Annotated in this window: 107 protein-coding genes, 2 tRNA genes, 1 rRNA gene, 1 other RNA gene and 2 other annotated features (1 of these 113 running past the window's edge); of the genes, 66 read left to right on the forward strand and 45 right to left on the reverse strand. The window is 34.5% G+C overall.

Annotated elements, in window-relative coordinates; translation table 11 throughout:
• From D2K62_RS10130 to tadA, 8 genes are all read right to left on the reverse strand, one after another.
• Window positions 1-363: ribosomal RNA gene (locus D2K62_RS10130) — 16S ribosomal RNA — on the reverse strand; the annotation flags it as partial.
• Window positions 364-1,075: 712 nt separating this feature from the next.
• Window positions 1,076-1,345: a pro-sigmaK processing inhibitor BofA family protein gene (locus tag D2K62_RS10135; RefSeq protein WP_112179081.1), complete on the reverse strand. Its 270-nt coding sequence runs from the start codon at window positions 1,343-1,345 to the stop codon at window positions 1,076-1,078.
• A gap of 74 nt (window positions 1,346-1,419) precedes the next feature.
• Window positions 1,420-1,635, reverse strand: coding sequence for a YaaL family protein (locus D2K62_RS10140; RefSeq protein ID WP_112179079.1), 216 nt, complete (start codon window positions 1,633-1,635; stop codon window positions 1,420-1,422).
• 15 nt (window positions 1,636-1,650) lie between these two features.
• Window positions 1,651-2,247, reverse strand: a complete 597-nt coding sequence (gene recR, locus D2K62_RS10145) for a recombination mediator RecR (RefSeq protein WP_112179077.1) — start codon at window positions 2,245-2,247, stop codon at window positions 1,651-1,653.
• A 14-nt stretch (window positions 2,248-2,261) separates the two neighbouring features.
• Complete coding sequence (locus D2K62_RS10150) at window positions 2,262-2,585, reverse strand: YbaB/EbfC family nucleoid-associated protein (protein WP_112179075.1); 324 nt, start codon at window positions 2,583-2,585, stop codon at window positions 2,262-2,264.
• A gap of 22 nt (window positions 2,586-2,607) precedes the next feature.
• Window positions 2,608-4,314 (reverse strand): DNA polymerase III subunit gamma/tau, encoded by a 1,707-nt coding sequence (gene dnaX, locus D2K62_RS10155; protein WP_117148899.1) that lies wholly within the window; start codon window positions 4,312-4,314, stop codon window positions 2,608-2,610.
• Window positions 4,315-4,446: 132 nt separating this feature from the next.
• Window positions 4,447-4,711: signal recognition particle sRNA large type (gene ffs / locus D2K62_RS10160), an RNA gene on the reverse strand.
• Between the two features lie 100 nt (window positions 4,712-4,811).
• Window positions 4,812-5,288 carry a tRNA adenosine(34) deaminase TadA gene (gene tadA, locus D2K62_RS10165; RefSeq protein ID WP_117148898.1) on the reverse strand — a complete coding sequence of 159 codons (477 nt, stop codon included), beginning with the start codon at window positions 5,286-5,288 and terminating at the stop codon, window positions 4,812-4,814.
• 130 nt (window positions 5,289-5,418) lie between these two features.
• On the opposite strand from tadA, the gene D2K62_RS10170 reads away from it, so the two are divergent.
• Window positions 5,419-6,708, forward strand: coding sequence for a glycoside hydrolase family 18 protein (locus D2K62_RS10170; RefSeq protein ID WP_112179069.1), 1,290 nt, complete (start codon window positions 5,419-5,421; stop codon window positions 6,706-6,708).
• Window positions 6,709-6,780: 72 nt separating this feature from the next.
• Here the strand turns inward: D2K62_RS10170 and D2K62_RS10175 are convergent, their stop codons facing one another.
• Complete coding sequence (locus D2K62_RS10175; protein ID WP_117148897.1) at window positions 6,781-7,293, reverse strand: type 1 glutamine amidotransferase domain-containing protein; 513 nt, start codon at window positions 7,291-7,293, stop codon at window positions 6,781-6,783.
• Window positions 7,294-7,508: 215 nt separating this feature from the next.
• On the opposite strand from D2K62_RS10175, the gene D2K62_RS10180 reads away from it, so the two are divergent.
• From D2K62_RS10180 to D2K62_RS10195, 4 genes are all read left to right on the forward strand, one after another.
• The gene (locus D2K62_RS10180; RefSeq protein WP_112179066.1) at window positions 7,509-8,042 is read left to right on the forward strand and encodes a YceI family protein; all 534 of its coding nucleotides are present in this window, start codon (window positions 7,509-7,511) and stop codon (window positions 8,040-8,042) included.
• A 116-nt stretch (window positions 8,043-8,158) separates the two neighbouring features.
• The gene (locus tag D2K62_RS10185; protein ID WP_232824090.1) at window positions 8,159-9,652 is read left to right on the forward strand and encodes a spore germination protein; all 1,494 of its coding nucleotides are present in this window, start codon (window positions 8,159-8,161) and stop codon (window positions 9,650-9,652) included.
• Window positions 9,653-9,671: 19 nt separating this feature from the next.
• On the forward strand, window positions 9,672-10,760 hold the full coding sequence (locus tag D2K62_RS10190; protein WP_112179064.1) for a GerAB/ArcD/ProY family transporter: 1,089 nt from the start codon (window positions 9,672-9,674) through the stop codon (window positions 10,758-10,760).
• Window positions 10,757-12,007, forward strand: a complete 1,251-nt coding sequence (locus tag D2K62_RS10195) for a Ger(x)C family spore germination protein (RefSeq protein WP_112179061.1) — start codon at window positions 10,757-10,759, stop codon at window positions 12,005-12,007. The genes D2K62_RS10190 and D2K62_RS10195 overlap by 4 nt, the downstream gene beginning before the upstream one ends.
• A 312-nt stretch (window positions 12,008-12,319) precedes the next feature.
• Here D2K62_RS10195 and D2K62_RS10200 read toward each other — a convergent pair.
• A tRNA-Arg gene (locus D2K62_RS10200) sits at window positions 12,320-12,392 on the reverse strand.
• A gap of 95 nt (window positions 12,393-12,487) precedes the next feature.
• Entirely contained in the window at window positions 12,488-13,537 is a 1,050-nt protein-coding gene (mnmH, locus tag D2K62_RS10205; protein ID WP_117161385.1) for a tRNA 2-selenouridine(34) synthase MnmH, read from the reverse strand.
• Window positions 13,538-13,860: 323 nt separating this feature from the next.
• Between mnmH and D2K62_RS10210 the strand changes: the two genes are divergently transcribed.
• Window positions 13,861-14,502 carry a deoxynucleoside kinase gene (locus tag D2K62_RS10210; RefSeq protein WP_112179057.1) on the forward strand — a complete coding sequence of 214 codons (642 nt, stop codon included), beginning with the start codon at window positions 13,861-13,863 and terminating at the stop codon, window positions 14,500-14,502.
• Complete coding sequence (locus tag D2K62_RS10215; RefSeq protein WP_117148896.1) at window positions 14,499-15,179, forward strand: deoxynucleoside kinase; 681 nt, start codon at window positions 14,499-14,501, stop codon at window positions 15,177-15,179. The genes D2K62_RS10210 and D2K62_RS10215 overlap by 4 nt, the downstream gene beginning before the upstream one ends.
• 30 nt (window positions 15,180-15,209) lie before the next feature.
• On the opposite strand, the gene proC is transcribed toward D2K62_RS10215, so the two are convergent.
• The 12 genes from proC to guaB all read right to left on the reverse strand — a co-directional run bounded on the left by proC (window position 15,210) and on the right by guaB (window position 28,554).
• Window positions 15,210-16,028, reverse strand: coding sequence for a pyrroline-5-carboxylate reductase (gene proC, locus D2K62_RS10220; protein WP_112179053.1), 819 nt, complete (start codon window positions 16,026-16,028; stop codon window positions 15,210-15,212).
• A 93-nt stretch (window positions 16,029-16,121) separates the two neighbouring features.
• Entirely contained in the window at window positions 16,122-17,489 is a 1,368-nt protein-coding gene (locus tag D2K62_RS10225) for an MBL fold metallo-hydrolase (protein ID WP_112179051.1), read from the reverse strand.
• 67 nt (window positions 17,490-17,556) lie between these two features.
• Window positions 17,557-18,873 carry an ABC transporter substrate-binding protein gene (locus D2K62_RS10230; RefSeq protein ID WP_112179049.1) on the reverse strand — a complete coding sequence of 439 codons (1,317 nt, stop codon included), beginning with the start codon at window positions 18,871-18,873 and terminating at the stop codon, window positions 17,557-17,559.
• 107 nt (window positions 18,874-18,980) lie between these two features.
• Window positions 18,981-19,805 (reverse strand): carbohydrate ABC transporter permease, encoded by an 825-nt coding sequence (locus D2K62_RS10235; RefSeq protein WP_112179047.1) that lies wholly within the window; start codon window positions 19,803-19,805, stop codon window positions 18,981-18,983.
• A gap of 14 nt (window positions 19,806-19,819) precedes the next feature.
• On the reverse strand, window positions 19,820-20,713 hold the full coding sequence (locus tag D2K62_RS10240) for a carbohydrate ABC transporter permease (protein WP_112179045.1): 894 nt from the start codon (window positions 20,711-20,713) through the stop codon (window positions 19,820-19,822).
• Window positions 20,679-21,782 (reverse strand): ABC transporter ATP-binding protein, encoded by a 1,104-nt coding sequence (locus tag D2K62_RS10245; RefSeq protein ID WP_112179043.1) that lies wholly within the window; start codon window positions 21,780-21,782, stop codon window positions 20,679-20,681. The genes D2K62_RS10240 and D2K62_RS10245 overlap by 35 nt, the downstream gene beginning before the upstream one ends.
• A 343-nt stretch (window positions 21,783-22,125) precedes the next feature.
• Window positions 22,126-22,218 (reverse strand) — tRNA-Ser (locus tag D2K62_RS10250).
• 101 nt (window positions 22,219-22,319) lie between these two features.
• Entirely contained in the window at window positions 22,320-23,594 is a 1,275-nt protein-coding gene (serS, locus tag D2K62_RS10255) for a serine--tRNA ligase (RefSeq protein ID WP_117161386.1), read from the reverse strand.
• A 63-nt stretch (window positions 23,595-23,657) separates the two neighbouring features.
• Window positions 23,658-23,881: a binding site (T-box leader), on the reverse strand.
• A 40-nt stretch (window positions 23,882-23,921) separates the two neighbouring features.
• A complete protein-coding gene (gene pdxT / locus D2K62_RS10260; RefSeq protein ID WP_112182599.1) occupies window positions 23,922-24,512 on the reverse strand; it encodes a pyridoxal 5'-phosphate synthase glutaminase subunit PdxT in 591 nt (196 codons plus the stop codon).
• 24 nt (window positions 24,513-24,536) lie between these two features.
• A complete protein-coding gene (gene pdxS, locus D2K62_RS10265) occupies window positions 24,537-25,421 on the reverse strand; it encodes a pyridoxal 5'-phosphate synthase lyase subunit PdxS (protein ID WP_112179039.1) in 885 nt (294 codons plus the stop codon).
• A gap of 155 nt (window positions 25,422-25,576) precedes the next feature.
• Window positions 25,577-26,914, reverse strand: coding sequence for a D-alanyl-D-alanine carboxypeptidase family protein (locus tag D2K62_RS10270; protein ID WP_112179037.1), 1,338 nt, complete (start codon window positions 26,912-26,914; stop codon window positions 25,577-25,579).
• A 170-nt stretch (window positions 26,915-27,084) separates the two neighbouring features.
• Entirely contained in the window at window positions 27,085-28,554 is a 1,470-nt protein-coding gene (guaB, locus tag D2K62_RS10275; RefSeq protein ID WP_117161387.1) for an IMP dehydrogenase, read from the reverse strand.
• Between the two features lie 217 nt (window positions 28,555-28,771).
• Here guaB and D2K62_RS10280 point away from each other — a divergent pair, with 217 nt between their 5' ends.
• Window positions 28,772-29,758, forward strand: coding sequence for a YaaC family protein (locus tag D2K62_RS10280; protein ID WP_157967322.1), 987 nt, complete (start codon window positions 28,772-28,774; stop codon window positions 29,756-29,758).
• A gap of 61 nt (window positions 29,759-29,819) precedes the next feature.
• On the opposite strand, the gene D2K62_RS10285 is transcribed toward D2K62_RS10280, so the two are convergent.
• From D2K62_RS10285 to dnaA, 8 genes are all read right to left on the reverse strand, one after another.
• Window positions 29,820-30,908, reverse strand: coding sequence for an HD-GYP domain-containing protein (locus tag D2K62_RS10285; RefSeq protein ID WP_117161388.1), 1,089 nt, complete (start codon window positions 30,906-30,908; stop codon window positions 29,820-29,822).
• A gap of 64 nt (window positions 30,909-30,972) precedes the next feature.
• Window positions 30,973-33,546 carry a DNA gyrase subunit A gene (gyrA, locus tag D2K62_RS10290; RefSeq protein WP_112179030.1) on the reverse strand — a complete coding sequence of 858 codons (2,574 nt, stop codon included), beginning with the start codon at window positions 33,544-33,546 and terminating at the stop codon, window positions 30,973-30,975.
• 73 nt (window positions 33,547-33,619) lie between these two features.
• On the reverse strand, window positions 33,620-35,539 hold the full coding sequence (gene gyrB / locus D2K62_RS10295) for a DNA topoisomerase (ATP-hydrolyzing) subunit B (RefSeq protein WP_112179028.1): 1,920 nt from the start codon (window positions 35,537-35,539) through the stop codon (window positions 33,620-33,622).
• Between the two features lie 100 nt (window positions 35,540-35,639).
• Complete coding sequence (gene remB, locus D2K62_RS10300; protein WP_112179026.1) at window positions 35,640-35,924, reverse strand: extracellular matrix regulator RemB; 285 nt, start codon at window positions 35,922-35,924, stop codon at window positions 35,640-35,642.
• A gap of 16 nt (window positions 35,925-35,940) precedes the next feature.
• Window positions 35,941-37,053, reverse strand: coding sequence for a DNA replication/repair protein RecF (gene recF / locus D2K62_RS10305; protein WP_112179025.1), 1,113 nt, complete (start codon window positions 37,051-37,053; stop codon window positions 35,941-35,943).
• 36 nt (window positions 37,054-37,089) lie between these two features.
• Entirely contained in the window at window positions 37,090-37,320 is a 231-nt protein-coding gene (gene yaaA / locus D2K62_RS10310; RefSeq protein WP_117161389.1) for a S4 domain-containing protein YaaA, read from the reverse strand.
• Between the two features lie 192 nt (window positions 37,321-37,512).
• Window positions 37,513-38,655, reverse strand: coding sequence for a DNA polymerase III subunit beta (gene dnaN, locus D2K62_RS10315; protein WP_112179022.1), 1,143 nt, complete (start codon window positions 38,653-38,655; stop codon window positions 37,513-37,515).
• Between the two features lie 195 nt (window positions 38,656-38,850).
• Complete coding sequence (gene dnaA / locus D2K62_RS10320; protein ID WP_112179020.1) at window positions 38,851-40,203, reverse strand: chromosomal replication initiator protein DnaA; 1,353 nt, start codon at window positions 40,201-40,203, stop codon at window positions 38,851-38,853.
• A gap of 666 nt (window positions 40,204-40,869) precedes the next feature.
• Between dnaA and rpmH the strand changes: the two genes are divergently transcribed.
• From rpmH to D2K62_RS10375, 11 genes are all read left to right on the forward strand, one after another.
• Window positions 40,870-41,004 carry a 50S ribosomal protein L34 gene (gene rpmH / locus D2K62_RS10325; protein ID WP_112182598.1) on the forward strand — a complete coding sequence of 45 codons (135 nt, stop codon included), beginning with the start codon at window positions 40,870-40,872 and terminating at the stop codon, window positions 41,002-41,004.
• 153 nt (window positions 41,005-41,157) lie between these two features.
• The gene (rnpA, locus tag D2K62_RS10330) at window positions 41,158-41,499 is read left to right on the forward strand and encodes a ribonuclease P protein component (RefSeq protein WP_112182597.1); all 342 of its coding nucleotides are present in this window, start codon (window positions 41,158-41,160) and stop codon (window positions 41,497-41,499) included.
• A gap of 82 nt (window positions 41,500-41,581) precedes the next feature.
• Complete coding sequence (gene spoIIIJ, locus D2K62_RS10335; protein WP_112182596.1) at window positions 41,582-42,364, forward strand: YidC family membrane integrase SpoIIIJ; 783 nt, start codon at window positions 41,582-41,584, stop codon at window positions 42,362-42,364.
• The gene (jag, locus tag D2K62_RS10340) at window positions 42,364-42,984 is read left to right on the forward strand and encodes an RNA-binding cell elongation regulator Jag/EloR (protein WP_112182595.1); all 621 of its coding nucleotides are present in this window, start codon (window positions 42,364-42,366) and stop codon (window positions 42,982-42,984) included. Before spoIIIJ ends, jag begins: the two co-directional genes overlap by 1 nt.
• A gap of 286 nt (window positions 42,985-43,270) precedes the next feature.
• Complete coding sequence (gene mnmE, locus D2K62_RS10345) at window positions 43,271-44,647, forward strand: tRNA uridine-5-carboxymethylaminomethyl(34) synthesis GTPase MnmE (protein ID WP_112182594.1); 1,377 nt, start codon at window positions 43,271-43,273, stop codon at window positions 44,645-44,647.
• A gap of 41 nt (window positions 44,648-44,688) precedes the next feature.
• Complete coding sequence (mnmG, locus tag D2K62_RS10350; protein WP_112182593.1) at window positions 44,689-46,569, forward strand: tRNA uridine-5-carboxymethylaminomethyl(34) synthesis enzyme MnmG; 1,881 nt, start codon at window positions 44,689-44,691, stop codon at window positions 46,567-46,569.
• A 76-nt stretch (window positions 46,570-46,645) separates the two neighbouring features.
• Window positions 46,646-47,359 (forward strand): 16S rRNA (guanine(527)-N(7))-methyltransferase RsmG, encoded by a 714-nt coding sequence (gene rsmG, locus D2K62_RS10355; RefSeq protein ID WP_112182592.1) that lies wholly within the window; start codon window positions 46,646-46,648, stop codon window positions 47,357-47,359.
• Between the two features lie 349 nt (window positions 47,360-47,708).
• Complete coding sequence (gene noc / locus D2K62_RS10360) at window positions 47,709-48,560, forward strand: nucleoid occlusion protein (RefSeq protein ID WP_112182591.1); 852 nt, start codon at window positions 47,709-47,711, stop codon at window positions 48,558-48,560.
• Window positions 48,561-48,698: 138 nt separating this feature from the next.
• A complete protein-coding gene (locus D2K62_RS10365) occupies window positions 48,699-49,481 on the forward strand; it encodes a ParA family protein (protein WP_112182590.1) in 783 nt (260 codons plus the stop codon).
• Complete coding sequence (locus tag D2K62_RS10370; protein ID WP_112182589.1) at window positions 49,453-50,292, forward strand: ParB/RepB/Spo0J family partition protein; 840 nt, start codon at window positions 49,453-49,455, stop codon at window positions 50,290-50,292. The genes D2K62_RS10365 and D2K62_RS10370 overlap by 29 nt, the downstream gene beginning before the upstream one ends.
• Window positions 50,293-50,404: 112 nt before the next feature.
• Entirely contained in the window at window positions 50,405-51,115 is a 711-nt protein-coding gene (locus D2K62_RS10375) for a DUF554 domain-containing protein (protein WP_112182588.1), read from the forward strand.
• Between the two features lie 43 nt (window positions 51,116-51,158).
• Here D2K62_RS10375 and yyaC read toward each other — a convergent pair whose 3' ends face one another.
• A complete protein-coding gene (gene yyaC / locus D2K62_RS10380; RefSeq protein WP_112182587.1) occupies window positions 51,159-51,755 on the reverse strand; it encodes a spore protease YyaC in 597 nt (198 codons plus the stop codon).
• A gap of 89 nt (window positions 51,756-51,844) precedes the next feature.
• On the opposite strand from yyaC, the gene D2K62_RS10385 reads away from it, so the two are divergent.
• From D2K62_RS10385 to D2K62_RS10420, 8 genes are all read left to right on the forward strand, one after another.
• Entirely contained in the window at window positions 51,845-52,867 is a 1,023-nt protein-coding gene (locus tag D2K62_RS10385; RefSeq protein WP_112182586.1) for a YkvI family membrane protein, read from the forward strand.
• Between the two features lie 57 nt (window positions 52,868-52,924).
• Window positions 52,925-53,122: a DUF951 domain-containing protein gene (locus tag D2K62_RS10390; RefSeq protein ID WP_112182797.1), complete on the forward strand. Its 198-nt coding sequence runs from the start codon at window positions 52,925-52,927 to the stop codon at window positions 53,120-53,122.
• A gap of 264 nt (window positions 53,123-53,386) precedes the next feature.
• A complete protein-coding gene (gene ychF / locus D2K62_RS10395; RefSeq protein ID WP_112182585.1) occupies window positions 53,387-54,487 on the forward strand; it encodes a redox-regulated ATPase YchF in 1,101 nt (366 codons plus the stop codon).
• 176 nt (window positions 54,488-54,663) lie between these two features.
• Window positions 54,664-54,954 (forward strand): 30S ribosomal protein S6, encoded by a 291-nt coding sequence (gene rpsF / locus D2K62_RS10400; protein ID WP_112182584.1) that lies wholly within the window; start codon window positions 54,664-54,666, stop codon window positions 54,952-54,954.
• 12 nt (window positions 54,955-54,966) lie between these two features.
• Complete coding sequence (gene ssb, locus D2K62_RS10405; protein WP_112182583.1) at window positions 54,967-55,455, forward strand: single-stranded DNA-binding protein; 489 nt, start codon at window positions 54,967-54,969, stop codon at window positions 55,453-55,455.
• Between the two features lie 27 nt (window positions 55,456-55,482).
• A complete protein-coding gene (gene rpsR, locus D2K62_RS10410) occupies window positions 55,483-55,713 on the forward strand; it encodes a 30S ribosomal protein S18 (RefSeq protein ID WP_112182582.1) in 231 nt (76 codons plus the stop codon).
• Window positions 55,714-55,917: 204 nt separating this feature from the next.
• Window positions 55,918-56,156: a binding site (T-box leader), on the forward strand.
• Between the two features lie 139 nt (window positions 56,157-56,295).
• Window positions 56,296-57,882, forward strand: a complete 1,587-nt coding sequence (gene serA, locus D2K62_RS10415) for a phosphoglycerate dehydrogenase (RefSeq protein ID WP_112182581.1) — start codon at window positions 56,296-56,298, stop codon at window positions 57,880-57,882.
• A 326-nt stretch (window positions 57,883-58,208) separates the two neighbouring features.
• Window positions 58,209-58,757, forward strand: coding sequence for a GNAT family N-acetyltransferase (locus D2K62_RS10420; protein ID WP_112182580.1), 549 nt, complete (start codon window positions 58,209-58,211; stop codon window positions 58,755-58,757).
• Window positions 58,758-58,830: 73 nt separating this feature from the next.
• Here D2K62_RS10420 and D2K62_RS10425 read toward each other — a convergent pair whose 3' ends face one another.
• Together D2K62_RS10425 and D2K62_RS10430 are read right to left on the reverse strand one after the other, a co-directional pair.
• Complete coding sequence (locus tag D2K62_RS10425) at window positions 58,831-60,204, reverse strand: MATE family efflux transporter (protein WP_112182579.1); 1,374 nt, start codon at window positions 60,202-60,204, stop codon at window positions 58,831-58,833.
• A 60-nt stretch (window positions 60,205-60,264) separates the two neighbouring features.
• On the reverse strand, window positions 60,265-61,053 hold the full coding sequence (locus tag D2K62_RS10430) for an HAD family hydrolase (RefSeq protein ID WP_112182578.1): 789 nt from the start codon (window positions 61,051-61,053) through the stop codon (window positions 60,265-60,267).
• A gap of 281 nt (window positions 61,054-61,334) precedes the next feature.
• Between D2K62_RS10430 and D2K62_RS10435 the strand changes: the two genes are divergently transcribed.
• From D2K62_RS10435 to D2K62_RS10500, 14 genes are all read left to right on the forward strand, one after another.
• Complete coding sequence (locus tag D2K62_RS10435; protein ID WP_112182577.1) at window positions 61,335-62,276, forward strand: YybS family protein; 942 nt, start codon at window positions 61,335-61,337, stop codon at window positions 62,274-62,276.
• Window positions 62,277-62,306: 30 nt separating this feature from the next.
• Window positions 62,307-64,283 (forward strand): DHH family phosphoesterase, encoded by a 1,977-nt coding sequence (locus D2K62_RS10440; protein ID WP_112182576.1) that lies wholly within the window; start codon window positions 62,307-62,309, stop codon window positions 64,281-64,283.
• Window positions 64,280-64,726, forward strand: coding sequence for a 50S ribosomal protein L9 (gene rplI / locus D2K62_RS10445; protein WP_112182575.1), 447 nt, complete (start codon window positions 64,280-64,282; stop codon window positions 64,724-64,726). Before D2K62_RS10440 ends, rplI begins: the two co-directional genes overlap by 4 nt.
• 90 nt (window positions 64,727-64,816) lie before the next feature.
• Window positions 64,817-66,184 (forward strand): replicative DNA helicase, encoded by a 1,368-nt coding sequence (dnaB, locus tag D2K62_RS10450; RefSeq protein WP_112182574.1) that lies wholly within the window; start codon window positions 64,817-64,819, stop codon window positions 66,182-66,184.
• 250 nt (window positions 66,185-66,434) lie between these two features.
• Entirely contained in the window at window positions 66,435-67,721 is a 1,287-nt protein-coding gene (locus tag D2K62_RS10455) for an adenylosuccinate synthase (protein ID WP_112182573.1), read from the forward strand.
• 312 nt (window positions 67,722-68,033) lie between these two features.
• Complete coding sequence (locus D2K62_RS10460) at window positions 68,034-69,467, forward strand: M23 family metallopeptidase (RefSeq protein ID WP_117161390.1); 1,434 nt, start codon at window positions 68,034-68,036, stop codon at window positions 69,465-69,467.
• Window positions 69,468-69,628: 161 nt separating this feature from the next.
• Entirely contained in the window at window positions 69,629-70,330 is a 702-nt protein-coding gene (gene yycF / locus D2K62_RS10465) for a response regulator YycF (RefSeq protein WP_112182571.1), read from the forward strand.
• 5 nt (window positions 70,331-70,335) lie between these two features.
• Window positions 70,336-72,162, forward strand: a complete 1,827-nt coding sequence (walK, locus tag D2K62_RS10470; protein ID WP_117161391.1) for a cell wall metabolism sensor histidine kinase WalK — start codon at window positions 70,336-70,338, stop codon at window positions 72,160-72,162.
• Complete coding sequence (locus tag D2K62_RS10475; protein WP_117161392.1) at window positions 72,159-73,505, forward strand: YycH family regulatory protein; 1,347 nt, start codon at window positions 72,159-72,161, stop codon at window positions 73,503-73,505. The genes walK and D2K62_RS10475 overlap by 4 nt, the downstream gene beginning before the upstream one ends.
• Entirely contained in the window at window positions 73,486-74,436 is a 951-nt protein-coding gene (locus D2K62_RS10480) for a two-component system regulatory protein YycI (protein WP_157967880.1), read from the forward strand. Before D2K62_RS10475 ends, D2K62_RS10480 begins: the two co-directional genes overlap by 20 nt.
• Window positions 74,433-75,230 (forward strand): MBL fold metallo-hydrolase, encoded by a 798-nt coding sequence (locus D2K62_RS10485; protein ID WP_117161394.1) that lies wholly within the window; start codon window positions 74,433-74,435, stop codon window positions 75,228-75,230. Before D2K62_RS10480 ends, D2K62_RS10485 begins: the two co-directional genes overlap by 4 nt.
• A gap of 60 nt (window positions 75,231-75,290) precedes the next feature.
• Window positions 75,291-76,526: a S1C family serine protease gene (locus D2K62_RS10490; RefSeq protein WP_117161395.1), complete on the forward strand. Its 1,236-nt coding sequence runs from the start codon at window positions 75,291-75,293 to the stop codon at window positions 76,524-76,526.
• Between the two features lie 444 nt (window positions 76,527-76,970).
• Window positions 76,971-77,930, forward strand: a complete 960-nt coding sequence (manA, locus tag D2K62_RS10495; RefSeq protein WP_117161396.1) for a mannose-6-phosphate isomerase, class I — start codon at window positions 76,971-76,973, stop codon at window positions 77,928-77,930.
• A gap of 131 nt (window positions 77,931-78,061) precedes the next feature.
• Entirely contained in the window at window positions 78,062-79,816 is a 1,755-nt protein-coding gene (locus D2K62_RS10500; RefSeq protein ID WP_117161397.1) for a methyl-accepting chemotaxis protein, read from the forward strand.
• 46 nt (window positions 79,817-79,862) lie between these two features.
• Here the strand turns inward: D2K62_RS10500 and D2K62_RS10505 are convergent, their stop codons facing one another.
• From D2K62_RS10505 to D2K62_RS10520, 4 genes are all read right to left on the reverse strand, one after another.
• Window positions 79,863-80,396 (reverse strand): GNAT family N-acetyltransferase, encoded by a 534-nt coding sequence (locus D2K62_RS10505; protein WP_117161398.1) that lies wholly within the window; start codon window positions 80,394-80,396, stop codon window positions 79,863-79,865.
• Between the two features lie 153 nt (window positions 80,397-80,549).
• Window positions 80,550-81,542, reverse strand: a complete 993-nt coding sequence (gene mgrA, locus D2K62_RS10510) for an L-glyceraldehyde 3-phosphate reductase (RefSeq protein WP_117161399.1) — start codon at window positions 81,540-81,542, stop codon at window positions 80,550-80,552.
• A gap of 27 nt (window positions 81,543-81,569) precedes the next feature.
• Window positions 81,570-81,929, reverse strand: a complete 360-nt coding sequence (locus D2K62_RS10515; protein ID WP_117161400.1) for a Lin0512 family protein — start codon at window positions 81,927-81,929, stop codon at window positions 81,570-81,572.
• A gap of 150 nt (window positions 81,930-82,079) precedes the next feature.
• Window positions 82,080-82,640, reverse strand: coding sequence for a GNAT family N-acetyltransferase (locus D2K62_RS10520; RefSeq protein WP_112182562.1), 561 nt, complete (start codon window positions 82,638-82,640; stop codon window positions 82,080-82,082).
• Between the two features lie 141 nt (window positions 82,641-82,781).
• On the opposite strand from D2K62_RS10520, the gene D2K62_RS10525 reads away from it, so the two are divergent.
• From D2K62_RS10525 to D2K62_RS10535, 3 genes are all read left to right on the forward strand, one after another.
• Complete coding sequence (locus tag D2K62_RS10525; RefSeq protein WP_112182561.1) at window positions 82,782-83,408, forward strand: flavodoxin family protein; 627 nt, start codon at window positions 82,782-82,784, stop codon at window positions 83,406-83,408.
• A gap of 129 nt (window positions 83,409-83,537) precedes the next feature.
• Complete coding sequence (locus D2K62_RS10530) at window positions 83,538-83,717, forward strand: hypothetical protein (RefSeq protein WP_112182560.1); 180 nt, start codon at window positions 83,538-83,540, stop codon at window positions 83,715-83,717.
• Window positions 83,718-83,980: 263 nt separating this feature from the next.
• A complete protein-coding gene (locus D2K62_RS10535; protein WP_112182559.1) occupies window positions 83,981-84,649 on the forward strand; it encodes a potassium channel family protein in 669 nt (222 codons plus the stop codon).
• A 14-nt stretch (window positions 84,650-84,663) separates the two neighbouring features.
• Here D2K62_RS10535 and D2K62_RS10540 read toward each other — a convergent pair whose 3' ends face one another.
• From D2K62_RS10540 to D2K62_RS10560, 5 genes are all read right to left on the reverse strand, one after another.
• Window positions 84,664-85,263: a DJ-1/PfpI family protein gene (locus D2K62_RS10540; protein ID WP_117161401.1), complete on the reverse strand. Its 600-nt coding sequence runs from the start codon at window positions 85,261-85,263 to the stop codon at window positions 84,664-84,666.
• Window positions 85,264-85,366: 103 nt separating this feature from the next.
• Window positions 85,367-85,642: a hypothetical protein gene (locus D2K62_RS10545; RefSeq protein ID WP_112182557.1), complete on the reverse strand. Its 276-nt coding sequence runs from the start codon at window positions 85,640-85,642 to the stop codon at window positions 85,367-85,369.
• 73 nt (window positions 85,643-85,715) lie between these two features.
• Window positions 85,716-86,159, reverse strand: a complete 444-nt coding sequence (locus D2K62_RS10550) for an ASCH domain-containing protein (protein WP_117161402.1) — start codon at window positions 86,157-86,159, stop codon at window positions 85,716-85,718.
• Window positions 86,159-86,584, reverse strand: coding sequence for a GNAT family N-acetyltransferase (locus D2K62_RS10555; RefSeq protein ID WP_117161403.1), 426 nt, complete (start codon window positions 86,582-86,584; stop codon window positions 86,159-86,161). Before D2K62_RS10555 ends, D2K62_RS10550 begins: the two co-directional genes overlap by 1 nt.
• A 108-nt stretch (window positions 86,585-86,692) precedes the next feature.
• Entirely contained in the window at window positions 86,693-87,115 is a 423-nt protein-coding gene (locus D2K62_RS10560; RefSeq protein WP_117161404.1) for an organic hydroperoxide resistance protein, read from the reverse strand.
• A gap of 145 nt (window positions 87,116-87,260) precedes the next feature.
• On the opposite strand from D2K62_RS10560, the gene D2K62_RS10565 reads away from it, so the two are divergent.
• The 5 genes from D2K62_RS10565 (at window position 87,261) to D2K62_RS10585 (ending at window position 96,377) form a co-directional block, all read left to right on the forward strand.
• A complete protein-coding gene (locus D2K62_RS10565) occupies window positions 87,261-87,710 on the forward strand; it encodes a MarR family winged helix-turn-helix transcriptional regulator (RefSeq protein WP_117161405.1) in 450 nt (149 codons plus the stop codon).
• 27 nt (window positions 87,711-87,737) lie between these two features.
• Window positions 87,738-88,217: a 23S rRNA (pseudouridine(1915)-N(3))-methyltransferase RlmH gene (gene rlmH, locus D2K62_RS10570; RefSeq protein ID WP_117161406.1), complete on the forward strand. Its 480-nt coding sequence runs from the start codon at window positions 87,738-87,740 to the stop codon at window positions 88,215-88,217.
• 171 nt (window positions 88,218-88,388) lie between these two features.
• Window positions 88,389-92,126 carry a hypothetical protein gene (locus tag D2K62_RS10575; RefSeq protein ID WP_117161407.1) on the forward strand — a complete coding sequence of 1,246 codons (3,738 nt, stop codon included), beginning with the start codon at window positions 88,389-88,391 and terminating at the stop codon, window positions 92,124-92,126.
• 303 nt (window positions 92,127-92,429) lie between these two features.
• Window positions 92,430-93,506: a DNA adenine methylase gene (locus D2K62_RS10580; protein WP_117161408.1), complete on the forward strand. Its 1,077-nt coding sequence runs from the start codon at window positions 92,430-92,432 to the stop codon at window positions 93,504-93,506.
• A gap of 30 nt (window positions 93,507-93,536) precedes the next feature.
• On the forward strand, window positions 93,537-96,377 hold the full coding sequence (locus D2K62_RS10585) for an Eco57I restriction-modification methylase domain-containing protein (RefSeq protein WP_117161409.1): 2,841 nt from the start codon (window positions 93,537-93,539) through the stop codon (window positions 96,375-96,377).
• A gap of 26 nt (window positions 96,378-96,403) precedes the next feature.
• Here the strand turns inward: D2K62_RS10585 and D2K62_RS10590 are convergent, their stop codons facing one another.
• Window positions 96,404-96,889 (reverse strand): helix-turn-helix domain-containing protein, encoded by a 486-nt coding sequence (locus D2K62_RS10590; RefSeq protein ID WP_117161410.1) that lies wholly within the window; start codon window positions 96,887-96,889, stop codon window positions 96,404-96,406.
• A 165-nt stretch (window positions 96,890-97,054) separates the two neighbouring features.
• Here D2K62_RS10590 and D2K62_RS10595 point away from each other — a divergent pair, with 165 nt between their 5' ends.
• From D2K62_RS10595 to D2K62_RS10620, 5 genes are all read left to right on the forward strand, one after another.
• On the forward strand, window positions 97,055-97,597 hold the full coding sequence (locus D2K62_RS10595; RefSeq protein ID WP_117161411.1) for a hypothetical protein: 543 nt from the start codon (window positions 97,055-97,057) through the stop codon (window positions 97,595-97,597).
• Entirely contained in the window at window positions 97,590-98,741 is a 1,152-nt protein-coding gene (locus D2K62_RS10600) for an AAA family ATPase (RefSeq protein WP_117161412.1), read from the forward strand. The genes D2K62_RS10595 and D2K62_RS10600 overlap by 8 nt, the downstream gene beginning before the upstream one ends.
• A gap of 2 nt (window positions 98,742-98,743) precedes the next feature.
• Window positions 98,744-100,060, forward strand: coding sequence for a 5-methylcytosine restriction system specificity protein McrC (locus D2K62_RS10605; protein ID WP_117161413.1), 1,317 nt, complete (start codon window positions 98,744-98,746; stop codon window positions 100,058-100,060).
• Between the two features lie 635 nt (window positions 100,061-100,695).
• A complete protein-coding gene (locus D2K62_RS10615; RefSeq protein WP_232828004.1) occupies window positions 100,696-101,160 on the forward strand; it encodes a JAB domain-containing protein in 465 nt (154 codons plus the stop codon).
• The gene (locus D2K62_RS10620) at window positions 101,160-101,501 is read left to right on the forward strand and encodes a hypothetical protein (protein WP_117161414.1); all 342 of its coding nucleotides are present in this window, start codon (window positions 101,160-101,162) and stop codon (window positions 101,499-101,501) included. The genes D2K62_RS10615 and D2K62_RS10620 overlap by 1 nt, the downstream gene beginning before the upstream one ends.
• Window positions 101,502-102,131: 630 nt before the next feature.
• Here D2K62_RS10620 and D2K62_RS10625 read toward each other — a convergent pair.
• Window positions 102,132-102,587, reverse strand: coding sequence for a sigma factor-like helix-turn-helix DNA-binding protein (locus tag D2K62_RS10625; protein WP_157967881.1), 456 nt, complete (start codon window positions 102,585-102,587; stop codon window positions 102,132-102,134).
• Between the two features lie 199 nt (window positions 102,588-102,786).
• Here D2K62_RS10625 and D2K62_RS10630 point away from each other — a divergent pair, with 199 nt between their 5' ends.
• The 12 genes from D2K62_RS10630 to D2K62_RS10685 form a co-directional block, all read left to right on the forward strand.
• Complete coding sequence (locus D2K62_RS10630; RefSeq protein WP_117161416.1) at window positions 102,787-103,317, forward strand: hypothetical protein; 531 nt, start codon at window positions 102,787-102,789, stop codon at window positions 103,315-103,317.
• Between the two features lie 467 nt (window positions 103,318-103,784).
• Window positions 103,785-104,549, forward strand: a complete 765-nt coding sequence (locus D2K62_RS10635; RefSeq protein ID WP_117161417.1) for a hypothetical protein — start codon at window positions 103,785-103,787, stop codon at window positions 104,547-104,549.
• A gap of 174 nt (window positions 104,550-104,723) precedes the next feature.
• Window positions 104,724-105,152, forward strand: coding sequence for a hypothetical protein (locus D2K62_RS10640; RefSeq protein ID WP_117161418.1), 429 nt, complete (start codon window positions 104,724-104,726; stop codon window positions 105,150-105,152).
• Between the two features lie 95 nt (window positions 105,153-105,247).
• Window positions 105,248-105,517, forward strand: coding sequence for a hypothetical protein (locus D2K62_RS10645; RefSeq protein WP_117161419.1), 270 nt, complete (start codon window positions 105,248-105,250; stop codon window positions 105,515-105,517).
• Complete coding sequence (locus D2K62_RS10650; RefSeq protein WP_117161420.1) at window positions 105,517-108,063, forward strand: hypothetical protein; 2,547 nt, start codon at window positions 105,517-105,519, stop codon at window positions 108,061-108,063. Before D2K62_RS10645 ends, D2K62_RS10650 begins: the two co-directional genes overlap by 1 nt.
• A gap of 315 nt (window positions 108,064-108,378) precedes the next feature.
• Window positions 108,379-108,900, forward strand: a complete 522-nt coding sequence (locus D2K62_RS10655) for a recombinase family protein (protein ID WP_117161421.1) — start codon at window positions 108,379-108,381, stop codon at window positions 108,898-108,900.
• The gene (locus D2K62_RS10660; protein WP_232828003.1) at window positions 108,893-110,581 is read left to right on the forward strand and encodes a recombinase family protein; all 1,689 of its coding nucleotides are present in this window, start codon (window positions 108,893-108,895) and stop codon (window positions 110,579-110,581) included. The genes D2K62_RS10655 and D2K62_RS10660 overlap by 8 nt, the downstream gene beginning before the upstream one ends.
• A gap of 50 nt (window positions 110,582-110,631) precedes the next feature.
• Window positions 110,632-110,916, forward strand: a complete 285-nt coding sequence (locus tag D2K62_RS10665) for a hypothetical protein (RefSeq protein ID WP_117148877.1) — start codon at window positions 110,632-110,634, stop codon at window positions 110,914-110,916.
• Between the two features lie 292 nt (window positions 110,917-111,208).
• Window positions 111,209-111,550 carry a hypothetical protein gene (locus tag D2K62_RS10670; RefSeq protein WP_157967318.1) on the forward strand — a complete coding sequence of 114 codons (342 nt, stop codon included), beginning with the start codon at window positions 111,209-111,211 and terminating at the stop codon, window positions 111,548-111,550.
• Between the two features lie 378 nt (window positions 111,551-111,928).
• Window positions 111,929-112,267 (forward strand): hypothetical protein, encoded by a 339-nt coding sequence (locus tag D2K62_RS10675; protein ID WP_117148875.1) that lies wholly within the window; start codon window positions 111,929-111,931, stop codon window positions 112,265-112,267.
• Between the two features lie 53 nt (window positions 112,268-112,320).
• Window positions 112,321-113,985, forward strand: a complete 1,665-nt coding sequence (locus D2K62_RS10680) for a DUF262 domain-containing protein (RefSeq protein WP_117148874.1) — start codon at window positions 112,321-112,323, stop codon at window positions 113,983-113,985.
• Window positions 113,985-115,343, forward strand: the 5' portion of a protein-coding gene (locus tag D2K62_RS10685; protein WP_117148873.1) for a DUF262 domain-containing protein. 627 nt of this gene lie beyond the right edge of the window; 1,359 of the gene's 1,986 nt are visible here — the first part of the coding sequence; its start codon is at window positions 113,985-113,987; its stop codon lies off the right edge, out of view. The genes D2K62_RS10680 and D2K62_RS10685 overlap by 1 nt, the downstream gene beginning before the upstream one ends.

The following is a 115,343-nucleotide window of genomic DNA, read 5'->3' on the forward strand; positions in this document are numbered from 1 at the left end:
AGTCTGGGCCGTGTCTCAGTCCCAGTGTGGCCGATCACCCTCTCAGGTCGGCTACGCATCGTCGCCTTGGTAGGCCATTACCCTACCAACTAGCTAATGCGCCGCGGGCCCATCTGTAAGTGACAGCTCAAAGAGCCGCCTTTCAACTTCCCTTTAGGTAAAGAAAAGTGTTATCCGGTATTAGCCCCGGTTTCCCGGAGTTATCCCAGTCTTACAGGCAGGTTGCCCACGTGTTACTCACCCGTCCGCCGCTCAATCCATAAGCTTCACCCCGAAGGGATTCACTTATTTCATGCGCTCGACTTGCATGTATTAGGCACGCCGCCAGCGTTCGTCCTGAGCCAAGATCAAACTCTCCATAAAATGCGAGCTTGCTGCTCAAATACTTAACTAGCTTGTTGTTTCTACTTACTTAACATACTGTGTGTTTCGTTCAGTTTTCAAAGATCAATTAATATTGTTATCAATTCGACAACCTCTATATCATAACACTTGTTAGCGCTTAATGTCAATTCTTATTTTTAAGTTTGTTTCGATAGCTACAAACCAAAATTTCAAGAACAACTTATTTCGACAACTTAAAAATTATAATATATATTCAAAAAAAATGCAAGAACTTTTTGAAATGATTTTAGGATGTATATTGATCATTGCCTTTCAAAAAAGCAACGACATTCAATATAACACGCCTTCCTTCTATTTGTAAACATCAAATAAAAGGATATTTATAAATAGATTGTTGATTATGACTGAATTTCCATAAACTCCGACGTATTGTACTTAATATCAATGCCTCAGCAAATTGTTTCACTTTCCGCTGGCAAATACAATAGCATAAGTCCTGCATTTATAGATATATACGAGCGTGTCAAATGACATTGGTGACACTGTTGCAGTAATAACGCAAGCTGAATATCCACTCGATAAGCGAACTTTGCTTATCCGAATTAGCTGAAGCCATGCATTTCTCTCAAGTCCGAATTTTGAATGGTAAAAACATTTAAGAAAAGAGCAAAATAAAAAAACTCATCTGGGGACTGATACCACCACAAGACGAGTTTTTTATTAGAAGCTTTCAAACAAATACAAATATGTGCAACGCAGCTAAAGAAACTAAACCAGGAATACCTAGAAATCCAGTGATTACAGCTGTATACCCATTTATCGGTAAGTGCAAGCCAAGCGATGCACCAAATACATTAAAGAAGAATAGGAACAATACACCTATAACTAACTTTACACTACCATGCATCAACCAGCGCATTGGTTTTAAAGGCGCACCTACAAATAGTAAGACAATAATTAATACAACAATACTACTTATAATTACAACAGAAGAGCCCACCTCTTTTCCTCCTTCCCTGTCCTTTCTACAAAAATATGAGAAAAACAAAGGAATTAGAACTAGACTCTTCTTTATTAGTGACGGGCACTTATATTACGGTGCCTCGCTTCCCTTAGTAAATAGAAGTATTTCGTTTCAGCAACTTTTAAATCATATAAGCCTGTTTCACTCGGTTCTACACTTTTTTCAATAATCTCTTTTATTTGCATCCACTCATCTTTTAAACGAAAAATTTCTTCTAATAACCGGTTATCTACATCTTTTTGTTTAATTTTATAACCAAAAGCCATGTGATCTCCACCACCTTATAGTTCACGTCTTCCTTCTAGTGCTTTGGAAAGCGTCACTTCATCAGCATACTCTAAATCTCCACCCATAGGTAATCCATGAGCGATTCGAGTAATTTTAATTCCAGCAGGTTTAACTAATCGCGAAATATACATCGCAGTAGCTTCCCCTTCAATATTAGGATTAGTAGCAAGAATCAATTCTTCCACTTCTTCATCCTTTAGGCGATTTAATAGACTTGGCACATTAATATCTTCTGGTCCGATTCCATCCATTGGTGAGATTGCTCCATGGAGGACATGATAACGTCCACTGAAATCTTTCATTTTTTCCATAGCAATGACATCTTTTGGATCTTGTACAACACAGATCAATGTATTGTCCCGAGTTTCATCTTGGCATATCTGGCACGGATCCGTATCTGTAATATGTCCACATACTGTACAGTGCGTGAGTTCTCGTTTCGCACTAACTAAAGACTTTGCAAAATCTAACACGTCATCTTCTTTCATATTTAATACAAAAAAAGCCAGACGAACCGCTGTTTTCGGTCCGATCCCCGGCAATTTTGTAAAGCTATCAATCAGCTTTGAAATCGGTTCTGGATAATACACAGGTTATAGCCCTCCTAGAACATTCCGCCAGGTAAATTCATACCTTTCGTGAACTGTCCCATCGTATCGTTCGACTTATCTTCTACTTGTTTTAGTACGTCGTTTGTTGCAGCTAAGACTAGGTCTTGAAGCATTTCTACATCTTCAGGATCTACTACTTCTTCCTTAATCTCTACATCTGTAATTACTTTATTACCATTAGCAGTTACCTTAACCATTCCACCACCTGCAGTAGCTTCAAAGCTCATATCTTGCAGTTCTTCTTGTGCTTTTGCCATATCCTTTTGCATTTTTTGCATTTGTTTCATCATTTTATTCATATTTCCTCCACCACGCATGGAAAAAACCTCCTTATATTATCTAATTATCATGTATTTCCAGCAAGTCATCACCGACAAGTTTACGTGCTTCTTCTATTAAAGGATCTTCTTCCGTTTCTTCTTGTTCACCATCTGGATCTATAATAGCTTGTTGTCGCTGTTTTTGCACGTATTCTTCGCGAATCTCTTGCCAATTACTATCTGGTACGGGAATTATCGATATATTCTTTCCGATAGTTTCCGCTATTAATGATTCTATCGTTTCTTGGTGGTCTAAAGCAAGTGAACAGTGAATTTCGTATTTAAAAGCTAGAATTAATGCCTGATCAGATGCTGCACTAGGCTTACTATCCAATACAGTAGCATGGGCTGGCGCATTTTGTTGTTTTAATCTTTTCATAAAATCCGCCCATTGCGATTGTATCTCTTTTAAATTCGATTTAGATGCATCATCAAGAACTTGACGAATTCTCTCATATGGTACTTTGAATCGATTTTTTGATGGCATTGGTTTTCGCTTTGGTGTTGAAGTAGGTCGTTGTCCGTCTGATTCACTTGTAGGTGGATTTCGCTTTAGTTCAGCTAGTTCTTTTTCTAAACGATCCATTTTTTGAGTGAGTACCTTAATTGATTCTACATCACTAGAAGAAGAATGCACAATTGACTCTTGCTCGGTTATCTTCAACATCGTGATTTCAATAAAGACTTTCGGACTATTCGTCCAACGCATTTCTTGCTGGCAATGGTTAAACTCCGAAATAGAACGTTGAATCCAGTTGGCGTCTATTCTTTTAATTAATTGTTCAAATGAATCATTAACAACGGCACGTTCTAATACTTGTTCAAGTCCTGGTGCACTTTGATATAATAAAATATCACGTAAGAAATAGATGGTGTCAAAAACAAATCGACCTGGATCCTTACCTTCTTGGATAAATCCATCTACTAATCGCAAAGCTTGTTGTACATTTTTATCATATAATGCATGCACCATCTCTGTTAACTTCTCTTGAGACACAGCTCCAGTCACTGCTAAGACATCATCTAAGACTACTTCTTCATCACTATAGGAGATCGCCTGATCCAATAAACTTAACGCATCACGCATACCACCTTCTGCAGCTAATGCCACAGCATCTAGCGCTTCTTTGGTTACTGCAACATTCTCATGATTAATAATTGTTTGCATTCTTTCTACAATTACTTGTTGTGTTATTCGTTTAAAGTCAAAGCGTTGACACCTTGAAATAATCGTCAATGGTATTTTGTGTGGTTCGGTTGTTGCTAAAATAAAAATGACGTGCTTTGGTGGTTCTTCTAGCGTCTTTAGTAATGCGTTAAAAGCACCAATCGACAGCATATGTACCTCATCGATTATATATACTTTGTATGATACAGCACTTGGTGCATATTTCACTTTATCTCGGATATCCCGAATTTGTTCTACTCCATTATTTGAAGCAGCATCAATTTCCATTACATCTGAAATGGAACCATCTTGAATTCCCTTACAGGCATCACATTCGTTACACGGTTCTGCAACCGGTGCTTGTCTACAGTTAATTGTTTTCGCAAAGATCTTCGCAGCACTTGTTTTACCAGTACCTCTCGGTCCAGAGAATAAATAAGCATGCGAAAACTTCTCCTGCACGATCGCGTTTTGGAGTGTTCGCGTAATATGCGGTTGTCCTACTACGTCGGTAAAACTTAAAGGACGCCATACACGATACAATGCTTGATAGCTCATTTTCATGATCCTCTCTTCGGAATTCACTTCTATTATAACTGAATTTACCTCTAAATGTGAATAATTCATTCAAAATAAAAGCAAAAACCTCTTACCGATATGGCAAGAGGTTTATTTATCATATATTTAACGCCGTGCACCCATCGTCGATGACATAACCCTAAGCGTTACTTAAGTTCATGGCTCAGTTCAGGCTTCCCTGCGGCACACGAGAAATACCGCTTACTGCTGCTTCCTTCCGGATCTGACAGAATTTACGGGTTCCCGTTGCGCAGGACCCAAACGTCAACACCAATTCCTTAAGGCAGACCTTAAAGTCATGCACCTCGGATGGGAGTTCCGTCTCGCTACAGCGGATTGCGAGTATAGGGCACCGCTACCTCCCCACCTAGCACGGCAAATTTGCTAACAATTTTAAGTTGCGCATGTAAAGCGCATTTACAAGTATAGCGAGTTTTTCGTAAAAATGCAAGCGTAAAAATGTGGTATTTTTTTCCCTATTGGTCACTAGTAGTATTCTTTTTATTATCTCTTAATTGTCTGAAGAATTTTGTTAATAATGTACCACAGACTTCTTCTAATACGCCACCTTCTACATTAACTTGATGGTTAAAGCGGCTGTCTTCTAATAAATTAACTAAAGAACCTGCACTACCTGCCTTTGGATCATAGGCACCGAAGACAACTCGCGAAATTCGCGACTGTAAAATGGCACCTGCGCACATTGGACAAGGTTCTAGTGTTACATATAATGTGCAATTCTCTAAACGCCAACTCGCTCTTTTCTGATTCGCCTTGTCAATGACAAGCATTTCAGCATGCGAAGCTGTCGTTTGTAATGCTTCCCGTAAATTAAATGCATGAGCAATTACTTCATCCTTATAAACTAGAATGGCTCCAATAGGAACCTCTCCTACCTCACCAGCTTTTATCGCTTCAGCAACAGCTAATTCCATATAGTCCTGATCATTCATAGTACATGTCTCCTAGCGAAGTGACTTCAAATTTATTATAGCAAATTAATTTCTAAAAAAGAAGCGCACATTTCACTTAGATAGGTCATAGGCTAAGAGATGATAGAACAAGTAAAGGGAGGAAAATAAATTGCAAATTCATGTTGTTGAACAAGGTGACTCTCTCTATTCAATAGCCAGTACGTATGGAACAACGTATCAAGCGATAAATCAAGCAAATGAACTAGATAATCCTAATCAGCTTGTCGTAGGGCAAGCGGTTGTCATACCAATTGTCGGTCAATTTTATTTTGTCCAACAAGGAGATAGTTTATATGCAATTGGCCAACGCTTTGGCATTGGTTATCAACGCTTAGCTGAAGTAAACAATATTGATCCAAATGCCGCTTTATACATCGGTACTCGGCTGTATATACCTGAACAAGCCGGACCAACTATTGAGTCCAATGCTTATATTGAACCTATTGGCGACAATGTATCCGAGACGTTAATTAACGCGGCTGAAAAAAATGCACCATTCTTAACTTATCTAGCACCTTTTAATTATCGCGTAAATAGAGACGGTAGTTTAATTGCACCACCTTTAGATAATTTTGCTGCAATTGCTGCTGAAAATAACACCGCCATGATGCTTGTCGTTACAAACCTAGAAGAGGGAGAATTTAGTGCTGAACTTGGTTCGTTAATTGTAACGGATGAAAGTGTGCAAAATAAGTTGTTAGATGAAATAATTCAAACTGCACAAACAATTGGGTTTGGAGATGTTCATTTTGATTTAGAGTTTTTACCTCCAGCAGATAAAGATGCCTATAATAACTTCTTACGTAAGGCTAAGGATCGCCTATCAGGTGCTGGACTATTAATGTCAACTGCTCTTGCACCTAAAACAAGTGCTACACAAGAAGGTGCGTGGTATGAAGCGCATGATTATGCTGCTCATGGGGAGATTGCAGATTTCGTTGTACTGATGACATATGAGTGGGGATATAGTGGCGGACCTCCTTTAGCCGTTTCTCCTTTAGGAAACGTACGTGATGTTGTAGAATACGCACTAACTGAAATGCCAGCTAATAAAATTATGCTTGGACAAAATTTATACGGATATGATTGGACACTTCCGTTTGAGCCTGGTGGTGAATACGCTCGAGCACTTAGTCCACAACAAGCAATTAACCTTGCGCGTGATAATAATGTTGCAATAGAATTTGATCAACAATCTCAAGCACCATTCTTTTTTTATACAGATGCGGAAGGTAATCGACATGAAGTATGGTTTGAAGATGCACGATCGATTCAAGCAAAATTTGATTTAATCAAGGAATTGAATTTAAGAGGAATTAGTTATTGGAAGCTAGGTTTAGCGTTCCCTCAGAACTGGCTTTTACTAGAAGACAATTTCACCATTAGAAAACGAGCATAAAACGCCTAAAAACAAGAAAAAGGACCCGATTTATGTGAATCACAACAAATCAGGTCCTCTTTTTAAAATATATTAGGCTAAAACTTTCAACGCTTCTTTATTAAATGCCGGAATATCATCTGGCATACGGCTAGTAACAAGTTGATTTTCTGATACAACAACTTCCTGGTCCTTCACTGTAGCACCTGCGTATTCCATATCTACCATAATTGATTTAAAGCCTGTTGCCGTTCGACCTTCCAATTTTTTTGCTGTGAGAAGTAATTGTGGGCCATGGCAAATTGCTAAGACTGGTTTCTTCTCATCCATAAACGGTTTAACAAAATCTACAAAACGATCATCGCTACGTAAGGAATCTGGTGAGAATCCTCCTGGAATAAATAAAGCATCAAAATCACTTGGTTTAACCTCATCAATACTTTGATCTATTGTTACCGTTGCATCTCCTTGTTTACCTGTTACTTGCTTTCCTTTTTCTTTTTCAATTGTAACAAGTTGGTGACCCGCATCTTTAAATGATTTAGCGGGTTCTGTATACTCCACATCTTCAAAATAATCTGTTAGCACACATGCTATTTTACTCATCTATAATCATCTCCTTAAATTTATCTGTACAATTAATTTACCCGGTTTATTATTCACTAAACTTCTATTTTATTAGTTTAATCAACTACTTTAAGGGAAATAGCTATATATAATTCTTTTACTAATAAACACTTGACCTTCTATAATTACTATAATATACTTAGTTACATAAAGTAAGTTAATAATTATTAATAACAAAAATGGAGGAATTTAATATGACAAAAACAACATTTAAGGTAGATTCAGCGCACACTAGCCTTGATTTTTCAGTAAAACACATGATGGTTTCAAAAGTAAAAGGTACATTTCATGATTTTCAAGTACAATTCGTTGCTGATCCAGAGGATTTAACAACAGCTGAAATCGTTTTTGATATTGATGTAAATAGCATTGATACGCGTAATGCAGATCGTGATGGCCATCTAAGAACAGGTGATTTCTTTGAAGTTGATAAATACCCGAAAATTCTATTTAAATCAACAGATGTTACAAAAAAATCTGATGAAGAATATGAAGTTACTGGCGATGTAACAATTAAAGATGTAACAAGAAAAGAAACATTTAAAGTTGTGTTTGAAGGACAGGGTCAGGATCCATGGGGCAACCAAGTATTTGGTTTCAATGCTGAAGGAACACTTAACCGTGAAGCATATGGTTTAACATATAATGCTGCATTAGAAACAGGTGGCGTTCTTATTGGAAAAGATATCAAATTCTCAATTGAATTAGAAGCAATGAAAGAAGCATAATAAATAAAGAAATTAATAATACGAAAGCATGGAGAACATTCTCCATGCTTTTTTTATTTGCATAAAATGGGCAACATCACAAACACTAAGCGAATAAATAGTGGGGAGGTGACTATATGTCACGTTTACAAAAAGGCAAAAAGGCGATTAAACAAATGTACGAGAAAAAAGAAAAACTACAAGAAGATGCGAAAGATAATGCAGAAAGGTTGAAACAACTATTCTCATATGGCATTAATAAAGATTTCTCTTATAAACAACTGGTAGCCGATTATAATAAAAAAAAGATTTATTTATTCTTTTATGCTTCGATTGTAAATAGTGACAAAATAGAAGAGTTCATTATTAAACCGATACATGAGGGTGAAGGTGACAAGCTTTCAAAAATTATTAATACAAGAGATTTAATTGAAATCACTGATTTCGAACAGGCAACAGATGACATTAATAATGGCAAAATCGTTCTCCTTATGGAAGGGGATTCTATTGGCTACTCCATGGAGGTATCTGATTTCAAACACCGCGCGATCAGTCAACCTGCAAATGAAAGTGTGATTAGAGGGCCAAAAGAAGCTTTCACTGAATCTCTCTTCGTTAATATATCACTTGTACGAAAACAGATTCGTGATAAACAGTTGATTACGGAACAGTCAAGTGTGGGGACTCGTTCCAAACAAAGTGTCGTCTTAGTTTATGTTTCTGATATTGTAAATGATGAAATTTTAAAAAATGTAAGAGAAAGAATAGAAAGTATCGAGGTTGATACAGTTCGAAATGTTGAATTATTAGAACAATACATTGAAGAAAGACCTTATTCTATTTTTCCAAGCATTTTATATACCGAACGACCAGATAACGCAGGTGCTTACTTAGAAGATGGACACATTATTTTGCTAATGGATAATTCAGCAGCCTGTTTAATTTTACCTGTTACCTTTTGGGATTTGTTCCACAGTCCAGAAGATCGCTACTCTCGGTTTATATTTGGTAACTTCACCCGAGCCATACGTTTTTTTAGTTTCTATATAACAACAATGATATCCGCAGCTTACGTATCACTAGCTAACTTCCATAGCGAGATGATACCACCTGATTTACTTTTTGCTATTACCGCTGCTAGAGAATATGTACCTTTTCCTTTGATTGTTGAAATCTTACTCATGGAATTTGCTTTCGAATTGATCCGAGAAGCTGGAATTCGAATTCCTAACCCTCTAGGTCCCACAATTGGAATTGTCGGCGCCTTAATCTTAGGGCAAGCTGCTGTAGAAGCAAATATCATTAGCCCTATTATTGTAATTGTTGCAGCATTATCAGGATTAACATCATTTGTAATAGCGGATACTAGTTTAAACTACACCGTTCGTATTTCTCGATTCATCTTTATATTGTCAGCTGCTTTTTTAGGAATGTTAAGCCTAGTAGGTGTTTTTCTTCTCTGGTTTATGTATGCAGCATCACTTAAATCGTTTGGCGTTCCTTTCTTCGCACCATTAGCTCCATACTATAAATCCTCAGGTGACACGATGTTTCGTAAAGCGCTGCGGGCGGAGATTTGGCGACCATCTCATATAAAACCAAAAGATTTACACAAGAAGCAAAGGAAATAAGGCAGGAGGCAGAAAGAAGATGCATGATCAAAAAACATTAAAAGCAAGCGAAATGTTTACCATGATTGGATTGTTTATTGGAATGAAAGTAACCGATACAACACCAACACTTTTTGCACAAAAAGCACAAAATGCCTTTTGGCTTATTCCTATTATTTCATTCCTTGTGATTTTACCTTCCTTCTTTCTCCTGATTTATCTATTAAAAAAAGCACAAAATAAAAATCTAATGGAGTTAATAGAAAGTCTTATTGGCTCTAAGCTTGGCAAAACACTAGGTTTTTTAATTTTTTTGAGTTCTTTCTTATTAATGTGCTTAGACAGTCGTAGTTATGTTGAACAAATTAAGCTATTATACTTTCCAGCTTCTCCAACAACCGTTCTTTTTTTCTTATTCTTATGTGTTGTTTTTTTCGGAGCAAAAAAAGGATTAGAAGTAATTGGATTTACAGTGAAAACAAGCTTTCTTTTCATTAAGTTGTCGGCTCTGCTGCTAGCCTTATTAATTTCAGTTGAAATCGTTTGGCAACGTATCTTTCCTATTTTCGGTTCAGGTCTATCAACAATACTAAAAGAGGGTGCGCTAAAAGGATCGATTTTTTCTGAGTTTTTTTTATTAACGATTGCCTACACCTCCTTTAAAGATACAAAACAATTTAGAATCGGAACATTATTCGGCGTTATATTTGTGATAATTGAAATTACATTTTTTTTCTTTGTTTATGCAACAGTGTTTGATTACAATTCAATAGAAAAGGCTTCTTTTCCTTTTCATGATATTACACAATATGTGCAATTAGGAGAGTATTTTGCAAATATAGAAACCTTTTTTATGGTGTTTTGGTTATTAGCAGGATTTCTTCGATTTATTATCTATATCTATTTAATCACTTGGATCTTTGGAGCAGTGTTTAATATTTCTGAATTTGAACCTCTCATACTGCCATTCAGTTTTATTACACTTATCATAGGAATGGTACCTGATAATTCGGTTATAAACGAATTATTATTTCGTGATATGCTATTAAATTATGTAACTCCTCTTTTTGTCCTATTCCCTGTAATTTTATGGATTGTAGCATTATCGAGAGGAGCGTTAAAAAAATGATAAAACATTATGGTTATATACCTGTTATTTTCCTACTATTACTTATATTAACAGGTTGTTACGACAGAATAGAACTCGAGCAACAATCCTATGTTATTGCTGTTGGTATTGACAAAGGAGAGGAGACAGGAACATTTTCTTTTACTTTTCAACTTGCAAACCCTGAAGTTGGCGCAACGTTATCTGCAGGTTCTGATGAGGAACCTCAAGAAACAGTTACTATTACTGGAAGTGATATTATTACTGCAACAAATACCGCAAATTCTTTTATCACTAAAAAAATTACATTAGATCAAACCAAAGTAATTATTATTTCAGAAGAATTAGCACGTTCTAAGGATTTCATTCGTGTGATCCAGACTGCAGCGCGAACGCCACAAATAAGAAGAAGTGTCCAATTAATTGTTTCAAAAGAAAACGCCAGTGACTTTTTAAATAATAACGAGCCAAAAACAGAAACACGACCACATAAGTATTATCAATATATGCTTAATCGCGCATCACAAACCGGCATTATACCTGATGCAAATCTTCATCGTTTTTTTCAAATAACAGAAGGAGATGCTGATTTATTCTTAGCAATTTATGCAACAACAGAAATTTCTGAACCGAAAGAATCAGGAAGTGAAGATGAATACATTGCAGGTCAAGTTCCACAACAAGGAGGAAGCAAAACGCAGTTTATGGGTTCTGCCGTGTTCAAGGAAGGACAAATGATTGATATCTTAGATGGCCAAGATACGCGGATATGTAACATACTGGATAAAACAATCGAAATGGAGGAATTACTAGCAACTTATCCGGATCCTATTAAACCTGAGTATCAAGTTTCAGCCAATTACTCCCAAAAGTCAGTACCTCTAGTCAATGTTAGCTATGATAAAAAAAATAACCATGCAAAAATTGATGTTACGATTCCATTTGAAATTGAAATCATTGCCATTCCCAGCCTAGTAGATTATGCGCAAAACAATAAATATAATCAAAAACTACGTGAATCCATTGAACAAAGCATTGAAGAGAAAACCACTAAACTTGTAAAAAAAAGTCAAGAAGAGTATGGATCAGATCCTTTTTACTGGTCTATTTACATTCGAAGATACTTTAAAGATATCCCAGCTTATGAGGAAGCGGATTGGAACAAAGTAATTTATCCTAATGCTTCTATCACAATAAATTATAAACTAAAACGTCTTGAGTTTGGAAAGATGTTAAAAGACTCGAAATTAAACGAAGTGAGGGATTAGTATGATTATAACAGTCCTAACAATTGTTGCACTATATATTATTATATATTGTATCAATTACAGTCTCATGGTATTTAAAGATGGAAATAGATTAGGTGGAATTGCTATCATTTGTCTTGTTCCCTTTATTATGGTGGGCCCCGTATTATTTTATATAATGGGATAAACAATAAAACATTGTTGTTACATCTACAATTTTATATAGCTAGTTTGATTTTAAGGCTTTGCAATCGGTTAGCAAGTTGATACTTAAATAAAAAAACAGCAAGGGATTAAATGCTACATCCCTTGCTATATATAACTTTTAACGTATGGCCCCAGTAGGATTCGAACCTACGACACATGGTTTAGGAAACCAATGCTCTATCCCCTGAGCTATGGAGCCGTTAGTCATGTTCATACTAAAACATGACGCTTTTTCATTATACAGAATCATACAAAAATTGCAAAGAACCGAACAATATAAATTTGACTTAAATCTTATATGACTTTTTCATTATACCTTTTAGCTAAATAATCTTTTAACAACACAACCGCTTCATCTACAGTTTCCGCTTTAATAATGGTTTTTTCACCTTCAGTAAATTGATCTGCAGAGTGATCATACAACGGATCATAATAATACTCGAGTAGCAACCGTACTGCATGAAAGTACTCTCCTGTATTTAAATCAGATTCAATTTCATTAGCAATCGGTGTATGAATTCGCTTTTTTATTCTAGCAAAAGAATCTATACATTCTTGCTCATGATCCCATGGTTGATAATCTTCCAGAATATTATTAACCCTTTCCTCGATTGGTATCTCAATAAACAATTGTGTGCCTTGATTTTTTTTCTCCATCAGAAAATCAGGAAGCATTACTTTTCCAATTCGTTTACTTTCTCCTTCAAATAGAACATATGGCGAATCCTGCAAGCGCTGGATACTTTCGATAAACAATGCATCAAATGTTTTTTGGTTATGAGGCTTTAAACCAATTTGACCAAAAATAGAGCCGCGATGATTTGCTAATCCTTCTAAATCTATAACGGGGTAGTCGAGCTCTTGTAAACGATGTAGTATCGTAGTTTTTCCTGATCCCGTATAGCCATTTAACACAACTACTTCTGGGTTAACTTCTAATGCACCTAATGTATCTACTATCAAATTACGATAGTTACGATAGCCTCCGTCCAATCGAAACACATTAATTCCCATTAGATCAAGAACAGTTGCTGTCGTTTTACTACGCATTCCACCCCGCCAACAGAAAACCGCTTTATCTCCTTTGACATTGTTAAACGCCTTCACAAAGATTGGTAATTTACTTGAAGCAATTTCAAGCCCTCTTTCTTTGGCTGCTTCTTTACTCACTTGCTTATAAAGCGTTCCTACCTCAGCTCTTTCTTTATCATCAAATAAAGGTATATTGATACTACCAGGAATAGTAGCATCCTTAAATTCAGAAGGAGAACGTACATCTATTACTGTAAGCTGACCTATATTTTTTAACGAGAGTAATTCATCAATTGAAATATCTTTAAACATCTTGCTACCACCTTTCCGAAACGGGAGAACTAAAATATAACCTTTTTTATATGTCTCTTACATAGTATAGAACACTCCATACTTAATTGCATGGTTAGAAACATTACTATTTTTAAAAATTACGTTATTTTTTTATTTGTAGACACATTAATATACATATATTAACAAAGCAGGCACACTAGCTAAATAGGTAAGTATATTAACAGAATCCTTTCACCTGAGAGATTTAGAGTGTCCACTTCGCTACTAAATGTGATAGAATAGTCTTTGTCAATTTTGTTACGCTAACGAAGGTAACACGTTATTGTTTAGGAGGAACTAGTATGCCAGAAATACCCTTTATAGCAGTGGAAGGACCAATTGGAGTTGGTAAGACCTCTTTATCAAAAAAAGTAGCAAACCACTTTCAACTACATTTATTAAAAGAAATAGTTGAAGAAAATCCGTTCTTAGGTAAATTCTATGATGATATAGATGAGTGGAGTTTCCAAACAGAAATGTTCTTTCTATGCAATCGTTATAAGCAATTAGAAGACATCGATAGCCATTATCTTGGATTAAAAAAGGCAGTGATTGCTGATTATCATATCTCTAAAAATATGATTTTCGCTAAACGTACCTTACAACATAGACAGTTCGAAAAATATCAACAAATCTATCACATTTTAACTTCTGACATGCCAAAGCCTAACATGATGATTTATCTTGATGCAAGTCTTGATACACTTTTATCTCGTATTGCCATGCGTGGTCGCGAAGTTGAAATGAATATTCAAGCTTCTTATTTGCAACAATTGAAAGAAGACTATCAAACATTTATGGATGACTTCGAAAAACAACATCCTGATATTCCTGTCATTCGTATTAATGGTGACGAGCTTGACTTTATTAAACAACAAGATGATTTGAACTTTATTCTTGATCAGATTAAACAGCAATTACAAAAAGGAGAAATTATCCGATGAATTTACGCGAAAAATATCAGATCCCACATGACAGTGTTATCACAATTGCTGGAACAGTTGGTGTCGGTAAGTCGACAATGACAAATGCATTAGCCAATTCACTGGACTTTCGTACCTCTTTAGAGAAGGTAGATACAAATCCATATCTAGACAAGTTTTATGCTGACTTTGAGCGTTGGAGTTTCCATCTGCAAATCTACTTTTTGGCAGAACGATTTAAGGAACAAAAGCGTATTTTTGAATATGGTGGTGGATTCATTCAGGATCGTTCTATCTATGAAGACACTGGCATTTTTGCTAAAATGCACTATGATAAAGGGACAATGACTCCCGTAGATTACGAAACTTACAGTAGTTTATTTGAATCGATGGTAATGACACCTTATTTTCCACATCCAGACTTATTAATTTATCTAGAGGGCTCATTTGATGACGTGGTTGGTCGCATTAAGAAGCGTGGCCGACCAATGGAACAACAAACGCCACTTAGTTATTGGAAAGAAATGCATGAGCGTTATGAAAAGTGGATTAATAGTTTTAATTCTTGCCCAATTCTTCGGATTAACATCGCTGACTACGATTTGGTAAATGACCAAAGTGCTGTTGAATCCGTATTGAACAAGGTTGGACACTTTATTCAACAATCTCGAAAATGGGAAACACGATCAACCAAATAAATAAAAGCGGCTATCTGAAGATAGCCGCTTTTATTTATTTTTACCCAATTCTTCTGATCGTTGTGTCGCTTCTTTAACTGCCGCTTCAAAGGCCTTATTTACCTCATGCTTATCTAATGCTTTTAGTCCGCTTTCTGTTGTACCACCAGGACTAGTAATTCGTTGACGCAAGGTTGCAGGACTTTCATCCGTTTGTTCTAACATATGGGCAACCCCTAAGATAGTCTGGTGAATTAATTCTTTTGCATGCTGTTGATCAAGTCCTCCATCTTGTGCTGCTTTTTCCATTGCCTCAACAATATAGTAAAAATAAGCAGGTCCACTTCCTGAAATTGCTGTAACTACATGCATCTTATCCTCATCATCAATAATAGTTACCGTTCCTACCGTCTCAAATAGTTCTGTTGCTAGATCAAGTTGTTCTTGTCTAACAAATGAGCCACCAGTCAATGCCGTTGCGCCATAACCAATTGTCGCTGAAGTATTTGGCATTGCACGAATTACCGATAGATTTAAGCCGAGTTTTTCCGTAATAAGTTGAGTCGATGTCCCAGCTAGAACTGAAATAATAACTTGCTCATCTGATAAAAATGGTTTAATTTCAGCTAATGCCTTTGAAACATCCTTTGGTTTCATTGCTAAAAAAATAGCATCAGCACTTTCTACGGCTACTTTTGTATCTTGTGTTGTTAAAACATTATACAGATTTGATAAGTCTTTTAGCCGTAACTCATTTGACCTATTTGTAACCACAATTTGCGTTGACTCTAACACCTTGGATTTTATGATCCCTGCAACAAGAGCTTCTGCCATTGAGCCTGCACCAATAAACGCTATTTTATTGAACATACTATACCTCCATCGTTAATTCTTTCTCTCTAGTATAGTTAAAAAAACGTAGATTGTCTTTTAAATTTCAAATAAAACAGTATATGTTTGTTTTTAAACTTCTATTAACTGACCATTATCAAAGAAATATTTTTTGTTTTTTCTTGGTAAGAAAACAGCTTGATTTGGATCTAGTGGTTTCATCAGTTCTGGATAATGACTATGCCAAGGAACCAGTAACTTCGGTTTTATATCTTCAATTAATTGTAATATATCTTCTTGTGTTGCATGCCCGGATACATTAAACGATTTATATTCTATTTGGAATTGTTTTAAAAATGATAGAAGAATTTGATAGTTTGGATCAAATTCACCCAAGGGCATGCCATTGGAATGCAAATAAATACTACCTGACACATCTAAATCTAGTAAATCAGCTATATTATCAAAACTGTTTTGTAAGAGGTATTTGTTAGGTGTTGCATTGATTTGTTCAATTGTAACGCGTGGATATTTTTCGAGAATATTTTGGTTCCAATCAGACTCCTTACTATCATTCGGTACAAAAATCGCAAAATCTGTTACTTCAGCAAATTGATCAGCAATATAGGCCGTTTTCAGCTCTAGTACAATCGTTCTTTCACACTGTTTACCAGTTTTGATAAAATTATTGAGTCGATCAATATTACGATGATAAATATTAAACAAAACTAATCGATTATGGTTGATAATTTCTCTCTTTATTACTTGAGCTATCTCTGTTTCTGTCTCTACTAAAGGTATTTTTGTTTTTTCAGTAAGATTAGGATGAAAGGCTGTTCCTTCCATTAATAATAAATCAATATTAATATCCAACAGCTTTTCTAACCATGCTTTATTGTATTCTGGATGCTGTCCATGCATACGAATATCACCAGAATATACCACTTTAAGGTCTGGCGTGCTAATCAACATAGCCATTGAACCGTATATATCATGGTCTGTTTGAAAAGGTGTTACTATAATATCTCCTATTTTAATTGAATCTTGATAATTAATTCCTGTTACATCGCGTTCTCTCATCAGTCCCTCATTTATCTTATTAAGAACTTGATACAATTGTTTCGATCCATTAGACATATAAATGGGAATAGTAGAGGCTACGGTATCTATCACGCCCATATGATCTAAATGTAAGTGGGAAATAAATATACCAGTATTCATTTTAAAATCTTCATAGGCAATTGGTTTTTTAAAATTAAATACGTTATCTTTTAAATCTTCTCTAGCGTAAATCCCATCTATTGCAGGAATTGCACCAATCTTTAGTAAATCTAATACATAACGATCACTTCGACCTGTGGCTTTATGAACAAAAGAAGTACTAGGATTATAAACTAAACCAAAATCAAAAATAACCCGAGCATTTCCATACCGAATTTCAGCAATATTACCACCTATTGTTTGCAAACCACTCCAAAATGTAATTGTTGTTTTACTCATTTCATTTCCTCCATTTTTCTAATCTATAAATAAGAAGGCGGGAGCATAACCCCAGCCTTCCTTCTAATTAATTTAATTCTTGATTTGCACGTTCTTGTGCATCAGTTAAACCTTCTTCTACAGTTTTATCGTCTAATAAGATATATTCTAATTCTTCTAATACAATATTTCTTACCGCATCTCCACCCTCTATACGTGCAATAAAGAAACCTGCATCAAATTGAGCTGTTCCAGCTTCATATGCTGGATTTTCTGCTACAAATGCTTGATAATTATCTAACTCTTGCGCGGAATAACGAACTGGTAAATATCCAGATTTCATTGACCAATCAGCAGTTACTTCTGGACTTGTTAAATATTTCATGAATTCCCACGCTGCTTTTTGTTCCGCATCATCTGATTGACTAAACATAACGATATCATTACCAGCAAATGTTGTAGCTGCTTCACCGTCTAATGTTGGCATTGTGGTAGTTGACCATTCAATATTTCCATCAGCTGCTTCTGCTACATGTGGAATCCCGGCAGAAGAACCAATATACATTGCTACATCTCCACGACTAAATGGATTAGACATATAGTCATCTTCTCCAGCTGTACGAGCAATTCCGTCATCAATCATTTCTTTAATTAATGTCATTGCTTCAATACCTTCATCAGATGCAAAAGTTGCTTCACTTGTTGCTTCGTCAATATACGTACCACCTAATTGTTTCAAAATAGCTTGAAATTCAGATTCATATGAATTTTCAAATCCCATTCCGACAACACCATCACCTGTTAGTACTTCAGAAATAGTTCTGATATCTTCCCATGTTTCAGGTACTTCTAACCCATTCTCCTCTAACAATTCCTTATTATAAAATAGTATGCGTGTGCTTTTACTAAATGGTAGGCTATAATAAGTACCGTCCCAAGAACTAGATTCTTTAAATACGTCTACATAATCATTAAATTCTTCATCTGAAAGACCAATTTCAGGATCTTCAATAAAATCATTAAGTGATGTAATAAAATTATTCGCAGTATATTCAGGTACGACATTTGTTACCGCTTGTGCAATTGTTGGTAATGTCTGTGCTTTAGCAGCTGCCATAATCTTTTGTTCTAAATCATCATAGCTTCCTTGGTTTACTGGTGTAACGGTAATATTCTCATGTTCACTATTAAATTGCTCAACATACTCCATAATAGCTTCTTCATGAGGACCACTCATTGCATGCCAAAAGTCAATTTCAATTGGTTCCGTTGACTCTTCTGTTTCCGTATCACTCGCAGTGGCAGAAGCTGCTTCACTATTTTCCGTATCTTCACTATCTCCACACGCAACTAACAGTAATAAAAATAATATGCTAAGTACACTCCAAATAAATCCTTTTTTCATTTTATTTCCCCCTAAATTTTTTATTAGTTTCGTGGAGCAGACAACAATATCACTAAATTATTCATCCGGATAGTTGTGTCACGATCACCCCCTAAAAAGTAATTTAACTAACCTTTTAAACCCGACCTTGCTACACCAGCAACAATATACTTCTGCATAATAAAAAATAAAATAATCATTGGTAGGACTACCATTGAGGATGCAGCCATTAATAACTCATACTTTACGCCAGCTTCTGTTGTAAAAGCCGACAAACCGACAGGTAACGTTCTTAGCTCTTGTGTATTGGTAACAATCAATGGCCACAAAAATGCATTCCAGCTATTGATTACTTTTAATAAAGCAACTGTAATTAAAGCCGGCTTGGCAAGTGGTACCATCACATACCATAAGAACTTAAATTCGCTACAACCATCTACTTGTGCTGCGTAAGATAATTCTTTGGGGATACCCAAAAAGAATTGGCGTAATAAAAAGATTGCAAAAACACTCGCAGTCCAGGGTACAACTAATGCTTTATATGTATCTATCCAGCCTAAATTAGATAAGGTCACAAAGTTAGGGATTAACAATACCTCTCCAGGTACCATCATTGTGCCAAGTAACACCGCAAATATGACATGCTTACCAAAAAACTGAATACGTGAAAAAGCATATGCCGCTAAAATAGTCGTAATTAATTCTCCAACTGTACTTAAAATAGTTACGATAACACTATTTAAAAAGTACCGATCAAATGGGGCAACTTTCAATGCTTCTGTGAAGTTAGTCCAATTTATTTCAGATGGTATCCAAACTGGAGGCATTGCCATGACCTCATTAGGCGCTTTTAAGGATGTACTAATCATCCATACGAAAGGTAGCAACATTAAAATGGAGCCAATAGAGAGTAAAATATATATCGTTGTTTTAGATAAAGCTGCTTTTGTCATAATTCACTCCTCCTCTACTGATAATGCACGAATTTTTTACCGATGATTAATTGTATTAATGTAAATATAAATACAAAAATAAATAAAACAAACGCTGCTGCTGAAGCAAGACCAAATTGCCATTCCTCATAAAATTTTTGATAAACATAATAAACAACGGTTAGCGTACTATTTGCTGGGCCTGGACGTCCATTGAACAAGGCAAATATCTCATCAAATACTTTAAATGCATTTATAATGGATATGATTGATATAAAAAACATCGTCGGTGATAACAATGGTAAAGTAACTGTTTTAAATCGATTCCATGCCGATGCACCATCAACCTTTGCTGCTAAATAATATTGCTGATTAATGTTTTGTAAACCGGCCAGAAATATAATGATATTAAAACCCAATCCTTTCCATATACTTAAAATGATAAGCGCCAGCATTGCAAAATTTGGATCTGTAATCCATTTAATTGGATCAACTCCAAACCAACCTAGAAAATAATTAAGTAAGCCATAATCAGAGTGGAAAATCCATCCCCAAACAATTGCTACCGCAACAACAGACGTAACAAATGGCAAGAAATATATCGTTCGGAAAAAGCCCAGAAATTTTATTTTACTATTCAGCAATAATGCAATTAGTAAAGACAATATTATTGAAATAGGAACAACACCCACAACAAATATAAGTGTATTTGATAGAGCCTTAATGAAATTCTGATCATTAAATAGTGTTATAAAATTTGTTAACCCTCGCGCATGTACAACATTATTAAAATAATCGTAATCTGTATAAAAACTCATTAAAAATGATTTAATAATCGGATAAATATTGAATGTAATCAAGATTAGCAATGCAGGTAATAAGTAAAGGATCGCTTTACATGTGCTTTTCCAGTTGGGTCGAAGTGTCATCAGCGTAACCTCCTCTTATTCTTTCTCCAGTATTATTATCAAAGTAATGAATATGGTTAACATCAATTGCTAGATTACAACTATCACCAACCGTTAACGTAATTTTAGGGTCTACTAGAGCCCTAATAGTACTATTACCTACCTGAATGCGTATTAGTGTATCTCTTCCTATTGTTTCAAGATGAATAACTTCTCCTGTTATCATTGCGTTATCTAAGGAAGTAACGTATAAATTTTCAGGTCGTAAACCAATTTTAATATTATCTTGATTAGTAACTATAGGTATCGTAATACTTTGATTGGTTTCTTTTATTTTATAGATATTATTATCTTGTTTTTCTAATTGGATAAAATTAATAGGTGGGTTCCCTAAAAAACTTGCAATAAATGCATTCCTTGGTTTACTGTACATCTCTTGTGGTGGACTGTCCTGTTGTAAAATACCATTGCTCATTAACATTACTCGATCAGATATGCTTAATGCTTCCTCTTGATCATGTGTAACAAAAATCGCTGTAATGCCAACTTCTTGTTGAATACGGCGAATCTCTTCACGCATCTCTAATCGTAAACGTGCATCTAAGTTGGATAATGGTTCATCTAATAACAATAGTTTTGGTTTTTTTACTAACGCACGAGCAATTGCAACCCGCTGCTGCTGACCGCCTGATAATTGAGCTGGTTTACGATCAAGTAAATGATCAATTTGAACAAGCTTTGCCATTTCAATTACTCTTTTTTGCGCTTCTTTTTTTTCTACTTTTTGCATTTTTAATGGAAACATAATATTCTTAAATACGGATAAATGAGGATATAATGCATAATTTTGAAAAACCATTCCGATCTCTCTTTTTTCGGCATCAATGGTAGTTACTTTTTTCTCACCAAAATAGATATCTCCCTTAGTAGGTTTATATAAGCCTGATAACAGCATTAAGGTTGTACTTTTTCCGCAACCGCTTGGACCTAATAGGGAAACAAGCTCACCATCTTTTATAGTAGTTGTTAATTGATTAACAGCAGTAATATTATCAAATTGCATTGTCAATTGATCTAAATGTATATCCATGACGCTATCCCTCCATCTGCCAACTTATTCTTACAAGCCTTATGTTAGCAAACAATCGTAAAGATAGAATAAATTACTTGTAAATTTTTCATTTACAATATTTACTTTTTGTAAATGACATGGTAAGCTAAACTCTTGACCATTTTACGCATTTTTCATTTTTTTACTTTTGTTAAAAGACTCTCTTATAGCTATCAATTGATATAATACAAAAAATAGGACCCCCAATTTTAGGAGGTCCTATTTAATCTATCTTAATAATAAAATACAAAAAAACGGTTTAACTTAATTTAATAAGTTAAACCGTTTTTAGCTATTTGTTCTTATGTATTAAAATAAAAAATGGAGGAGGATGAGGGATTCGAACCCCCGCGAGCCGCGAAGCCCCTGTTGGTTTTCAAGACCAATCCCTTCAGCCAGACTTGGGTAATCCTCCGAAACTGACGACAAAACTTATAATATCAGTTTATTTAGCACATGTCAATATATTTAATACATTTATTTTTTAAAAAACAATTGTTGTTAGTAGACAGCTTTTTAATTAATAACTTTCTTACCACCCATATAAGCTTGTAACACTTCTGGAACCTCAATTGTGCCATCTGCTTTTTGGTAGTTTTCAATAATGGCAGCTACTGTTCTACCAATAGCTAAGCCTGAACCATTTAGTGTATGAACAAATTCTGGTTTAGCCTTTTCTTCACGACGGAACCGGATACCTGCACGACGAGCTTGAAATGCTTCAAAATTTGAACAAGAAGAGATTTCACGGTACGTATCGTTACTTGGCATCCAGACTTCGATATCATATTTCTTTGCGGCAGTGAAGCCTAAGTCAGCCGTACACATACTTAAGACACGATAAGGTAATTTTAATAGTTGTAATACCTTTTCCGCATGTCCTGTTAAATCTTCTAACGCTTGATAAGAATCTTCTGGTTTCACAAATTGAACTAGTTCTACTTTATTAAATTGGTGTTGACGGATCAAACCACGTGTATCTCTACCAGCAGAACCTGCTTCAGAACGGAAAGATGCACTGAACGCAACAAATTTTTGTGGCAGGTCATCCACTTTTAAAATATCATCACGGTAATAGTTTGTTACAGGTACTTCTGCCGTTGGAACTAAAAAATAGTCCCAATCTTGAACTTTGAAGGCATCTTCTTCAAATTTCGGTAATTGACCAGTCCCCGTCATACTTGTCCGATTAACAATATATGGAGGCAACATTTCTTCATATCCATGCTCGTCTGCATGTAAGTCCATCATAAAATTAAGTAATGCACGTTCTAAACGTGCTCCTAATCCTTTGTAAAAGACAAATCGGCTTCCTGTCACTTTACCAGCGCGTTCAAAGTCTAACATGCCTAATTCTGGCCCAAGCTCCCAGTGTGGTCTTTGTTCAAAATCAGTGCGCTTTACTTCGCCCCATTTACGAACCTCTACGTTATCATCTTCTGTTTCCCCAATAGGTGTTGTTTCATGAGGAATATTTGGTATAGATAACAATAGCGTTTCTAACTTTTCCTCTACTTCATTAAGTTCCGTATCAATTAGCTTAATACGCTCTCCAACCTCACGCATTTCTACAATCATATCATCTGCATTCTTTTTTTCTTTTTTCAAAGCAGAAATTTGTTTAGAAACATCATTTCGTTTTGCTTTTAGCTCTTCTGTTTCAGCAATTAATTCTCTTCTACGTTGATCTAAATCTTCAAATGTATCAAATTCGGATAAATCTTCTCCACGATGTTGTAACTTCTCTTTTACCTCATCAAAATGTGTACGTAAATATTTCAAATCTAACATAATTTTATCCTCCAATATTATTAATTTAACTCAAACAAAAAAGACTCCCATCCCTAATAAAACATTAGGGACGAGAGTCTTTCCCGCGATACCACCCTGATTGAAGAGAGATTCCTCTTCCGGCTTCTTTTACAATAACGGCTAAGCATGTTAGCCGGACATGTTTTACTTACATTTCACATGCCAACTCAAGGATGGATTCACAGTTCTCTTTCACTGATTTGCACCAACCATCAGCTCTCTAATAGAAAGAAAGGTCTGTTACTAATTCCTCTCATTGTGTTCAGTTATAGTAGTGAATTTATTTTTAGCATAGCGAAAAATAATTTATGATGCAAGGTCTTTTTTAGCTTGTTCAACCATTTTAACAAAGTAATCTGTTAAACGATCATCGTCGGTTAACTCTGGGTGAAAGGCACTACATAAATAATGGCCTTCTCTCGCAGCTACAATTGCATTGTTGTGTGTTGCTAATATTTCAACCTGTTTACCAACTTCTACAATAAATGGCGCTCGAATAAAGACAGCATCAAAATCTGTTGCAACATGATTAATTTCTAATTTTGCCTCAAACGATTCCTTTTGCCTTCCAAATGCATTACGTTCTACTTTCATATCCATCAATTCTAGGTGCCCATTACTTTGCCCAACAATCTCTGTTGCTAACAAAATCAAACCTGCACACGTTCCAAAAATTGGTTTTCCCTGTTTACCAAAATGCTGTAAAGGCTCTAAGAATTCATATTGATCAATTAACCGACGCATTGTCGTACTCTCGCCACCAGGTAAAATCAGACCATCTATTTCTTCTAATTGTTCTTTTTTCTTTACAACAAGAGCTTCAGCACCACTTGATTCTATTGACCGAACGTGTTCTCGAACGGCACCTTGTAAACCCAAAACACCTATTTTAGTCATCATGTGATCTATCTCCTTTAAACCTTACCAGCCACGTTCTTGCATACGTTGTTCTGGTGCAATTGTGCTAATTTCAATACCTTTCATTGCAGTTCCTAAGCCTTGTGAAACTTTTGCAATCAACTTATAATCTTGATAATGTGTTGTAGCTTCAACAATAGCTTTTGCAAATTTTGCAGGATTATCAGATTTAAAAATACCAGAACCTACAAAAACACCATCAGCTCCAAGCTCCATCATTAATGCCGCATCAGCTGGAGTTGCGATACCGCCCGCTGCAAAATTAACTACAGGTAAGCGTCCATTTTCTTTAATACTAATTAATACTTCGTAAGGTGCACCTAATTCTTTAGCAAATGTCATAATCTCATCATATGACATACTGATTAATTTACGAACTTGTCCTTGTACTTCACGCATATGACGAACTGCTTCAACAATATTTCCAGTTCCCGGCTCACCCTTTGTACGTAACATGGATGCACCTTCGCCAATACGACGTGCAGCTTCACCTAAATCACGACAACCACATACAAATGGTACAGTATATTCTTTTTTATTTAAATGATACACTTCATCTGCTGGTGTTAATACTTCACTTTCGTCTAGGTAATCGACACCCATTGATTCTAAAACACGCGCTTCAACAATATGGCCGATACGTGCTTTTGCCATAACTGGAATGGACACAGCGTTCATTACTTCTTCAACTATTGTTAAGTCAGCCATTCTTGCAACGCCACCTGCAGCACGGATATCCGATGGAACACGTTCAAGAGCCATAACCGCAACAGCTCCTGCCTCTTCGGCTATTTTAGCTTGTTCTGCATTGATAACATCCATAATGACGCCACCTTTTTGCATCTCAGCCATTCCTCTTTTAACACGATCTGTTCCTAAATTTGTCATGAAAAATATCCCCCTATTTATCTTAAAAATCAAGTAATTAACAATTTAAACTATTATTCAACATTGTATAACAATACCATAGCCTAGTGCAAGCACCATTAAAATAAAAAACCTCAACATACCTATCGCCATGTTGAGGTTTTTATGATTCTATATTAAGCAAACCATCCTTTTACCGTATCGGCAACTGATGAGAATATTCCACTAAAGAAATCCCCTACAGCACCAAGTGTAAGCATAAACCAATTTGCCTTCTCTACAGCATCCGTGGCTACAAGATCGACAACTTGTACTTGTGCACCACCAAAAATATAGCCGTAATCGGTACCACCATTATAAACAAGTTCCATTTCTCCGACTTTTTCACCTTTTTCAATTGGTGCTACAAGTTCGCCATCTTCATTGAGTTTATTTTCATCCAAATGATATTGGACCATAAAAGATTCTTCTTCACCATTTAATACTGTTGCGATCATGGTTTCACTTGCTTCTATTTCTACTGAATCTTCTTTTCCTTTTGCTACAGGTAAAGTAGATTCATCTTCAATTTGATAACCTGCAGGATAAAGTTCTTGCTTTTCAAACTGGTTATAACCATATTCCATTAATTTTTTCGTTTCTTCAAAACGTGCACCTTTATCATCTGTTTTCATTACAACTGAAATAAGGCGACGACCGTCTACTTCCGCTGTTGCAGTGAAACAGTAACCAGCTTCCGTCGTGTATCCTGTTTTTAAACCGTCAATTCCTTCAAATGCATATTGATCAAAGTTTACATTATCCCAAGGAAGCATCCAGTTTAAATTTTCTAATGGTTGATCATCTAATTCAGACATCAATGTACTAGAAAACTCCAATGCTTCTGGATAATCGTTAACCAAATAATAGGCTAATAATGCTGCAGAACGTGCAGACATTAAATTATCAGCATTTGGATCTGTACCTTCTGGATGGTTATCACCCAAATCAACGTTCGATAAACCTGTTGAATTAACGAATTGATATTCAGGAAGACCCATTTCTTCTGCTTTATCATTCATCATTTGAACAAATTCGCCTTCTGAACCAGCAATTAATTCCGCTAAAGCAATCGTTGTTGCATTATCAGAAATAATTGACATTCCTTCATATAATTGACGTACTGTATAGTCCTGTCCTTGTGTCAAACCAATTCCTGACATAGAACTATCTGCAGAAATACTGTACGGATAATCACTAATTTGTGTGGTTGTATCCCAGCTAATTTCACCATTTCCAATAGCTTCTAACACTAAATACTCTGTCATCATTTTTGTCATGCTTGCTGGTGGCAACTTTAAATCAGCATTTTTGGCATACAATATTTGTCCTGTTTCTGCATCAACTAAAATAGCAGATTCTGCTTCAACCTCTACTTCAGCTGCATGAACAGCAATTGGGTTCATACCAAACGATGTTATAAATATTACAAATGCCAATATAAGATAAACTGATGCTTTTATACTATGTTTCAATCTCTTCTACCTCCACCACTTTTTATATGCATATCCGCTATTTTAGCATACCATGTCGAAAAGTGGAATATACTTTTATAGGGTATTTTAGTAACGTTTTCTGCTTGTATTGTTTAGCAGTTAAAAACGCTATAAATTAGGATGTAGTATTCCTAATTTATAGCGTTTATTTATAACGAATAGTTTGGTGACTCATTCGTTATTTGCACATCATGTGGATGTGATTCACGTAACCCTGCACCTGTCATGCGAATAAACTGTGCTTCATTACGAAATACTTCTAAATCTTTTGCACCACAGTAACCCATTCCAGAACGCAAACCACCTAGTAATTGATGTATTGTATCTGATAATGGTCCTTTGTATGCTACACGTCCTTCTATGCCTTCTGGTACTAATTTTTTTGCATCTTCTGTGTCTTGGAAATAACGATCTTTAGAGCCCGACTTCATCGCAGCTACTGAACCCATTCCTCTGTATACCTTATATCGTCGACCTTGGAATATTTCAGTTTGTCCTGGACTCTCTGTTACTCCTGCAAAAAGACTACCTAACATAACGGCATGCGCTCCAGCTGCTAATGCTTTAACAATATCTCCAGAATATTTAATACCACCATCTGCAATGATAGGTATGCTATGTTTACGTGCTTCAATTGCACAATCATAAACAGCAGTAATTTGTGGTACACCAACGCCTGCAATTACGCGGGTTGTACAAATAGAACCTGGACCAATACCCACTTTTATTATATTTGCCCCAGCTTCTATTAAAGCACGTGTTGCCTCAGCAGTTGCAACGTTTCCTGCAATAATATCTAAATCTGGATATTTTGATCGTACTTTTTTCACTTGATCTAGAACACCTTGTGAATGTCCGTGCGCAGTATCAATAACGATCAAATCTACTCCAGCATCGACTAGTTTATCAATACGAGTCATCGCATCTCCTGTAACACCAACCGCAGCACCCGCTAATAAACGCCCATTACGGTCCTTTGCTGAGTTTGGAAATTCAATTAACTTTTCGATATCTTTGATGGTAATTAAACCTTTCAATACACCTTCATCATCGATCAATGGTAGTTTTTCAATACGATGTTTTTGTAATATTTTACTTGCTTCTTCCAATGTCGTCCCTACTGGTGCTGTAACAAGATTATCGCTTGTCATTACATCTGAAATTTTAATGGAGTAATCTTCAATAAAGCGTAAATCACGATTTGTTAATATTCCAACCAATACTTGATCTTCTGCATTATTAACAATTGGTACACCTGAAATCCTGAATTTACCCATTAAGTGTTCCGCATCAAATACCTGATTATCTGGTAATAAAGAAAAAGGATTTGTAATGACGCCACTTTCTGAACGTTTAACACGATCAACATGTTCCGCTTGTTCTTCAATTGACATATTTTTATGAATAATACCTATACCACCTTGGCGTGCCATTGATATTGCCATTGCAGCCTCAGTCACGGTATCCATTCCTGCACTAATTAATGGAATGTTGAGTTGAATATTATCTGATAGTTTAGTCTTAATTGAAACATCACGCGGTAATACCTCTGACTTCGCTGGTACTAATAAGACATCATCAAATGTTAATCCTTCTTTTGCAAACTTGTCCTCTCGCATAACTTAACCTCCTCATAAAATAAGTACTAAAAATAAGTGCATAATGAAAACTTCTCTACTGGTTACACTATAAATAGATCTAATAAGCTATATAAATGTAATCAACAATATTCTATTGTTCTTTACATTACGACATACAAGAAGCAATTTCAACCTTTTTACATACCAAATTAATTAAAGTTTCTTGCGATAATTTATCAGAAGGGAACCAAACCAATTGAAAAAAAATAGTGAACTCTTTTTAACCTATATTCAATCAGCTGAAACAGCTCAAAAATACTTATATGCCTGTTATCAAAAAAATTCTATTACTAATGCACAAAAATGGAGTTATGACAATTGCTATCAATTTTTCTATTATATAAAGCATGGATTACTTTATTATCAAACAGGAAAACAATCGCCTATCGTAACGCAACCATTATTCTACTTCTATGGTATGACACATCTTATAAAAGCCTGTTTATTAGCTAAAATACCAGATTATCCAGCTAGTACATCCTTACTTGCACATGGACTTACAACTAGAAAAAGAAAGAAACGTGATTATCAGTTTTTACAAGATGAAGTGAAAATTCAACAAAAAGGATTGTTTCCATATTTTGCTTCTAATCTTTTTCAAGTGCACCATTGGCCAAGCGATAAAGTTCAAATGGATACTATATTAAAAACAATTCCAGAAATGAATGCCATGTTTTTTATGCACACGAAACAAATAAATCTAGTCAAAGTAGCATCAAGACAAGATAATCATTTTACATTTCCCAGCAATCTATTAGATACGTATCATCTTTCACAAGGTCGATTTTTGGCCAAGTTATCCTCCTTTATTGATACAAATACAATCGAAATAACTTCAAGTTCCATTCGCTGTCGCATTAGACAAAACTTTTCTATTTTAGAAAAAGGTCCTTTTACATATCATATGGATGAGGATAGCATTTATTTTCCTTCAACTAGTAGATTGCCTCATTACAGTCATGAAATTATGCACCACTATATTCTTCTTTATAATTTAAGTATGATCGCGCGCTATGAAACAGAGTGGTGGGGAGATGTATTACATGGAAGTTCAACTAAAGATTATCCTTTTATTAAACATTTTTTAGATATAACAAGTGATAAAATCCCCCTTTACATTGGACATTATCTACATACATTACGTGATGAAAATAACAAAGTCAGCTTTAATTTCGAAGATTAAAATGCTTAAATATAAAAAGGGACTAATCAACAAGCAAGCTTGTTGATTAGTCCCTTTAAAATTATATAATAATATCTTCTATATATAATTGCTTGTGTTCTTTTAAAGAAATAATACTTTGCGTATTCTCAATTCGAACCATGGGGCGCGTTGGGTATTCTGATTCGATATATATGATTTCGGCTATCTCTTCATTAGAAAGTTTAACCTTTGTTCCCGAAGAGAAATTGGTCAAACAGACGATAAACGCTTGTAATATTTGATGGTCAAACTTTTGGTATTGGTCCTGTTGCATTTCTTCAATAACGCGAAAAGGAGATTGTTTTGTACGATAAATTCGTTCTGAGGTCATCGCATGATATGTATCACAGATAGCTACTATTTTAGCAAAGCGATGTATCCTATCTTCCTTAACACCTAAGGGATACCCAGTGCCATCCAATCGTTCATGATGCTGTAAAATGGCCAGTTTTACGCCTTTAGTTAAAGAAGTAATTTTTTCCACAAAGCGATAAGAATAAGTTGGGTGTTCCATTATTTCATCAAATTCAGGCTTACTCAATTTTCCTTCTTTATAAAAAAGAGAGCGTTTCAGTTTTGCCATTCCGCAATCTGCTAATAATCCAGCAATACCAATTTGCATCCACTCTTTTTTTAAACCTAACTTTTGTGCTAATACAGCAGAAATTAGGCTTGTTGAAACACTGTGGTGAAAAAAGTAATCATCTTTAGCAGTATTTTTATATAATGTTAGTATATAAAAATCAACTTCTTCCGTGCGCTCTAGTAAAGGAACAATTAACTTCCGAACGGCATGAATTTCAATAGGTGATCCACTTTGCCATGCATTAAACTGGAGCTTATAAGCTTCTACAACTCGATGATAATGCTCCATAAACGGTAGGGATTTCTCACTTTGCGTTTCTTTTTTTACATTTACTTCTTGCTTTTGTTGTTTTTTTGGAATAAAGGGTACACCATTTTCTAAATTGGTAGCGACTTCTACTTGGTCAATTAAAAAACGTTGTAATATTTCTATATGTGTTTCGTCTATAACCGTGTCCTTTGTTGCAATTGGACGATTTGTTTTACCTATTACGTCCGTTGTAAGTATGCACTTAGGAATTAATTGTGATGGATGTATCCACAATATCATCGCCACCCCTTATATGCTGATAAAGTGGCTCACCTTTTTCATGGTGAACCACTAATCATTATTCTTCTGTATCCTCTTTTGTATCTGTATCAGTTGTTGAATCTTGATTATTTTCTTCGGTTATAACAGCATCTGGGTCTTGATGTGTTTCTGTCTCTACTGTTTCACTTGAAGATTGCTCTTCTATAGCTTCCTCATCTTCAACATTATCAATGCGTGCGACAGTAGCTACTTTTTCTTCCTCTTGGAGACGAATCAGGCGAACACCTTGTGTATTTCTACCTGTAACAGAGATACCTTCAACCGGCATACGAATAAGTACACCTGATGCAGTAATAATCATAATATCTTCGTCACCTGTTACTGCTTTTACAGCAACTACTTTTCCTGTTTTCTCTGTAATGTTACATGTGAATACACCTTTACCACCACGATTAATGATTCGATAATCCTCAGCAGGTGTTTGTTTTCCATAACCATTCTCAGTTACATTTAATACATATAAACCATTCTCGATAATTTCCATAGAGACGACCTCATCATCTCCTCTAAGAGAAATACCTTTAACTCCAGCAGCTGTTCGTCCCATTGTCCGAATTTGCGTTTCCTCAAAGCGAATCAGTGAACCATTTCTAGTGCCGATCATAATATCTTTTGTACCATCTGTTAATCGAACAGAAATTAATTCATCATCTTCACGTAAATTTAACGCAATTAAGCCACCTTTACGAATGTTGGCAAATTGTGCAAGGGTAGTTCGTTTAGAAATACCGTATTTCGTTGTAAAGAATAAATACCATTCTGCTTCAAACTCATGTACAGTTATTACAGCATTAATCCATTCACCTTTATCAATTTCTAATAAATTGATAATTGGAATTCCTTTTGCTGTCCTACCGTACTCTGGAATTTCATACCCTTTTGCTCGATATACTTTTCCTTTGTTAGAGAAGAATAAAACAGTATCATGTGTTGATGTCGATACTAAGTGTTCAACAAAGTCGTCTTCATTTGTATCCATTCCTTGAACACCACGACCACCTCTACGCTGTGTACGATATGTTGAAGCTGGTAACCGTTTAATATAACCTTTATTTGTTACCGTAATAACAATATTTTCTTCTGGAATTAGATCCTCATCCTCAAAGAAATTAATACCACCAGCTATAATTTCAGTTCGTCGTTTATCGTTAAAACGCTCTTTAATTTCAGTTAGCTCTTCACGAATTATTTCTAATACTTTTGCTTCATCAGCTAAAACTGCTTTTAATTCACTAATTAGTTCTACTAATTGTTTATACTCATCTTCTATCTTTTCACGTTCTAAACCAGTCAAACGTTGTAGACGCATATCTAAAATTGCTTGTGCTTGTTTCTCAGACAACTGATAATTTTCTATTAAACCAGTACGAGCAATATCTGCTGTGTTAGACCCACGAATCAATGCAATAATCTCATCTATATGATCTAAGGCAATTCGCAATCCTTCTAAAATATGAGCACGTGCTTCCGCTTTACGTAGCTCATAAGCTGTTCTACGTTTAATTATTTCTTTTTGATGTTCTAGATAGTGAGATAATGACTGTTTTAAATTAAGCACTTTCGGCTGTCCGTCAACTAATGCCAACATGTTAATACCAAAAGATGTTTGTAAGGAGGTTTGTTTGTATAGGTTATTTAGTAACACATTAGGATTCGCGTCACGACGTAACTCAATTACAATACGCATGCCATTACGGTCTGATTCATCCCTTAAATCAGTAATTCCCTCAATCTTCTTATCACGCGCAAGTTCTGCAATTTTCTCAATTAATCTTGCTTTGTTCACTTGATACGGTAATTCATTGACAATGATTGTTGCTTTACCATTGTCACGCTCTTCAATTAACACTTTAGATCGAATGGTAATAGAACCACGTCCCGTTTCAAAAGCTTTTCTAATCCCACTTCTTCCTAGAATCGAACCACCTGTAGGGAAATCAGGCCCATAGATGTATCCTTCCATTAGCTCATCAATAGTAATATCAGGATTTTCACTGATAGCTAGGACAGCATCAATCGTTTCTCCTAATTGATGGGGTGGAATGTTAGTCGCCATTCCAACTGCGATTCCCGATGCTCCGTTAACTAAGAGGTTAGGAAATCTAGCTGGTAATACTTTAGGCTCTCTCTCTGAACCATCATAGTTATCCTGGTAATCTATCGTGTCTTTATTAATATCACGAAGAAGTTCCATTGAAATCTTAGACATTCGTGCTTCTGTATAACGCATCGCAGCTGCAGGATCACCATCGACAGAACCGAAATTACCGTGTCCATCAACTAGCATATTACGATAGCTGAAATCTTGTGCCATTCTTACCATTGCTTCATATACTGATGAATCACCGTGTGGGTGATACTTACCTAATACATCACCGACAATACGGGCAGATTTTTTATATGCTTTATCCGAATGTATTCCTAAGTCATTCATAGCATATAATATTCTCCGATGTACTGGTTTCAAACCATCTCTCACATCTGGAAGCGCACGAGCTACAATAACACTCATGGCATAGTCTAAAAACGATGTGCGCATTTCTGTTCCTATATTTATTTCTTGTACATGTGGACGTTGATTTTCCACCATACGACTGCCTCCTATCCAACTGACGACCTTACTTTATTATCAAACTATAGTTTTATGTGAACTTGACACATACTTATACATCTAGATTTTTAACATAAACAGCATTCTCTTCAATAAAGTTTCTTCGAGGTTCTACTTTATCGCCCATTAGCATATCAAAGATTTGGTCAGCTTCAATCGCATCATCTAAATTCACTTGTAGTAATGTTCGATTTTCTGGATCCATTGTAGTTTCCCAAAGCTGTGTTGCATTCATCTCTCCTAGCCCTTTATAACGTTGCAGACCTGGTTTCGGTTGTTTAGGTAATTCACTAACAATCCGCTCCATCTCTTTATCATTGTACGCATAATAAGCAGCCTTACCTTGCTGTACTTTATATAATGGTGGTTGTGCAATGTAAATATAACCATAATCAATTAACGGTCGCATAAATCGATATAAGAAGGTTAATAATAACGTTCGAATATGTGCACCATCAACGTCCGCATCTGTCATGATTACAACTTTATGGTACCTTGCTTTTGAAATATCAAAATCTTCTGCAATCCCAGTACCTAATGCAGTAATCATCATTCGAATCTCATTGTTCGATAGAATTTTATCTAAGCGTGCCTTCTCTACGTTTAAGATTTTACCTCTTAAAGGTAAGATTGCTTGGAAATGGCGGTCACGGCCTTGTTTTGCTGAACCACCAGCAGAATCACCCTCTACGATATACAATTCACTTTTAGTTGCATCACGTGTTGAACAATCGGCTAGTTTTCCAGGAAGATTGGAAATTTCTAATGCACCTTTTCGACGTGTTAATTCACGTGCCTTTTTGGCTGCCATTCTTGCTCGAGAAGCCATTAAGCCTTTTTCAACAACAATTTTGGCTGTGTCCGGATTCTCAAATAGGAATTTAGAAAATAACTCACTAAATGCAGCATCTGTAATCGCACGCGCTTCACTATTACCAAACTTTGTTTTCGTTTGTCCTTCAAATTGTGGATCTGGATGTTTAATTGAAACAATAGCAGTTAAGCCCTCTCTTACATCATCACCAGTAAGGTTGGGATCACTCTCTTTATATAAACTGTTTTTCCTTGCATAATCATTGATCACACGTGTCAGTCCAGTTTTAAATCCGGATTCATGCGTTCCACCTTCATACGTATGAATGTTATTTGCAAACGAATAAATATTGCTTGCAAACCCATCATTGTACTGTAAGGATACTTCGACGGTAATACCTGCTTCTTCTTTTTCAGCAAAGAATGGTTCATGTAATACTTGTCTTGCACGGTTTAAATGTTCGACATAAGAACGAATTCCGCCTTCATAAAAGAATGTTTCTCGTTTACTTTCTTCGCGTTTGTCCTCAATTGAGATAGTTAATCCTTTATTTAGAAAGGCTAATTCACGTAAACGTTGAGAAAGAATCTCATATTTGAACGTAGTTGTTTCTGTGAAAATTTCATGATCTGGGACAAAGTGAATACGTGTTCCACTTTCCTCTGTTTGACCAATAACTTGTAGTTCATCATCAATGGCACCACGTTTAAAGCTTAAATAATGAATTTCTTTATCACGATGTACGTATACTTTTAAAGACGATGACAACGCGTTAACAACAGAGGCACCAACACCGTGAAGACCACCTGATACTTTATAACCGCCACCACCAAACTTACCACCAGCATGTAAAACAGTCATAATTACTTCTACAGCAGGACGCCCTGTCTTTTTCTGTGTACCAACTGGAATACCACGACCGTTATCCATTACTGTAATACTATTATCTTCTTCAATAAAGACCTGGATATGGTCACAATAGCCTGCTAAAGCCTCATCAATACTGTTATCGACAATTTCCCATACTAAGTGATGTAAACCTCTTTCGTTAGTTGCACCTATATACATACCCGGTCTTTTACGTACTGCTTCCAAACCTTCTAATACTTGAATCTGATTTTCGTCATATACTTGTTCTACTCCCAATTTATCTTCCATTGTCAATTCTTTCACCTACAATTCTATTTTAAGAAAATACTATTTTTTAACTAATTAATTAAAGTATCTTGAAAATATGATATTCATCCCTTTGAAATTGCTATGTTTCATTAGAATTAGTATAGTCTTCTAATTTACTAATAGTAGAAATCATACTTGCACGTTTCTTTAAAGTTAGGACCGAAAGGGGACTATAATATATATAATCTTTTGTTATTACGATCGCTTTTGTTGTTTCTTCTTGAAGATCTAATACATTCTTAGCTTTTCTTTGGTTATCAATCATTTCAGCATTAATTGAAGAAGAAGCAACAAATTGTTGATCAATAATAGCAATAACATCCTCAGAACGGATAACATTATCGCCACCGATATGAATAAACATTTTAAATTCCCCATTTCTATTGCACAATTATACCATTTTCGATATGAAACAATTCCGCTTTACTTATTGTTTCGTGCTGAATATCACTAACACTTGTTGTTGATACGAAGGTTTGAATTTTCCCTTGAATAGTATGTAATAAATGCGATTGACGATAATTATCTAATTCACTTAAAACATCGTCTAACAGAAGAATAGGATATTCGCCCACTTCATTTTTAATTAGTTCAATCTCAGCTAACTTTAATGATAGTGCAGTGGTTCGCTGTTGTCCTTGCGAACCATATGTTTGTACATCTTTTCCATTTACATAAAATAATAAGTCATCTCTATGTGGACCAATCAATGTATTGCCTCTATCAATTTCTTTTTCTATAAGAGCTGAAAATTCTATTTCATATTGTTTTCTTATTTTTTCCTTATCTTCTTGTTCTGATACATTAATTGTGCCTGAATACATAATTTCTAATTCTTCTTTATCCCTACTTATTCCCTTATGGATTGGAGCAGCCCATTCTCTTAACAATTGTAAAAATACAAAACGTTTCTCAACTATAACACTAGCATGTTCAATTAGCTGCTCTGTTAAAACCTCGAGCAATGTTCGATCATTTGATTGTCTACGCTGTAAGTTTTTTAATAGATGATTTCGCTGTTTTAATATTTTTTGATATTGACCTAGATGATAAATATATAAAGGTTTAATCTGACCAATTTCCATATCAATAAACCGTCTTCTGATTTGCGGGCTCCCTTTAACTAAGTTTAGATCTTCTGGTGCAAACATAACGATATTTAGAGCGCCGATATAATCACTAAGACGTCTTTGTTCAATGTGATTTAATTTTGCCTTTTTTCCTTTGGAAGAAAGTTGAATCTCTAAAGGGAAGGTACGATTTCGTTTAAAGATGCTCCCTTCTATTTTAGCATAGTTTTCATTCCATTGAATAAGTTCTTTATCACGAGGGGTTCGATATGATTTTGAAAAAGCTAAAACGTAGATAGCTTCCATAAGATTGGTTTTTCCTTGGGCATTCTCGCCTATAATTACATTGACTTTATCATCAAACTTCACATGTAAGTTTTGATAATTTCGATAGTGCGAAAGTGTTAAGTCCTTAATGTGCATAGTAGTATCCTTCCTAATTGGTTCAAGCTATATTTATTAGGCATTTTCTTCTTTCACAACTTGAAATACGCCAATGTCAGGAATTGAAATTTGATCACCTGGATATAACTTACGACCACGACGTTGATCCTGTTCATCATTAACAAACACATCATAGTCTGCTAAAAATGGCTTCACCATACCTCCAGTATCGATAACACCTGCTAATTTTAAAAATTGACCTAAAGGAATATAGGTTGTGTGAATAGAAATACTTTCTGTTGACATATCGAACCACCATACTTTCTAGATCGGAGATTTTTAATACTGCTACTCTATTTTACTAAATATTTTCATATAAGCAAAGTAATCTATAAAGGATAAGTCATTTCTTTTTAATTTTACTAATTAACCTGTACAAAAATGGAAAAAGGATAGAATAAGGTAACTTAATCTATCCCATTTTATATGATTTGGAAATTAATATGTCCGAACAGGTAAAATTAACTGCAATATAAATTCGTTATCAACAGGTCTCATAATAAATGGACGCATTGCACCTGTAAATTCAATTTTAACACGATCTTCTTCAATTGTTTTTAACGCGTCAATCATATATTTAGCACTAAAAGATATTTTAAGGTCTTCACCCTCAATTGACTCGGTTTTGACATCTTCTGTGACTTGTCCAACTTCTGGTGTATTGCTACTAATTTCAATTTCATTGTTACCTTTTGTTTGAAGTTTAACAACATTATTACGATTTTCCTTTGCTAATAAGGAGGCGCGATCGATTGCTTGCAATAATTCTTTTGTTTTTGCATAAACAATTGTTTTACTTTGTTCTGGAATTAATCTAGCTGTTTCTGGATAATTCCCATCTAATAAACGTGATAAAAAGTATAAATTCTTGGTTTGAAATAATATTTGATTTTCTGTGACGCTTATAGTAATTGTTTCTTCATTGTCATCTAAAATTTTATTTAGCTCTGTTAAACTTTTTCCTGGAATAATAACATTACTAAAGTTTACTTTTTCATTCGCTTGATCTAATGGAATTTTTCTAGAAGCAAGACGATGACTATCTGTCGCAACAAAATCTAAGAAGTGATCTTCTACTTTCATATTGACTCCAGTTAATATCGGTCTAGTTTCAACAGTTGAAACAGCAAATACTGTTTGCTTAATTAGATTTTTTAGTAAGTCATTCTTTAATTCAAAACTATTTTCAGGTTTAAAGATTGGTAACTGAGGATATTCTACAGCGTCTTGTCCATTTAAATGGAATTCTGCTCCTCCTGATTTAATTGTTACCTGAAAATGATCATCAGTAGAAATTTCTACTGTTTTTAAAGGTAACTTTCTAATTATATCAGGAAAGTATTTGGCTTGGACTACAATACTTCCATTTTCACCAATTTCTACGTTCTCTATTCCTTCTTCTTCTTTTGGTATAAATGATTCTATTGATATATCTGAATCACTACCTGTTAATTTAATACCATCAGTTGTCGCTTCAATTTTTATACCAGTTAGAATTGGTATGGTTACTCTTGCTGATATTGCTTTCATTACATGTTGAATACTTTCGATTAGTAAATCACGTTGAATGATAAATTGCATGAAATTAATCCTCCTAAGGGAAGTTATATATATTAATTATTATTAATATATGTCGTAGTAATAGTAGTAGGGCCTGTGATTATGTGGATAAGTCAAGTTTAGACATAATTTGCAAGCCTGTGTGTATGTGGATAGGATGTTAGTAAGTCTGCACCTGTTATCCACGTTATCCACATGTGCATAGACGACGATATCTTAAAAAATTTTAAGTCGCTCCTTTATTTCTTCAATATCGCGGTGTAATAATTCATCGGTACTTAACAGCTTTGAAATCTTCTCGTGTGCATGAATAACTGTTGTATGATCCCGTCCACCAAATTCTTCACCAATTTTAGGTAAAGAGAAATCTGTTAACTCACGTGATAAATACATCGCAATTTGTCTAGGAAAAGCAACGGATTTTGTTCGCTTTTTAGCAGCAAATTCATCTAATCTAATATTATATCTTTCGCTAATTATCTCTTGTATTGCAGCTATTGTTACAACTTTTGGTCGTGAGCTCGGGATAATATCTTTTAATGCCTCAGCTGCTAAAGACGCATCTACATCTTTATTAACTAAGGAAGAATAAGCAACAACACGTATTAGAGCTCCCTCTAATTCTCGGATGTTTGTATCAATCTGATTTGCAATATAAAGCATAACCTCATTTGGAATATCTAGTCCTTCTGCTTTCGCTTTTTTACGCAAGATAGCAATTCTTGTTTCCAAATCAGGTGGTGTAATGTCTGTAATTAATCCCCATTCAAACCTTGAGCGCAGACGATCTTCTAACGTTGGAATTTCTTTTGGTGGTCGGTCACTAGAAATAATAATTTGTTTGCTTTCTTCATGCAACGTGTTGAATGTATGAAAAAATTCTTCCTGTGTTTGTTCTTTTCCAGCTAGAAACTGAATATCATCAATTAATAAGACATCTACATTGCGATATTTATTGCGAAAATTAACTGCTTTATTATCACGAATGGAATTTATAAATTCGTTTGTGAACTTTTCAGATGATAGATAAACAACTTTTGCAGATGGATTATGATCTAAAACATAATGACCAATTGCATGCATTAGATGTGTTTTACCAAGACCAACCCCACCATAAATAAATAACGGATTATACGCTTTTGCAGGTGCTTCAGCAACAGCTAAGGATGCAGCATGCGCAAAACGATTACCTGTGCCAATTACAAAAGTGTCAAATGTATATTTATCATTTAACATCGTTTTTGGAAATTCATTATTATCTTGCTGATTAACACGTGGCATTTTCCTATTTGTTTGCACTGTATCATCAATAGATCCTTCAGATTCTGGAATAATAAATTTTGTTTTTAATTTTGCACCAGTTACATCAAATAACGCATCTGATATGAGTTCTGTATAGCGGCTTTCAAGCCAATCACGTGCAAATTCATTAGGAGCTGAAACAATTAATGTATCGTCTGTAATACTGTCAGCACTTGTGTTTTTTAGCCAGGTATCATAACTTGGTTTACTTACTTTTTCTTTAATAGATTCAAGTGTACTCAACCATAACTCTTCAATATTTTCCATAATACTATTCACCCCTCTCAATAAAAATAGTAATTAAGAAATAAAAAACCTCTCGCAATGTTTCTGTAAAAGAAAGATCGAAAGGTAATGTATAAACGGTATGCCTGTGGATAGCCTATATGGCTAAGTATATAGTCTATAACAATTTTTAATAGTTTTCCACACCCTTGTGTGTAAGTTCATAAACAGGTGTGTTAATAAATGTCCACACGTTATCCACAACCTGTGGATACATATATTTTCTTAGATTGTTTTTCACATATTAAAACACAAATATAATAACAAATTTATGCTAATGATGCAAGGCTTATTCGACAGTTATCCACAAAGTCCAACTGTTGTAGACAATAATTATCCACAAGACTGTATTTTGTGGTTATTTTGTAGATAACTTGTGTGGACAAAAAAACAAGTAAAAATATTACGCACAGAACCTGTGGATAATAAAAAAAAGTGTATTTCTCAGCTGTTTTTGTTTTTATGGTAAGTGGATAAATTTTTTCTAACAACAAAAACACGGGTAAATAGTAATTTATTTTGATGGGAATATAGATTAGATAATAAATAAACTTGGACGTATTGACATTTGATGCTTTTATTACGTATAATGTATTCGACTGTCTTCTTAATATTCGAGTTTTAATTCCTCAGGGAGGTGTACTATAAATGAAACGCACATTTCAACCAAATACACGTAAGCGTAAAAAAGTTCACGGTTTTCGTTCACGTATGAGCACTAAAAATGGACAAAACGTCATTGCTCGTCGCCGTAAAAAAGGACGTAAAGTATTATCAGCATAGGCCACTGAGATAATATCAGGGGTCTTTTTTTTCAGTTAGAAAAGAGAATTAATGATAATAAGCTCGTTTAAGTGAAGAAATTAACAAAGCGGGCTTATTTTCATACATATCGATCAGATCTATCGGATGAATTGACAATGGAGGTAACAGTCCATGAAAAAGGCTTATAGATTAAAAAAAGATAAAGAATTTCAACTTGTTTTCAAACAGGGGAAGTCTTTTGCAAATAGACAATTGGTAATATACTATTTAAAGAAAACAGAACAAAAACATTTCCGAGTTGGTTTATCTGTGAGTAAAAAGATTGGTAATGCTGTAATGCGTAATCAAATAAAGCGTTATCTTAGACAAGCCTTTTTAGAACTTGATGAACAGATCGATAATACGTATGATGTTATTGTGATTGCTAGAGTTCCTACAAATAATATGGACTTTTTTGAAATAAAAAAGAGTTTAATACATGTATTATCAAAATCGAATGTATTAAAACGGTAGAGCTATGGATTCCACATGTAAATAATGATAAAATGAAAGTTATATTTTTACATACATCGCAAGGTAAATGAGGAGGAAGAGCATGCGCAAAAAAGTATTACTGTTTGCGGCTTTAATCGGTTTACTAGTGTTACTGTCAGGTTGTGGTGACATTGAAACGGATATTACAAGTGAAAGTACGGGATTTTGGGCACAATATTTTGTTTATCCATTATCTTGGGTCATTATTAAAGTAGCAGACTTTTTTAGTGGTAGTTATGGTTTATCAATAGTGGTTGTAACAATTGCTATTCGTTTGGTTTTATTACCATTAAATATTAAGCAATTGAAAAGCTCAAAGGGAATGCAAGCAATTCAACCGGAGTTGCAAAAGGTTAGAGAAAAATATAGTTCCAAAGATGCTCAAACACAACAAAAATTACAAAAAGAAACGATGGAGTTATTCCAAAAAAACGGTGTTAATCCAATGGCTGGTTGTTTACCAATTATTGTACAGATGCCAATTTTAATTGCTTTTTATCATGCAATTATGCGAACACCACATTTAGATGAGGGTAGTTTTTTATGGTTTCAGTTAAGTGAACCTGATCCATACTATATCCTACCGATCGTTGCAGCTGGTGCGACTTTCTTACAGCAAAAATTGATGATGGCAGGAACGAATACAACACAAAATGCTGCTATGCCACAAATGCAAATGATGCTTTACATGATGCCAATAATGATTGGTGTTATGGCAGTCTTCTTCCCGACAGCTTTATCATTGTACTGGGTAGTTGGAAACATATTTATGGTATTACAAACTATTTTCGTTCGTGGACCTATGATGAAAGATAAGGAACCAGAAACGGGAGGAAATAAATAGTGAGACAGGTAACTGCTTCTGGACAAACAGTCGAAGATGCGGTCCAATCAGCACTAAAGCAGTTAAACACCACAGAGGACCAAGTAAAGATAACAATTATCGATTCAGGTAAAAAAGGATTATTTGGACTATTCGGTAGTAAACGTGCAATTGTAAAAGTAACAATTGAAGAAAACCCTATAGAGCAGGCGGAAACGTATTTGAAGCGCCTAGTTAGTGCTTTTTCTGATGACGTTTTTATTGAAAGAATAACACGTGGTAATACAATAACCTTTGAGTTATCAGGTGAAAAGATCGCGATGTTAATTGGAAAACGAGGACAGACTTTAAATGCGTTGCAATATCTTGTACAACTTGTTTTAAATCGTGGTAAAAAAGAGCGTTATAATGTAATCATTGACGCTGAGGGTTATCGTAACCGGCGAAGGATTACACTAGAGCAGTTAGCCGATCGGCTGGCAGATAAGGCTATTAAGATACACAAACCAGTTTCATTAGAACCGATGCCTTCTTATGAAAGAAAAATAATTCATAGTGCTCTGCAAACTAATAAGAGTATAGAGACGGATTCGGAAGGTATAGAACCGAATCGGTATGTAGTAATTAAACCAGCAAAATAAATTTAAAAACGTACAAGAAACAGAAAATGTTTCTTGTACGTTTTTTTTGTGGATAAGCAGAGAAGAATAAAAACACAGGTTATCCACCTGTGCATAACTACATTTTTTAATAGGGGAGTTTTCAAACAAATTAAAAGACTATGCACATGTGGATAAAAGAGTACGTATAGCTTTTCAATAGGCAAATAATGTGCTATTCTGTTATGTTAGTGACACTTTTTTATAGATAAGTAAAAAACATTAATTTTATATAGATAATTGTAGGAAAGTTGGAGGTGAAGTATAGATGGAAACTGATACAATAGCAGCAATTTCAACACCAATTGGAGAAGGGGCTATTGCAATTGTTCGATTGAGTGGCAAAGATGCAGTAATAATTGCAAATCAACTTTTTCATGGTCCTGATTTAATTACCGTTGATTCACACACCATTCATTACGGAAAGATCATTGATCCAGAAACAAATCAAACGGTTGAAGAAGTAATGGTAAGTGTGATGCGGGCACCGAAAACTTTCACAAGAGAAGATGTTGTAGAAATAAATTGTCATGGTGGACTGGCATCAGTAAACCGTTTATTGGAATTAGTTTTGCAGATGGGAGCTCGACTCGCAGAACCTGGAGAATTTACAAAACGCGCCTTTTTACATGGTCGTATTGATTTATCACAAGCTGAAGCGGTAATGGATTTAATCCGTGCAAAAACGGATAAAGCAATGGATGTGGCGATTAAACAGTTAGATGGGAAATTATCTAAACTAATTCAACATTTACGCCAGGAATTATTACAGACAGTAGCCCATGTTGAGGTCAATATTGATTATCCAGAGTATGATGATGTAGAGGAAATGACAAATGACTTCATGTTAGTAAAGACTAAAGAGGTTTATCAAGAAATTGAAGGTTTGTTACAAATGGCAAGACAAGGTAAAATCTTACGTGAGGGTATTGGAACGGCTATTATTGGTAGACCAAATGTAGGTAAATCATCCTTATTAAATGCTTTGGTTCATGAGAATAAAGCGATCGTAACGGATGTTCCTGGTACAACTCGTGACGTGATTGAGGAGTATGTAAATGTTCGAGGAATACCGCTTCGGTTAGTCGACACTGCCGGCATACGTGATACGGAAGATATTGTAGAAAAAATAGGTGTAGAACGCTCTCGTCAAGTATTAAAGGAAGCAGATTTAATTTTACTTGTGTTAAATTATAATGAGGCATTAACGGATGAAGATCTTCAATTATTTGAATTAGTAAAAGATTTAGAAGTTATTGTACTTGTAAATAAAACAGACTTACCGAAGAAGATTGACTTAGAGAAACTAAAACAATTGGCTAATGGACAACCTCTTATTACAACAGCTTTAATAGAAGAAAAAGGCTTAGATGATTTAGAAACAGCAATTGCAGACAGGTTTTTTGAAGGTGAATTAGATACTGGTGACTTAACATACGTTTCAAATGTACGTCATATACAATTGTTAAAGCAAGCATTACAAGCTCTTGATGAAGCAATGTTTGCGTTAAGAGAAGGTATGCCAATTGATTTAGTTCAAATTGATGTAACACGCACGTGGCAATTATTAGGTGAAATTATAGGGGACACAGTTCAGGACAGTTTAATTGATCAACTATTTTCACAATTTTGTTTAGGAAAATAAAAAAATCTGTTTTATAACAGGTAGATAGAGGGTGACAACTAATGACTTATAATGCTGGTAATTTTGATGTAATAGTTATTGGTGCAGGACACGCAGGTGTAGAAGCGGCAAATGCTGCAGCAAAACGTGGTGCGAAAACGTTAATGCTTACATTAAATTTAGATATGATTGCCTTTATGCCGTGTAATCCATCTGTTGGTGGACCAGCAAAAGGCGTTGTAGTAAGAGAAGTTGATGCATTAGGTGGATTAATGGGAAAAGTAATTGATAAAACATATATCCAAATGCGTATGCTTAATACAGGAAAAGGTCCAGCTGTTCGTGCGCTAAGAGCACAAGCTGATAAACCGCTATATATTCAAGAAATGAAAAAAAGATTAGAAAACCAAGATAATTTAACATTACGTCAAGCAATGGTTGAGAAATTGATTATGGAAGATGGTGTATGTAAAGGCGTTATTACGGAGACAAAAGCAGCCTATCATGCAAAATCGGTTATTATTACAACAGGAACATTTATGAGATCTCGCGTTATTATTGGTGATTTGTCTTATGAAAGTGGACCAAATAACCAACGAGCATCGGTTAAACTATCGGAGCATTTAGAGGAAATTGGTTTTGAATTGGTACGTTTCAAGACAGGGACACCACCACGTGTGAATAGTCATACGATTGATTATTCAAAAACAGAAATACAGCCAGGGGACGAAAATCCAAGTCATTTCTCATATGAAACATCTCAGGAATTAATTGAACAAATTCCTTGCTGGTTAACGTATACTAATGAGTTCACACATAAAATTATAAATGACAATTTAGGTTTATCTGCTATGTACTCAGGCATGATAAAAGGTACGGGGCCACGTTATTGTCCGTCAATTGAAGATAAAATTGTTCGCTTTCATGACAAACCACGTCACCAAGTTTTCTTAGAACCAGAAGGAAGAGATACAGAAGAAGTATATGTACAGGGGTTATCAACCTCTTTACCAGAGTTTGTTCAACGTGAAATCCTACGTTCGATTGAAGGATTAGAAAATGCTGAAATTATGCGTGCAGGATATGCAATTGAATATGATTCTGTAGTACCGACTCAATTATGGCCAACACTTGAAGTGAAAAATGTTCCTGGCCTGTATACAGCGGGACAAATAAATGGAACATCTGGATATGAAGAAGCGGCTGGTCAAGGACTGATCGCTGGTATTAATGCAGCTGCGAGAGCACTTGATAAAGAACCTTTAGTTCTAGATCGTTCACAAGCGTATATTGGTGTGCTAATTGACGATTTAGTAACAAAAGGTACAAATGAACCCTATCGCTTATTGACATCAAGAGCAGAATACCGTTTACTTTTACGACATGATAATGCTGATATGCGTTTAACAGAAATTGGCTATCAATTAGGTATGATCACAGAAGAACGCTATCAACTTTTTATTGATAAAAAAAGATTTGTTAAAGAGGAAACGACACGTTTGGAAAAGGAAACAATAAAGCCATCTGAATCATTGAAATTGTTAATGGAAGAGGTTGGTGCAACGGAATTAAGAGAACCAACAAAAGCTGTAGAATTATTGAAAAGACCAGAAATTAACTATCAATTAATTGAAAAGCTTACGCCAGCACCAATAGATTTAAATTTTGATGTTAAGGAGCAAGTAGAGATTCAAATTAAATATCGAGGTTACATTGAGAAATCTAATCAACAAGTAGAACGAATGAAAAAAATGGAGAATAAATGGATTCCAGAAGATATTGATTACGATGCCGTTAGTGGTATTGCAACAGAGGCGAAAGAGAAATTCAAAAAAGTTCGTCCTTTGTCAGTAGGTCAAGCTTCGCGTATTTCTGGTGTAAATCCAGCTGATGTATCTATTCTTCTTGTCTATATTGAACAAGGAAACATTGCTAAGGTATAATAATAAGCATTATATAATGTAAATCATAGTAACTACTTGTTACGTTTGTTTCTAGATAGAAAGGAATTAAATGTCGATGAATGCTGAATCATTTGCTACAAAAATGTCGGAACATGGAATTGAATTATCTGAACAACAGAAACATCAATTTGATATTTATTTTCATACACTAGTGGAGTGGAATGACAAAATAAATTTAACTTCAATAACGGATGAAGTCGGAGTCTATCTCAAGCACTTTTATGACTCTCTAACTGCCTCATTTTATTTCGATTTTGGTAAAGAACTTAGTATTTGTGATGTGGGAGCGGGTGCAGGTTTTCCAAGTATTCCATTAAAAATTTGTTTCCCGCAATTACAGGTTACAATTGTTGATTCACTACAAAAAAGGATAAATTTCTTAAATCATCTAGCTGATCAGTTAGAGTTAGAAGGAGTTACCTTTTATCATGATAGAGCAGAGTCATTTGGTAACAATCAAGTATACAGACAATCCTTTGATGTTGTAATGGCTAGAGCAGTGGCCCGAACATCCGTTTTGAGTGAGTTGTGTTTACCGTTATGTAAAATCACAGGAACGTTTATTGCTATGAAGGGTCCAAATGCACAGGATGAGTTAGTTGATGCAAAAAAAGCAATTGAAATTTTGGGTGGAGAAGTTTCTAATATCCATACTTTTGATTTACCAGATAATAATGGAGAGCGTAATATTGTTATCATTAAGAAAATTAAAAAGACACCCAATAAATACCCGCGTAAACCAGGAGTTCCAAATAAATCTCCATTGTAATGTAAAAGATATGAAAACAAAGATAGTACTGAAAAGATCAGTACTATCTTTGCTTACTTAAAATCTAGCAAATTTTTCGCATTTTCTGTTCTACTATCTTACGCTTTATACGTAATGTGTGGTAGAATAATAGAAGAATATAACGTCGCAGATAAGAAATAAAAGGGATACACAGTCGTTTAAGACTATTCTTATCTCAATAGATTAATAAATTGTTTCACGTGAAACAATTTATTAAAGTTACCTCACTAATAAAACGTATTGTTAGTTATGAAGTATTGGTGATAAATAGCCAATACTTCATATTTCATACGTACGTTAAGTAGGAATATAAAGGTGGTGTCTGTTCATGTTACACCCTTTCAGCCGAATATTTGGCATAGGTGATAAATCTGAAGAAGTGGAGGAGTATATTCCAGATGAAGTAGTCCAACTTCCAGTTAGAGATATTGCACCAAATAGGTATCAACCACGTGCTATTTTTAATCAAGAAAAGATAGAAGAACTGGCACAGACGATTCATACACATGGTATGATCCAACCTATTGTTGTGCGAAAAATGGAAGATGGAGAGAAAAAGTATGAATTAATCGCTGGTGAAAGAAGATGGCGTGCGGTTACCTCTTTGGAGTGGGAAACAGTTCCTGCGATCATACGGATAATGACTGAGGCAGAAACGGCGTCTGTTGCATTAATAGAAAACTTACAAAGAGAAGAGTTAACTGTTATTGAAGAAGCTAAAGCATATAGTCGGTTATTAGAGATACATGATTTAACGCAAGAGGCTTTAGCACAACGTTTAGGCAAGAATCAATCCACGATAGCTAATAAATTACGCTTACTAAAGCTTCCAGAGGTTGTTCAAAATGCAATATTAGAGAAAAAAGTAACCGAAAGACATGCACGCGCATTAATCATATTAAAAGACGCAGATAAGCAAGAGCAATTATTAAATGAAATTATTGAAAGAAATTTAAATGTTAAACAAACAGAAGAACGAATAGCAAAACTAATGGATGATACACCTAAAAAGAAAAAGCCTAAATTAAAAGGTGTAAACAAAGATATGAGAATTGCTATGAATACAATTCGTCAATCATTGAGTATGGTAACGGACACTGGAATTGATTTAGAAACAGAAGAACAAGATTATGATGATTATTACCAAATAACAATCAAAATTCCAAAGAAAAAAAAGTAAAGTAGAAATCCCGTCTTCGATCATCGTAAGGTTGGGGTTTTTTCTTTGATAAGAAAAAACAAAACTATTTACCAATGTTTATTTTTAAAAAAAGTGATAGAATATAAATTATAGAGTTTTAACTAGGTAGGTGACACCATGGGAAAAGTAATTGCCGTAGCCAATCAAAAAGGTGGCGTAGGAAAAACTACTTCATCAGTTAACTTAAGTGCTTGTTTAGCCTATTTTAATTATAAAGTTTTATTAGTTGACATAGATCCACAAGGAAACGCAACAAGTGGTGTGGGGATTAATAAGGCAGATATGGATGAATGTATTTATAATGTATTGGTTGAGGACTTAGATGCTGAAAAAGTTTGTGTTTCTACTTCGGTGGCAAATTTAGATGTTATTCCAGCAACAATTCAATTGTCTGGAGCAGAAATAGAGCTTGTGCCAACTATTTCAAGAGAAGTACGGTTAAAAAAGGCTTTAGAACCAGTTGTTGATCAATATGATTATATTATAATTGACTGCCCTCCTTCATTAGGGTTATTGACTATCAATGCATTAACAGCTGCTGATAGTGTATTAATTCCTGTTCAATGTGAGTATTATGCGTTGGAAGGTTTAAGTCAGTTATTAAACACTATTCGCCTTGTCCAAAAACATTTAAACAAACAGTTAATGATAGAAGGCGTTTTATTAACAATGTTAGATGCACGAACAAATTTAGGTATTCAGGTTATAGATGAAGTGAAAAAGTATTTTCAGGATAAGGTCTATCGTTCAGTTATACCTAGAAACGTACGTCTTGGTGAAGCGCCAAGTCACGGGAAACCGATTATACTATATGATCCGAAATCTAGAGGCGCTGAAGTATATCTTGATTTAGCAAAGGAAGTGATTGCAAATGGAGAGAGGATTAGGGAAAGGAATTAATGCTTTTTTTCCAGAGTTAGAGGATGAGAAAGAATCGGAATCAGTACTTCAAATTTCGGTTAAAGAATGCCGGCCCAATCCATATCAACCTCGTAAAACATTTCAAGCAGATGCGATCGAAGAATTAAAGGAATCAATTATGGAATTTGGTATACTACAACCTTTAATTGTTAGAGATAGTATTAAGGGCTTTGAAATTGTCGCTGGTGAAAGAAGATTTCGTGCTGCAAAAGAAGCGGGACTTGATACAATCCCGGTAATTGTTAAAAACCTAACTGATCAAAAAATGATGGAGTTAGCTTTATTAGAAAATTTACAACGTGAGGATCTAACACCAATTGAAGAAGCTCAAGCCTATGCTAATCTGATGAAAGAGTTTAACATCACGCAAGAAGAATTAGCTAAAAGATTAGGTAAAAGTAGGCCTCATATCGCGAATTTAACTCGTTTACTTAGCCTCCCAACAACTATAAGTGCATTAATTAACAATGGAGAGCTATCAATGGGGCATGGAAGGGCTATACTTGGTTTAAAAGATAAAAATAAGTTACAACCATTGATTGATAAGATTCGCAAAGACAATTTAAATGTTAGACAAGTGGAGCAACTTGTTAATCATCTTAATGAGAAAAAAGTAGAACAAAAAAAACAACCAAATAAAAAAGATTTATTTATTACAGAAAGAGAAGGGCTATTACGAGACCATTTAGGAACGGGCGTAAAAATCCATAAAGGTAAGCGAAAAGGTAAAATAGAAATTGAGTTTTTTTCAGATGATGATCTAGATAGAATCTTAGAGTTATTTCAGTAAATAAAGGCCTGACAACGGGAAGAAACCCCATCTGTCAGGCTTTATTTCTGTAGTTTAGTATATTGTTTCACGTGGAACAATGAGAGCCAGGATGAGGGTAGGTGAAATTAGTATGGCTTTATTAGGTACGATCATTAATGGGGTAGCTATTATAATTGGTACTGTACTAGGCTTGTTTTTCAGAAAAATCCCCGAAAGATACAAAGAAACAATCTTAAGTGGGATAGCATTAACAATTATACTGATTGGCTTGCAAATGGCTTTACAAGTCAATCACATTATAATTGTTTTGTTAAGTATTATGATCGGAGCAATACTAGGAGAAGTAATAGATATAGAGAATAGGCTAAATCAAATTGGGACTTGGGTCGAATCTATTATTAGTGGTAATAAAGTTGATTCAAAAATATCACAAGGTTTTATTACAGCATCCTTGATCTTTGTTGTAGGAGCAATGGCTATTATAGGTGCATTAGATGGTGGGCTAAGAGGAGATCATGGTGTACTAATAACGAAATCTATATTAGATGGCTTTACCTCACTTGTATTAGCTACTACATTAGGATTTGGTGTTATTCTCTCTGCAATTCCAGTAGTTCTTTATCAAGGGACGATTGTATTAATGGCAACAACAATAGAAAAATGGATACCGCCTTTATTATTAGATGGGTTTATTGTCGAAATGACAGCAACTGGTGGTCTATTAATAGTCGCAATAGGTCTAAATATGCTAAACATTACTAGTATTCGCATAGCTAATCTATTACCGTCACTGTTTATGGTAGGTATTATATATACAATATATCAATACTTAATAGGTTAATCCGATAGATTACTAACTTTAAGATAGAAACCATTACTGCTAATTAAATGGTTTCTATCTTTTTTCTCTCCATAGTAGGATATGAAAGGTAATGATGTAGATGATGTAAAGACTTAGCAATTGTTTCTGCCATGTTCATTACAAGGTGTAAACGAGTACTTTGCAAAACCATATAATCCATATAACCGTTAATATTCACGATACCTGTAAGATAAATGTTGCCTACAGGTGGTAAGTCCTTCTGTAAAGCTGCACCAGGTCGTATAGAACCAATGCCAGTGGTAATCATGCCGACGGAATCTTTTCTGCCTAAGCAAGCATCTATTGCAATAATATAGGGGTTTTTATGTTTGCTTTTTATTTTATGTAATTGTTCCTTTAAATTAACGGCATGTACAGGATCTTCTAATGTGCCATAAACAGTGAAATGAGAATGTTTCCATTTATTTAATAATGTACCTGTTAAAGGACCAAGGGAATCACCAGTTGATCGATCTGTTCCAATACAGATAATAATGAATTCGTATGCTTCAGAAGGTAGCCATTGATAGATACTCTGACTAAGAGAACGATAAACAAATCTGTCATCGTAAGGATATCTTTTTTCTGATTTATCAAATGATACTTCTTTTAGATTCATAGCTTTCACTCCCATAACATATTTTTATTAGTATACGAATTTTTGAATGATTCTATACATCTTTTAAAAAAATGGGAGTGAATATAATAATGTTTAAAGCAGGAATGAAATGGACTTTTTTAATAATAGGTACAATGATAGGTGCAGGTTATGCATCTGGAAGAGAGTTATGGCAATTTTTTGGTGCAGAAAGTGGACTAGCTATAGGATTATTCACAATTTTATTTTCGATTTGTTGTTATTCAATTTTGATTATCAGTTTTCAAAATAAAACGACGCAATATTTGCCTGTGTTAAAGGTATTAGTTGGCAAGCGTTTTGCGCACCTATATGATGCAATGATTGTTATTTATCTTTTTTCAACCACTGTAATTATGTTAGCGGGTAGTGGTGTTACTGTTGAGGCATTTCAATATCCCTATTGGTGGGGTATTGTATTAATTGTTATTCCATTGATACTTGTTTTTATATGGGATATAGATGGCATACTGTCAATAAATAGCTTTATTTTACCATTACTATTAGTTGGGTTAATAAGTGTACTTATTTCCTTCATCATTAAAGAAGATTTAACACTTTTATTATCTATTGATAAGCAAAGAAACTGGATGGCTGCTTTTACATTCACATCTTTAAATATATTACCTTTAATTGCCGTAATAGGTGCAATAGGTAATCAGATAAAAGCGAAAGGTGAAGCAGTTTTTGCTAGTATTGGAAGTGGTGCCATACTAGGCTTTATATCCTATATCTATAATAATAGTCTTGTTCAAATTGCAGATGATATATTAGTATATGAGATACCGCTGTTTGCGATTTTAAAAAACTATCCCTATACAATGTTTTTGTTTATGTCTGTATTATTATGGTTTGCAATTTTTACAACTGCTGTATCAGGAACGCTTGGTTTAGTAAGTAGAATCCGGGATAAGATCAATGCACCGTTATGGTTAATTGTATTAGTGCTAGTGTTATGTATGATTCCGCTAACGAAATTTGGTTTTTCAACGTTAATTGAATATCTATATCCTCTATATGGCTTATTAAATTTATATATATTAGCAACTTTACTATTATATCCGTTCATAAATCGATACAAAACAAGTGGATAATGATAAAATAAACTATAGGCTACTAATAAGAAAATATAGTAGGAAGTGGGGCATGATATAATGGAGAAAAAGTATCAATTACATGATGTCGTCCAGATGAAAAAGGCACACCCTTGTGGAGAAAACAAATGGAAAATAATTCGAATGGGAATGGATATTCGTATTAAGTGTGAAGGTTGTGGACATAGTGTTCTTGTACCGCGTAAGAAATTCGAAAGTAAGCTAAAGAAAGTAATTATTGCAGCAGAGGATTAAGGCATCATATTATCGAGGGTAAAACTTACTATGTTGAGATAATTAAAAGTATGTTTCACGTGGAACAAAAAACAACTATAGTTATAGTTTGTGCAAGTTAATTGTCTTAACTTGCAGAAAAGCTGTAGATAAAAGTAAGAAGTGTAAAATAAATAAACAGTTAAAATCTAATTTTAATAACTTGTCAATTTGAATCACTGTATTTATAATTGGTATGACTGAAACGTTCATATGAGCGGTATATCCTTAAGGAGTGGAAGTTTTATGGCATTAACAGCAGGAATTGTTGGTTTACCTAACGTGGGGAAATCGACTTTATTTAACGCGATCACACAAGCTGGGGCAGAAGCAGCAAACTACCCATTTTGTACAATAGATCCTAATGTAGGAATCGTAGAAGTACCAGATGAAAGATTATCTAAGCTAACTGAATTAGTAAAACCGAAGAAGACAATTCCTACAGCTTTTGAATTTACTGATATTGCAGGTATTGTAAAAGGTGCTAGTAAAGGGGAGGGATTAGGGAATAAATTTCTATCTCATATTCGTCAAGTGGATGCTATTTGCCACGTTGTACGTTGTTTTGAAGATGAAAATATCACACATGTATCAGGAGGAGTAGACCCAATCTCTGATATTGAAACAATTAATTTAGAATTAATTCTAGCAGATCTAGAAACCGTTACGAAAAGAATGCAACGTGTTGAAAAAATGACAAGACAAAAAGATAAAGAAGCTGTTGCAGAATTTGATGTCTTAACTAAGTTACATGATGCATTTGAAACTGAAAAACCCGCTAGGTCTGTAAGTTTTACAGAAGATCAAGAAAAGATTGTAAAAGGATTACATTTATTAACAAGCAAACCAATATTGTATGTTGCAAATGTTGGGGAAGACGAACTTTTAGAAGCAGATATAAACCCTCATGTAATAAAGGTACGTGAATTTGCTGGAAATGAGACAGCAGAAGTTATTGTAATAAGTGCAAAAGTAGAATCAGAAATTGCTGAGTTAGACGGCGAAGAGAAAGAGATGTTCCTAGAAGAGTTAGGAATTGAAGAGTCTGGTCTAGATCAATTGATTAAAGCAACGTATCAATTATTAGGTATGGCAACTTATTTCACTGCTGGTGAACAGGAAGTTCGTGCTTGGACATTTAACAAAGGAATTAAAGCTCCTCAAGCCGCAGGTATCATTCATACAGATTTCGAACGTGGATTTATCCGAGCAGAAACGGTATCTTATGATGATCTAGTTGAAGGCGGTTCAATGGCTGGTGCAAAAGAAAAAGGAAACGTGCGTTTAGAAGGAAAAGACTATTTGGTGAAAGACGGCGATGTAATACATTTCCGTTTCAATGTGTAAGCCTGGATCATTATAGAAGTAAACGTATAATTTTAACAGAAGGAAGTAATGCTCAAAATAATGTTGCGCTTTTTTGAAAAGTTTGGTATAATACTTGATTGTGAGTAATGAATGAAATTACTCCTTGTTCCTTTATACCAAAAGGAGCCGCTAAGACCAAAAGGAGGTGCAAACGGATGAGAAATTATGAGATTATGTACATCATCCGCCCAAACATTGAGGAAGAAGCGCAGACAGCATTAGTTGAGCGTTTTAACAGTATCCTTACTGATAATGGAGCGGAAATCGTAAAAGTTGAAGAAAAAGGCAAGAAGAGACTTGCTTATGAAATCAATGATTTTCGTGATGGTTACTATGTATTGATTAAATTTATAGGCGATGTAACAGCAATTAATGAATTTGATCGTCAAGCGAAGTTTAGTGATGATATTATTCGTCACATAGCTGTACGCGAAGACGACAAATAAGGAGGGGATCTCATGTTAAATCGTGTCGTACTTGTAGGCAGGTTAACGAAAGATCCAGACTTACGCTATACTGCAAATGGCGTTGCAGTAGCTAATTTCACCTTAGCAGTCAATCGCCCGTTTTCAAACCAGCAAGGAGAAAGAGAAGCAGACTTTATCAACTGTGTCGTATGGAGACGTCCGGCAGAAAATTTGGCTAACTTTATGAGTAAAGGTAGTCTTGTGGGTGTTGATGGTCGTGTGCAAACTCGAAACTTTGAAGGACAAGACGGAAAACGTGTATTTGTCACAGAAATTGTAGCAGATTCTGTTCAGTTTCTTGAGTCAAAAGGTAGCGGAGGATCAAATTCACAGAATAGTGGACAAGGTATGGATGGGTATAATAAAGCTCAGGACCAAAACCAGTCGTCTAATACTAATAATTCGAACCAAAATGAATCGGATCCGTTTAAAGATAACGGAGAGCCAATTGATATATCAGATGATGATTTACCGTTTTAATATTTAATTATAAAGGAGGACTTTCTTATGGTAGCTCGTCGTGGACGTCCAAAACGTCGTAAGGTATGTTATTTCACAGCAAATGGCATAACACACATTGATTATAAAGATGTTGATTTACTAAGAAGATTTGTTTCAGAAAGAGGGAAAATTCTTCCTCGTCGTGTAACAGGTACTTCTGCAAAATATCAACGTAAATTGACAAGAGCAATCAAACGCTCGCGCCAAATGGCTTTATTGCCATACGTGAACGATTGATTTGTTGAAAGTGAAAAGCCTATCTTTTCTGTTGCTATCTTTTTAGATAGTAGCAGAAGGATAGGCTTTTTTTTTTATGAAAAATGATATATTACAATATTATCGAAAAAACAAGGTCAAATTTTTAATTTTTCTGTAAAAACTGTTGACATTATTTTTTATCATGCTATGATATATGAAAATTCAAAATACTTTGTGAATAGATAATGAACGTAGATGAAGACAGGTTTATTATATTGTATACTAAAGAGAGCTGGTGGTAGCTGCGAACCAGTGTGTCGTATAATAAATAGCACTTCGGAGTTGGCGGATTGAAAGGTTAATTAAGTAGGTCTGCACGGCTATGCCCGTTACAGCATAATACCAATGAAGACTGTGTGTAATAAATAAACACAGTGAAATTTAGGGTGGTACCGCGGATGTTTCAACTTTTCGCCCCTTACGTAAACGTAGAGGGTGGAAAGTTTTTTTAGTTTTTTCTAATAATATATTAAAATCAGAAAGGAGACAAAGTAAAGGTATTAGATAAATGGAGTGCTAGACATGCTAGTTGTAGTACTAATAAACAGGGGGTAAATTAAAATGACATTTAAAGTATTGATTAGTGATCCATTAAGTGAAGACGGTATTTTTCCATTACGTGAGGAAGCGCAAATTGAAGTAGATATGATAACTGATTTGACGCCAGAGCAATTGGCAGAGAAAATTGTAGACTATGATGCATTACTTGTACGAAGTCAAACGAAAGTAACACGTGAGATTATAGCACAAGGTAAAAACCTTAAGATTATTGGTCGAGCAGGTGTAGGTGTTGATAATATAGATTTAGATGCCGCTACAGAACACGGTGTTATTGTTGTTAATGCACCTGATGGAAATACGAATTCTGCTGCTGAGCATACGATGGCAATGATGATGTCATTAGCTAGAAAGATACCACAGGCCTATCATGCTTTAATGCAGAAAAAGTGGGATCGAAAATCATACGTTGGAGTCGAATTAAAGGGCAAGACACTAGGCGTAATAGGTATGGGTCGAATTGGCCGAGAAGTGGCTATGCGGGCAAAGGGACAAAGAATGAAGATCGTTGCTTATGATCCATTCTTAACAGAGGAAAAAGCGGAACAACTTGGCGTTAAAGTAGGTTCGGTAGAAGACGTGATTAAAGTAGCAGATTTTATTACTGTCCATACACCGTTATTAAAAGAAACCAAACATTTAATTAACGCCCAGGCATTTAAAAAAATGAAAGATGGCGTTCAAATAGTTAATTGTGCCCGTGGCGGCATTATTGAAGAAGATGCTCTGTATGATGCTATTATATCTGGAAAGGTTGCTGGTGCTGCATTAGATGTGTTTGAGGAAGAACCAGCAACAGACCATAAGTTATTAGCATTACCTGAAGTAATTGCTACACCACATCTAGGTGCAAGTACAGTAGAAGCACAAGAAAGTGTTGCAGTCGATGTTAGTCACGATGTCGTTCGTTTACTAACAGGAGGGTTGGTTAAAAATCCTGTGAATTTACCTTCTGTACCAAAAGATTTAATGGCTAAAATTGAACCCTATTTTTATTTAGCTGAAAAGCTTGGGATTTTCTTAACAAATATCACAGAAGAGGTTATCGAAGAAATAACTATCTACTATGCAGGTGAATTATATGAAGTTGAAGTTGCACCATTAACTAGAAATACAGTCAAAGGATTATTAAAACGCCATTTTGGGGACCATATTAATGATGTGAATGCTGCCTATTTAGCTGAACAGCGAGGCATTGTTATTAATGAACAGAAAACTAGCACTACAAAAGGGTTCACAAATTTAATTACAGTAGAAGTGAAAACAAAAACTGGAACAAAAGCCGTAGCTGGTACACTACTGAATGGTTTAGGCTCTAGGATTGTTCAAGTTGAATCATATAGTGTTGATGTAGTTCCAGAAGGTAATATAGTGTTTATTCACCATAAAGATCAACCGGGTGCAATAGGTAAAGTAGGTACCATTCTTGCAGAACATAAGATTAATATTGCGACGATGCAAGTAGGTAGAGCAGATATTGGTGGGGAAGCTATTATGTTATTAACAGTGGATAAAAATCTAGATGATGAAAACATAAAAGCATTAACAGACCTTCCAGATATTAATACTGTAACAGCGATACAATTATAATAAAGGTTTAGAATGTAAAAGTAACATTTTAAATTACTAATTTAGAATAATTTTACAAAAAGATCCTAAAAATGACAAGCGCAGAAACTGGTGAATCCGCTATTAAAGGATCACCAGTTTTTTTGAGTATAGTATGGAAATTTACATTTTCAAAGAAGTAGAAATTGTCTTACGTTACATAGGGTGAATAATTTCGACAAATAGATAAAAGACATTTTACTAGAATAATTTAGTAGCAGTTACACTATCGATTTTAAAGCAGGAAATATTCGCTAACTTCTATTACAATAGATAGATGAGAAAGAGAATGTAAGGGGTGGAAGAAAGTGAAAAGTGAATTAATTGGAACAAACATTACGATTCGAGCATTACAAAAAGAGGATGCATCTGCATTGTTAGATATGAATAAAGAGAATAGGGAGATATTTGATCGTTATTCTCCTGTTGATAAAAAGGATGACTTTTTTACATTAGAAAAGCAGGAAGAAATGATAGAAAAGGATAAAAAGGCATGGGAAGAGGATAAGGGGTATCAATTTGGTATCTTTATTAATGGAAGCAACAAACTAGTAGGAACGGTCTCATTTTTTTTCATTGAAAGAGGAACAGCTGAAAAATGTATGATTGGCTATGGACTGGATCATCGATATAAAGGGCATGGATACATGACAGAAGCGGTCAAGCTCGCAATTAGGTTCGCGTTTGAAGAAGCGGACTTTCATCGAATTGAGGCAGGTGTTATGCCAAGAAATAAAGGATCAATTAATGTTTTAGAACATTGTGGATTTAAGAAAGAAGGGACCTTGCGTGATCAACTGAAAATCAATGGAAAGTTTGAAGACCATCATATCTATTCGATCTTATCGACGGATTGAAGCGTATAGAAAAAATCTGATGAATCCTTCAAAAGGACTCATCAAATTATCTATGATCATTAATAAAACTTCATTATACAGTGCTATTCTCAACCGTAGAGCTTTTTGCGCTTCGGTAAACGATTCGTAATCTAAATAGAAAGCCAATAGCAGCAAAGCTTAAGCCTAGTATAATGCCGATCCAAAATCCAGCAGGCCCTAAGCTCGTGTAACTTGAGAGAATGAAACCACTAGGAATTCCAATTATCCAATAAGAGACGAATGCAATATAAAACGGTAGTTTAACATCTTTGTAGCCTCGAAGTACACCTTGTAACCCTGCTTGTGCAGCATCTGATAGTTGATAAATAATTGCAACCATAAATAATTGACTTGCTAATGCTACAACTTCAGGATCCTTTGTATATAGATAAGAAATAGGTTCTTTAAAAAAGAATAGAAAGACAGCGCCTATAGCTAAAACACCAATTCCACCTAAAACCCCAATATAGCTATATTGTTTTGCTGCCTGTAATTTGTTTCCGCCAATAGAATACCCTACTACAATAGTTAAGGCCATTGAGATACTTAAAGGAATCATAAAAATCAATGAAGTAAAGCTTATTACGATTTGATTCGCCGCAATGGCAATGGTCGAGAACATAATGCCGACTAATAAAGTCACAACCGAGAATATGCTTGCTTCAAAGAAAATCGAAAGGCCCATAGGTATTCCTATTGAAAGCTGTTCTTTCCAAGCTTGCCATGAAGGCTTGGTCCATTTGACTAATAATTTGTATTCCCTCACAACATTTAACTTAAAAGTCATCCAGACACTAGCAAATAAAATAATCCAAAATGTTAATCCAGTAGCATAACCTGCGCCAATCCCACCGAGTTCGGGCATACCAAAATGACCAAAGATTAAACTATAATTTAAAAGGACATTAAAAGGAACAGCAAGGATAGTAATGAACATTGTAATTCTAGTGAAGCCTTGTCCATCAAAGAAATTACGAATGACATTAGATAAAAACAATGGAATAATGCCGATGGAGAGCCCAACTAAATAATGAAACGCAATGTAGTGGACATCTGGGTCCAAATCCATAAATGTTAAAATTGGTTGAAGTAATATACCACCAATTAGTATGACAATTAAAGCAATTATGACTGCTAAATAAAGAGCTTGTGTTACTGTGCGATGTATTTTGTTTCTTTCATTACTTCCCATTAAGTGTGCAATGATGGGCGTTACAGCTAACATTACGCCATTAATACCGACGAAGATAGGCATCCAAAGGCTTGCGCCGATAGCAACCCCGGCTAAATCATTCGTTCCGACACGACCAGACATCATAGTATCCACTAGGTTCATGGCTGCTAAACCGAGCTGAGTTATCATAATTGGCCACATAATAGAAAGAAATAAACGTGTTTTTTCTTTTAACGATTCTGCATGGTACATGTAAGTCCTCCGTAATTTCTATACTTGATACTGTTTAATGAAGCTATATGAGATACTAACTTATTTGTTCAACTTATCAAGTAGAGAAAATAATTCTTCTAGATGTTTAATTTCATAGGTTGGTTTAACTTCTACTGATTGTTTATCCTCACGGTTAATCCAAACATTTCTAATTCCTGTTCTATTTGATCCAAGAATGTCTGTCATTAGATTATCACCGACCATTAGTGCTTGCTCCTTACTTACATTTGAAAGTTCAAGGGCATGTTCAAAAATACTTGGATCGGGCTTTCCTTTACCAAAATCACCAGAAATAACAATATGATTAAAGTATTTCTTAAGTTCAGGTGTTATAGCTAACTTTTTCTGTTGCAAAGAAGGTGCACCGTTTGTTAATAAAAGTAATTGGTATTCGTGTTTTAACTCATTTAATACAGAAAACGTTTCTTCATATAAAAATGGACTTTCTTCTCGTTCTTTAATAAATTGGTCTGCTAATTGTACACCAAAGCTTGGATCATTAATTCCAAGTGCCTTTAAACCATTAGTCCAAGCTTCTTTTCGATAATTAGGCACAATGTTATACATCTCACGAAACATATCTTGATCGTCATCAAAGTTACCCCACAAGCCTTCAAAAGGGTTTATGCCTATCATCTGTGTGAAATCATATGTGTGATAGCCCTCATATAATTTACGCGCTTCTAATCGTACGGCCTCTTCTAAAGTGCTTTCACTAATTCCATATTTCACTTTAGCCAATTCACACGTTTTCTGAAAAGCTTGTTGAATGCTTTTTTTATCCCAAAGCAATGTATCATCAAGATCGAAAAAAATTGTAGTAATCATCGGAAGTCTCCTTTACAAATATGGTATGATAATAGTATAGCAAGAATAGCAAGCAAGTGAGAATTTATTATAAAACAGTGTCAAAATTGAGACAGGAAAAACTATCATTTGTCATTTTTCCTTATTATCGTTTATAATCAGATAGAAAGCAAAAAAGTAATGTCTTTCTATGTTAAAAAAGAATATTTTATACAGTTAATTAAAAAGCTATCCAAAAGCACAGCCCTGTAGCTGTGCTTTTTCTAAGCTAATAGAAAGCAATTAATGAGGTGTTCGTAAGAATGTATGATTCAAAGAAAGTGCAGGAAGGTGTGCTATTAAGCACTATCTATGGTTTACTGTTACTTGTAACCATACTGGTACCAGCAATTGAATTAGTAACAGTATTTTTATTGCCGATTCCATTTGTGATTTATGCTTCACACCACGGTTATAAAGCTTCATTGATTTTAGGAGGTTTTGTGACAGTCTTAGCGTTGTTACTTATTTTTGTTATCTCTTTCCCATTAACCATTATGTCTGTTTTAGGTGGTACGATGATAGGAGAAGCAATTTATAAAAAAAGAAATGCATATGAAACATGGGCATTTGGAACAGTTGGTGTAACAATAGGCTTGTTAGTCTTATTTTTAATGATCCAGCTTGTTTTACAGATTAATATTGTGGATGAGTATCAGGGAATGGTTCAAGAATCCATTACTTCGACAGAAAGCTTGGTAACATCATTAGGAATCGAGTTATCTTCTGATGAAATAGCTTTAATAAAAGAAGAAATGTTAAAAATCACGACGCTTTTGCCATCTATATTAGTGATTTGTGCACTAGGTATAGCTTTTGTAACACAATGGGTAAGCTATAAAATACTGAATTGGCGTGAGAATAGGAAATTGCGCTTTCCACCTTTTAAATTCTTTTTATTACCAAAGACGGTTGTTTGGATTTACTTCTTTGCAATTTTATTTACTTGGTTCGAATTAGATCCCACAAGTAGTTTAGCTGTCAGTGTAGTTAATGTAACGAATTTAGTTGGTTTATTACTGACTTTACAAGGTCTGTCATTTGTTTTATTTTATTCATATAAAAAGAAATTAGCTAGTGCGATTCCGATCTTAATTATTGTTGGTAGTATCATTATTCTGCCAGCAGGACTTTATATGTTGCGTATTTTAGGTATAATTGATATAGGATTTGGTTTAAGAGAAAGGTTTGAGAACAAAAAATGAGTGCTCGTCTGGATGTAGGAGCTGACAAATATGTCTGATTTATTTAAGAAGCCAACATTAAGCAATCATATATGGGTTATATATGGACTATCATTTCTCTTATTGGGATTTATTTGGTTTTTCCAATGGATGTTAGGAATATTTATGACATTTATATTAATTGGATCTTTATATTATAGTATTCGATCGGAAAGAAACTTGTTAAATGAGACAGAAGAATACATTACTACTTTATCTCATCGAGTAAAGAAAGTAGGGCAAGAAGCACTACTTGAAATGCCGATTGGAATTGTTCTATATAGTGAAGATTATAAAATCGAATGGACAAATCCATATATGAATAGATTTACTAATGAAGAATCATTTGTAGGGCAACCGTTGAGTCAGTTATCTTCAGATTTATTGACTAAGGTTAAAGAAGAAAAAGAAGACATTTGGGTCCCGATTGAAACGTATGATTTTCAAGTCGCAGTCAAAAAAGAAGAACGATTATTATACTTCTTTGATCGAACGAAACAAACTGAGATTCAAAATTTATATCATAATGAACAAACTGTTCTAGGTGTCATATTTTTAGACAACTATGAAGAGATAACGCAAGCTATGGATGACACAGCAAAAAGTCAAATTAACTCCCGTGTGACATCGATTTTAAATGAGTGGTCGATGGATTATGGGATTTATCTAAAACGGATATCACAGGAACGTTTTTTGGCTGTAATGAATCATCAAATTTTGGATGAACTAGAAAAATCAAAATTTGAAATTCTAGATGAAGTAAGAGAATTAATCTCTGATAACAAGAATGTTCCACTTACCTTAAGTATTGGTGTAGGATTAGGTGGCGGTTCATTACCTTCATTAGGGATCCTAGCTCAGTCTAGTTTAGATCTTGCATTAGGAAGAGGTGGCGATCAGGTCGTCATTAAAGATGAATCAGGTAAAGTTCGCTTTTACGGTGGGAAAACAAACCCAATGGAAAAACGAACAAGAGTGAGAGCACGTGTTATTTCACACGCATTAAAAGAATTAGTCCAAGAAAGCGATCAAGTATTAATAATGGGACATAAAGCACCTGATATGGATTCGATAGGTGCTGCAATTGGTATTTTAAAAATTGCGCAAGCCAGTGATGTTGATGCGTTTATTGTAGTTGATGAAAACGATATAGATACAGGCGTTCAGCGGTTGATGGAACAGATAAAAGAAGAAGATGCATTGTGGTCTCACTTTGTATCACCGGATGAGTCACTTGACATTGTTACAAAGAACACGCTGTTGGTAGTTGTGGATACACATAAACCTTCACTTGTTGCAGAAGAGAAGTTGTTAAGTAAAACAGAATATGTCGTTGTCATTGATCACCATCGCCGTGCAGAGGAATTTATTGATCATCCAACTCTTGTATATATGGAGCCATATGCCTCCTCAACTGCAGAATTGGTAACTGAATTATTGGAATATCAACCAAACACATTGAAGTTAAACATGCTTGAATCTACAGCACTTTTAGCAGGAATTATTGTTGATACCAAAAGTTTCACATTACGAACTGGTTCTCGTACTTTTGATGCTGCTTCTTATTTGCGGTCTAAGGGTGCAGATACCGTACTAGTCCAACGCTTCATGAAAGAAGATTTGGATATTTATATTCAACGGAGCCATTTAATTGAAAGTACAACCATATATAAAAATAATATTGCTATATCATTAGGCACACCTGGAAAGTTATTTGGACCAGTTATTATTGCACAAGCTGCTGACACCCTTTTAACAATGACAGGTATTGTTGCTTCCTTTGTCATATCTGAACGAAAGGATGGACGTATTGGTATTAGTGCTAGATCACTAGGTGAAATTAATGTCCAAGTAATCATGGAAAAGATGAATGGTGGCGGTCATTTGACAAATGCAGCAACACAATTAGATGATGCCTCTATAGAAGACGCTTATGAGCAATTAAAAGAGATTATAGATCAATCTATTGAAGGAGGAGAACAAGAATGAAAGTAATCTTTCAAAAAGACGTAAAAGGAAAAGGCAAAAAAGGGGAAGTTAAAGATGTCTCTGATGGTTATGCACGTAACTATCTTTTGAAAAACAATGTGGCGATAGAAGCAACCCCAGGCAATTTAAAAGGATTAGAGGCTAAGCAAAATAAAGAAAAAAATCTAGAACAAGCAGAAGTTGATGATGCAGAAAAACTGAAAGAAAAATTAGCAAACATGCAAGTTGAGTTAACAGCAAAATCAGGAGATCATGGCAATTTATTTGGTTCCATAACAAGTAAACAAATTGCTGAGGAATTAAAGAAAACACATAATATTAAAATGGATAAAAGAAAAATTGAGCTAGATAATCCCATCCGTTCTTTAGGGGTAACAAATGTACCTGTAAAATTACATCCGGAAGTAACCGGTATAATTAAAGTACACGTAACAGAAGTATAAAAGATACAGTTAATTTAATTGGAAAAAAGGAATGGGAGGATTTATTCCTCCCATTCCTTTGTCTATTTGATTCTTAAAGGGGGGAATTGCATGAGTGAGGAATGGAATGAACAACGAACACCACCACATAATATTGAAGCGGAACAAGCAATATTAGGTGCTATATTTTTAGAACCAGAGGCAATCTCTTCTGCTACAGAGTTACTAATACCTTCAGATTTTTATCGTGCTAGCCACCAGCGGATTTTTCAAGTGATGATGCAACTGACTGATAAAGGAGAGCCAATTGACTTAGTAACGGTCACGACAGCATTATCAAATGCAAAATTGTTAGATGAAATCGGTGGTGTCTCTTATTTAAGTGATCTAGCCAGTGCAGTTCCAACCGCAGCAAACATTGGTTATTATAATAAGATTGTTGAAGAAAAAGCACTCCTACGTCGTTTAATTCGAACGGCAACTGATATTGTTACAGACGGTTTTTCAAAAGAAGATGAAGTAGAAGAAGTATTAAGTGAAGCTGAAAAGAATATTTTAGAGGTTTCCAATCGAAAAAATGCTAGTGCATTTAAGAATATTAAAGATGTTTTAATAGATGTGTATGATAATATCGAACAACTACACCATAATGATGCAGATGTAACAGGAGTACCAACTGGTTTTAGAGATTTAGATAAAATCACCTCTGGTTTCCAACGGAATGATTTAATCATTGTTGCTGCACGACCATCTGTAGGTAAGACGGCATTTGCTTTAAATATTGCGCAAAATGTAGCGATTAAAACAGATGAGAACGTGGCGATCTTTAGTTTAGAGATGGGTGCAGAACAACTTGTAAACCGTATGCTTTGTGCGGAAGGTAACATTGATGCGCAACGTCTTCGTACAGGAAGCTTAGAGCCAGAAGACTGGGGTAAGCTAACAATGGCAATGGGTAGTCTATCTAATGCTGGTATTTTTATTGATGATACGCCAGGAATTCGTGTTAACGAAATCAGGTCTAAATGTAGACGATTAAAGCAAGAACATGGTCTTGGTATGATTTTAATAGATTACATGCAGCTTATTCAAGGTAGTGCAAGCAATGCAAAAGAAAACCGTCAACAAGAAGTATCGGAAATATCCAGGTCATTAAAAGGTTTAGCAAGGGAATTAAATGTCCCGTTAGTCGCACTTTCTCAGCTTTCTCGTGGAGTGGAGCAAAGACAAGATAAACGACCAATGATGTCAGACCTGCGTGAATCAGGAAGTATTGAGCAAGACGCAGATATTGTTGGCTTCCTCTATCGTGATGATTATTATGATCAAGAATCAGAAAAACAAAATATTATCGAAATTATTATTTCTAAACAACGTAATGGCCCGGTTGGGACAGTAGAACTTGCATTTGTAAAAGAATATAATAAATTTGTTGACTTAGATCATCGATATGATGAATCAGATATACCACCAGCCTGATAATAATAGATTAATAGAGAGAGACAAGCAGATAAGATGCTTGTCTCTCTTTTTTTATTTCCTGGGAAATTCGAAAACAAAAAAAGTCGAACGAATTATTTAAAAACAAAGAAAACGTTCGCCTAATGGATTGACAGGAGCATGTTAGATTGGTACACTAACTTTGGCGTGTTTATCTTAAAAATAGTAACAAGTGTATGGAATAAAAAATAAATAATTTGATAAAATACAACTGGCGGAGGTGCCGAATATGTCATCAGTAGTAGTAGTAGGAACACAATGGGGAGACGAAGGTAAAGGTAAGATTACTGATTTCCTGTCTCAAAATGCAGAAGTGGTCGCGCGATATCAAGGTGGGAATAATGCAGGACATACAATTAAGTTTGACGGAGTAACATATAAATTACACTTAATTCCTTCTGGGATATTTTTTGAGGAGAAAGTATGTGTACTTGGTAATGGTATGGTGATTGACCCGAAAGCAATTGTAGAGGAATTAAAGTATTTACACGATAAGGGTGTTAGCACGGATAACTTACGAATTAGTAATCGTGCACACGTAATTTTACCGTATCATTTAAAATTAGATACATTACAAGAAGAAGAAAAAGGTGTTAACAAAATAGGTACAACGAAAAAAGGTATTGGTCCTGCTTATATGGATAAGGCAGCACGGGTTGGTATTCGTATCGTAGATCTTTTAGATAAAGAAGCTTTCCGTGAAAAATTAGAACAAAATTTAGCAGAAAAAAATCGCTTATTTTCAAAAGTATATGAAATAGAAGAAATGCATGTAGAAGACATTCTAGAAGAGTATTATCAATATGGACAAGAAATCGCAAAATATGTTGCTGACACATCTGTTGTTTTAAATGATGCGCTTGATCAAGGACGTCGTGTTTTATTTGAAGGTGCACAAGGTGTTATGTTGGATATTGATCAGGGTACATATCCCTTTGTAACTTCCTCCAATCCTATTGCTGGTGGGGTAACAATTGGGTCTGGTGTAGGCCCATCAAAAATTAATCATGTAGTTGGCGTATCCAAAGCATATACGACAAGAGTAGGAGATGGTCCTTTCCCAACAGAGTTACATGACGAAACGGGCGATAGAATACGTGAAATCGGAAATGAATATGGTACGACAACTGGACGTCCTCGTCGTGTTGGTTGGTTTGATAGTGTCGTTGTTCGTCATGCTCGCCGTGTCAGTGGTATTACCGATTTATCATTAAACTCAATTGATGTTCTAACTGGTATTAAAACATTAAAAATTTGTACCGCCTATCGGTATAAAGGAACGGTAATGGAGGAATTTCCAGCTAGTCTTAAAATATTAGCTGATTGCGAACCAATTTATGAAGAAATGCCTGGTTGGGATGAAGATATCACTGGAGTGAAAAGTTTACATGAACTTCCAGAGAATGCACGTCATTATTTGGAACGGATTTCACAACTCACACAAATTCCTTTATCTATTTTCTCAGTTGGTCCAGATCGGATGCAAACCAACGAAGTAAGAAGTGTATATAGTTAAAATTAGAACCTACCAAAGAATTATTTTGGTAGGTTTTTATATGGTTTAGCAAGGTTTAATCATGTTAGATACAATCTCATAACATAACTGTAATAAAACATACAAATTATGTTAATTTTCTCACCTTTTTAAAGAATACAAGAAGATTATTGTCTAAATTAACAGTTAACAGGGTTTAAATGGTTACAATTATACAGTTATATTACAAAACCTTTAAAAGGGTTTAATTATAGAATGCTTCTGTGGTAGCCTATAGAAGGTCTCAATTTAATAGAGTTGATAGAGAGACCAAGGAATCGTAGGAGGACTAGAATGATGAGAAGCAATGTGAAATCTAGCAAACTTAGTATATTTAAAAAAACTGCATTAATAACTGTGTTGGGTATTGCATTAACAAGTAATATTGCATATGCTGCTGACGATGGACTATCTACGGTCTACCACGTCTATATGGACGGAGAACACATTGGTACAACAGACAGCAAAGACGTTATTACTTCGTATATAGATGAATTAATCACTGCGCGTGAAGAGGCAAATGATACATATGCTTACGTCACGAAACAAGAAATCTCCTACGTTCCAGAACGGGTATTTAATCCAGATGCCTCTAACGAAGAGGTATTAACAAAGATTGAAGAAGATATTGCAATTCAAGTGAATGCATATGGTCTTCAAATTGGTGATAAAATAGCCGGTTATTTTAAAAACAAAGAAGAGGCTGAGAAAACCTTACAGCAATATAAAGAGAAATATGTAGATAAAGAAATATTAGAGAATCTAGAGAATGCTGATAAAGATTCAGATGATGAACCAATGCCGTTGTCAGTTGGTGATTCCGCTATTTTAGAAGTAGAACTATCAGAAGAGGTTACCTATCAAGAAGAGAAAGTTAATGAAGATGTAGTTATTACTGTTGATCAAGGTATTGAGTTGCTAGAAAAAGGTACATTACAAGATAAAGTACACACGGTAGAAGAAGGTGATGTACTGGGCTCTATTGCAGGTCAATATGACTTAACTACAGAGAAATTAATAGCTTTAAATGAAACCTTGTCAGAGGATGCAGTATTACAAATTGGACAAGAATTGAATGTAACAGAATATGCGCCATTTGTTAATGTAGTAGTGACAAAAGAGGAATTAGTAGAAGAAGAAATCGCATACGAAAAAGAAGTTGAACAATCCGACGATTTATATAAAGGCGAGAAAGAAGTAAAGCAAGAAGGACAAGATGGTAAGAAAGAAGTACAATATGCAATTGAGATTAGTAATGGAAGTGTTGTGTCTAAAGAAGTTATTAACGAAGAAGTAACGAAAGAACCGACAAAAGAAATTATAGTAGAAGGTACGAAAGTGGAATCATCTAGAGGGTCAGGTAATTTTATTTGGCCAACTGTTGGCGGGTACATTTCTAGTTATATGGGAGAAAGATGGGGTTCTTATCATAAAGGCATAGATATTGCTGGTCCTAGTAATAGAGCAATAATAGCGGCTGATAATGGAACAGTAGAATCAGCAGGCTGGGATAGTGGTGGTTACGGTAACAAAGTTATTATTAATCATAATAATGGTTATAAAACAGTTTATGCACACCTAGCTTCTATTAGTGTAAGCTCTGGAGAAACAGTTACACAAGGCGAACAGATTGGTGTTATGGGTACAACAGGTAACTCAACAGGTATTCATTTACACATTGAAGTATATAAAGACGGTAATAGAATTGATCCAGCAAGTATATTTTAAAGTGGAGATAAATGCTGTATCAATTTAATAAAGAGCTAAACCCTTGTTGCAAAAATGCTTCAAGGGTTTTAATTATATTTCCATTGTTAAAGAAAAGACATTTAAGCTAAAGTACGCTAAAATGATAGTGAGTAAGTTTGTAAAAGGAGGCTTTACCTAAAATGAGTCAAAAGATATTAGTTGTAGATGATGAGAAGCCAATTGCAGATATATTAAAATTTAATTTAGAAAAAGAAGGATATACCGTTATATGCGCTTATGATGGTGATGAAGCAGTTCGATTAACAGATCAGGAAAATCCAGATCTTTTATTATTAGATATAATGTTACCTAATCGTGATGGTAATGAAGTATGCCGTGAGATTAGGAAAAGACATAGTATGCCAGTTATCATGTTAACAGCTAAAGATTCTGAAATCGATAAAGTGTTAGGTTTGGAATTAGGGGCGGATGATTATGTGACGAAGCCATTTAGTAATAGAGAGGTTATTGCTAGGGTTAAAGCAAATTTACGACGTCAGCAAGTTCCAGTTGACAACCAAAGAGTGAATAAAGATATTCAAATCGGAACATTAGTTATCCATCCAGATGCCTATACAGTTACGAGAAATGGCACATACGTGGAACTAACGCATCGAGAGTTTGAATTATTACATTATTTAGCACGCCATATTGGTCAAGTGATGACACGTGAACACTTATTAGAAACGGTATGGGGCTATGATTATTATGGTGATGTACGAACGGTTGATGTTACGGTTAGAAGATTGCGTGAAAAGATTGAAGAGACACCAAGCACACCACTTTGGATTGTAACTAGAAGAGGTGTTGGTTATTATTTACGAAACCCTGAGCAGGAGTAATTTTCATGAAAAAGGTTAATATCTTTCAATCGATGCAGTGGAAAATTATTATCATTATGATCTTGTTGCTATTACTTGCTATGCAGGTAATAGGATCTTATTTTGCTCAGAGATTGGAAACGGATTTAAGAGCAAATTTCGAGGAAAATATTGATGAACGCTTAGAAGTCCTAAGTGATAACTTGGTAAAGGCTCTAGTTAAAGAAAGACCAGAAGATGGTACTGGTCCAACACTTGAGGCTGATGTAAGGGAAATCGTACAATTATATGGTAGAAGCGATGCATATTCCCAGTTACAAGTTATGGATAGGCAATATCGAATAATTGGTACAAATACACAAGAAGAAGATATCGGTAAACTAACAGGTAATAGTAATGTTCGAACCGCTATTATCTATGATAATTCTACAAGAGAAATGCAGCGTGATCAACAGACAGGTGAACGGCGATTAATTCGTATCGTACCACTTTATGACAATAATGAACCACTAGGTGCCATTTATTTAGAAGCTTCAATGGAAGAAGTATTTGCTCAAGTTGAAAATATTAATGGTATTTTCTTAAATGGAACTTTAATAGCGATATTTGTATCAACAATAGTAGGAATATTAGTAGCGCGAGCTATTACAAAACCGATAACAGAAATGCGAAGACAAGCAACTATTATGTCCCGAGGTGACTTCTCGCAGAAGGTAAATGTATACGGTACAGATGAGATTGGGCAACTTGCCATAACATTTAATGACATGAATGAAAAAATAAGATTAGCAAATCACACAACAGAAGAAGAACGTCAAAAATTAAGTTCAGTCCTTTCAAATATGTCTGATGGTGTGCTTGCTACAAATGAGAACGGACAAGTAACGCTAATGAATGAACCTGCTTCCTTGTTACTTGCGAAAACGTTTGAAGAAATTAAAGGAGAATCTATTATTGATGTCCTTCAGCTTGAGGATAAAGCCATCGATTTAATGGATTTTCAAGAAGCGGGTTCGCTTACAATTGATTTTAGTGATGATGATCAATTGTTTTTAATTAAGGCTAACTTTTCTGTCGTGCAAGATGAAAGTGAAAATTTCACAGGGTTAATTACAGTTATTAGTGACGTAACCGAACAGGAAAAAGAAGAAAAAGAACGTCGTGAATTTGTTTCTAACGTATCACATGAATTGCGCACACCACTTACGACAATGCGTAGTTATTTAGAAGCGTTGACTGACGGCGCTTGGGAAGACAAAGAAATAGCACCACAATTTTTGGAGGTCACGCAAAATGAAACAGAACGGATGATTCGATTAGTTAACGACTTATTGCAATTATCAAAGATGGATCATAAAGAACAAACAATGCACAAAGAACGCGTAAATGTTGTTCCGTTTTTCCATCATGTCCTCGATCGATTTGAGATGAATAAGGAAGAGTCTGTTACGATTAATCGGTATATTCCTAAAGACAGCCTGTTTCTATGGATGGATAAAGATAAAATTATTCAAGTTATCGATAATATTATTTCAAATGCTATTAAATATTCGGCAGTAGACGGAACTATTCACTTTCGGGTTGTTAAGGATAAGCAACGAATCAGAGTGAGTATCGCTGATAAAGGACCTGGAATTGCACGTGAAAAATTGGATAAAATATTTGACCGTTTTTACCGTGCTGATAAAGGAAGATCTAGAGAAGTTGGTGGAACGGGACTTGGGCTTGCAATTGCTAAGGATATAATTGTCTCACACCACGGTCAAATTTGGGCTGAAAGTATGGAAGGAAAAGGTACAACTATTCTCTTTACATTACCACTCATAACCCGAAAGCGTGGTGCTAAGAAATGAATCTAGAGAGCATTAAATCATTTATATTAATATTTCTAATTGCTGCTAGTTTATTATTAACGTTAGCGACTTGGAATTATCAACCGAATATTGATGAGGATGAGGGGGATACCGAAGATAGTGTAATTGAAGCACAATTAGATGGCGAACAATTAACTAAAAAAGATGTGGTACGCCCCTCACAAATTATTTATAAATTACAAGGACAAGCAGTAGGTCTAGCCGATAAAAATAATGAAAATGATCTTTATAATCAAATTTTAAATTTGTCATTATATGATTTCGAAGTAATGTCTAATCCTATGAATCAATTAGAGAATAATCAAAATCAAGTAGAGATTATTTTTCCTGTAGAACTCCCAACGGATGTTATTGTTGACTTGTTCTCTATTGACAATGAGGTGAATATTCCAGATAGTACGTTTGATCGCGTCTATATAACGCTATCAAGTAACCAAGAAGATAATCAAATTGTTTTTGTGAAAACTTCTACTGGAACGGCAATAAGTGCAAAATTTCAAAATTCAGATCAAACAATTGAATCTTTAATTGATTATGAAAATGATAATGAAAGCATTCGTTATGAAGTGTTGGAAAATGCAAATGAACTCGCGATATATTTACCAAGTGAGATTTCATTATCGATAGAGTATTTTTCATATAAAACTCTAGATAGTGAACCTTTTCGTAATTTGTTGTTTAATACACCATCATCAGTTAGAAATTACAAGAATATCAGTAGAGAAATCTATACAGATGGTATCAGTGAAATGACGGTAGAAGATGGATATAGTATTAACTTCTCTAATCCAATAAATGATACTCAAGTATTAGAAGAATCGGTTACGCAATATCAATTATTTGATCAAGTACATCAATTTATAAATAAACACAATGGTTTTACGTCTACAGAGCCATTTCAATTTTTCTTATCTGAATTATTAACATCAGCAAACACCAATTTAGTAGAATATAATTTGGCTTATCAAGGGTATCCAATCTATGAAATGGGATCATTAGCAACCATTTCAATCAATTGGCATAATCAAGACCCTTCTATTTACAGTCATCCGATTGTTCAATTAGTTGATAGACTTGAAACAGGGCAAGTACCAACAACATTTCTAGATACGACTAGTGTTTTAGAGATTTTGAATGGAAATACGTATAGTGATAAAACCATTTATGACGTAGCTGTAGGATACCAAATTGAAAAAGAACAAGGCGATCAGACATATAAAATAATCCCAACTTGGTATGTAGAAGGAATTAGTGGTTGGGAAGAATTAGAGATACCTGGTGAGTTGTTAGGAGGCGATAATAGTGCAATGGGGACAAATTAAATCACTATTCATAGTCTGCTTTCTAGTTTTAGATGTTTTTCTTATAAAACAATTAATCGACAAGCAAGAAGACGTATCTTTCATAACAGAATCTACAAAGGAAGAACAATTGCAACTGAATATTAATGGCCTAGATGATTTATCTGAAGACACAATAGAAGCACCGCTTATATATGCAGTCAATCAATCATACTCTGCTGAGGATAGTATAAGACTCGAACAATATTCGAACCAAAAAAATGTGATTGTTGATGAAATTTATCTATTTGGACAATTTGATGAGCCCATTCCTATTTCAATAGATGAGGATTCTGGAGTGAATATGGAATCATTAAATAGTTTGATTTTAAATAGTGGCGAATATACGTATTGGGGTAAGGATGAAAAGTCAAACAGCTTACTTTTTTTTCAAACAATGGAACAACCAATTTACTATAATCAGAATGCATTGTTATTCATTCAATTAAATGATGATGACGAAATGATACAGTATGTACAAACAAAGTTAGAACAAGAAGAAGAGCAGGAAGAAGCAAGAGATTTAATTACTGAAATTGACGCTGTTTCAAGGCTATTTCATAATGCTGGCTCTCTAGAACAAGGAGATACCGTGACAGATGTTGCGCTTGGTTATCATAACGTGACATCCTTACCAAATGGACTGCAAATATTGAATCCAACTTGGAATGTGACAGTTGACCAAACTGATCACTATTTTGTAAACGCAATAGAGGGGCATGACTATCCCAAAAATGATGATTTTATTAAAACAGCGGTTGAATCATTTCAAGATGTAATTCAAACTGCCAGTACAAGTGATTTTCAATTTATTCAAGCAGAAGATGCGGGAGAAGAAACAGAACTAATTGAAGAAATAGAACTAAATTTATTGGAGATATCTAATGCAATTATTGGGGTGGAAGAAAAATGACATTACGATTTACGGTATTAGCTTCAGGTAGCTCTGGCAATGCCTTTTATATAGGGACAGATAAAGAAAATATTTTAGTTGACGCAGGGTTAAGTGGAAAACAAATTGAGCGGTTATTTTTAGAGTCTTCAATTGATCCGAATAAACTAACAAAGATATTAGTGACACATGAGCATAGTGATCATATTAAAGGTTTAGGTATCGTAGCGCGTAAGTATAACTTGCCAATTTATGCAAATGAAAAAACGTGGAAAGCAATGGAAGGATCGATAGGAAAAATTACTCTCGATCAAAAGTTTCTATTTAACATGGAGGAAACCAAAACATTTGCAGATATTGATGTGGAATCATTTGGTGTCTCGCATGATGCTGCAGAGCCAATGTTTTATACGTTTCACCATGAAGGAAAAAAGGTTTCACTCGTAACAGATCTTGGTTACGTTTCGGAACGTATTAAGAAAACAGTTGAAAACTCTGATGCTCTTATATTTGAAGCAAATCATGATGTCTCGATGTTACAAATGGGACGTTATCCTTGGAGCGTGAAACGTCGTATTTTAGGTGATACAGGACACGTTTCAAATGAAGACTGTGCTTTAGCGCTTGAGGATATTATTGGCGATAATACGAAAAGAATTTACTTGGCTCATTTAAGTAAAGATAATAATATGAAGGAACTAGCACGTATGTCAGTTGAAAATCAGTTACGAGAATCTGGATTTTCAATTGGAAATGGTATTGATATTTATGATACAGACCCAACAACACCAACTTCTCTCTATAAAGTAGTTTAAAATAAAGCTTATCAACACAAACTATCGGTAAGAAATGAAATCATAGAGAGGAAGGTCATGATGGTCTATTACCATGATGATGAGAAAGAAATGAATGAACAGGATCAAAGAACAACTGAAAAAAAGCGAAACAGATGGGTTTTACCTGGCATAATCGGTTTGTTACTCGGGATGTTCTTATTTGCGGTTGCCTTACCTGGTTTAGTACGGTACGATATTTTACCTTATCAAATCGTTATCAGCGAGGATCAACTAACTGTTAATAATGGTGAAACAGCCGATCTGAATAATAATCTTCAATCGTTAAGCTTAGATGTCACAACACAAATCACAGGTATTGTTGCAGACGTTAGTCCAGCAGTAGTTGGGATAGAAAATATCCAATCAGAAGCAACCTTTTGGGATCAGGAATCAAGTGAAGCTGGGACCGGTTCAGGTGTCATCTATAAAAAAGCGGATAATCGAGCATTTGTCGTTACAAATCATCATGTGATAGAAGGTGCTGATCAAATTGAAGTTATTTTATCAGATGGAACGCGTTTAGCAGCGGAGTTAAAAGGGACCGATCTTTTTACTGATTTAGCCGTTTTAGAGATGGATGGTGAAGCAGTTAATCATGTAATTGAGATTGGTAATTCAGATGAAGTAAAAGTCGGTGAACCTGCTATTGCAATTGGGAATCCATTAGGTTTAAATTTATCCGGTTCAGTCACACAAGGTGTTATTAGCGGTAAGCAACGAGCAATTCCTCAGGACTTTGATGGAGATGGACGAGCCGATTGGCAAACAGAGGTTATTCAAACGGATGCAGCGATAAACCCTGGTAATAGTGGAGGGGCGCTACTTAATGTGAATGGCCACTTAATTGGCATTAACTCGATGAAAATTGCCCAATCGGCAGTAGAAGGAATCGGTTTTGCTATACCTATTGATGCTGCTGTACCAGTTATAAATGAATTAGAAACAGAAGGTCAAATGAGACGAGCGTTTCTAGGAGTAGAAGCTTATTCTTTAGGAGATGTAGCACAGGTTGAATGGCAACGTAGCTTAAATCTACCTAATGACGTAGAGAGTGGTATCTATTTACAACGAATAGAACCGATGTCACCAGCTTCAGAAGCTGATTTGGAACCTTACGACGTTATTACTGCTTTAGATGATCAGGAAATTGGTAATATTATTGATTTGAGAAAGCATTTGTATCAAGTAAAAGAACCAGGAGACGAAATGGTCGTGACATATTACAGAGGCAAAGAAAAAAATCAAGTAACGATAAAATTAACGGAGCAAGAGTAGCAGATAAGAATGCTACTCTTTTTTTACTTATACACAGGTTTACAAGTGGATAAACGATAGAAAATAAGAAGTTTTACACATGAAATGGTCAAATATAGATAGTTATGCACAGCCTGTGTATAAAGCTGAGGATAACTTTCTATATTTAGTGGCGAACATTTATTCCGATACCAAATAGCAAATAAATAAAAAAACATGTAGATGAAATACGTGGATAACCTGTTATTAACCTGTTAAGTACTGTTGATAAACGATTATAATAGAATTTGTGTATAAAATTGTGGATAACAATTGTTGAACAAATTCATTTGTTACATACGCAAATAGGAAATAGTTTGATATGATATAAAGAAGAAAAGTAATATGTGTTTTTCATTATGTTTATCCATTTTATCCAAAAATATTTTTTCAGAAAACAGCCTATTAAAAGGAGTGTATAAAGTAATGTATCAAGAACCTATTTTCTTAACGCCTGTCTTTCAAGAACGGATTTGGGGCGGACAAAAGTTACAAACTGAATTTAATTATGAGATTCCATTTGAACATACTGGTGAAGCTTGGGTTATATCCGCGCATCCAAATGGCCCGAGTATAATAAAGAACGGTGCCTTAAAAGGAGAGTCTTTAAAAGAGGCCTGGGAACAACATGGCGATTTATTTAATAGAAAAACAACGAGCGATGAAGCCTTTCCATTATTAATTAAAATTCTTGATGCTAATGATGATCTATCTGTTCAAGTACATCCTGATGATAAATACGCGAGAGAAGTGGAGAATCAGCCATATGGAAAGACAGAATGTTGGTATGTGCTGTCAGCAGATGATGATGCTGAAATTATATTTGGACATCATGCAAATACACGTGATGAATTGAAACAAATGATAGCAGATGGAGAGTGGGATAACTTATTACGAAGGGTGCCTGTTAAAGAAGGTGATTTTGTTTACGTTCCAAGTGGAACCGTTCATGCAATAGGTAAAGGTATTGTCATATTAGAAACACAGCAGAGCTCTGACATTACATATCGCGTTTATGACTATAATCGCATAGATGCACAAGGTAATACGAGGGAGCTACATTTAAATGCCGCAACAGACGTGACAACTGTTCCGCATGAGACTCCAAGTGTTGACCAACTAGAAGAAATAGATGCTGACTTAACTGCCAAACGTTTAGTAAAAGAAACATATTTCACTGTGTACCATTGGAATTTAGATGGTGTAGTTGAAAAAGAACGTGTTGTCGATTTTCTGCAAATAAGTGTTGTAAAAGGACAAGCGGAAATTACTGTTAAAGGAAACGTATTTACAATAAACAAGGGTGAAAACTTTATTATTCCAGCAACAGTTGATCACTATCGATTAGAAGGACAAGCGGAATTTATTGTTTCGTATCCATCATAAGTTTTAGCTAAAAACACAAGGTGCCCTTAACTTTGTGTTTTTATTGTAAAAGGGATATTTATACTACTTTCCTTTTCGTGGAAATTTATGTATTATTAAAGTTACATATAAAAGCACCAAGGGGGAAATAAATGAAAAAACGACTAAATAAAATTAACCGAATATTCAAACTACTCACACTTTCCATTCGTGCTCGTATTATTATGGGATTTTCTATTGTACTGTTACTCGTTGTAGCAATGACTGGTGTGATTTTCTATCAAATGAATGCTATATCTGAAAATGATCAAGGTATTGCGGATTTATCATTACCAGCTATGATAGAAGCAACAACAATGAATAATGAAATGTTACACATTAATAAGAAAGTGAATGAAGCTTCAAATGCAACAAATGTGAGTTCTATTGAGGAAATACAAGAAGAAATTGATATATCAATAAAAAGGTTAGAAAAAAACCGTGTGGAAATTGAACCATTAATTGAAGCATTAGATAATGAAGAGATCAAACAACAATATTTTGGCTATGTACAACAATGGACAACTTATAAAAGTAGAGCGCATTCAATTGTAGAATTAGCTTTAGCTGGTGATCAAATTGGTGCGGAACAAGAAGTACTTGAATCAATTGAGTATTTTGATAGTGCAAACAGTTCATTGTTAGCAATCGTCGACAGTACAAAGGAAAGAATTGAAGCGAGTGTAAATCAATCTGTTCAACTTAACGAATCTGGAATTAGTTGGGTTTTTATTATTAGTTGTCTCGTTCTTCTTTTTACGATTGGCGTAATCTTTTTAACTATTAGGTTTATCATTAAGCCAATTGCTAAAATTTCAGAGCAAGTAGAAACAGTAGCAAAAGGTGATTTTACAGCAAAACCATTGCCCGTACAAACCAATGATGAGTTAGGAAAGCTAACAAGTGATTTTAATGCAATGACAGCTAGTATGAAGGCGCTAATGAAGGAAGTAATTATAAATGCACGTTATGTTAGCAAAACTTCTGATCAAGTCGTAACACATACAGAAGAAACAAAGTCGGGTGTAGCTGAAGTTGCTCAATCGATTTCAGAGGTCTCGACGGATACAATAGAACAGTTAGAAAGTATGGAACATTTAAAAGGATACATGAAAGACATAACGGACCATATTGGGGAGGTTTCAGACAAAATACAGATTGTTACCGGTTTAGCTGCTACGTCAAAGGATAAAGCTAACATTGGGAAAGAGAACATGGCTATCATGATCAATAAGGTCAATCAAGTAGAAGAGCGCGTTTATATGTCTGTTAAACAAATGAATAAGCTAGATTCTAAATTTAATGAAATGGAAAAAATTATTGCAGTTATTCAAGGGTTTTCTAGTCAAACAAATTTATTAGCATTAAACGCAGCAATTGAAGCGGAACGAGCTGGTGAAGCTGGTAAAGGTTTTGCCGTTGTTGCGTCGGAAGTTCGTAAGCTGGCAGGTCAATCAGAAGCGTCAACCAAGCAAATCGAACAGTTAATTCAGGACCTGCAAAATAATACAAAGGAAACAGCCTTTACGCTCGAAAATACTAATCAAATAACAATGGATAGTAAACAGTTTGTTACTAATTCTTCTCAAAGCTTTGATGAAATCGTGGAAGCAACAACAGCAGTCGATCAACAAATTCATGCTGTCTTAACAAACGTCAAACAAGTTACAATAAGAGCTGAGAAGGTAACAGAAGTAATTAAAGAAATAAGCGAAGTTGCAAATCAAACGACAATAAATACAGAAACCGTAGCGGGTGTTTCAGAAGAAGCAAGTGCAGCTATGGAAGAAGTCTCAACGTCGCTTAGCAGATTAGCAGAAATGAGTGGAAAATTACAACAAAGTGTGAGTAAATTTATTGTAGAGTAATTATATAAATTCCGCCTGTTTTTAACAGACGGAATTTTATTAGCTTTTAATCATGTTGCCATTCAGTCTCAAGTATACTCATCTCATAGAGACTCCAATATTGATCATTCATCTTTCGATAGTCTCTGAGTAATCCATCAATAAGGAATCCAGCCTTTTTATAGCAGTTGATTGCGCCAATATTAAAATCAAATACACCTAAGCTAAGTCTATGTAAATGTAAGTCTTCAAAACCTATTTTGACGATTGCTTTAATCATCAATTCCCCTGTCCCTTTCCCTCGCATACTTGTATCGCCGACTAGGACTTTGCCAATTCGTGCACTTTTATTTCTATAATCTATATTGCCTAAAGAAATGTGACCAATTGTTCTGCCGCTTTGCACATCTATTACTTTATAAACAAGTTTCGTAGCATCTTGCTGGTTACTATCTTCAAGATAGGTACTTAATTGACTTTTTGAAAGCGGAAATGTAAATGTCGGACCAGCCCATTGAAGTAAAAAAGCAGGTGAGGTTCCATTATTCCATTCTATCAATTGTTCAAAGTCGTCTTCTGTAAAATATTCTAACCGTATCATCACTTGCACTCCTTTCCATTAGAGCTAATCTAAAGAACGCTTTCGTATTTTTCGTATATTAAGTTTAAATCAACTTTACTTCAGACGGTAGTATTTTTAAATGCGTATCAAAACAAAACACCGTTAGGAATTACCTAGCGGTGTTTCCATCCATCATTTTAAGATGGAATTAATGGTTGCTAATTCATTTTCAGTGAAGTCAGCATATTCTAATGCTTTTACATTCTCTTCAATTTGACTGACACGACTTGCACCAATAAGAGCAGAGACGACCGCTTTTTCTTGTAAGACCCATGTTAAGGCCATTTGTGCTAATGATTGTCCACGTTCTTTCGCAACCTCATTTAGTTGTTTGACTTTGATTAACACATCTTCTGAAACATCCTTTTCATTTAAGAATGGAATGTGAGATTTTGCTACACGTGAATCATTAGGAATGCCATTTAGATATTTATCTGTTAGTAAACCTTGTGCTAAAGGAACAAAGGCAATACAACCAATACCTGCCTTTTCTAATACAGTGGTTAACCCCTCTTCGACAGAACGGTTAAACATTGAATAAGCTGCTTGATGAATAATAAAAGGCGTTCCTTGTTCTTGTAGGATCTTCACTGCTTTATCAGTTTGCTCGGCTGAATAGTTTGAAACTCCAACATAAAGTGCTTTACCTTGGCGAACAATTAAATCAAGTGCAGCCATTGTTTCTTCTAAAGGAGTCTCTGGATCTGGACGATGATGATAAAAAATATCAACATAGTCTAACTGTAAACGCTTTAAACTTTGGTCTAAACTAGAAACAAGATATTTTTTTGATCCCCAATCACCATAAGGACCGTCCCACATTTTAAAACCAGCCTTAGTGGATATGATCAGTTCATCTCGGTATTTTTTAAAATCCTTATTGAAAATAGTTCCAAAGTTTTCTTCTGCGGAGCCTGGAGGAGGTCCATAATTATTTGCCAAGTCAAAATGTGTAATTCCTAAATCGAAAGCTCGTTGCAACATTTTGCGCTGGTTTTCAATGGTATCTTCACCACCAAAGTTGTTCCAAAGGCCAAGCGAGATAGCGGGTAGTTTTAAACCGGAATTTCCAACCCGATGGTACGGCATGTTTTCATATCGATCACTTGCAGGTATATAAGTCATCATTAGTCCTCCTATTTTGATTCCTTTTTAGTAGCCTACTTCTACGGCTGCAATAACGATATACATTAAATCATTCTTGTCAGCTTGTTCTTCTAAAACAATGCCACTAGAGGTCGCCATCCCACCATCAATGATCTCGATAGTAACAGATCCATAAGGGATTTCTGCAATAACTTTTTCCATATCAACAAGGTGTGAATCTGCAGGTACAGCTAATTTAACATTCACCACCATATTATCTAATGACTGATCAGGTAAGTAATGCTTTATTCCAGGCATTGAATTATAATGAATGGCATTTTGAACGGCTCTTATAGATGCTTTCGTTATATCTTGCCCGTGTGTATCCATACCTGTTCCTGTTTCAACAAAAATAATACGTTCCATTTTTCATACCTCCTATAGTCTACATATACTAAGCATACCTGATTCTGATAGTGTATAAACATCGTATAGTTGTTATGTAATCATTTCGACACGTCTTAATAAATAACCTTCTCACCTGTTAAAGTATTGCCTGGGAAATAATCTGAGTAATCATTCGAGAGATAGTTCATCCCATTCCTGGCGTAAAATCCCCATTTTAATTGCATCATAATAGGTATCATTTACGAATCGTGCATTTCTAATTCTTGCTTCTACTTGCATCCCAACTTTTTCTGCAACCTTCATCATTCTAAGGTTTCCTGACCAAGTTGACATACCTAAACGATGTAAAGTTGTTGATTTAAAAAGGAAATCTATCCATAGCTTATATGCTTCGTAACCATAACCGCCATTCCAATAATTTTTGTCGTAGATAACAATTCCAGTTTCCAACCAGTTGGTGTTTTTATCGATCCAATAAGCACCAACTGTACCGATCAGTTTATCATCTATCAAAATAACCAAAGTAGTTGGAACATTAGGGTATAACGTATTATTTTTTTTCCAACTTAATTTGTACTCGTCTTTTGAAAGATGTGTTTCTGGAATATAGGGTCCATTCCATTTCTTAGCGGCTTGTTCTTCTTCTTCATATCGCCAGTAATATAGTCGATCAATATCCACTTGTGTTGCTTCTTTTAAAACTACTTTTTCACCAACAAGATTTATCATGAAAAGACTCCTTCTTATGCTTGAAGTAAACGTTTTTATAATAGTTAGTTTAGCATAATTTCTGTAGATAGTTAAAAGCATTCAGATTTATCGGTTTAGAATTAGGGTATGTAAATATAAAAGTTAGAAAGAAGGGATAGTATGAGTAAACTGAACGTTCTATTTTTGAATGCATCTTTAAAAGGTAGAGAAGAAGTTTCAAATACAGAAGCGCTTTATCAACAGGTGGAGGAAATATATCGTGAGGAAGAATGTGAAACGGAGAATCTTCGTTTAGCCGATTACCATATTCCATTCGGTATGAGTGAAGACATGGGTGATGGAGATGAATGGCCACTTGTCCTAGAAAAAGTGAAGGCTGCAGATATTGTACTTATTGGAACGCCTATTTGGTTAGGTGAAAAGAGTAGTTTAGCAACGCTTGCAATTGAACGGCTATATGCGAGTAGTAGTGAAACCAATGAGAAAGGACAATCCATTTACTATAATAAAGTTGGTGGCGTAGTTATAACAGGAAATGAAGATGGCGCTAAAAAGGCTGCTTCTTCCGTCTTATATGGACTATCACATATCGGTTTTGTGATCCCGCCGAATGTAGATACTTATTGGGTAGGAGAAGCTGGACCAGGTCCTTCATTTATTGATGCTGGAGGAAAAGATAGTGACTTTGTGAAGAGTCATGTTAGTATGCTAGCATATAACACGTTGTATTTCGCGAAATTATTAAAGGATCATCCAATCCCTGCAAAAGGAAACACAATGGAATAAAAAGTAGCAAAAGAACAGTCATCATATAAATGGTGATTGTTTTTTTAAAAAAGATATCTATCGAAAACGGGTGTATATAAACTTGAAGGTTGAACGTGTTAGAATAGTAATACGGAGGTTGATAACAATATGAAAAATAACTATACAGTGCTGTTTATTATGTTCTTTGTTGGATCAATTGCAGGAGGTTTAGCATTGAATAATATTTTTGAATACGCCATGGTTACTGGGATTGGTTTAGGAATAATCTTTCTTCTGTGTGCTGGATATTTCGCAGGCAAGGATAATAAGAAGGCAGAGTCAAAGTAATATGTTTTATTACTATTGCTAAGAGGGATACACTTTAAAGATTCTCGAAAGAAGATTTCGTCACTCCTATTGCCAAGTAACAATGGATTAAAACTAAAACGCACTAATACGTTTAGACGTTATATCTATAAAAAACAGTAGAAATGTATAGTTTCTTTACCTTTGTTTTAATCTTATGGTAAGCTAGTAACAATTTGAATGCTTGAAAAGGTATTTAAAGCCATAGTACATTAAAAATAACTATTGTTTTGAAAGGAATTAAGATGGTAAAAGTTGAGAAAAAAGAGTTTGTCATCATGGGATTAGGTAGATTTGGTGGTAGCATGTGTAAAGAGTTGATTAAAGAAGGCGTTAATGTTTTGGCGATTGATAAGGATCGTGAGAGAGTACAGAAGTACGAAGACATTGCAAGTCAAGGTGTTGTACTTGATGCAATGGATAAACAAGCATTAAATGCAGTTGGTATCAGTAACTTTGATTGTGCTATTATTAGTTTCGGTGATGATATGGAGTCAAGCATATTAGTAACACTGTTATTAAAAGAGATGGGAATGAAACAAGTATGGGTGAAAGCTCGTAATGAATACCATCAAAAAATACTAGAAAAAATCGGTGCAGATAAAATTATTCATCCTGAACGTGATATGGCCAGAAGAATTGCGCATCACATTACGTCGGATAGAATCGTTGATTACATTGAAATAAGTAATAAACACAGTATTATTGAGATAGTAGCGAGTAGCCAAATTATAGGTAAAACAGTAGCTAACTTAAAAATAAAAGAAAAATATAAATGTGAAATTATTGCTATTAAAAAGAATGAAGAAAGTGTAGTCATGATACCAGCTGCTGATAAAGAGATTGAAACTGGCGATATCTTAATTGTAATGGGTGATAACCGTAAACTTAATCGCTTAAAAGAGGGAGTTTAAGATCTAGCTAAAAATCAAATCTTAGCTAGATCATATTCCATTCGCTTTACTGTTTGTAAGGCGATTTCTTCATTTAATAAACGTCTTACTATATGCAGACTCATCTGTATCCCTGCTGAGATTCCGGCTGAAGTAATAATACTTCCTTCGTCTACGTATTTTACGTTAGATAGTACATGCACTTTAGGGAACTTTCTTTGTAAAATCTTGATGTCCATCCAGTGTGTGGTGGCCTTTAAATTATCTAACAATCCTGCTTTGGCAAGAAGAAAGGAACCCGTACAGACACTCGCAAGTAGTTCTACTTGTGAACTTTGAGCCTGAATCCAGTTAATCACTACTGGATTTTCAATCTCAATATGATCAGCTCCATACCCTCCAGGAATAATCACGATATCAAACAATGGTGCTGTTTCAAAGCTATAATCAGGTTGTACTTTTAAACCATTACGTGCTTTAATTAGCATGCCATCTTCTGAGACTGTCTTAACTTGAAATGGTTTTTCTTTCGTCACGGGATCTTCCGTAATAGATAACACTTCAAATGGACCAGCAAAGTCCAACACCTCTACTTCATTAAATAAAAATAGGCCAACTAACCACTGCTTTGTCATTTTATTCAGCTCCTTTAATAAGATAGACGGGAGCCTCACTTTAAAAGTTCCAATATACGGTCGGTTATTTTTTCAAAAAAAGAAACCTCTGTTTAGAGGTCTCCTATAAAACATCACTGTTATTTTGTTGTGCTTCTTGTACTTGTTGCCGGATATCGTGGAGCTCTTCCGCTGCTTGTTGGAATTGTGGATTCTCTGTTGCCTCAGTACCAGCTTGTTCACGGGTACTATGCAAGGCATCTTCAGCTAGTTGTAACAGTTCCTGTGCTTGTTGAAGTAAATGAGGATCTTTACCTTGTGCCTGCATCACATCATGTTGTGCTGCTTGAATCTTTTTGCTAATGTCCTGTAATTGAAAATGTAAGTTCTCTTCTGCCATATAGATGTCCTCCATTTGTTTAGAAAGTACATCTAGTAGCATTCCATGAAAAATTTTAGATATGTATGACCAACTAAATTAGTACCTCAAAGCGTTCACAAACTAGAAGCAGATCCTCTTTAAATTCCATATTTAATGATCGAAGTTCCTCTGTAAAAAACGTCTCATGTGCATGCCACCAATAAGAATAGGTCCTGTCACCCTCACCTTCCGCTAGTGCAAATTCTTCTGGTACTTCATTCATGGGTGCAAGTGTCACTTCTGTCGTTTTAATAATTACGACAGGTTCATCCTGACTGTCTAGGACAATACTATAGTCACCAACTTTAGGAAGCGGCTCCTTCTCAACTTCATAAAAGATATGGGCGGAGCACGTTGCTGTTTTTATATTATCGCAAACAAGTTTGGCTAATGTGTCGGCCTCAACTCCAAATTGCCATGCCGTATAAGTAGTAGGTGCTTGCACATTTTTGTCTTTCCAATAAGCCTTCCAAAAATCTACTATTGTTTGTTTCATTAGTTAATCACCTTTTTAAACACATAACTAGCACGCTCATAATCCATTTTCTTTTCATAAAAACGGTGTGCGTCTGTGCGCTGTAAACCAGATGATAGTGCAACGGATTCATAGTTGTTTTGCTTTGCCCAATCTTCGACGTACGATAATAACTCTTCGCCATATCCATTCGAACGTTTATCTGTCGCTGTTACTAAATCACAAACCCAGACAAAACGGCCATAATAGAGTGTAATCATCGGTTTAAAACCAACGACTGCAACGATTTCATTCGCATCGTATAGAGCAGCGATTTGGTATTGATCTACTTCTTGCGCCTCTTGAACCAAAGCAAGATACTTTTTTTCATCAAGATGTGTTCGTAACTGATTCATTACAGGAAATGCTGCAAGTAATTCATCTTCGGTATGTAGTGCTTTTATCATAATAAGTGACCACCTTTATTGAGTTTTCTGTTAATTTAAGCTTGGTCTATAACCCACTATTTGTCAACAAAAAAACGCAGAAGACTCATCTAGTCTTCTGCGTTTTAATTATAAAGCTTTTGCGCTTACTTCAACATCAATGTTTCCACGTGTAGCACGTGAATATGGACAAACTTCGTGAGCAGCTTTTACTAATTCTACAGCTTCATCTTGCGATACACCATCAATAGCAGCATGTAGTTTAACGGATAAACCAAAACCACCTTCTTCTGCACCAATACTTACTTCAGCAGTTACAGTAGATTTAATTTTTTTCTTTGCTTGCCCAGCAACCATTTGAATTGCGCTATCAAAACAAGCAGCATACCCTGCAGAGAAAAGTTGTTCCGGATTTGTCGTTCCTGCTTTTTCTGATCCTCCAAGACCTTTTGGCATGGAAAGTGTAAGATCTAATGTTCCATCTGATGATTTCACCGTACCTTGACGTCCACCTTCAGCAGTTGATTTTGCAGTATAAAGAGCATTTGACATGTTTATCGACTCCATTTCTGTGTTATATTTATATTATCTACAATTTGATTGTACACAATTTAAATAAAAGAAGCAACTTAAAGTCCTTTGCCTTTCTGGGTGTTTAAATAAATCTTTTGTTATAATAGAAATAGGAGTGATAAAGATGTCAGATGAAATTTTTAAATTAGAAGATCAATTATGCTTTTCTCTATATGCAACAACACGTGAAATGACGAAGCGTTATCGCCCGCTTCTAGAAGACTTACAAATAACATATCCACAATACCTTGCCCTCCTTGTATTATGGGAAAAAGACGCCATCTCTGTTAATGAACTCGGGCATCGCCTGTATTTGGACTCAGGAACATTGACGCCAATGCTGAAGCGGATGGCAGAACACGATTGGATCAAGCGGGAACGATCAGATCAAGATGAACGTAGAGTGATCGTAACCTTAACAGAAAAAGGACGAGCAGCACAGGAGAAAGCGGCATGTATTCCGACAAAGCTACTTGAGAATGTCGATGGGTACCCAGAAGAATTTGAACAACTAAAACGAACATTAATGAAAATGTTACACAGTCTGCATGAACAAAATACAAAGGAACGATGAAATGAAAGGCTATTTGGAGGACAATAGATGAACATTACAATTATTAGTGTTGGGAAGTTAAAAGAAAAATACTTGAAGCAAGGCATTGAGGAATATGTAAAACGTCTAGGTGCCTATGCGACAATCAACCTTGTCGAAGTTGCTGACGAAAAAGCACCAGAGAATTTGAGTCAAGCACAAATGCAAGAAGTCATCAACAAAGAAGGAGAACGGATACTCTCCAAGATCCATCCAGATACATACGTAGTCACATTAGAAATCAAAGGCAAGCAACTTACCTCCGAACAACTAGCCAGCCAACTTGATGGCCTAGCAACACACGGAAAAAGCAAAATTGCCTTTGTGATCGGTGGATCGCTTGGTTTAAGTGAAGCAGTAAGAAGTCGCAGTGACTTTGCCCTCTCCTTCTCAAAAATGACCCTACCACATCAACTGATGCGTTTGGTGTTGGTGGAACAGGTTTATCGGGCTTATCGGATTAATCGGGGGGAACCGTACCATAAGTAAATGAGGTTTTTAGTGTTGTATTTTTAATTCATAAATTTGAGTTTTAAATGTTGTATCTATATTAGCCTATGTGGTTAATTATTTAAAGAATTTGACGACTACTCTTTTTAAATATTGAACAGTGTGAATCAAGTATTATTGAAACAAAAATTATTTTAGGAGTGAGATAATTTGGTTTTTGAAAGTATTGTATTACCATTCATTGTTGGCTTAGTTACTAATAAAGTGTCTGAATCTTTCCAGCAACAAGACTTGGCTTTAATTGTTGATGAAATATACAATAAGTCAGTTGATGAATTTAATAAGAAATATCAAGATGCATATGGTGGTGCATATGACAATTTTTTGACGAGGCAGAGGAATTTAGAACTTGTTATGAAAACGGTATTAAGTTTCAAAGATGCTTCCGAAATCGAATTTGAGAATATATTAGATTATTCAGGCAATCCAACGCCTGAAGAAGTAGTTAAGGATTTCATTATTATTTTCAATGAGAATCTTAGTAATGATGAGAGACTTACTCAATATCGTCATATGCGTGAGCATCACTTTTTAACTGAGAGAATAATGGATGAGATTAAACAAATTAAACAAATTAGATTTAAAAAGTTTGTGAGCCCTGAAGAGTCATTTAAATTCGACGCTAAGGTGGATATAACCGAAACTAAGAAATTGGCTAGTGATGTGAAGAGAGTGATTGATAATATTAATGTCTCCGACATAGTATTAATAGACTCTTTTCGGGGGTTTGGAAAAACAGAGACTCTCAAAAATGTATCTATTTCAAAGGGAATAGGTAATTTATTTGATAGTATCATGGTTATGAGGCATGGTGTAAGAAATATAGTTGATTCCTTACAGTCAGAGTTTTTCCAAGAAAAAAGGTACTTAATAATTGTTGATGATAGTGAATTATGCATGAGTGAAATTAAGGAATTATTCAACTTTATGAAATCTGTTGGAGTATTTAGTAAAATAATTATGTCAGCCCAAACTTATTCAATTGACAATATTAAGTCAATAATCTTAAAAGCTGGCCTTATGAATAATATGGTACAAGTGAGCTTGAATAATTGGGAGAAGGAGGACTATATTGATCTGCTAAGAATGGTTGCACAAGTACCTGAATATCTAGATGAAGACATTATAGTTGCTAAATATCCCTCGCCAATTTTAATCAAATGGATTGGAGAGAAAAAGGTATCATCAGATAAAAACAAAATAGAAGCTCTATTTCTCGAGCATAAAGGGCAGCTAGAGAATGATACGTATGGAATATTAAATAATTATATATCTAGAGAAGACTGTAATAGGTTGTTATTTAGTTTATGTTGTGCAGTTCCGTTTGACTTAAGTGATGAACAATGCAAGCTAATTAATAAGTCGATTCATAGAAACTATGATATAAAAATGATAGTTCGTCTTATGCAAAAAGGTGGTATCATTCGTAAAGTAGGGTATAAATATAGATTTTATCCAGATATAAAAGGAGACATCTTTTTAGCATACTCATTAAATGATTTATATGACGTAAACATTCTTGATTATTGGATTAGGCATGATCAACTCAGAGTGATAGAGAATATCAATGAAGCAGGATTAGTTAGTGGAATGGATATTCAAGATATCCTAATGTCACTGATTGACGAGTGGTCGCTTTCAGAAGAATATTTTAAACAAAGCAAAAATCTTGAAATTGCCAGCTATATTGTAAGGTTTTCACCAAAATCAGTTACTAATCTTATTTATTGCTATCTTGATTGTGTTAAAAATACAAATGATGGAGACTATTTTCGATTAACAACAGATGATTTTGGGCCTGTGTTATTAAAACTCTGGAGATTTAATGATGATAATGAAACCATACTTAACTTCTTATGTGAACTAGAAAATATTCAAATAGACGGAGCATATGATAATTATAAAGTGAGAGGGATTACTAGGCAATTATTTTCTCCAGTGACAAACAGTCCGGGAAGAATAATTGATTCATTGACTATTCTTCAAAAATGGATAAGTAATGATAAAAGTGAAGCTCTGAAAATATTTAAGTATGCTGCTTCTGAGATACTAAAGGGGGGACACGAAGTAACGAAACCAATAATTAATGGTGTTCAATTTGGTCTAAGTGTTGTACAAGTAAGTGATGAAGTAGTTTGTATGCGTGAAAAGTGCATTGAAATAATCGAATATCTAATAAATAGTAGATTAGAAAATAACATTGTAAAAATAATAGAGTCAATTTGCCGTGAGATAGGGGTTATGTCACGTGGGAAGAATGAATCTGGTCAGTCATCGCTAAAAGAAGTAATTGAGCAAGAACGGAAAAGGTTAGTAGAATTACTAGGTAATAAACTAGTAGTATCTAATGACATTTCAGTTAACATTATTATCGAAAGAATTTTAATTTACTGGTGGGCAGGTAATTATTCAGGATGTGAATGTGTAGAGTCTTATTTGCTTCAGTTTAAACGTGACGGTAGATATCTGTTTGCAAAATATTACGTCGACGTTGATTATAGTTTTTTTTCTTTTGAGGAGATAGCAAAATTGGCACCTTCTAAAGAACGACTGGACTGGTTTGTTGATGAAGTAATGCTAAATACAAATGATAGTAGAGATGATTCAAAAAGAATTGCAGAAGTTTTACATAGTGAAATTAGAAGTGTGGAGTCTCTTAATAAATTCCTTGTTTACGAATCTGAAATCATTAGTAATTTTGAATTAGCATGGTCAAGTCCAAACATTATTGAGCGATGGTTTGAATATAACAATGATTTATTTATTGAATTTCTAAAATCTGTGCATTATTCAAATACAGCGGGATTTCTAAAGGCATCAATATTTTATTCAGTAATTACTCATAGCAATCAAAAAGAGGAAATCATTAGTTCGTTTTTAGTACTTGAGGCCAAATTATCAAATGATGAAATATTCATATTACTAGATATTGCTAAAGATAATTCCTTGAGCGATGAATATGTAGTAACTATGATTGATAGTATCATTGATATCTACAATTCAGAATACACGGGGGATATCATACGTCGGTTGTATTTTATTTTTAAAAATCGTGAACGTACTTACTTGATTAATATACTTTTGAAGATTATTAAAAAGTATAGTTTCAATGATTCAAGGCTAGATAGAATTGATTTTATAATTCAGCAATATATTAATGATCTTAAAGTTGTAAAAGGATTTCAAGAACTTAAAGAGGAGATTTTGGTAAGAATCAGTGCAATGGAGAAGTTAAATTATCATAAAGAAAAAACCATTGAAATATTGTTGCTAAACAAGGAAGAAGCTATTGAGTTCATTGAAGCTAGATTAAAGAACACAGATATTAATAGAATCGATATAGTTCCATATGGAGGCTTTTCCTTTTTAACTAAGTTTATCTCTGATGTGGAAAGCTATAGTTTTTTAGTTGACAAATTAATGGAATTTGAGGATAAACGGCTACTTGCAGATTATAATTTAAGAAGCATTATCAAACCTTTGTTTTTAATGGGAGATGGAGAAGGCCAACCTTTAGTGTCTAGTATTCTTAAGCGTTTTATTAATGAGAAAAATGCTAGAGGTGTTATATTTTTAATGGAATGTTTTACTTTGTGTGAAAAGACGGTTGTAGATTTTGTCAATGGGCTCAAATATTTGAATGAAAATGGGAAGGGTAAAGAGGCAGAAGGGATTATTTATTCTCAAAGATATCCTGATGGAGGATGGAGTAGAAGTATTGGACAAAACTCACCTGAGCTAATGAATCAAATTTCTTTGTATTCAGAGATCCATAAGTTAATGCCTTTTGGAAGGCTGAAGTTAGTGGTTGAGAATTGTATAGATTTCTTGAAAAAAGATATGGATAAAGATTTAATTGGTGATGAAGAAATCCTTAACCCAAGATAAGGACATATCAAGAATGCAGATTAGAATTATTTAAATTTAACTTTGATCAACCTTTTTAAAATTTAAGAGTCATTACAAAGGTAGGTGATGAGAACTTAAGGCGAGAATCACTGCTATCTATTACATAGCACCGTACCATAAGTAAAAGAGTTTTTTAGGAGTATACTTATTTTATAAAAATAACTTTTAAAAAGTCTTTCGTTATTGAAAGGCTTTTTAAGTTTATAGTAAATTAAAGTCAAAAGAAACTTGTTGAATCATGTGCTATAATAATATTTTGGTAATAGATTAGGGTGGGATATTATGTCGGTTCGATTTATAGGTAATAAGAAAAAACTATTAGATTACATCACACAAAAAATAAATGAAGAAACAAAATTAAAATCAGGAACTTTTGTTGATTTATTCACTGGTACGACTTCAGTGGCAATGGAGTTTAAAAAGTTAGGTTTTAATGTAATAGCGAATGATAAATTAATAAGTTCTTATACTTATTCAAAAGCTGGATTATTAATCAACGAGGAACCCCAGTTTGAAAGTTTGTTGAAAAATATAGATATAAAGTCAAATTCGTTATTCGATCAACCATATGATTTGGTTCTTAATCACTTAAATAATTTAAGTGAAAAGGTTGGATTATTTTATAAAGAATATTCTCCTGGTGGGTCTTGCTACTATTTGGAAGAACCAAGAACTTATTTTACTGATAGTAATGCTAAAAAAATAGATGCAATTAGAGAACAGATTCATTTTTGGTTTAAAGATGGATTAATAGATGATGTAGAAAGAGCACTACTAATTTCAAGTTTAATATTCGGTGTTAATAAAATTGCCAACATATCAGGTACTTATGGTGCTTATTTGAAGACTTGGTACCAACGGGCGCTAGACCCTATAAATTTAAGCAGATATCCAATGTATTTTTCAAATAAAAGTTATAAAACTTATAATGAAGATGCCAATGCTCTAGTTAAAAAAATAGGGCATGCTGATATTGTTTATATTGATCCGCCGTACACAAAAAGACAATATAATGCTTATTACCACATTCCGGAAACTCTGGCTATAGGTGATTCGCCTAAAGTATGGGGGAAGACAGGGCAAAGGCCTCGAACAGAAAATTCTAGTTCAGATTACTGTTACAAAAGGAAAGCTGAAAATGCTCTATCAGAGTTGTTTGAAAATATTAAGGCTGACCATGTTTTCTTAAGTTATAGCACAGATGGTCATATTAGTCACAAACAGATACTAGATATTCTTTCAACCAGAGGCACTCCAAAATTTTGGGATGTTGATTATAAAAGATTTCAAAGTAATAATCCTAAAATTATAAAAGGTGATAAATTAAAAGAAATGCTTTATTACGTGAGAATTCATTGATTTTTAACTACAAAGATCGAAGGGATAATAATGGAAGATAAAAGTTTTTTGTTAGAGGATGTTAAGAAGAAAATAATTCTAAAGAAGGATATAACCAAAGAAATATTAACATTAAATAGTGTTTTATTTGACAATAGAAAGAAAATTTATCTAGAAATAGATTCGAGCGAAATTTATGAAGAGACAATTTCTATAATAACTGACATTCTATTTATATTTTTATCCACTCAGAGAAACTTAACTATGTTTGAAATTGATAATTCAAATGAAGAACTTACACAAAGAATAAAAGTTATTGTATCTGAACTAGGATCTAACAATGTAATGGAAGAAATATGGAATGAACAGGTGCAGGAAATTATTAATAACTTAAACAATTATTTCAAGAAAAATATCATTAGTGTGGATATACTAGGCGTTCTAGTTGAGGATTCAGGGGAAAAGAATGAAGCAACAGTTATGGCTTCAAAAAATGGATCTTCCCAACATAGACGTGAAATGGGTTCTTATTACACAAAAACTGAATTAATTGATGTAATTGTAAATAAAACTATAGATTCATTATGTGAGAACAAAAGTATTGACGAAATTTTACAACTTAAGGTGGTTGATCCTGCTGTTGGTGCTGGCGCATTTCTTCTAGCTGCTTTAAACAGAATCTTATATCACATTGAAAAAAATCACAGTAGTTTTTTAAGTAATGAAGAGGTAATCAAGTATAAAAGAAAAATAGCAGAAAATATCCTTTATGGAGTAGATATTAACTGGAAGGCATTAAAAGCTGCAAAATATTCTTTATGGCTAGAAGTTGGGGATAGGGAATTACCAATTGAACTAATAGGTAAAAATCTAGTAGAAGGGGATTCGCTACTAGGAAGTCACTGGGACTTAAATAACATAAAAAGTGATGAAGAAGCAGAAGCATTAAATTCAACTAATTACTATGTTGTCGGTAAACTTATTATGGGTGAAAAGGTTGATAACTGGTTAGATATCTATAAAGATTTTCTGGAAAGTGACCATAATAGACAGAATATAGATAATGAAGCAATTATACGAGGAAAAGAAAGTAAAACTTTTATATGGCAACTGGAATTTCAAGATGTTTATGCGATTAGAGAAGGGTTTGATGCTGTAATTGGAAACCCACCTTGGAATAAAATAAAGGCGCATTTGAAAGAGTTCTTTGAGCATTATGATGTGAAAATAAAAGGGATGCAAGGGGATGAACAAAAAAAATATATAGATGAATATTTCCTTTCAAATGAATACTATAAGAATTTATGGAATAATCATAAAAGTTACATTAAAGAGTATTCAGATGCAGTTAATAATTCTCCACATTTTAGTTACCAAACAAGTGTTGTAAACGGTAAGAGGTTAGGTGGAGATCGAGACTTATTTAAGTATTTTCTTGAACTGGCATATAATTTATGTCGGAAAAACGGCTATGTTGGTTTAATTTTACCTGCATCAATTATTCAGTCAGAAGGAACAACGGGACTTCGTAACCTTTTGTTTAATCATAATAAAATAGACTTACTAATAACAGTTGAAAATAGAGATAAGATTTTTCCTATAGACAGTCGATTTAAATATTCACTTTTAGTATTTAATAAAACTAAAACAGCAGATAAATATTTAAAATGTAGGTTCATGCTAAAATCGATTAATGAAGTTCAAGAATGTATTAAAAATGACTCTCTTCTAGATTTGCCAAAGGATCTGTTGGATATTTTGAGTCCAGACTATAAATCATTACCGGACCTAAAATCGCAGTTTGAAATAGGCCTTATTAAAAAAGTATATGAAGCACATCCGTTAATAAATTCTCCTAAGGGCTGGAAACTACAAATTTTCAGAGAACTAGATATGACGAATGATAGTAATTTATTTGTTAAAAAGCAAAGTTTTGAAAGTAGCATTGAGGAAAAAGTTGAGTTTATCCCTCTGTATGAAGGTCGGATGGTAAATCAGTATGATTTTGCCGCAAAAAAATACATGCATGGGGAAGGAAGACAAGCCAAGTGGAGTGACTTGGATTGGGATAACAAGAACATACATCCGCATTACTATGTAAAGAAATCTGATGCTGAGTTAAAATTCCCTAATTATACTAAAGCTAGACCTTGCTACTGTGACATTGCTGGGCAGACAAATGAGAGAGCTGTTCAGACAGCACTATTACCAAAAGAAGTTATAGCTGGTAATAAAGTGCCAACTATAAAATTACAACCAGATAATATTGCAAACAACTTAATATGGATAGCAATAGCTAACTCATTTGTTTTTGATTGGTTAATGAGGTTAAGAATGTCAACAACTATAAACTTCTTCCACTGGAACCAGATGCCGCTACCTATTATTGATACACACTCGGATGAAGGAATACAATTAGTTAAAAATGCAGCAAGATTATCTTTAGCTTCTCCGGTTATGGACGATGTACGTAAGGATCTAATTGAATTTTATAATGGAGATTTACAGTTAAATGATATTAAACCGAGCATAAAACCAATTGATAGACAGGAAATAAGAGCGAATACTGATGCTCTAGTTGCAAAGATTTATGGATTTACTAAAACTGAATTAGCATATATCCTTCACCAATTTCCTTTGCTAGACAGGAAACAGCCAAGTCTTCCAAATGATAAATCAGTAAATAACAATAGAAGCTCATCTTTTATTACAAGAGACTTGGTGTTACACCAATTTTTAGAAATTAAAAATCAAAAGAAAACGATTGACGTAGTAGAACTATTTAAATTGTGTGGGTTGAATATTGATATAATCACTGGTGATATAAGACTTTTAAATGAAAGAATCTTAGCTGCAAAAGAATTGGGCGCAATTGCATATATAACTGGTTAAGACTACAAAAATAAGCACAATGGAGATTATCCATTGTGCTTATTTTTTTCGCTTAAAATGTCCAAAAGAATTTCTTCAATGTATTCTCTTGTTATGTTATATAGATAAGTTTTATCTTTACCGTGTTCATCCTCGTTCCTATCCTTAACCTTATCCCCATCACTGTTACTAATGATCATTCCATGATTTGTGTACTTTAATTTCATATCTGTATCTTTAATATCCTTTAAAAATTGTTCCGGATAATTGTTTTTATCACTTATTTTATTAGTATCTGTTTTGTATTCCTCATAACGAGAAGACCTTTTATTAGATGTATATTCAAAAATTTCATTAGGTGTACAATCAAATACTCGACATAAAGCATCAATGTGATCAATGTCAATTCGTTTTATTTGTTCATGATACATTGTGGATATTGTAGCGGGCCTAATTCCTGTTTTTATAGATAACTCTTTTTGGCTCATTTTATGTTTTCCAAGTAGCTCAGATATCCTTATTTTAACTGCCATTTTAAGTCTTATTCCTTTCTTTATCAACCTTTCTTGATATCATGATAGCATTTTATTTAAAAAATCGCAAAGAAAATAACGTTTAAGGTATTGACTAATTACTTTAAAAGTAATAATATATCAGTTAGACATAAGGAAAAGTTATATATTGAAAGGATGTTAGCTATGGTAAACAGAATACCAGTTAAACGAATTATTTTTAAGGAAATTTTAGACGGTGATCGAAAGAAGTTTGACGCCAGATCTAATGATACTCAATCGGGTGGCGGAGCACGTGATTTGCGTTTTAGTCCATATTCATCGTTTCAGCCTGTATTTGAGGGGATGTTTCCTCATATTAATGAAAAGGGTGTAGCTTCGGGTCAATTTCATTGGTATGAAAATGAGCAAGAAGTTTCTAAAAGTGCATTTTTTCATCCTCCAACTGGATCAAGAGGAAATGAGGGACGAATAGCCAACATAGATAAATTCCTTCCAAAGGAACGAATTCCAAGTGTGAATGAAGGAACAGTATTCTTGTTATTAATTCAAGACAACAATGGAAAAGTATGGCCAAGTTTTGCAACTGAAACATCATTATTGAATGATTGGCATGAAGGAGTAAAGGATATGATTCTAAGTTGTCATAGTTCTAAAAGACGAGCCAATAGTGCTACAACTGGCTTTGTTGACTTTGAGCAAGGAGGAGGGTTTTGCAATCATGATTAATAGTTACTCATCAGAGTGTTTAGAGGTGCTTCGTTTACTAAAAAAACGTCGCAATGTCCTAATTTCGGGTCCGCCTGGTTGTGGAAAATCGAGACTGTTAAATGAAGTGGCCAACGCATTTGTTGATTCACCTGTATCAAGTGAACCTGCCTCATTACCAGTACTGGTGCCCAATTCAGATGTAGCTATCCCACGAAATATAGAGACTGAAGATAACGAACTTCAACAGGTGTGGCCAGCAGATAAGCGTACAAATCGTCAAATAGTTAGGACTGTGTTTCATCAGCAAACTAAGCATCGAGAGTTTATTTCAGGCCTAGCTCCACTGACAAATGGTCAAAATGGATTTACCGTTGTAGGTGGAACTTTGTATTTAGCAAGTGAACACGCTAAAAAGCCTGATGGAGCAGCGCTTTTGATAATTGATGAGATTAATCGTGGGCCAGCGGTAAATGTCTTTGGTGGCAGTATTGCAGCAATCGAACCAGAGAAGCGTTTAGAAGATGACAATAGTGTAGGTTTAAACACACAGTTTTTTCGGATTACGGATCCAGAATCAGGTAGTGATATTGAATATGCCTTACCGAAGCATTTATATATCCTTGCAGCTATGAATCAAGCTGACACTTCCGTTGAACCCTTGGATGTAGCTTTTCTAAGGCGTTGGGCACCTTATAAACTTCAGCCGAATTATGAATTGCTTAGAGAATTATTTTCAATAGAAGAAAAAAAACAGGAGACTTTACCTTCCGTCCCAACAGATATAAAAGATGTACTTGAAGCTGCGGTGAGAGCGCTGCAGGCAGTAAATCAACGTATCCGATACGGAAAGGGTAAAGAATTTCAAATAGGACATGGTATATTCTTAACCAGCGATATTGTTCGACAACAAGGAGTAGACAATATCCTAATAGAAGTTGCAGAAATTTGGGGCTATATTCAAGAACACATAGAGGAAGTTTTTTTTGGTGACTTATTTGGTATAGCTACTGTACTAAATGTTATTAATGGTAATAAGCTACATCCCTTTAAACTAGAGGAAATATCATTTGGTGGAGAGCCGAGAATTGATTTGAAAGGACCTACTGCCGTTAATTCTAGTAACATATATGATTTACTAAGGGCAGTAGTTGGGGATGCATAAAGTTGAAACGAATATCATTGGTTGAGTATGGAACCCAAAAGAATGTAATAAATGATCTTTCTGCTGATTTAGGTGTCTCTCACAATAAATTAATAGATATCTTTGATAGAACTGGAGAAAAGGTTAAGGATTTACTGGGCTTTTCTAAAAATCCGATTACAATTAGTAAAGATAATAGTGTAAGAATAGTCGATTTTGCAGGTATATTAAGGATGGGGCCTTCTATTGAAATAGAAGTAGCACCAAAATTTCTTGGACTAGATTCGATTAATAGAAGGTGGAGAGAAGACTTTTTCTACTTAGCCTCTTTATCTAAAAATGGAAAATTACTAAATAAAGATAGGCTTCTTGCTAGCACAGGTCAGAGGGGTGACCTACACACGCTTATCACAAGAGCATTTGTGGAAATGTATTGGGATAATCAAAGAAAATCTCTTAGGACATATCGCAACAATAAGTTTGTGGATTTTTCGGTTGATGGTGATATTGATCCTGAATCTTTAATGTATCCAAGCCCAGATGGTTTTGCTCAGACCAAATTAGATTTTGACAAGAGAAATCATTATAATGGAATAATTGTTTCCGCGGCTAAACAGTTGGTTCAAAACTTAAATGATCCCAATTTGTCAATACAATTATTTCGTATTATACAAGACCTTTCACCTCAAGATACTGTAGCAGGAAATTTAATGAAAAGAAAACTTCCTAATAGGTTAGCCCGATGGCAAGAATTATTTAATCTATCTGTAGATATTTTAAAAGGTTTTGGATTGGCGTATAATACCGGAAATTCTATAGCTCCGGGATATGTATTAAATACTTGGAGAGTATGGGAAGACTTCCTTAGTTTAGCTATTAATAGGGGGTTTGGATTTGAGAACGTTAAACAGCAGAAACAATTCAGTTTAGGAAGGCGTTTGCGTACTGATAAAGCTTCTGGTTATTCAAATGTTAGAGTAAAACCGGATTTGGTGGTCTCTTATTCCGAAAACTTAACAGTAAAAGAATTCATTTTTGATGCCAAGTATAAAGGTCAAGTTGAGAAAGGTGTCAATCGTATTTCGGAACAAGATGTTTATGAATCGCTTGCCTTTGCAAATGCGACAAACTGTAATACTATCCTACTCGCATATCCTGCAAATCCAACAGTGGAAACAGTACTTGGTGATGCAAAGGTATTTGAAAAGATTGAAATAGGTAGGTTGAATATCATTGGGATTGAGGTCGATTCTAAGGGTATTTCTTCAAAAGAAGGAATCATTCACTTTTCGAAAAACTTATCATTCAATTGTCTTAGGATAATAAGGGAATGGACTTAAAAACCAGGAAATAATGAATAATTAAATGAATTTGGGTGCGGATAAAAAGCACCTTTCATCAAAAAGAGTAAACATAGTTTCAGTAAAGTTGGTGAAGGAATTGTCTATATGGATATGAGCTTTTGAAGCAATTCTTAGGGGAAGTTGATCGCGAATGCTTTCTTGTTGTTGTTTAGATACAAAAAATCAACCCCTCCCTTAATGTGTATGTCATGTAGGGAGTTTGAACGCCTCAATAGTACATCCAAGGTTTTTTTTAGCCTGCAATCCTTAGCAGTGCAGCATTAATATAGTAAATATGATTTTTCGCTCTGAGTAAACTTTTTTTAATCATACCTCTTTTTTGCCGAGTGATTCAATTGTAATATAAGGAAATAAAATAAAGCATGAGATTAAATAGGAAGAAACAGAGTAGTATTAAAAGGGTATTGGAAAAAGCTCAAGAACATTACAACTGTAAAAAAACGGAAAAACGAAGCGAAAAAGAATTTAAATATATATTATATTAGTAGAATAAATTTTATTAATACAAGGCCCAAATTCCTTTTAAGGAATTTGGGCTATTTCTATTTTAGGAGGAATTTAAATTGAAAATGTATGAGAACACCAAAGAGTCAGAGTTGCCGTTAATAGATATGGTGAAAGAAGAAAAACAGGGGCCAGCAAAACGAGTGAATATTGTCAGTGTGAAGTTAGTTAGGGAGTCTAGTATTCTTTATGAAAAGAGATGTATTCGCTCAGCTCAAGATGCTTACGAATTGGCTAAAAGCTTTTTGGAGGATAAGGACAGAGAGCACTTCATTGTAGTGTCATTAGATACAAAGAATCAACCTGTTTCAATAAACGTTTGCCACATTGGTAGTTTAAACGCTAGCCTTGTGAGTCCTCGTGAAGTTATGAAAGCAGCCATCTTGTCTTCAGCGGCAAGCATTTTAATTTTCCATAATCATCCATCTGGATTAACTGACCCAAGTAATGAAGATATTAAAGTGACAAAGAGGTTAGTTGAGGCAGGAAAGCTAATGGGAATTGAACTATTAGACCATATTATTGTTGGCGATAACACCTTCAATTCACTAAAAGAAAAGGGGTATATCTAATGAACGGAAAAACTGAACTATTTATAAGTTATATGAAAAAAACACACAATATTAAAGTGAATATAGATAAGGTGATCTTTGAAGGATTATCAATGTTCCAGACTGAGATAGATGAGAATATTTTTCCAGTCAAAGTACTTAAAGGATTACCTGATCCATTACTATTTTTAACAACGGTTTATATGGATCAAAATGAGCAGGAGTGGATCTTCTGTATAGTAACAGAAATTGATATTGCGGATAAGTGGCTACATGCTGTTTGTATTAAAAATGGGGAAATAATCGATGAAAATGTGCCTTTAGTATTAAGAAGTATGGTTGATGGAATAAAACAAATGTAAAGAAGAACGATCAGGCAGCAATGAAGCGGTTTGTGTATCCAGGATAGCGGCAATAGGTGCTATAGAGAAATTTCGGTAAAGTTGGTATTGACGCTACATGTGGAACATATGCATCAGAGTCCTTTTTTGGAAAAAAAAGAACAACGATTGTTTAAAATTATTAAAATACATTACATGAATAGGTACCAAAGAAAGAATTAAAAGTAAATTTAAGGATATGGGTTCATTTTGCAGGTGTTTTAGCCTTTCATGTTGAGGAAAATACTTATAGGTGGGTTAGCATCCCAAAATGTAGTGTCAGTACAGTAAGTAGCAACTATGTTTGTACTTTTGCTGCAAATAGTACTGAATCCTGTTTTTATTTCAAACGTATATATACAATTAAGAGTCAGAGTAGATTATTAAAATTGCTTTAGATGCAGAGGGCTAATTTAAATAATCCAATCTTTTAAGTTTGTCTAAAGTATGGAGTAAAAGTGTATGAGAAATTGATAAATGATGGAGAAAAATAAAAGTGACATAACAATAAAAACCTAGGTATGTGACGAGAGCAGTGCAATCAATGAAGAATTAAATATAGAAACCACACTTAATTGTGGGATCATTGAAATCAATTGCAGTTAGCATTAGTTATTTTTCCTGCGTAGTATAGATATCGTTTTTAATAGTTCTTACTCGTTTATAGAAGTTATCTATGGAGAAGTCTGTCGTAAGATTAGGCTTTTCTTTTTTTTGTCTTTTAAAATATTCAAATAAATCCTTTGTATTCATTGCTTTCTCTGAACCCACCTTTACAAGGCGTTCATTATTTATAACTATACTTTTAATAAACGAAATTGTTTCAGCGTTTAACTTATAGGCTTTTCGATTTCTTTGTTTAGGAGACTCAACGACAATGTCTTCGATGTATTTTAAAAAATCCTCATCAATTGAAAGATTAAGTTTGCTTATCATCTGTTGACACTCTTCAATAATCTTATGAACAGTCCCCCTACTTATTTTTAATATTGTGCTGATTTCCCTTTGTGAATAACCATTTGAAAACCAAAGTGTAAATACCTCTCTCTTTTTTTCCAACTCAATCATTTCTTCTACTCCTTTATTGTACCTTAGGATAATTCTACTGTTGTTTATTTTAAAATTCCAATTTGGTATTCGCGTAATTATAATGATGTACTGCGAACAATCTATTAGGTGCCCATATAGTATAACCAATGTTAGAAGATACATCTATAACATTATTTAACATACACGAACTGGGTATAAAACAAGGAGGAATTTAAAAATGAAAAAATGTATGAGTATTAATGAGTCTGTGGTTGATTTGAGAAGTAATACAAGGAAGGATATGAAATTCATTGAAAGTCATCGGGAGTTTAATAATAAAATTCATGATTTTGAACATGTATATGGAAAGTTCAACTATAATCCAAATCTAGTTGAAAGAGCTAAATATGAAACAGACTGGTTTTCATTCATAAACTATATTGCCTACGACTTTAGTAATTTGGAATATCCCCCATGTCATTTGTACGTGAATAGTGATGAAGTTATTGCTATTTGGTTTACGCCAAATGATTTAGTTATTACCGGAATTAATAAAGAAGATGAAAAAACTATATTGACGAATATGGAACATCAATTAGGATCTTTGTCATTATGTACGCTAAAGGAATTGTTTGCTAGCAGTGGAGATAGACAAATAGCGGAAGAGTTGTATTTGGAGGAATATTACAGAAGAAATCAATATAAAGAAATATTGTTACCCAACCCAATTTGTGAATCTAAAGTTGGCATTGAAAGTGAGAAAAAATAATGTCTCTAATGATAGGATATAACAGAACTACTTTCTTTACCTTATCTATCCTATAAAGACCATAGTTGCTTGAATACTCTTATAGAATAGGATATTTTTCTATACCTATATAGTAGTGGCACTAGCTCCAAAAGTAACTGCTGTTTCACAACTCAGAGTGGATATAGGTTTATGGATAGTAGTTTATAATTATATTAAATAATCAATCTTTTGACAGACATATTCATTTGCATGAAGAGATATATTATTAATAATTAATTAGCTATCTGGATAATGCGGTCAATCCATGATAATGTCCTTATATACACAATTGAAGATACAGAGTGTTAGCAATAGTATTAGAAACACGGGCAATTAGAAAAAATGTAACTTTTATTTGGTTCGACAGGTTCTGTCAAAACTAGCGAAAGTATTGACAGGGTATTTTCGCTACGAACGCTACTGACACTATTTTAGAAGGATACAACTTGAATGAACAAAGGGAGTTAGAGTCAATGGAAAAAGAATTATATAGTAAAGACAAAGTAATCGAAATTGCAATGAAACATGAGGAATTAAATCATGAATTTAGTAAAACTTCATTAGAAAAGAGACTTAATACTATTCTGGATTTCCTTAATGAGGAACGTGTTCAAAAAGTGCTTGGACAACAAATAACTAAAAAGGATGTAGGCAACTATTTTTATAACAAGGAGATGAATGTCACTAGAGCAAAATTCGAAAAGACTGTATACGACGGGTATAACTACAACGTTATTACCGCAATATTTTTAGCATCGCTAGTCTGTCTATTTGAACAACCCTTATTCAAAAAGCTCCGTAATCAAGCAAAAATAAAGCAGGCAGACAAGGAAGAAAATAAATGGATGGAAAAATCTGTAACTAAATTGCGAGAGTTTGAAAATTTTTGGAGTGAAAAAGGTGATGGTAGGGAATGGGGAACGATCGTATTAAACATTGAAAGTTTATTCTATCGTTTAACCTTATTACCTGATATGAGTAATTACGCAGCAGAACTTCAAATTAAATTAAAGTCAATTTTAGATTCATTTGATGCGCTCTCGGATCAACATAAAGTAGCGTTTTATGAGAAGGTTATGAAAAATAGGATTACTAAAATCAAAATTGAGCTTGAGCTATATATTAAAGATTTAAAACAAAATAATCCCGACGATTATTATCATTACAAATCAAATCAACTGCTTAATGAAATTGATAAGAATTATGATTAATAGAGCATCTTGCTAAAAAGCAGATGCTTTTTTTTTTTTGTGTTTTTTTACCTTCCGAAATTAATGGGATAAAAAATGTTGAAAAATTGCGAATAGAGCAGATTCACTTTATTTGATAGTCTATTAACAGAAGGATTAACTTCTATTCAATTAATTTACAAGGAGGAAGACAATATGAATCCATTAAAAAAAGAGGGACTAGATTTAGCAGAATTTGAAGCTTCTAACTGTATCGATACAATCCGTCCAGGCACATCAGGGGGACTGAATGTAGTTTATTCAAAAAATGGAAAACGGTTGTCCCTGAATGCTGCAATTCTTACGCAGTTATCGAATCAAAGTACTGTACAAATTGCCTATAGCGAGAATCATATTGCAATCGCTAATTATATAGGCGATAAGAACACGAATTATACTCTTAAACAGCAGGGAAAAAACGGTGCGATTTACAATGCTGCGCTTGTTAAGGAAATAATAGAGAGATATCAATTAGACTTTTCTAATCGCACGTCATTAACCTTTCCTGTTTTCGAAGTACAGGATAAGGATGATGAGATGATTGTTTATATTAACATGCGACCAGTTGCTACACAGGGAGACTAAAAGTAGGTAAATATGATAATGGCTTTGCTAGCAGAAAAACTGGATATATCTCTTATCAAATCAGGGATATACCCAAAAAAATTGGAGGCTGGATAATGATTGATTTTAATTTATTTGATTTAAATGGTGTTGAAGCTCCAGAGGCAGTAATGAAGTTCGGAAGGGTGGTTTATATCGAGGCTGAGGATCTAAAGCTAGGGGGTTATCTCAGTGGAAGATATTATGCAATTGATGAGAAGGGCCGTCTTATTTATATAAAATACTTCGATAATACATTTACGGATACTGAAGATACAAAGAAGAGCCAGGTCCTAATTAGTATTATTGATACTTTGCCACTAGCGCAAAAATGGGAGGTTCAGTAATGAGAAAAGGCAATGTAGAGGATAATGTTAAACAGACTTTAGAAATTTTAAGGAACGATAATAGTGTCATGGAACTTAGGATCTTAAAAACTGTAGAGGGTACGGTCTCTGGTTATTTTGATAACAATGATCCGCTTGCAAAAGCAGCATCAAGTTATGATAGTGAGGTAGCTGGTATATATACTACACTAAATCCTGTTAAAGATTTCTTATTAACAAGGTCTGATAACCATACAACTTCATATGCCAAAAAGACCACATCCGATAAGGATATTGCTTCAAGAAAATGGTTACCTATTGATCTGGATCCAATTCGCCGATCAGGAGTATCATCGACTGATAAGGAACACGATGCTGCATTAGTTTTGGCGAGGGCAATCAAGCGATATTTGGACGAACAAGGTTGGTCAGAACCTATTTTGGCGGACAGTGGTAATGGATTTCATCTACTGTATGCTATCGATTTACCAAATGATGATGCAAGTCGTGATCTTATCAAAAAAATATTAGAATTACTTGACTTTAAATTCAGTAATGGAATGGTAGATATAGATAGAACAACGTACAATGCAGCACGAATATGGAAACTATATGGTACGAAGGCCTGTAAGGGTGATAATACTGAAGATCGGCCTCATCGCTATTCTCGTATCATTAATTGTCCTGAAGAAATAGTTGGAGTAACCAAAGAACAGCTGAACGAGCTAACTGAAAAGTTAGTTCTACCTATTAAAGATGTTAATAGAGGCCAAACAGTTGCTGTAACAAATAGTATCGATGTTAGAACGTGGCTAAATGAAAAAGGTATAGAAATTGCAGCTCAGGGAACTTGGCAAACAAATGCTACAAAATATGTTTTAAAAACATGTCCTTGGAATGGGGAGCATACCGACCGAAGTGCATATATCGTTCAGTTTCAAAATGGGTCTATTGCTGCAGGTTGTCATCACAATAGTTGTTCACAATCGGACTGGCATTCGCTACGCAAAAAATTTGAACCTGACTATTCTCCTCAAGAGGATTCTATAAAAAGAAAACCTACACAAGCTGATACCCTAATACGTTTGGGCAGGAGTACCAAGTTTTTTAAGAATGATTTAGAAGAAGCTTATGCAGAGATAAAAATAAACGATCACACCGAACTTTGGAAAGTTAAAAGTAAAACTTTCAAAATGTGGTTAACAAAAAAGTATTTTGAGGAAACAGGACAAGCAACCACTAGTGATGCAATGAACCAGGCATTAGGTGTAATGGAAATGATGGCAATGTTTGATGGTGAAAAACATCGCTTGCATTTGAGAGTTGCAGAGAAGAATGATAAGTACTATTACGATTTGGCCGACGCTGATTGGAGGGTAATTGAAATTACTCCAACGGGCTGTGAAATTGTTGACAATCCACCTATCCTTTTTACTAGAAATAAAAATACAAAGGCACAAGTTATGCCTGACTTTGAAGGGGATATACGATTATTACTAAAGCATGTTCGTATTAAAAGTGAAGATGATCAAATTCTCCTTTTGATATACGTTGTAACATGCCTCATACCAAACATGCCTCATGCAGTACTTGTTTTTAGTGGGGAAAAGGGTGCAGCAAAAACAACGTCAATGCGAAATATAAGGCAAGTTATTGATCCAGCTGTTCGGGATTTGATGACTATGCCAAACAGTATTCAGGATTTGGCGATTTCATTAGCTAATAACTATATGCCATGTTTCGATAATTTAGATAACCTTTCGGCAGCGAAAAGCGATTTGCTTTGTATTGCTTCCACAGGTGGTGGATTCAGTAAGCGAACTCTATTTACTGATGATGACGAAACACTATTGGAGTTACAACGATGCCCCGCATTAAATGGGATTAATGTGGTTGTTACTAGACCCGATTTGATGGATCGTTCTATTCCGATTGAACTGGAAAGAATTTCGGAGGAAGGTCGTAAGGAAGAAAATGTAGTTAGATCAGAGTTTGATAGGGACAAACCATCTATTGTCGGTGGTGCATTTCAAATATTGTCTAAAGCAATGGCGATATATCCTGATGTCAAGCTTGATAAGCTATCTAGAATGGCAGATTTTACTCGGTGGGGGTTTGCAATTGCAGAAGCGATGGGATACGAGGGGGAGCGATTTCTTGAAGCCTACAAAAATAATCAAAACAAGTCAAATGAAGAAGCTATTTCTTCTCATCCAGTTGCGGCAGTCATTGTTGCACTGATGCGTAACTGCAATAGTTGGACTGGAACAGTTGCGGAACTACTAACCCGATTGGATTACGAGGCTGGTCGCGAAAGAATTGATACAAATGTCAAATCATGGCCAAAAGCTGCTCATATTCTTAGTCGTCGATTAAAAGAAGTGAAATCCAATTTAAAAGAGGTTGGGATCACTTTCGATATTCGTCATGGAGGAGATGCGAAAAAAGTAACAATCAAAAAAGTTGATAGTAATACCGTTCCCTTCGATCAAAAAAAGGTTAATTCACCATCGAGCCTGGAAGAAATCGAACTCTCACCAGACTATGATGAATTTTCTGGATGGTGACTGGACCGAATATAGCAACAGTACTGTCAGTAGTAGCGATGAAAGTTATGCTACTGTCGCTACATTAGGCAGAGTGGGGGGACTGAGGTTCTATTGTAATTACCATGATATTAATTGAATTTGATTATACGCCATCTTGGTTTCCTCAGCCCCTTAAATGCCAAATTAAGTATATATTATTTTAATATCAAATATAGGGGTGACTTATTTTGGAAAATGAAACATCAGTTGATTACCAATGCAATATTTTAATAGATATTTTAGCAGAAATGGTTACAGAGTATCTTGTAAAACAAACTAAAGGAGAAGCTTCTAATGATTAATAGAGATAAAAATACACAACAGAATCAAAACAAGCTAGTAATTTTCACAAGAAATACATCGTCCACTCAACCGATGGGGTATCGAGTCCATCGAAACGTCCAAGTCTTAATAGAAAAGTGTGAACGAGCGGGATATCAAGTCAATAAAGTTTACTCTGAGCCAAGCTTAAAATCTCCGAACAAAGTAAGACCAGTATTAAAGCAAATGTTGAAAGATGCTGCTAATGGTTACTTTGGAGTTGTTGTTGTATGGGATGTATTTACACTTGCTTCTGATGGAGATGAGCTTCAACAAATAGAAAGAGAGTTAGCTAGATATGATGTAGAGATTTGTTCATTGAAGGAGCATATTGATACTTCTACAGAAGAAGGGTTGAGGGTGTTTGAGTACATGTCTAAATTACTTAATACGAGACATTTGGAATTAGCGGCTATGCAAGGAATTCCATTGTCACAGGTAGCTACTTGGTTAATGGAAGAAGAAAACATGAAAGAAGGTGAAATCTGTGAGTAATTATGCTATGGATCTATCTAGGCATTTTGATCAAACGAACCAGTTAGGACCACAGAAAAAAGCTGCAATATATGCTCGAGTATCTACTATTGAGCAAGCGGAAGAAGGTTACAGTATCGATGAGCAAATAAGAGTTCTTAGAGAATGGTGTGAACGAGAAGGCTACGTTGTATATAGGGAATACGTTGATCGAGGTAAAAGCGGTAAGAATATCAAAGGTAGACCAGCATTACAACAATTACTTAGTGATACACAGCAAAAGGCATTTGATTTGGTACTTGTATGGAAAATGAACCGGTTCTCTCGTAAAAGCCTTGATCTACTAGGCATTGTTGATGAGTTGAAGAATAAAGGTATTGGCTTTCGTTCATACACAGAAAAATATGAAACAGAAAGTCCTTCAGGTGTACTACAGTTTCAAATGATGGCAGCTATTGCTGAATTTGAACGAGCTAATATCGCAGAAAACGTAAAGATGGGTATGATAGCACGTGCGAAAGAAGGATCATGGAATGGAGGACAGGTACTTGGTTATGATGTAGTTAGTTCACCTAGCAACAATTCTAAAAGAAAAGCTTCCAAATTAGTGGTGAACGAAATAGAAGCGCAATCTGTTAGAAAGATCTTTCAACTTTATACAGAAGGTCATGGATACAAGTCTATAGCGGGTTATCTGAATCGTGGTGGTCATCGAACGAAACGCAACAAGGGATTTTCTATCAATTCAATCAAAACTATCGTGACAAATCCTATATACAAAGGAATAATTCGTTATAATGTTAGGAGAGACTGGAATGAAAAACGACGAAACAATATCAATCCAGATCCTATCATGGAAAAAGGGAAGCACGAAGCAATTATTTCAAATGAAGTATGGGAGAAAGCACAAGCGATAATGAAAACCAGAGGAGGGAAACCAAATCGAGTCCATAGTGGTGAATTTCCACTTACTGGTATCATGCGCTGCCCTATGTGTGGAGCAGGGATGGTTCTTAGCAGAACAACGAATCGAAAAAAAGATGGAACGAAGCGAATCCTAGAATACTATGCTTGTGGTGCGTGGAAAAATAAAGGTACTACTGTTTGCCGTTCTAATGGTGTCCGAACTGATTATGCGGATGAGTATGTATTAAAGAAGATTGCAAATGTGGCTAATAATGAGATTCTTATCCGAAATATTGTTGAAAGGATAAATGGAAAGAACCAAAATGGTGAAGCGCCACTTAGACAGGAATATGAATATATTAAAAAGTCCCTAGATACCATTGAGTCTAAGAGGGATAAAGTACTAGGTTTGTATGAAGAAGGGCTCATTGTTAAAGCAGACCTTATTACACGTCTTACCAGCTTAAATGAGGAAAAAGACAGCCTTACAGAACGAATAACTCCTATCGAGAATCAACTGGGACAAGGAGCGGTAAAGGAAGTAAGCTTCAAGATAGTCGAACAAGTAATGAGGAACTTTACAGAAAGCTTTAAAGAAGCTATGACAAGGGAGCAACGCAAGCAATTATTGCGATTGCTTATAAATCAGATAACAATATCCGAAAGCAGAGAAATTGAATCTATACAAATCCAACTAAATAAAGAAGTTGTTCGACACTTCACCATTCTAGGGGGAGAAAAGTCATCCATCAGCGATGATTTTTCTCCCCCTTTTTCTATGTATTTTAATATCTAGATTCGTGGGTGTTAAAACGACAAATCAATTTATGAAAAGGAGAGAATGTTATGAGTGTAATGGATATCTTTTGGGTGTTTATATACAAATACCATCCAAAGTTAGCTATCTATGATTGGTTGGTTGATAGCCAATTAGTGAGAAGGGAAGATATCGTTAGTAATGAAGTAAGGGCGATGGTTCCCGAAGGTATGATAAATGTTAACTGCTTTGTGTTTTTCTATAAGGGAGGAACCAAGAATGTTGTATACCTTTTGCAGGATAATAAAGCAGAAAAGAGTATTGCAATAGGGTTATTAAAGAATGATGAACTGGTGAACGCTATTAAATTATGAAAGTTAACAAATAGTAGTTGTATATTAATCTGTTACCGAGAATTCACCTACGGGGCTGTATTCTCTATTTTTATGTCTAAAAATACCTTAAGGGAGGTGAACGCATGTCACCGATTAATATATTTAAGGCAGGTGTGTCATTTGGAGTATCCATTTACATGTTTGTTAAGAAGAACATAATTCTTGAAAAATAAAAGGAGGTGATTATATTGCAATATTTCTTATTAGGAACTGTGGTTGGGATTGCTATATGTATAGTAATTGAATATGGAGAAAAGCAGTATGGGAGGAATTGGAGTTGAAAAAGATTCATAATTACACTGAGTTGCTACAAATAAAGACACTGATTCATCTTGAACTTGTGGAATATCTTAATGAAGAGTTCTACGGTATGTATGAGTATTTAAGTAATGATGAGAAGTTAGACGAGTTTCAACTTGATACTCACCAGGCTATTATTATTTTGGAAAATAAAGATGAAGTAAATCAATTATTAAATAATGCTGTTGAATTTAATGAAGATATACAATTGAAGACTATTATGGTTCAAAGAGTGGGAGTTTATTCTTCAGATGACGTACAAGTATACTTTTTTGTGAAAGATTATAATGGTAAATATCTATTAAAGGATTAATGGGGAAATAGTAAATAATATCGAAGAAATTGTCAAATGTTGTTGGTAAAATAATATTATTTCAAAAAAATGAGTTTTGAGAGAGAATGATGAATTTCTGTCAAGTTTTATCCAATACGTAGTAATACCTGTTGCCAAACAGTTAACTATTACTTTGAATATTGTTACGCAATTACGGCATCAAGATAATCAAACCTTCAGTTGTATTAATTGATTGTTCCAATAGACTACTTAAAGTAAAGCATATCAGTGAATTTAGTAGTCCTTTCATAGACTAATAGTCTATGATTGAAACAAATTATGCTTGCGAGGGGTGACTGATGAAGACTTAGGATAATAGAATACGATTATATACCTTTATAAGCTCTTCAAAAATAGATGAAAGAAAATATAGAACAAAATTGCGGGTTATTAGAAGTTACAGGGATTATTGGTTTAGCAGATTATTATCCAGATGAGATTTTTTCATATTTAAAGCAAGAATTCATGGATCTTTATGAATATCAAAATAATGGAGAAAATTTGGATAAATTTCTTCTCAACTCTTATAGTTCTATGGTAGTATTAAAAACAAAGGAAGAATTTTGTAGATTTATGTATTTAGAAGAACATATTGAGTTTATAGAAGAAGAGAAAATAGGTGGATTTACAGTTATCCGCTTAAGGGTTTATCAACTAGAAGAAGTCCAATCGATGTACTATACAAAAATTATCTAGTACGAGTTGTTAATTCATGAAAGCGGTTAAATGTTTTTTACAGGAGGAGTATAATGAATGATTTATTAGAGCTAAAGACGATAGAAGAATTAAAACAATACAAATTTTTAATTCCATCGTATCAACGTGGTTATCGGTGGACTGAAAAAGAAGTAATTGATTTATTGGATGACATATCAAGTTTCAATCCTAAGGAAGTTGAAGAGGATGATGAGAAAACATGGTATTGCCTACAACCAATAATTGTGAAGAAAAAAAATGAACATTTTGAGGTAATTGATGGACAACAAAGATTAACCACAATCTATTTGATACTTTTTTATTTAAATCAATTGTTAGTAAAAAAACACCAAAAAAAAATATTCGAATTAACTTATGAAACAAGGATAGAAATTCTCGACTTCTTGAATGATTTAAATGAAGGAAGAGGGAACACGGACAATATTGACTTTTATTATATATCTAAAGCATATGATACTATTAGTAATTGGTTTGAAAGAGATAATTTTAACCTTTTTGATTTTCAATCCAAGTTTAATTTTAATACAAAAGTAATATGGTATGAAAGTTATGAAGAAGATTCGATCGCTATATTTACGAGAATTAATCTTGGTAAGATTCCTTTAACTAATGCGGAATTAATAAAGGCTTTATTTCTTAATAGTTCTAACTTTGATCAACATTACAATGACAAAGTTAGATTAAAACAGCTTGAAATAGCAGCTGAATGGGACAGGATTGAGCAATATTTACAAGATGATATGTTGTGGTACTTTATCAATCAGTCTAACATGATGACAAATAGAATTGACTTTATTTTTGAATTAATGAATACAGAAAAAAACTTAAAGGATCAATACTCGACTTTTAGATTTTTTAGTAAAAAATTTATTAACCAAGATGAAAAAACGATTCAATCAAATTGGTTAGAGGTGAAAAACTATTTTCAAAGATTCGTTGAGTGGTTTAATGAAAGAGAACTATATCATAAAATCGGCTTCTTGATTTCTGAAGGTGATAGTATTGAGACCATAATTAAAGGTTCAAAATCCAGAACTAAAACAGAGTTTAAAGCCTTTTTGAATAATTTAATTAAAGAGAAGTTTAAAAAAGTAAATATTAGCGAATTGCAATCTGATGATCCTGAAACTAAGGCTATGCTCTTAATGTATAATATTCAAACAATGTTAAACAACGACGTTGATAATTCCAGGTTTCCCTTCCATCTTTATAAGAAAGAGAGTTGGGATATTGAACATATTACATCTGTTAGAGATAAGATGCCTGAAAATCCAAAAGGAAGAGAAAATTGGTTGAACGATGCAATTGAATTTATTGATGATAGTGATTTAAAAATTAAAGTACAGAACTATATTCTTGATGATGATTTTAATGAGATCTATGATGAGGTCATTTCACATTTTAATAGAGACATTATAGAAGATGATATTAATGACTTGTCCAATTTAGCATTACTTGATTCTAGTACGAATCGCGGGTACAAAAATGCAGTCTTTCCAGTGAAAAGAATGACAATAATTCAAAAAGAGAAATCTGGAAAGTTCATACCACTATGTACTAAAAATGCGTTTTTAAAATACTTTAGTGAATATCCCCCAAAGATGTCTTTCTGGACACAGGAAGATAGGGAAAAATATTTTTTGGATATAGAAAAAATCTTAATAGAATATTTACCAAGTGGAAGTGAGGTAAGGTAATGAGTTCTGATGGTAGAGGTAAATTATATAATTTTTATCAATTAATGAAAGACAATGTTATCGAAATTCCAATTATTCAGAGAGACTATGCTCAGGGTAGACTTGATAAGCACGAATTGAGAAGAGGATTTTTAAATGCCATTAAAAACTCATTACTTGAAAATAAGCCCATAAACCTAGATTTTATTTACGGAAGTACAACTAATGGTGTGCTTCAACCTTTAGATGGACAGCAAAGATTAACAACCTTATATTTACTCCATTGGTATGCTGCAGTTAAAGATGGGGAACTGAATAATGAAAACAAGAAGGTATTGAGTAAGTTCACATATGAAACAAGAGCATCTGCTAGAGAGTTTTGTCAGGCATTAATAAATCAATCTGTAGAAGGTTTTAATAGTAATACAGAATTAAGCTCATTGATAAAGGACTCTAACTGGTATTTTCTTTCATGGAATCATGATCCAACTATAGATGGTATGCTTAGGACTATAGATGATATTCATCTCATATTTAACGACATAACCAAATTGTGGGAACTATTTATAGCAGATATGAATATAATTAGTTTTTATCATATTGAACTTAAGAATTTTGGTCTCAGTGATGATTTGTATATAAAGATGAATGCAAGGGGAAAGGCATTAACATCATTTGAAAATTTTAAGGCAACATTTGAAAAAAAAATAAATGATGAAAATTGGGATAGTGATAAAAAGTTCGAAGAAACTTTCTCGTGCAAGATTGACACTAAATGGACAGATCTGTTCTGGAAACATAAGAGCACTGGAAATGGTAATGGCGTAGATAATGCGATGATAAGGTTCTTTTCATCAATTGCTATGATTAACTTGGCTTTACAAAAAACATCAAATAGGACAGAAACCATAAGGGTTTTACAAAACGATCCTAGAGCAATTAGACCGAACCACCTATCATATTCTAGTTATAATTATTTATATGAATCTCTAGATGCATATGCCGAATTTTATAAAAGCGGACAAAAGCTTTCAATTGACTTTCCATACGGTTCATATATTGATGATGGTGATATATTTAGAACTTTAGTTTACAACAATGCTAGTTATACTCAAAAGGTAATATTCTTCGCACAAACGGAGTATATCCTGAAGAACCCGGTGATTGATAATGAGTTCTTTCAGGATTGGATGAGAGTTGTTAGGAATATTGTGAACCGTGGTGATATAGAGAGGTCAGGAAGAAAACCTTCAATTGTTCGAAGTCCTGAATCATTCGATGGGGCTATTAACTTAATAAGAGAGTTAGCTGAGGGTTGCAAAAATATATACGAGTTTTTAACAACACATAAGGTAACTTCTCAATTCGCTAAGAGTCAG

This window comes from Paraliobacillus sp. X-1268 (assembly GCF_003426095.1).
GTDB classification, from domain to species: Bacteria; Bacillota; Bacilli; order Bacillales; family Amphibacillaceae; genus Paraliobacillus_A; species Paraliobacillus_A zengyii.

Excerpts from the sequence above, each read along its gene's own strand:
- ychF (WP_112182585.1), top strand. The coding sequence starts at position 53,387 with ATGGCATTAACAGCAGGAATTGTTGGTTTACCTAACGTGGGGAAATCG.
- remB (WP_112179026.1), bottom strand. The coding sequence starts at position 35,924 with ATGTTTATTCATATCGGTGGCGATAATGTTATCCGTTCTGAGGATGTT.
- D2K62_RS10365 (WP_112182590.1), top strand. The coding sequence starts at position 48,699 with ATGGGAAAAGTAATTGCCGTAGCCAATCAAAAAGGTGGCGTAGGAAAA.
- D2K62_RS10460 (WP_117161390.1), top strand. The coding sequence starts at position 68,034 with ATGATGAGAAGCAATGTGAAATCTAGCAAACTTAGTATATTTAAAAAA.
- pdxS (WP_112179039.1), bottom strand. The coding sequence starts at position 25,421 with ATGACAAATTTAGGAACAGATCGTGTTAAAAGAGGAATGGCTGAGATG.
- mgrA (WP_117161399.1), bottom strand. The coding sequence starts at position 81,542 with ATGACTTATATACCTGCAAGTGATCGATATGAAAACATGCCGTACCAT.
- D2K62_RS10595 (WP_117161411.1), top strand. The coding sequence starts at position 97,055 with ATGGTAAACAGAATACCAGTTAAACGAATTATTTTTAAGGAAATTTTA.
- D2K62_RS10665 (WP_117148877.1), top strand. The coding sequence starts at position 110,632 with ATGAGTGTAATGGATATCTTTTGGGTGTTTATATACAAATACCATCCA.
- D2K62_RS10590 (WP_117161410.1), bottom strand. The coding sequence starts at position 96,889 with ATGGCAGTTAAAATAAGGATATCTGAGCTACTTGGAAAACATAAAATG.
- yaaA (WP_117161389.1), bottom strand. The coding sequence starts at position 37,320 with ATGTCAACAGAAAGTATTTCTATTCACACAACCTATATTCCTTTAGGT.
- yyaC (WP_112182587.1), bottom strand. The coding sequence starts at position 51,755 with ATGAATCTAAAAGAAGTATCATTTGATAAATCAGAAAAAAGATATCCT.
- D2K62_RS10565 (WP_117161405.1), top strand. The coding sequence starts at position 87,261 with ATGTCAGATGAAATTTTTAAATTAGAAGATCAATTATGCTTTTCTCTA.
- yycF (WP_112182571.1), top strand. The coding sequence starts at position 69,629 with ATGAGTCAAAAGATATTAGTTGTAGATGATGAGAAGCCAATTGCAGAT.
- D2K62_RS10600 (WP_117161412.1), top strand. The coding sequence starts at position 97,590 with ATGATTAATAGTTACTCATCAGAGTGTTTAGAGGTGCTTCGTTTACTA.
- D2K62_RS10175 (WP_117148897.1), bottom strand. The coding sequence starts at position 7,293 with ATGAGTAAAATAGCATGTGTGCTAACAGATTATTTTGAAGATGTGGAG.
- serA (WP_112182581.1), top strand. The coding sequence starts at position 56,296 with ATGACATTTAAAGTATTGATTAGTGATCCATTAAGTGAAGACGGTATT.
- D2K62_RS10645 (WP_117161419.1), top strand. The coding sequence starts at position 105,248 with ATGATTGATTTTAATTTATTTGATTTAAATGGTGTTGAAGCTCCAGAG.
- dnaX (WP_117148899.1), bottom strand. The coding sequence starts at position 4,314 with ATGAGCTATCAAGCATTGTATCGTGTATGGCGTCCTTTAAGTTTTACC.
- guaB (WP_117161387.1), bottom strand. The coding sequence starts at position 28,554 with ATGCGAGAGGACAAGTTTGCAAAAGAAGGATTAACATTTGATGATGTC.
- tadA (WP_117148898.1), bottom strand. The coding sequence starts at position 5,288 with ATGAATGATCAGGACTATATGGAATTAGCTGTTGCTGAAGCGATAAAA.
- walK (WP_117161391.1), top strand. The coding sequence starts at position 70,336 with ATGAAAAAGGTTAATATCTTTCAATCGATGCAGTGGAAAATTATTATC.
- D2K62_RS10525 (WP_112182561.1), top strand. The coding sequence starts at position 82,782 with ATGAGTAAACTGAACGTTCTATTTTTGAATGCATCTTTAAAAGGTAGA.
- D2K62_RS10150 (WP_112179075.1), bottom strand. The coding sequence starts at position 2,585 with ATGCGTGGTGGAGGAAATATGAATAAAATGATGAAACAAATGCAAAAA.
- D2K62_RS10190 (WP_112179064.1), top strand. The coding sequence starts at position 9,672 with ATGCATGATCAAAAAACATTAAAAGCAAGCGAAATGTTTACCATGATT.
- D2K62_RS10230 (WP_112179049.1), bottom strand. The coding sequence starts at position 18,873 with ATGAAAAAAGGATTTATTTGGAGTGTACTTAGCATATTATTTTTATTA.
- dnaA (WP_112179020.1), bottom strand. The coding sequence starts at position 40,203 with ATGGAAAATATTGAAGAGTTATGGTTGAGTACACTTGAATCTATTAAA.
- D2K62_RS10630 (WP_117161416.1), top strand. The coding sequence starts at position 102,787 with ATGAAAAAATGTATGAGTATTAATGAGTCTGTGGTTGATTTGAGAAGT.
- gyrB (WP_112179028.1), bottom strand. The coding sequence starts at position 35,539 with ATGGAAGATAAATTGGGAGTAGAACAAGTATATGACGAAAATCAGATT.
- D2K62_RS10370 (WP_112182589.1), top strand. The coding sequence starts at position 49,453 with ATGGAGAGAGGATTAGGGAAAGGAATTAATGCTTTTTTTCCAGAGTTA.
- rplI (WP_112182575.1), top strand. The coding sequence starts at position 64,280 with ATGAAAGTAATCTTTCAAAAAGACGTAAAAGGAAAAGGCAAAAAAGGG.
- D2K62_RS10640 (WP_117161418.1), top strand. The coding sequence starts at position 104,724 with ATGAATCCATTAAAAAAAGAGGGACTAGATTTAGCAGAATTTGAAGCT.
- pdxT (WP_112182599.1), bottom strand. The coding sequence starts at position 24,512 with ATGACTAAAATAGGTGTTTTGGGTTTACAAGGTGCCGTTCGAGAACAC.
- mnmE (WP_112182594.1), top strand. The coding sequence starts at position 43,271 with ATGGAAACTGATACAATAGCAGCAATTTCAACACCAATTGGAGAAGGG.
- D2K62_RS10235 (WP_112179047.1), bottom strand. The coding sequence starts at position 19,805 with ATGACAAAAGCAGCTTTATCTAAAACAACGATATATATTTTACTCTCT.
- rpsR (WP_112182582.1), top strand. The coding sequence starts at position 55,483 with ATGGTAGCTCGTCGTGGACGTCCAAAACGTCGTAAGGTATGTTATTTC.
- D2K62_RS10560 (WP_117161404.1), bottom strand. The coding sequence starts at position 87,115 with ATGTCAAATGCTCTTTATACTGCAAAATCAACTGCTGAAGGTGGACGT.
- D2K62_RS10245 (WP_112179043.1), bottom strand. The coding sequence starts at position 21,782 with ATGGATATACATTTAGATCAATTGACAATGCAATTTGATAATATTACT.
- D2K62_RS10520 (WP_112182562.1), bottom strand. The coding sequence starts at position 82,640 with ATGATAAATCTTGTTGGTGAAAAAGTAGTTTTAAAAGAAGCAACACAA.
- D2K62_RS10540 (WP_117161401.1), bottom strand. The coding sequence starts at position 85,263 with ATGACAAAGCAGTGGTTAGTTGGCCTATTTTTATTTAATGAAGTAGAG.
- dnaN (WP_112179022.1), bottom strand. The coding sequence starts at position 38,655 with ATGCAATTTATCATTCAACGTGATTTACTAATCGAAAGTATTCAACAT.
- D2K62_RS10180 (WP_112179066.1), top strand. The coding sequence starts at position 7,509 with ATGACAAAAACAACATTTAAGGTAGATTCAGCGCACACTAGCCTTGAT.
- D2K62_RS10385 (WP_112182586.1), top strand. The coding sequence starts at position 51,845 with ATGTTTAAAGCAGGAATGAAATGGACTTTTTTAATAATAGGTACAATG.
- spoIIIJ (WP_112182596.1), top strand. The coding sequence starts at position 41,582 with ATGCGCAAAAAAGTATTACTGTTTGCGGCTTTAATCGGTTTACTAGTG.
- D2K62_RS10555 (WP_117161403.1), bottom strand. The coding sequence starts at position 86,584 with ATGATAAAAGCACTACATACCGAAGATGAATTACTTGCAGCATTTCCT.
- D2K62_RS10240 (WP_112179045.1), bottom strand. The coding sequence starts at position 20,713 with ATGACACTTCGACCCAACTGGAAAAGCACATGTAAAGCGATCCTTTAC.
- D2K62_RS10505 (WP_117161398.1), bottom strand. The coding sequence starts at position 80,396 with ATGATACGGTTAGAATATTTTACAGAAGACGACTTTGAACAATTGATA.
- ssb (WP_112182583.1), top strand. The coding sequence starts at position 54,967 with ATGTTAAATCGTGTCGTACTTGTAGGCAGGTTAACGAAAGATCCAGAC.
- D2K62_RS10215 (WP_117148896.1), top strand. The coding sequence starts at position 14,499 with ATGAATTTACGCGAAAAATATCAGATCCCACATGACAGTGTTATCACA.
- D2K62_RS10455 (WP_112182573.1), top strand. The coding sequence starts at position 66,435 with ATGTCATCAGTAGTAGTAGTAGGAACACAATGGGGAGACGAAGGTAAA.
- D2K62_RS10625 (WP_157967881.1), bottom strand. The coding sequence starts at position 102,587 with ATGATTGAGTTGGAAAAAAAGAGAGAGGTATTTACACTTTGGTTTTCA.
- D2K62_RS10430 (WP_112182578.1), bottom strand. The coding sequence starts at position 61,053 with ATGATTACTACAATTTTTTTCGATCTTGATGATACATTGCTTTGGGAT.
- D2K62_RS10490 (WP_117161395.1), top strand. The coding sequence starts at position 75,291 with ATGGTCTATTACCATGATGATGAGAAAGAAATGAATGAACAGGATCAA.
- rpsF (WP_112182584.1), top strand. The coding sequence starts at position 54,664 with ATGAGAAATTATGAGATTATGTACATCATCCGCCCAAACATTGAGGAA.
- dnaB (WP_112182574.1), top strand. The coding sequence starts at position 64,817 with ATGAGTGAGGAATGGAATGAACAACGAACACCACCACATAATATTGAA.
- D2K62_RS10195 (WP_112179061.1), top strand. The coding sequence starts at position 10,757 with ATGATAAAACATTATGGTTATATACCTGTTATTTTCCTACTATTACTT.
- rsmG (WP_112182592.1), top strand. The coding sequence starts at position 46,646 with ATGAATGCTGAATCATTTGCTACAAAAATGTCGGAACATGGAATTGAA.
- D2K62_RS10675 (WP_117148875.1), top strand. The coding sequence starts at position 111,929 with ATGAAAGAAAATATAGAACAAAATTGCGGGTTATTAGAAGTTACAGGG.
- recF (WP_112179025.1), bottom strand. The coding sequence starts at position 37,053 with ATGCACATTAAGGACTTAACACTTTCGCACTATCGAAATTATCAAAAC.
- D2K62_RS10650 (WP_117161420.1), top strand. The coding sequence starts at position 105,517 with ATGAGAAAAGGCAATGTAGAGGATAATGTTAAACAGACTTTAGAAATT.
- D2K62_RS10530 (WP_112182560.1), top strand. The coding sequence starts at position 83,538 with ATGAAAAATAACTATACAGTGCTGTTTATTATGTTCTTTGTTGGATCA.
- D2K62_RS10500 (WP_117161397.1), top strand. The coding sequence starts at position 78,062 with ATGAAAAAACGACTAAATAAAATTAACCGAATATTCAAACTACTCACA.
- D2K62_RS10140 (WP_112179079.1), bottom strand. The coding sequence starts at position 1,635 with ATGGCTTTTGGTTATAAAATTAAACAAAAAGATGTAGATAACCGGTTA.
- D2K62_RS10545 (WP_112182557.1), bottom strand. The coding sequence starts at position 85,642 with ATGGCAGAAGAGAACTTACATTTTCAATTACAGGACATTAGCAAAAAG.
- D2K62_RS10535 (WP_112182559.1), top strand. The coding sequence starts at position 83,981 with ATGGTAAAAGTTGAGAAAAAAGAGTTTGTCATCATGGGATTAGGTAGA.
- D2K62_RS10550 (WP_117161402.1), bottom strand. The coding sequence starts at position 86,159 with ATGAAACAAACAATAGTAGATTTTTGGAAGGCTTATTGGAAAGACAAA.
- proC (WP_112179053.1), bottom strand. The coding sequence starts at position 16,028 with ATGTTCAATAAAATAGCGTTTATTGGTGCAGGCTCAATGGCAGAAGCT.
- rpmH (WP_112182598.1), top strand. The coding sequence starts at position 40,870 with ATGAAACGCACATTTCAACCAAATACACGTAAGCGTAAAAAAGTTCAC.
- mnmG (WP_112182593.1), top strand. The coding sequence starts at position 44,689 with ATGACTTATAATGCTGGTAATTTTGATGTAATAGTTATTGGTGCAGGA.
- D2K62_RS10615 (WP_232828004.1), top strand. The coding sequence starts at position 100,696 with ATGGTGAAAGAAGAAAAACAGGGGCCAGCAAAACGAGTGAATATTGTC.
- D2K62_RS10620 (WP_117161414.1), top strand. The coding sequence starts at position 101,160 with ATGAACGGAAAAACTGAACTATTTATAAGTTATATGAAAAAAACACAC.
- D2K62_RS10440 (WP_112182576.1), top strand. The coding sequence starts at position 62,307 with ATGTCTGATTTATTTAAGAAGCCAACATTAAGCAATCATATATGGGTT.
- D2K62_RS10585 (WP_117161409.1), top strand. The coding sequence starts at position 93,537 with ATGGAAGATAAAAGTTTTTTGTTAGAGGATGTTAAGAAGAAAATAATT.
- D2K62_RS10425 (WP_112182579.1), bottom strand. The coding sequence starts at position 60,204 with ATGTACCATGCAGAATCGTTAAAAGAAAAAACACGTTTATTTCTTTCT.
- gyrA (WP_112179030.1), bottom strand. The coding sequence starts at position 33,546 with ATGGTGGAAAATCAACGTCCACATGTACAAGAAATAAATATAGGAACA.
- mnmH (WP_117161385.1), bottom strand. The coding sequence starts at position 13,537 with ATGTTTAAAGATATTTCAATTGATGAATTACTCTCGTTAAAAAATATA.
- D2K62_RS10515 (WP_117161400.1), bottom strand. The coding sequence starts at position 81,929 with ATGGAACGTATTATTTTTGTTGAAACAGGAACAGGTATGGATACACAC.
- D2K62_RS10475 (WP_117161392.1), top strand. The coding sequence starts at position 72,159 with ATGAATCTAGAGAGCATTAAATCATTTATATTAATATTTCTAATTGCT.
- noc (WP_112182591.1), top strand. The coding sequence starts at position 47,709 with ATGTTACACCCTTTCAGCCGAATATTTGGCATAGGTGATAAATCTGAA.
- D2K62_RS10580 (WP_117161408.1), top strand. The coding sequence starts at position 92,430 with ATGTCGGTTCGATTTATAGGTAATAAGAAAAAACTATTAGATTACATC.
- D2K62_RS10655 (WP_117161421.1), top strand. The coding sequence starts at position 108,379 with ATGATTAATAGAGATAAAAATACACAACAGAATCAAAACAAGCTAGTA.
- D2K62_RS10680 (WP_117148874.1), top strand. The coding sequence starts at position 112,321 with ATGAATGATTTATTAGAGCTAAAGACGATAGAAGAATTAAAACAATAC.
- D2K62_RS10185 (WP_232824090.1), top strand. The coding sequence starts at position 8,159 with ATGTCACGTTTACAAAAAGGCAAAAAGGCGATTAAACAAATGTACGAG.
- serS (WP_117161386.1), bottom strand. The coding sequence starts at position 23,594 with ATGTTAGATTTGAAATATTTACGTACACATTTTGATGAGGTAAAAGAG.
- D2K62_RS10210 (WP_112179057.1), top strand. The coding sequence starts at position 13,861 with ATGCCAGAAATACCCTTTATAGCAGTGGAAGGACCAATTGGAGTTGGT.
- D2K62_RS10225 (WP_112179051.1), bottom strand. The coding sequence starts at position 17,489 with ATGAGTAAAACAACAATTACATTTTGGAGTGGTTTGCAAACAATAGGT.
- D2K62_RS10485 (WP_117161394.1), top strand. The coding sequence starts at position 74,433 with ATGACATTACGATTTACGGTATTAGCTTCAGGTAGCTCTGGCAATGCC.
- manA (WP_117161396.1), top strand. The coding sequence starts at position 76,971 with ATGTATCAAGAACCTATTTTCTTAACGCCTGTCTTTCAAGAACGGATT.
- D2K62_RS10435 (WP_112182577.1), top strand. The coding sequence starts at position 61,335 with ATGTATGATTCAAAGAAAGTGCAGGAAGGTGTGCTATTAAGCACTATC.
- rlmH (WP_117161406.1), top strand. The coding sequence starts at position 87,738 with ATGAACATTACAATTATTAGTGTTGGGAAGTTAAAAGAAAAATACTTG.
- rnpA (WP_112182597.1), top strand. The coding sequence starts at position 41,158 with ATGAAAAAGGCTTATAGATTAAAAAAAGATAAAGAATTTCAACTTGTT.
- D2K62_RS10375 (WP_112182588.1), top strand. The coding sequence starts at position 50,405 with ATGGCTTTATTAGGTACGATCATTAATGGGGTAGCTATTATAATTGGT.